Source organism: Nonomuraea sp. 10N515B (assembly GCF_052245915.1).
Taxonomy (GTDB): domain Bacteria; phylum Actinomycetota; class Actinomycetes; order Streptosporangiales; family Streptosporangiaceae; genus Nonomuraea.
Genome location: NZ_JBQQBQ010000010.1, coordinates 1 through 113,916 on the forward strand (window position 1 = coordinate 1; position 113,916 = coordinate 113,916).

The 113,916-nt window shown below is 70.2% G+C and carries 108 protein-coding genes, 1 rRNA gene and 1 pseudogene (1 of these 110 only partly in view); 76 read left to right on the top strand and 34 right to left on the bottom strand.

Annotated elements, in window-relative coordinates; all coding sequences use genetic code 11:
* Positions 1-3: 3 nt before the first annotated feature.
* A 5S ribosomal RNA gene (gene rrf, locus ACTWQA_RS16665) occupies positions 4-120 on the top strand.
* Positions 121-186: 66 nt separating this feature from the next.
* Here the strand turns inward: rrf and ACTWQA_RS16670 are convergent.
* A complete protein-coding gene (locus tag ACTWQA_RS16670) occupies positions 187-459 on the bottom strand; it encodes a hypothetical protein (RefSeq protein WP_443160130.1) in 273 nt (90 codons plus the stop codon).
* A 61-nt stretch (positions 460-520) separates the two neighbouring features.
* The gene (locus ACTWQA_RS16675) at positions 521-2,350 is read right to left on the bottom strand and encodes a hypothetical protein (RefSeq protein WP_443160131.1); all 1,830 of its coding nucleotides are present in this window, start codon (positions 2,348-2,350) and stop codon (positions 521-523) included.
* Here ACTWQA_RS16675 and ACTWQA_RS16680 point away from each other — a divergent pair.
* The gene (locus ACTWQA_RS16680; protein WP_443160132.1) at positions 2,255-3,409 is read left to right on the top strand and encodes a hypothetical protein; all 1,155 of its coding nucleotides are present in this window, start codon (positions 2,255-2,257) and stop codon (positions 3,407-3,409) included. The two genes, ACTWQA_RS16675 and ACTWQA_RS16680, sit on opposite strands and share 96 nt — an antisense overlap.
* A gap of 110 nt (positions 3,410-3,519) precedes the next feature.
* Here the strand turns inward: ACTWQA_RS16680 and ACTWQA_RS16685 are convergent, their stop codons facing one another.
* The 5 genes from ACTWQA_RS16685 to ACTWQA_RS16705 form a co-directional block, all read right to left on the bottom strand.
* Positions 3,520-4,035, bottom strand: a complete 516-nt coding sequence (locus ACTWQA_RS16685; protein ID WP_443160133.1) for a GNAT family N-acetyltransferase — start codon at positions 4,033-4,035, stop codon at positions 3,520-3,522.
* 65 nt (positions 4,036-4,100) lie between these two features.
* Positions 4,101-5,363, bottom strand: coding sequence for an RNA polymerase sigma factor (locus ACTWQA_RS16690; protein ID WP_443160134.1), 1,263 nt, complete (start codon positions 5,361-5,363; stop codon positions 4,101-4,103).
* The gene (locus ACTWQA_RS16695; protein WP_305921245.1) at positions 5,360-5,740 is read right to left on the bottom strand and encodes a YciI family protein; all 381 of its coding nucleotides are present in this window, start codon (positions 5,738-5,740) and stop codon (positions 5,360-5,362) included. The genes ACTWQA_RS16690 and ACTWQA_RS16695 overlap by 4 nt, the downstream gene beginning before the upstream one ends.
* A 13-nt stretch (positions 5,741-5,753) precedes the next feature.
* A complete protein-coding gene (locus tag ACTWQA_RS16700; protein ID WP_443160135.1) occupies positions 5,754-6,167 on the bottom strand; it encodes a hypothetical protein in 414 nt (137 codons plus the stop codon).
* Positions 6,168-6,368: 201 nt separating this feature from the next.
* A complete protein-coding gene (locus ACTWQA_RS16705) occupies positions 6,369-7,319 on the bottom strand; it encodes an MBL fold metallo-hydrolase (RefSeq protein ID WP_443160136.1) in 951 nt (316 codons plus the stop codon).
* Between the two features lie 86 nt (positions 7,320-7,405).
* On the opposite strand from ACTWQA_RS16705, the gene ACTWQA_RS16710 reads away from it, so the two are divergent.
* Positions 7,406-7,816 (top strand): single-stranded DNA-binding protein, encoded by a 411-nt coding sequence (locus tag ACTWQA_RS16710; RefSeq protein WP_443160137.1) that lies wholly within the window; start codon positions 7,406-7,408, stop codon positions 7,814-7,816.
* Positions 7,817-8,077: 261 nt separating this feature from the next.
* Here the strand turns inward: ACTWQA_RS16710 and ACTWQA_RS16715 are convergent, their stop codons facing one another.
* Positions 8,078-9,499, bottom strand: coding sequence for a DUF1015 family protein (locus ACTWQA_RS16715; protein ID WP_443160138.1), 1,422 nt, complete (start codon positions 9,497-9,499; stop codon positions 8,078-8,080).
* A gap of 298 nt (positions 9,500-9,797) precedes the next feature.
* On the opposite strand from ACTWQA_RS16715, the gene ACTWQA_RS16720 reads away from it, so the two are divergent.
* Together ACTWQA_RS16720 and ACTWQA_RS16725 are read left to right on the top strand one after the other, a co-directional pair.
* Positions 9,798-10,220, top strand: coding sequence for a tetratricopeptide repeat protein (locus tag ACTWQA_RS16720; protein ID WP_305921250.1), 423 nt, complete (start codon positions 9,798-9,800; stop codon positions 10,218-10,220).
* A 63-nt stretch (positions 10,221-10,283) separates the two neighbouring features.
* Positions 10,284-11,258 (top strand): HAD-IIA family hydrolase, encoded by a 975-nt coding sequence (locus ACTWQA_RS16725; RefSeq protein WP_443160139.1) that lies wholly within the window; start codon positions 10,284-10,286, stop codon positions 11,256-11,258.
* A gap of 123 nt (positions 11,259-11,381) precedes the next feature.
* Here the strand turns inward: ACTWQA_RS16725 and ACTWQA_RS16730 are convergent, their stop codons facing one another.
* Positions 11,382-11,729, bottom strand: coding sequence for an SCP2 sterol-binding domain-containing protein (locus tag ACTWQA_RS16730; protein ID WP_443160140.1), 348 nt, complete (start codon positions 11,727-11,729; stop codon positions 11,382-11,384).
* A 127-nt stretch (positions 11,730-11,856) separates the two neighbouring features.
* On the opposite strand from ACTWQA_RS16730, the gene ACTWQA_RS16735 reads away from it, so the two are divergent.
* From ACTWQA_RS16735 to ACTWQA_RS16795, 13 genes are all read left to right on the top strand, one after another.
* On the top strand, positions 11,857-12,075 hold the full coding sequence (locus ACTWQA_RS16735) for a hypothetical protein (protein ID WP_305921253.1): 219 nt from the start codon (positions 11,857-11,859) through the stop codon (positions 12,073-12,075).
* Entirely contained in the window at positions 12,072-12,884 is an 813-nt protein-coding gene (locus tag ACTWQA_RS16740; protein ID WP_443160141.1) for a TlyA family RNA methyltransferase, read from the top strand. Before ACTWQA_RS16735 ends, ACTWQA_RS16740 begins: the two co-directional genes overlap by 4 nt.
* Positions 12,881-13,780: an NAD kinase gene (locus ACTWQA_RS16745; RefSeq protein WP_443160142.1), complete on the top strand. Its 900-nt coding sequence runs from the start codon at positions 12,881-12,883 to the stop codon at positions 13,778-13,780. Before ACTWQA_RS16740 ends, ACTWQA_RS16745 begins: the two co-directional genes overlap by 4 nt.
* Positions 13,781-13,897: 117 nt before the next feature.
* Positions 13,898-15,607, top strand: a complete 1,710-nt coding sequence (gene recN / locus ACTWQA_RS16750) for a DNA repair protein RecN (protein ID WP_443160143.1) — start codon at positions 13,898-13,900, stop codon at positions 15,605-15,607.
* Positions 15,608-15,701: 94 nt separating this feature from the next.
* Entirely contained in the window at positions 15,702-16,877 is a 1,176-nt protein-coding gene (gene steA / locus ACTWQA_RS16755) for a putative cytokinetic ring protein SteA (protein WP_443160350.1), read from the top strand.
* A complete protein-coding gene (locus tag ACTWQA_RS16760) occupies positions 16,874-17,851 on the top strand; it encodes a copper transporter (protein WP_443160144.1) in 978 nt (325 codons plus the stop codon). The genes steA and ACTWQA_RS16760 overlap by 4 nt, the downstream gene beginning before the upstream one ends.
* Position 17,852: 1 nt before the next feature.
* The gene (locus ACTWQA_RS16765) at positions 17,853-18,716 is read left to right on the top strand and encodes a hypothetical protein (protein WP_443160145.1); all 864 of its coding nucleotides are present in this window, start codon (positions 17,853-17,855) and stop codon (positions 18,714-18,716) included.
* 111 nt (positions 18,717-18,827) lie between these two features.
* Positions 18,828-20,582, top strand: coding sequence for a murein biosynthesis integral membrane protein MurJ (gene murJ / locus ACTWQA_RS16770; RefSeq protein WP_443160351.1), 1,755 nt, complete (start codon positions 18,828-18,830; stop codon positions 20,580-20,582).
* Positions 20,583-20,585: 3 nt separating this feature from the next.
* Complete coding sequence (locus ACTWQA_RS16775; protein ID WP_443160146.1) at positions 20,586-21,695, top strand: glycosyltransferase family 4 protein; 1,110 nt, start codon at positions 20,586-20,588, stop codon at positions 21,693-21,695.
* A 183-nt stretch (positions 21,696-21,878) separates the two neighbouring features.
* Positions 21,879-22,862, top strand: coding sequence for a TerC family protein (locus ACTWQA_RS16780; protein WP_443160147.1), 984 nt, complete (start codon positions 21,879-21,881; stop codon positions 22,860-22,862).
* Positions 22,863-22,969: 107 nt separating this feature from the next.
* A complete protein-coding gene (locus ACTWQA_RS16785) occupies positions 22,970-23,620 on the top strand; it encodes a phosphatidylserine decarboxylase (RefSeq protein ID WP_327580813.1) in 651 nt (216 codons plus the stop codon).
* The gene (gene pssA / locus ACTWQA_RS16790) at positions 23,607-24,431 is read left to right on the top strand and encodes a CDP-diacylglycerol--serine O-phosphatidyltransferase (RefSeq protein ID WP_305921264.1); all 825 of its coding nucleotides are present in this window, start codon (positions 23,607-23,609) and stop codon (positions 24,429-24,431) included. Before ACTWQA_RS16785 ends, pssA begins: the two co-directional genes overlap by 14 nt.
* Before the next feature lie 37 nt (positions 24,432-24,468).
* Entirely contained in the window at positions 24,469-24,744 is a 276-nt protein-coding gene (locus ACTWQA_RS16795; protein ID WP_443160148.1) for a hypothetical protein, read from the top strand.
* Between the two features lie 64 nt (positions 24,745-24,808).
* Here ACTWQA_RS16795 and ACTWQA_RS16800 read toward each other — a convergent pair whose 3' ends face one another.
* Complete coding sequence (locus tag ACTWQA_RS16800; RefSeq protein WP_443160149.1) at positions 24,809-25,468, bottom strand: MBL fold metallo-hydrolase; 660 nt, start codon at positions 25,466-25,468, stop codon at positions 24,809-24,811.
* A 466-nt stretch (positions 25,469-25,934) separates the two neighbouring features.
* On the opposite strand from ACTWQA_RS16800, the gene uvrA reads away from it, so the two are divergent.
* On the top strand, positions 25,935-28,775 hold the full coding sequence (gene uvrA, locus ACTWQA_RS16805) for an excinuclease ABC subunit UvrA (protein WP_443160150.1): 2,841 nt from the start codon (positions 25,935-25,937) through the stop codon (positions 28,773-28,775).
* Positions 28,776-28,825: 50 nt separating this feature from the next.
* On the opposite strand, the gene ACTWQA_RS16810 is transcribed toward uvrA, so the two are convergent.
* Positions 28,826-29,560, bottom strand: coding sequence for a DUF2306 domain-containing protein (locus ACTWQA_RS16810; protein WP_443160151.1), 735 nt, complete (start codon positions 29,558-29,560; stop codon positions 28,826-28,828).
* Between the two features lie 253 nt (positions 29,561-29,813).
* On the opposite strand from ACTWQA_RS16810, the gene ACTWQA_RS16815 reads away from it, so the two are divergent.
* From ACTWQA_RS16815 to whiA, 7 genes are all read left to right on the top strand, one after another.
* The gene (locus ACTWQA_RS16815; RefSeq protein WP_443160152.1) at positions 29,814-30,245 is read left to right on the top strand and encodes a Rieske (2Fe-2S) protein; all 432 of its coding nucleotides are present in this window, start codon (positions 29,814-29,816) and stop codon (positions 30,243-30,245) included.
* A gap of 128 nt (positions 30,246-30,373) precedes the next feature.
* Entirely contained in the window at positions 30,374-30,817 is a 444-nt protein-coding gene (locus ACTWQA_RS16820; protein ID WP_443160153.1) for a Rieske (2Fe-2S) protein, read from the top strand.
* Positions 30,818-30,863: 46 nt separating this feature from the next.
* Positions 30,864-31,328, top strand: coding sequence for a Rieske (2Fe-2S) protein (locus tag ACTWQA_RS16825; RefSeq protein ID WP_443160154.1), 465 nt, complete (start codon positions 30,864-30,866; stop codon positions 31,326-31,328).
* A gap of 417 nt (positions 31,329-31,745) precedes the next feature.
* Positions 31,746-33,743 (top strand): excinuclease ABC subunit UvrC, encoded by a 1,998-nt coding sequence (gene uvrC / locus ACTWQA_RS16830; protein WP_443160155.1) that lies wholly within the window; start codon positions 31,746-31,748, stop codon positions 33,741-33,743.
* 462 nt (positions 33,744-34,205) lie between these two features.
* Positions 34,206-35,072: an RNase adapter RapZ gene (gene rapZ / locus ACTWQA_RS16835; protein ID WP_305921273.1), complete on the top strand. Its 867-nt coding sequence runs from the start codon at positions 34,206-34,208 to the stop codon at positions 35,070-35,072.
* A gap of 200 nt (positions 35,073-35,272) precedes the next feature.
* A complete protein-coding gene (locus tag ACTWQA_RS16840; protein ID WP_443160352.1) occupies positions 35,273-36,190 on the top strand; it encodes a gluconeogenesis factor YvcK family protein in 918 nt (305 codons plus the stop codon).
* Between the two features lie 73 nt (positions 36,191-36,263).
* Positions 36,264-37,244: a DNA-binding protein WhiA gene (gene whiA / locus ACTWQA_RS16845; protein WP_185103354.1), complete on the top strand. Its 981-nt coding sequence runs from the start codon at positions 36,264-36,266 to the stop codon at positions 37,242-37,244.
* A gap of 470 nt (positions 37,245-37,714) precedes the next feature.
* Here the strand turns inward: whiA and ACTWQA_RS16850 are convergent, their stop codons facing one another.
* On the bottom strand, positions 37,715-38,305 hold the full coding sequence (locus ACTWQA_RS16850) for a hypothetical protein (RefSeq protein WP_443160156.1): 591 nt from the start codon (positions 38,303-38,305) through the stop codon (positions 37,715-37,717).
* 222 nt (positions 38,306-38,527) lie between these two features.
* Between ACTWQA_RS16850 and gap the strand changes: the two genes are divergently transcribed.
* From gap to ACTWQA_RS16875, 5 genes are all read left to right on the top strand, one after another.
* Positions 38,528-39,532, top strand: a complete 1,005-nt coding sequence (gene gap / locus ACTWQA_RS16855; protein ID WP_443160157.1) for a type I glyceraldehyde-3-phosphate dehydrogenase — start codon at positions 38,528-38,530, stop codon at positions 39,530-39,532.
* 274 nt (positions 39,533-39,806) lie between these two features.
* Positions 39,807-40,994, top strand: coding sequence for a phosphoglycerate kinase (locus ACTWQA_RS16860; RefSeq protein ID WP_443160158.1), 1,188 nt, complete (start codon positions 39,807-39,809; stop codon positions 40,992-40,994).
* 3 nt (positions 40,995-40,997) lie between these two features.
* Complete coding sequence (tpiA, locus tag ACTWQA_RS16865) at positions 40,998-41,780, top strand: triose-phosphate isomerase (protein ID WP_305921277.1); 783 nt, start codon at positions 40,998-41,000, stop codon at positions 41,778-41,780.
* 99 nt (positions 41,781-41,879) lie between these two features.
* On the top strand, positions 41,880-42,110 hold the full coding sequence (gene secG / locus ACTWQA_RS16870) for a preprotein translocase subunit SecG (protein ID WP_305921278.1): 231 nt from the start codon (positions 41,880-41,882) through the stop codon (positions 42,108-42,110).
* 74 nt (positions 42,111-42,184) lie between these two features.
* The gene (locus ACTWQA_RS16875; RefSeq protein ID WP_127934367.1) at positions 42,185-42,529 is read left to right on the top strand and encodes an RNA polymerase-binding protein RbpA; all 345 of its coding nucleotides are present in this window, start codon (positions 42,185-42,187) and stop codon (positions 42,527-42,529) included.
* 52 nt (positions 42,530-42,581) lie between these two features.
* Here the strand turns inward: ACTWQA_RS16875 and ACTWQA_RS16880 are convergent, their stop codons facing one another.
* Entirely contained in the window at positions 42,582-44,189 is a 1,608-nt protein-coding gene (locus tag ACTWQA_RS16880; RefSeq protein WP_443160159.1) for an amidohydrolase, read from the bottom strand.
* 19 nt (positions 44,190-44,208) lie between these two features.
* Positions 44,209-45,585, bottom strand: a complete 1,377-nt coding sequence (locus ACTWQA_RS16885) for an NAD(P)/FAD-dependent oxidoreductase (protein WP_443160160.1) — start codon at positions 45,583-45,585, stop codon at positions 44,209-44,211.
* A 133-nt stretch (positions 45,586-45,718) separates the two neighbouring features.
* On the opposite strand from ACTWQA_RS16885, the gene ACTWQA_RS16890 reads away from it, so the two are divergent.
* Positions 45,719-46,741, top strand: a complete 1,023-nt coding sequence (locus ACTWQA_RS16890; protein ID WP_305921281.1) for a GNAT family N-acetyltransferase — start codon at positions 45,719-45,721, stop codon at positions 46,739-46,741.
* Positions 46,742-46,933: 192 nt separating this feature from the next.
* On the opposite strand, the pseudogene ACTWQA_RS16895 reads toward ACTWQA_RS16890, so the two are convergent.
* Positions 46,934-47,350: pseudogene (locus ACTWQA_RS16895) on the bottom strand (Clp protease N-terminal domain-containing protein); the annotation flags it as partial.
* A gap of 74 nt (positions 47,351-47,424) precedes the next feature.
* Here ACTWQA_RS16895 and ACTWQA_RS16900 point away from each other — a divergent pair.
* From ACTWQA_RS16900 to ACTWQA_RS16910, 3 genes are read left to right on the top strand one after another with little or no spacing between them, the layout of a single operon-like run.
* Positions 47,425-48,189, top strand: coding sequence for a hypothetical protein (locus ACTWQA_RS16900; protein ID WP_443160161.1), 765 nt, complete (start codon positions 47,425-47,427; stop codon positions 48,187-48,189).
* A 47-nt stretch (positions 48,190-48,236) separates the two neighbouring features.
* Positions 48,237-49,106, top strand: a complete 870-nt coding sequence (locus tag ACTWQA_RS16905) for an oxidoreductase (RefSeq protein WP_443160162.1) — start codon at positions 48,237-48,239, stop codon at positions 49,104-49,106.
* A 12-nt stretch (positions 49,107-49,118) separates the two neighbouring features.
* Entirely contained in the window at positions 49,119-49,694 is a 576-nt protein-coding gene (locus tag ACTWQA_RS16910) for a TetR/AcrR family transcriptional regulator (protein ID WP_443160163.1), read from the top strand.
* Between the two features lie 32 nt (positions 49,695-49,726).
* On the opposite strand, the gene ACTWQA_RS16915 is transcribed toward ACTWQA_RS16910, so the two are convergent.
* Complete coding sequence (locus ACTWQA_RS16915) at positions 49,727-50,473, bottom strand: class I SAM-dependent methyltransferase (protein ID WP_443160164.1); 747 nt, start codon at positions 50,471-50,473, stop codon at positions 49,727-49,729.
* Between the two features lie 99 nt (positions 50,474-50,572).
* Here ACTWQA_RS16915 and add point away from each other — a divergent pair, with 99 nt between their 5' ends.
* Positions 50,573-51,610, top strand: coding sequence for an adenosine deaminase (add, locus tag ACTWQA_RS16920; protein WP_443160165.1), 1,038 nt, complete (start codon positions 50,573-50,575; stop codon positions 51,608-51,610).
* Between the two features lie 78 nt (positions 51,611-51,688).
* Here add and pgl read toward each other — a convergent pair whose 3' ends face one another.
* From pgl to tkt, 6 genes are read right to left on the bottom strand one after another with little or no spacing between them, the layout of a single operon-like run.
* Positions 51,689-52,462, bottom strand: a complete 774-nt coding sequence (gene pgl, locus ACTWQA_RS16925; RefSeq protein ID WP_305921287.1) for a 6-phosphogluconolactonase — start codon at positions 52,460-52,462, stop codon at positions 51,689-51,691.
* A gap of 32 nt (positions 52,463-52,494) precedes the next feature.
* Positions 52,495-53,409 (bottom strand): glucose-6-phosphate dehydrogenase assembly protein OpcA, encoded by a 915-nt coding sequence (locus ACTWQA_RS16930; protein WP_443160166.1) that lies wholly within the window; start codon positions 53,407-53,409, stop codon positions 52,495-52,497.
* Positions 53,409-55,010 (bottom strand): glucose-6-phosphate dehydrogenase, encoded by a 1,602-nt coding sequence (zwf, locus tag ACTWQA_RS16935; protein WP_443160167.1) that lies wholly within the window; start codon positions 55,008-55,010, stop codon positions 53,409-53,411. The genes ACTWQA_RS16930 and zwf overlap by 1 nt, the downstream gene beginning before the upstream one ends.
* A 1-nt stretch (position 55,011) precedes the next feature.
* A complete protein-coding gene (locus tag ACTWQA_RS16940) occupies positions 55,012-56,664 on the bottom strand; it encodes a glucose-6-phosphate isomerase (protein WP_443160353.1) in 1,653 nt (550 codons plus the stop codon).
* A complete protein-coding gene (tal, locus tag ACTWQA_RS16945) occupies positions 56,664-57,755 on the bottom strand; it encodes a transaldolase (RefSeq protein WP_305921290.1) in 1,092 nt (363 codons plus the stop codon). The genes ACTWQA_RS16940 and tal overlap by 1 nt, the downstream gene beginning before the upstream one ends.
* A gap of 7 nt (positions 57,756-57,762) precedes the next feature.
* Entirely contained in the window at positions 57,763-59,907 is a 2,145-nt protein-coding gene (gene tkt / locus ACTWQA_RS16950; RefSeq protein ID WP_443160168.1) for a transketolase, read from the bottom strand.
* A 222-nt stretch (positions 59,908-60,129) separates the two neighbouring features.
* Here tkt and ACTWQA_RS16955 point away from each other — a divergent pair, with 222 nt between their 5' ends.
* Positions 60,130-61,074, top strand: a complete 945-nt coding sequence (locus tag ACTWQA_RS16955; RefSeq protein ID WP_443160169.1) for a heme o synthase — start codon at positions 60,130-60,132, stop codon at positions 61,072-61,074.
* Between the two features lie 89 nt (positions 61,075-61,163).
* On the top strand, positions 61,164-62,357 hold the full coding sequence (locus ACTWQA_RS16960) for a PrsW family intramembrane metalloprotease (RefSeq protein WP_443160170.1): 1,194 nt from the start codon (positions 61,164-61,166) through the stop codon (positions 62,355-62,357).
* A gap of 5 nt (positions 62,358-62,362) precedes the next feature.
* On the opposite strand, the gene ACTWQA_RS16965 is transcribed toward ACTWQA_RS16960, so the two are convergent.
* Entirely contained in the window at positions 62,363-63,349 is a 987-nt protein-coding gene (locus tag ACTWQA_RS16965; protein ID WP_443160171.1) for a COX15/CtaA family protein, read from the bottom strand.
* A 96-nt stretch (positions 63,350-63,445) separates the two neighbouring features.
* Between ACTWQA_RS16965 and ACTWQA_RS16970 the strand changes: the two genes are divergently transcribed.
* From ACTWQA_RS16970 to ACTWQA_RS17005, 8 genes are read left to right on the top strand one after another with little or no spacing between them, the layout of a single operon-like run.
* Entirely contained in the window at positions 63,446-64,588 is a 1,143-nt protein-coding gene (locus ACTWQA_RS16970; RefSeq protein ID WP_443160172.1) for an NAD(P)/FAD-dependent oxidoreductase, read from the top strand.
* Positions 64,585-64,836 (top strand): (2Fe-2S)-binding protein, encoded by a 252-nt coding sequence (locus ACTWQA_RS16975; RefSeq protein ID WP_327580840.1) that lies wholly within the window; start codon positions 64,585-64,587, stop codon positions 64,834-64,836. Before ACTWQA_RS16970 ends, ACTWQA_RS16975 begins: the two co-directional genes overlap by 4 nt.
* Entirely contained in the window at positions 64,833-66,323 is a 1,491-nt protein-coding gene (locus ACTWQA_RS16980) for an FAD/NAD(P)-dependent oxidoreductase (protein ID WP_443160173.1), read from the top strand. The genes ACTWQA_RS16975 and ACTWQA_RS16980 overlap by 4 nt, the downstream gene beginning before the upstream one ends.
* 24 nt (positions 66,324-66,347) lie before the next feature.
* Complete coding sequence (locus ACTWQA_RS16985; RefSeq protein ID WP_305921298.1) at positions 66,348-67,241, top strand: dihydrodipicolinate synthase family protein; 894 nt, start codon at positions 66,348-66,350, stop codon at positions 67,239-67,241.
* Positions 67,238-68,239: a proline racemase family protein gene (locus ACTWQA_RS16990; RefSeq protein ID WP_443160174.1), complete on the top strand. Its 1,002-nt coding sequence runs from the start codon at positions 67,238-67,240 to the stop codon at positions 68,237-68,239. The genes ACTWQA_RS16985 and ACTWQA_RS16990 overlap by 4 nt, the downstream gene beginning before the upstream one ends.
* Positions 68,236-69,204, top strand: coding sequence for a proline racemase family protein (locus ACTWQA_RS16995; RefSeq protein ID WP_443160175.1), 969 nt, complete (start codon positions 68,236-68,238; stop codon positions 69,202-69,204). Before ACTWQA_RS16990 ends, ACTWQA_RS16995 begins: the two co-directional genes overlap by 4 nt.
* A complete protein-coding gene (locus tag ACTWQA_RS17000; RefSeq protein ID WP_443160176.1) occupies positions 69,201-70,475 on the top strand; it encodes an ornithine cyclodeaminase family protein in 1,275 nt (424 codons plus the stop codon). Before ACTWQA_RS16995 ends, ACTWQA_RS17000 begins: the two co-directional genes overlap by 4 nt.
* A gap of 12 nt (positions 70,476-70,487) precedes the next feature.
* Complete coding sequence (locus ACTWQA_RS17005) at positions 70,488-71,156, top strand: GntR family transcriptional regulator (protein ID WP_305921302.1); 669 nt, start codon at positions 70,488-70,490, stop codon at positions 71,154-71,156.
* 280 nt (positions 71,157-71,436) lie between these two features.
* Here the strand turns inward: ACTWQA_RS17005 and ACTWQA_RS17010 are convergent, their stop codons facing one another.
* Positions 71,437-72,351, bottom strand: a complete 915-nt coding sequence (locus ACTWQA_RS17010; protein WP_443160177.1) for an EamA family transporter — start codon at positions 72,349-72,351, stop codon at positions 71,437-71,439.
* A gap of 81 nt (positions 72,352-72,432) precedes the next feature.
* Here ACTWQA_RS17010 and ACTWQA_RS17015 point away from each other — a divergent pair, with 81 nt between their 5' ends.
* Positions 72,433-73,638: an MFS transporter gene (locus tag ACTWQA_RS17015; protein WP_443160178.1), complete on the top strand. Its 1,206-nt coding sequence runs from the start codon at positions 72,433-72,435 to the stop codon at positions 73,636-73,638.
* 19 nt (positions 73,639-73,657) lie between these two features.
* On the opposite strand, the gene ACTWQA_RS17020 is transcribed toward ACTWQA_RS17015, so the two are convergent.
* Positions 73,658-74,449, bottom strand: coding sequence for an ABC transporter permease (locus tag ACTWQA_RS17020; protein WP_443160179.1), 792 nt, complete (start codon positions 74,447-74,449; stop codon positions 73,658-73,660).
* Positions 74,446-75,354, bottom strand: a complete 909-nt coding sequence (locus tag ACTWQA_RS17025) for an ABC transporter ATP-binding protein (protein WP_443160180.1) — start codon at positions 75,352-75,354, stop codon at positions 74,446-74,448. Before ACTWQA_RS17025 ends, ACTWQA_RS17020 begins: the two co-directional genes overlap by 4 nt.
* A gap of 146 nt (positions 75,355-75,500) precedes the next feature.
* Here ACTWQA_RS17025 and ACTWQA_RS17030 point away from each other — a divergent pair, with 146 nt between their 5' ends.
* The 14 genes from ACTWQA_RS17030 to ACTWQA_RS17095 all read left to right on the top strand — a co-directional run bounded on the left by ACTWQA_RS17030 (position 75,501) and on the right by ACTWQA_RS17095 (position 90,198).
* The gene (locus tag ACTWQA_RS17030; RefSeq protein ID WP_443160181.1) at positions 75,501-76,277 is read left to right on the top strand and encodes a VOC family protein; all 777 of its coding nucleotides are present in this window, start codon (positions 75,501-75,503) and stop codon (positions 76,275-76,277) included.
* A 95-nt stretch (positions 76,278-76,372) separates the two neighbouring features.
* The gene (locus tag ACTWQA_RS17035) at positions 76,373-77,614 is read left to right on the top strand and encodes a multidrug effflux MFS transporter (protein ID WP_443160182.1); all 1,242 of its coding nucleotides are present in this window, start codon (positions 76,373-76,375) and stop codon (positions 77,612-77,614) included.
* Between the two features lie 90 nt (positions 77,615-77,704).
* On the top strand, positions 77,705-78,403 hold the full coding sequence (locus tag ACTWQA_RS17040; protein ID WP_305921504.1) for a helix-turn-helix transcriptional regulator: 699 nt from the start codon (positions 77,705-77,707) through the stop codon (positions 78,401-78,403).
* Positions 78,400-79,812 carry a Fe-S cluster assembly protein SufB gene (gene sufB / locus ACTWQA_RS17045; protein WP_305921309.1) on the top strand — a complete coding sequence of 471 codons (1,413 nt, stop codon included), beginning with the start codon at positions 78,400-78,402 and terminating at the stop codon, positions 79,810-79,812. The genes ACTWQA_RS17040 and sufB overlap by 4 nt, the downstream gene beginning before the upstream one ends.
* Positions 79,812-80,933 (top strand): Fe-S cluster assembly protein SufD, encoded by a 1,122-nt coding sequence (sufD, locus tag ACTWQA_RS17050; RefSeq protein WP_443160183.1) that lies wholly within the window; start codon positions 79,812-79,814, stop codon positions 80,931-80,933. Before sufB ends, sufD begins: the two co-directional genes overlap by 1 nt.
* A complete protein-coding gene (locus ACTWQA_RS17055; protein ID WP_443160184.1) occupies positions 80,930-81,247 on the top strand; it encodes a non-heme iron oxygenase ferredoxin subunit in 318 nt (105 codons plus the stop codon). Before sufD ends, ACTWQA_RS17055 begins: the two co-directional genes overlap by 4 nt.
* A 5-nt stretch (positions 81,248-81,252) precedes the next feature.
* Positions 81,253-81,999 (top strand): Fe-S cluster assembly ATPase SufC, encoded by a 747-nt coding sequence (sufC, locus tag ACTWQA_RS17060; RefSeq protein WP_305921312.1) that lies wholly within the window; start codon positions 81,253-81,255, stop codon positions 81,997-81,999.
* Positions 81,996-83,252: a cysteine desulfurase gene (locus ACTWQA_RS17065; protein WP_443160185.1), complete on the top strand. Its 1,257-nt coding sequence runs from the start codon at positions 81,996-81,998 to the stop codon at positions 83,250-83,252. Before sufC ends, ACTWQA_RS17065 begins: the two co-directional genes overlap by 4 nt.
* 2 nt (positions 83,253-83,254) lie before the next feature.
* The gene (gene sufU / locus ACTWQA_RS17070) at positions 83,255-83,695 is read left to right on the top strand and encodes a Fe-S cluster assembly sulfur transfer protein SufU (RefSeq protein WP_305921314.1); all 441 of its coding nucleotides are present in this window, start codon (positions 83,255-83,257) and stop codon (positions 83,693-83,695) included.
* 56 nt (positions 83,696-83,751) lie between these two features.
* Positions 83,752-84,051, top strand: coding sequence for a metal-sulfur cluster assembly factor (locus ACTWQA_RS17075; protein ID WP_305921505.1), 300 nt, complete (start codon positions 83,752-83,754; stop codon positions 84,049-84,051).
* Positions 84,052-84,359: 308 nt separating this feature from the next.
* Complete coding sequence (locus ACTWQA_RS17080) at positions 84,360-86,285, top strand: DEAD/DEAH box helicase (protein WP_443160186.1); 1,926 nt, start codon at positions 84,360-84,362, stop codon at positions 86,283-86,285.
* A 206-nt stretch (positions 86,286-86,491) separates the two neighbouring features.
* A complete protein-coding gene (locus tag ACTWQA_RS17085) occupies positions 86,492-87,796 on the top strand; it encodes a glycoside hydrolase family 2 protein (protein ID WP_443160187.1) in 1,305 nt (434 codons plus the stop codon).
* Positions 87,797-87,811: 15 nt separating this feature from the next.
* Positions 87,812-89,206 carry a hypothetical protein gene (locus ACTWQA_RS17090; protein WP_443160188.1) on the top strand — a complete coding sequence of 465 codons (1,395 nt, stop codon included), beginning with the start codon at positions 87,812-87,814 and terminating at the stop codon, positions 89,204-89,206.
* The gene (locus ACTWQA_RS17095; protein WP_443160189.1) at positions 89,203-90,198 is read left to right on the top strand and encodes a glycoside hydrolase family 5 protein; all 996 of its coding nucleotides are present in this window, start codon (positions 89,203-89,205) and stop codon (positions 90,196-90,198) included. The genes ACTWQA_RS17090 and ACTWQA_RS17095 overlap by 4 nt, the downstream gene beginning before the upstream one ends.
* On the opposite strand, the gene ACTWQA_RS17100 is transcribed toward ACTWQA_RS17095, so the two are convergent.
* From ACTWQA_RS17100 to ACTWQA_RS17115, 4 genes are all read right to left on the bottom strand, one after another.
* On the bottom strand, positions 90,188-91,144 hold the full coding sequence (locus ACTWQA_RS17100) for a carbohydrate ABC transporter permease (RefSeq protein ID WP_443160190.1): 957 nt from the start codon (positions 91,142-91,144) through the stop codon (positions 90,188-90,190). The genes ACTWQA_RS17095 and ACTWQA_RS17100 overlap by 11 nt on opposite strands.
* Positions 91,144-92,055, bottom strand: a complete 912-nt coding sequence (locus ACTWQA_RS17105) for a carbohydrate ABC transporter permease (protein ID WP_443160191.1) — start codon at positions 92,053-92,055, stop codon at positions 91,144-91,146. The genes ACTWQA_RS17100 and ACTWQA_RS17105 overlap by 1 nt, the downstream gene beginning before the upstream one ends.
* 56 nt (positions 92,056-92,111) lie before the next feature.
* Positions 92,112-93,338 carry an extracellular solute-binding protein gene (locus ACTWQA_RS17110; protein WP_443160192.1) on the bottom strand — a complete coding sequence of 409 codons (1,227 nt, stop codon included), beginning with the start codon at positions 93,336-93,338 and terminating at the stop codon, positions 92,112-92,114.
* A 243-nt stretch (positions 93,339-93,581) separates the two neighbouring features.
* Positions 93,582-94,598: a LacI family DNA-binding transcriptional regulator gene (locus ACTWQA_RS17115; protein WP_443160193.1), complete on the bottom strand. Its 1,017-nt coding sequence runs from the start codon at positions 94,596-94,598 to the stop codon at positions 93,582-93,584.
* A gap of 91 nt (positions 94,599-94,689) precedes the next feature.
* Here ACTWQA_RS17115 and ACTWQA_RS17120 point away from each other — a divergent pair, with 91 nt between their 5' ends.
* From ACTWQA_RS17120 to hisG, 3 genes are all read left to right on the top strand, one after another.
* Entirely contained in the window at positions 94,690-95,658 is a 969-nt protein-coding gene (locus ACTWQA_RS17120) for an acetylxylan esterase (RefSeq protein WP_443160194.1), read from the top strand.
* A 93-nt stretch (positions 95,659-95,751) separates the two neighbouring features.
* Positions 95,752-96,015 carry a phosphoribosyl-ATP diphosphatase gene (locus ACTWQA_RS17125; RefSeq protein WP_443160195.1) on the top strand — a complete coding sequence of 88 codons (264 nt, stop codon included), beginning with the start codon at positions 95,752-95,754 and terminating at the stop codon, positions 96,013-96,015.
* Positions 96,016-96,072: 57 nt separating this feature from the next.
* The gene (hisG, locus tag ACTWQA_RS17130) at positions 96,073-96,918 is read left to right on the top strand and encodes an ATP phosphoribosyltransferase (RefSeq protein WP_443160196.1); all 846 of its coding nucleotides are present in this window, start codon (positions 96,073-96,075) and stop codon (positions 96,916-96,918) included.
* Positions 96,919-96,964: 46 nt separating this feature from the next.
* On the opposite strand, the gene ACTWQA_RS17135 is transcribed toward hisG, so the two are convergent.
* Together ACTWQA_RS17135 and ACTWQA_RS17140 are read right to left on the bottom strand one after the other, a co-directional pair.
* A complete protein-coding gene (locus tag ACTWQA_RS17135) occupies positions 96,965-98,272 on the bottom strand; it encodes an aminotransferase class V-fold PLP-dependent enzyme (RefSeq protein WP_443160197.1) in 1,308 nt (435 codons plus the stop codon).
* A 44-nt stretch (positions 98,273-98,316) separates the two neighbouring features.
* Positions 98,317-99,345, bottom strand: a complete 1,029-nt coding sequence (locus ACTWQA_RS17140) for an EAL domain-containing protein (protein WP_443160198.1) — start codon at positions 99,343-99,345, stop codon at positions 98,317-98,319.
* 131 nt (positions 99,346-99,476) lie between these two features.
* Here ACTWQA_RS17140 and ACTWQA_RS17145 point away from each other — a divergent pair, with 131 nt between their 5' ends.
* Together ACTWQA_RS17145 and ACTWQA_RS17150 are read left to right on the top strand one after the other, a co-directional pair.
* Positions 99,477-100,148 carry an acVLRF1 family peptidyl-tRNA hydrolase gene (locus ACTWQA_RS17145; protein ID WP_443160199.1) on the top strand — a complete coding sequence of 224 codons (672 nt, stop codon included), beginning with the start codon at positions 99,477-99,479 and terminating at the stop codon, positions 100,146-100,148.
* 89 nt (positions 100,149-100,237) lie between these two features.
* Positions 100,238-100,849 (top strand): Uma2 family endonuclease, encoded by a 612-nt coding sequence (locus tag ACTWQA_RS17150; RefSeq protein WP_443160200.1) that lies wholly within the window; start codon positions 100,238-100,240, stop codon positions 100,847-100,849.
* Positions 100,850-100,963: 114 nt separating this feature from the next.
* Here the strand turns inward: ACTWQA_RS17150 and ACTWQA_RS17155 are convergent, their stop codons facing one another.
* On the bottom strand, positions 100,964-101,104 hold the full coding sequence (locus ACTWQA_RS17155) for a hypothetical protein (protein ID WP_443160201.1): 141 nt from the start codon (positions 101,102-101,104) through the stop codon (positions 100,964-100,966).
* 340 nt (positions 101,105-101,444) lie between these two features.
* Positions 101,445-101,603, bottom strand: coding sequence for an Arc family DNA-binding protein (locus tag ACTWQA_RS17160; protein ID WP_443160202.1), 159 nt, complete (start codon positions 101,601-101,603; stop codon positions 101,445-101,447).
* A 66-nt stretch (positions 101,604-101,669) separates the two neighbouring features.
* On the opposite strand from ACTWQA_RS17160, the gene ACTWQA_RS17165 reads away from it, so the two are divergent.
* The 10 genes from ACTWQA_RS17165 to ACTWQA_RS17210 all read left to right on the top strand — a co-directional run.
* Complete coding sequence (locus ACTWQA_RS17165) at positions 101,670-102,854, top strand: RNA-guided endonuclease InsQ/TnpB family protein (protein WP_443160203.1); 1,185 nt, start codon at positions 101,670-101,672, stop codon at positions 102,852-102,854.
* A gap of 232 nt (positions 102,855-103,086) precedes the next feature.
* The gene (locus tag ACTWQA_RS17170; RefSeq protein WP_327580870.1) at positions 103,087-104,106 is read left to right on the top strand and encodes a LacI family DNA-binding transcriptional regulator; all 1,020 of its coding nucleotides are present in this window, start codon (positions 103,087-103,089) and stop codon (positions 104,104-104,106) included.
* Positions 104,107-104,193: 87 nt separating this feature from the next.
* Positions 104,194-104,853 (top strand): DUF1961 family protein, encoded by a 660-nt coding sequence (locus tag ACTWQA_RS17175; protein WP_443160204.1) that lies wholly within the window; start codon positions 104,194-104,196, stop codon positions 104,851-104,853.
* Between the two features lie 124 nt (positions 104,854-104,977).
* Positions 104,978-105,607 (top strand): YesL family protein, encoded by a 630-nt coding sequence (locus ACTWQA_RS17180; RefSeq protein WP_443160205.1) that lies wholly within the window; start codon positions 104,978-104,980, stop codon positions 105,605-105,607.
* Positions 105,608-105,627: 20 nt separating this feature from the next.
* Positions 105,628-107,163: an extracellular solute-binding protein gene (locus ACTWQA_RS17185; protein ID WP_305921336.1), complete on the top strand. Its 1,536-nt coding sequence runs from the start codon at positions 105,628-105,630 to the stop codon at positions 107,161-107,163.
* Between the two features lie 51 nt (positions 107,164-107,214).
* Positions 107,215-108,177 carry an ABC transporter permease gene (locus tag ACTWQA_RS17190; RefSeq protein ID WP_443160206.1) on the top strand — a complete coding sequence of 321 codons (963 nt, stop codon included), beginning with the start codon at positions 107,215-107,217 and terminating at the stop codon, positions 108,175-108,177.
* Positions 108,178-108,185: 8 nt separating this feature from the next.
* Complete coding sequence (locus ACTWQA_RS17195; RefSeq protein WP_305921338.1) at positions 108,186-109,061, top strand: carbohydrate ABC transporter permease; 876 nt, start codon at positions 108,186-108,188, stop codon at positions 109,059-109,061.
* Entirely contained in the window at positions 109,058-109,678 is a 621-nt protein-coding gene (locus ACTWQA_RS17200) for a rhamnogalacturonan acetylesterase (RefSeq protein WP_443160207.1), read from the top strand. Before ACTWQA_RS17195 ends, ACTWQA_RS17200 begins: the two co-directional genes overlap by 4 nt.
* Positions 109,675-112,278 carry an exo-rhamnogalacturonan lyase family protein gene (locus tag ACTWQA_RS17205; RefSeq protein WP_443160208.1) on the top strand — a complete coding sequence of 868 codons (2,604 nt, stop codon included), beginning with the start codon at positions 109,675-109,677 and terminating at the stop codon, positions 112,276-112,278. The genes ACTWQA_RS17200 and ACTWQA_RS17205 overlap by 4 nt, the downstream gene beginning before the upstream one ends.
* Before the next feature lie 111 nt (positions 112,279-112,389).
* Positions 112,390-113,916, top strand: the 5' portion of a protein-coding gene (locus ACTWQA_RS17210; protein ID WP_443160209.1) for an ABC-F family ATP-binding cassette domain-containing protein. 72 nt of this gene lie beyond the right edge of the window; 1,527 of the gene's 1,599 nt are visible here — the first part of the coding sequence; it begins with the start codon at positions 112,390-112,392; its stop codon lies beyond the right edge, outside the window.

Here is a 113,916-nt window from a genome sequence, read left to right on the forward strand (position 1 = left end):
GGTTACGGCGGTTATGGCGGGAAGGAAACACCCGGTTACATTCCGAACCCGGAAGTTAAGCTTCCCCGCGCCGATGGTACTGCACTCGGGAGGGTGTGGGAGAGTAGGTCACCGCCGGACAATCTTTGATGAGAAAGGCCCTCGACCAGCACGGTCGGGGGCCTTTCTCTTTTTTGGGGTAAGAAATCACACATGCTGGCCAGCGAAACAGATGATGCCAGATTTGCAGGCCAGTACATCCTGCAGTGACGGAAACGACTTGCGTGGTTGCGCTGCGTGGCGATAGCGTGAGCGGCGGTCGAACACCTGAGTGATAGGCAAGCTGGTTGGGTCGCCGCTGCCCGCCGTCGGACGGGCGGAGTACGCGCTGCCCAGCCCGGAAGCGTACCGATCATGCGCAAAGTCACATGGCTGCGGCAGCTGGAATCCTGCGGATTCAACCGTGGCGAGCGCTTCCATTCGCGAGTGCGTAACGTGATGGCGGCGGTCTTGGCTCGTGAGCGTTTATGGGCCGGCCCCTTCATGGACTTGAGTCGGGCTCGTGGACGTTCTCCGGCTTGCTAGGCTGGAAGAACCGGGCCACCCCACGGGTGGCCTTCGTCGCGTAAGGCCCGAGGACGGGCGGCGACCAGCCACGGTGGACCGTCGTTGTGAGTCCGCTGGTTGAGCCCAACGAAATGGACCAGAAGTGAACAGAGATAACGGACCGGACGGCGGACAGCGCGGGCGCGGCGATCAAGAGGACAGGCGCTCTGGCGGGAGCGACAGGAGCAGCGGGTACGGCTCTCGCGGGCGAGACTCCGGCGGCGACCGACCGTTCCGTTCCGATGACAGGGGAAGCTCCTCCGGCCGCGGCGACGACAGAGGCTCTCGGCGGGACCAGGGCCGGGACGACCGGGGTGCGCGTCGTGAGGGCGGATACGGCGACCGCCGCGAGGGCGGCCGATTCGGCGATCGTGGCGAGAGCGGCGGCCGGGGCCAGAGCGGCGGCCGTGGCGAGAGCGGCGGACGGTACGGGGATCGGGGCGCCAGGCGCGAGGGCGGGTTCCGCGACGACCGCGGGCCGCGTCGTGAGGGTTCGGAGCGCGGATCCCGCGGTGATGACCGCCCCACCTACCGTGACAGGGACGACCGTGGCGGGCAGCGTGAGGGTGGCGAGCGGCGTCCGTTCCGGGATCGGGATGATCGTGGGGCGCGTCGCGAGGGCGGTTACGGTGAGCGTCGCGAGGGCGGCGGTTCCGGCGACCGGCCCGGCGGCGGGTTCCGTGAAGACCGTGGTCCGCGGCGAGAAGGCGGTTTTGGCGACCGTGGTCCTCGGCGAGAAGGCGCTTATGGCGACCGTGGTCCGCGGCGCGAGGGCGGATACGCAGACCGCGGCCCCAGGAGCGAAGGCGGCGGAGGCCGCGACGCGCGTGGCGGGCGGCGTGAGGGCGATGAGCGGCGTCCGTTCCGGGATCGGGATGATCGTGGGGCGCGTCGCGAGGGCGGTTCCGGCGACCGGCGCGAAGGCGGCTACGGCGATCGTGGTCCGCGCAGGAGCGGCGGTTTCCGTGACGACCGAGGGCCACGTCGTGAGGGCGGTTACGGTCCCCGGCGCGAGGGCGGCTACGGCGATCGTGCTGCCCCGCGCGAGGGCGGCTTCCGTGATGACCGCGGGGGCCGTCGTGAAGGTGGGTTCCGTGATGATCGGGGTCCCCGTCGCGAGGGTGGATTCCGCGATGATCGTGGTCCGCGTGGTGAGGGACGTGACGATCGAGGTCCTCGTGGCGAGGGTGGCTTCCGCGACCAGCGGGGTCCGCGCCGTGAGGGTGGATACGCGGACCGAGGCCCTCGGCGCGAGGGCGGCTTCCGTGATGATCGGGGTCCCCGTCGTGAGGGCGGGTTCGGCGATGATCGGGGTCCCCGTCGTGAGGGTGGATTCCGCGATGATCGTGGTCCGCGTGGTGAGGGACGTGACGATCGAGGTCCTCGTGGCGAGGGTGGCTTCCGCGACCAGCGGGGTCCGCGCCGTGAGGGTGGATACGCGGACCGAGGCCCTCGGCGCGAGGGCGGCTTCCGCGAGGACCGCGGTCCGCGGCGAGAAGGCGGTTATGGCGACCGCGGTCCCCGGCCCGAGGGCGGCCAGCGGCCGTCCCGGCCGTTCTCGCGGGACGACCGCGACCGGCGGGAGGAGCGTTCCGGGGAGGGCACTCGCGCCAGGTACGGCAGGTCCGACCGGGAGAGCGAAGCGCCCCAGCGTGAGCGGCTGCCGGAGGTGGCACCCGACATCACCGCGGACGAGCTGGACAAGGAAGTGCTGGAGGAGCTCCGCTCCCTGCCCGGCGACCTCGCCGACCTCGTCGGCCGGCATCTGGTCGCCGCTGAGCGGGCACTGGAGGGGGACGACGCCGACCGGGCGCACGAGCACACGAAGGTGGCGCGCAGGTTCGCCGCCCGCATCGGTGTCGTGCGGGAGGCCGCCGGCATCGTCGCGTACCGCGCCGGGCATTTCTCCGAGGCGCTGAGCGATCTGCGAGCGGCGCGGAGGCTGACCGGGTCGGAGGCGTACCTGCCGGTCATGGCTGACTGCGAGCGCGGGCTCGGCCGTCCGGAGCGGGCCATCGACCTCGTACGGTCGCCGGAGGCCGAGCGCCTCGACCGGGCCGGGCGCATCGAGCTGACCATCGTCGAGTCCGGCGCCCGCCGCGACCTGGGCCAGCACGACGCCGCCGTGATCACCCTGCAGCGCCTGCCGGAGCTGCGTGACCCGCAGCCGAAGCCCTGGTCGGCACGGTTGGCGTTCGCGTACGCGGACGCGCTGGCCGAGGCCGGGCACACGGAGGCGGCGACCGACTGGTTCGGTCGGGCGATGGCGTTCGATGACGACGGCGAGACGGACGCCGCCGAGCGGTACGCCGAGCTGACCGGCGCCGTCATCGAGGACGTCGAGGAGGACTTCGACGACGAGGACGACTTCGACGACGCAGGCGTGGCCGAGAGCGGGAGCGCTGCCGAGGCGGAGGAGGACGTGGACGACGCCGAGGCCCTCGCCGAAGCAGGCGACCTCCTGAAGGAGGAGCCTGAGCCCGCCGACGCCCAGGGTGGGGAAGCGGAGGACATCGAGCCTGCCGAGGCCTTGGACGGCACTGAGCCTGGCGAGGAGGGCGTAGACGGGTCTGAGTCCGCCGAGGTTCTGGACGGCTCAGAGCCTGAGGAAGTTCTCGACGGCTCAGAGCCTGAGGAGGTTCTGGACGGCTCGGACGCGGAAGAGCAGAGCTCCGACGATTCCGGAGCCGAGCAGAGTGCCCCCGGTGCGGCGGCGCAGGCGGAGACTCCGGGCATCACGCCGGCGTTCATCGAGCCCGACTTCGGCGCCAGGCCGGACGAGGACGACGAGCCCACGCAGAGTCGCTCCAAGTCCGACGACTAGGTCGGCGGCCTCGTGCTCCGCCGTACCGCGACCATGCGGTACGACGGAGCACGGTCACGTGATCGCTGAACGGGGATCCCTCTGAGCAGCTGTCTTTGATCAGCGGTTGGTCAGGGCGCGTGAGACCGCCATGCGTCGCGAGGCAGGCTCATGGTGGTCGACGCCCACCACGCGCCGGCGACGCACGTCGCCTTCGGGTCGACGCTCTCGGTGCGAAATCCCAACCGTTCGTACAGCCGCATGGCGCCGGCGTTGTGTGAGTAGACGCCCAGGTTGACCCGCTGAATGGCCGGAGAGGCGAATGCCTCGCCGAGCGCGGCCTCCACCATGGCTTCGCCATATCCCCGCCCCCTGACCGCAGGTGAGACCAGGACCATGCCCAGCCGCACCGATCGGCCGGACGGCTCGGTTCGCAGCAGGAAGTGGCCCACCGGCGTCCCGTCGGGGCCGACGGCGACGTGGGAGCGACGGCTGGGGTCCGACGCGTGGAAGGCGGAAAGCTGGCGCGCGTCGAACGGCCAGGTGAATCCGGTGTTGCCGGACCAGGTGATGAGCGCCTCCAAGCTGTCGATCCACGAGGCCACACTCAAGGCGTCGGCAGGCGCGAACGCGCGAAGCTCAATCACCCGATCATACGTACCGGAACCGCCCCATTCCGGTCAATCGATCTCGTACGCGTAGGGTGCCGCCGTCAGGTGGCCGAGGGGCGTGGTGCGGGTCTCGCCAGTTTCGCGGCCTTGAGCCGGAGATATCGCTGCTCGGGCCCGCTGGTGGTGCGGCGGGCGGCGCTCTCGTAGCACTCCCGGGCCCGGCTCGGCTCCCCCGCCAGCTCCAGCAGGTGCCCGCGGACGGCCTCCAGCCGGTGTTGCCCGGCCAGGCGCGGGTCATCGTCCAGATAGGACAGGAACGTGAGGCCGGCGCGCGGACCGTGCACCATCGCCACCGCGACCGCCCGGTTGAGCGTCACGACCGGGTTGTCGGTCATCCGTTCCAGCAGGTCGTACAGGCCCAGGATCTGCCGCCAGTCGGTGTCGCCCGCGGTGGCCGCCTCGGCGTGCACCGCCGCGATCGCCGCTTGCACCTGATACGGGCCGAGGTCGGCGTGGGACATGGCGTGGGTCACCAGCGCGATGCCTTCGTCGATCTCGTCCCGGTCCCAGGCGGCGCGGTCCTGCTCGGCGAGCGGTACGAGGGCACCGCTCGCGTCGGCCCTGGCGGCGCGGCGGGCGTGGACGAGCACCATCAGGGCGAGCAAGCCTGCCACCTCACCGTCATCGGGGAGAACACGATGCAGCATTCGGGTCAGCCGGATCGCTTCCGCCGCCAGATCGGTACGCTGCAGGTCCGGGCCGGCCGTGGCGACGTACCCCTCGTTGAAGACGAGGTAGAGCACCTGGAGCACGGCGTCGAGCCGGGGTGCGTACTCACTCGGTGGCGGCGGCTGGAAGCCGATTCCCGAGGTCTTGATCTGTTTCTTGGCCCGGCTGATCCGCTGCGCCAAGGTCGGCTCCGGGACGAGGAAGGCGCGCGCGATCTCGGCGGTGGTGAGCCCGCCCACGGCCCGTAAGGTGAGCGCGACCTGGGACGGCCGGCTGAGCGCCGGATGGCAGCACACGAACAGCAGTACCAGCGAGTCGTCCGTGGGCAGGCCGGCATCCGCCGGTGGCGCCAGGTACTGCTCGGGAAGGATCCGGACCGCCTCGGCGGCCTCCCGGTCGCGGCGGGACTGCTCGCTGCGCAGCATGTCGATCAGACGTCGCGAGGCAACCCGGATCAGCCAGGTGCGCGGCTCCTGCGGGATCCCGTCGGCCGACCACTGGGCAGAGGCCGCGACGAGGGCCTCCTGCACCGCGTCCTCGGCGGTGCCGAAGTGCCCGTAGCGGCGGACGAGCGCGCCGAGGACCTGCGGCGCGTGCTCGCGCAGCAGGTCCTCGATCCGGGGCGGCACCGTCACGACAGGGGCGTGTCCTCCGCCAGCGGACCCTGGCCGATCGGCCGCACCTCCACCGTGTCGCCGACCGCCGCGACAATGCGGGCGGCGATCGCCATGGCCCGGTCGTGGCTGGCGCAGTCCACGATCCCGAAGCTCGCCAGCACCTCCTTGGCCTCCGCGTAAGGGCCGTCCACGGCGACCGGGCCGTCCTCGCGCATCCGTACGGTCCGGGTGAGGGACGGATGCGCCAGCCCTTCCGTGGAGACGAACTCGCCCGACTCGGTGAGCTCCTTGCCGAGGTTCTCGTAGAACGCGCACATGGCCTGGAACTCCGGGCTGTTCACGTCGACCGAGTCCCAGTCCGCCTTTTTCGTGTACGCCAGCAGCAGGTACTTCAAGCGTGCCTCCTGGTCACCCGTCGGTCCGGGTTCCGATGGTGTCATAGCCGCCACCGGGCCAGACCCACGATGCGGTGAACGAGTCGCCGTCCTCACTGACGGTGGACCGGCAGTACGCAGGGGAGCCCTTCTCGCCGCCCCAGATGGTGAGACTGCCGTCGTCGTGCGGCTCGTACACGTAGTCCAGGGTGTTGCCGGTGGAATCGTAGAAGCGGGACTTGATCTCCTCGCTGGGCTCGGCGCCGAAGAGCCGCTCGTGGCCGATCACCTCCAGGCCCTTGATCTGGCGGCCCTCGTGGACCAGGTCGACGTGCTGGAAGAGGAAGAAGCCACCTTCCATCCACTCGAACCGCACCGTCCCCTTGACGCCGCCCGACAACTGCCAGGTGCCGACCATCCCGGCCAGCTTGCGCATCTGCTCACTCATCGCCGTCTCCTCGTTCTGGCTTCACTCGCCCCTCTGGGCGGGTTCTGCTGATACCTCGGAGCCGGCACACCGGTTTTCGACATCCTCCCCGCGGTTTCTCCAAGATTTTTTCGGGAGCGCTCTTCGTGCGGGCCGCGCGGCCTGGTCGGCGAATGTGTGGTGCCTGCCCCTCGCCGGCGGAGATCATGAGAACACTGAGCCTCAGGGAGAGACGCGGTCGAGCCAGTGGAGGATGCCCGCGACGTTCGACGGGGCGCCACTCAGCAGCTCGAACTGCTCCGCCGTCGGGTCATCTGACTTCAGCGCGGTATAGCGCTGCTTCGTCCGGTCCCTGACCATGGCGACGGCGTGGTCCAGATCCATGCCCTCGGAATGGGCCTGCCGAGTGAGATCGACCCAGACGCGAAGCTCTTCGGCGGATCGTTCGAGCGTCTCCTGGACCGCCTCTACCGGGCCGTAATGGCTGAACAGCAGCCGTTGCGGGCCGAGCGCCCCGAACAGCGCGATCGAGTCCAGTGCCGTCCGCAGGTCGAAGTCCGGTGGGGGCGTGGCCGGCCGCAGGTCGCCCGTCTGGGGGAGGTAGACGCCGGCCGCGTCGCCGACGTACAGGTCGCCCGTGGCGGAGTCGACGAGGCCCACGTGGTGCTTCGCGTGGCCGGGGGAGTAGTGGCTGTTCAGCGTGCGTCCGTTGCCCAGATCGATGGCGCCGGTGTCGCCCAGGGCGACGATGCGTTCGGCCTCGGTGGGTGACAGTTCGCCGAAGAGGGTGTCGAGCCGGTCACCCCACACCATGCGAGCGCTCGCCATCAACCGTGACGGTTCGGCCAGGTGGCGGGCGCCCTTCTCGTGGACCACGACCTGCGCCGACGGGAAGAATCCGGCGATGTCGCCCACCCCACCGGCATGATCCAGATGGATGTGGGTCACGACGACAGTGGCCAGATCCTCCGGGCCGACGCCCAGCGAGGCGAGCGCGTCGCGCACCACGGGAGCGGAGGTCGAGGTGCCGGTCTCCACCAGGCATGGGCGGTCGCTCAGGATCAGATAGCCGGCCGTGATGCCGGAGTAGCCGGCCATCCTCGTGTCGATCTCATAGACGTCGCCGCCTAGAGCGGTGATGTTGTCCACAGGCACTCCCGAGCGCGCAGCCATTGTCCCCAGAACGGCGTTCGAGCCGATCCGGCCTCCCTCTCATCGTAAAGAGTGATCTCCACCAGAGCATCGACAGGAGGATGGCAGTGGACCGAAACGAGGTCGTGCTGATGGGGAGGCTCTCGGCGGCCGTCGAAGAGTTTTCGTTGCCGAGCGGCGACACCGCGACGAAGTGGCGCATCATCGTGCGCCGCCGGCGGCGGGACAGGCGAGGGGGCATCGTGACGGACAGCATCCCGTGCGTCACCTACAACGGCGAAGCGGCCGCCGTGGTCCGCGGTCTCAAGCCTCGCGACTACATCGAAGTGACGGGCGCGTTCCGCTGCCGCGTCTTCGGCCCTGCGGCGGCCAAGATCTGGAAGTACGAGGTGGAGGTGAGCACCGCCAAGGCGGTCACCGCGGCCGCGCCTCTTCCCGCGCCGGAAGACGACCGCCCTGCGGAGACGCCTGCCGCCCTGGTGCCCAGACAGGTGTCCCGCTTGGCTCAGGCAAGCTGACCCGCCCACTCCCGACCGGTTCGGGCCGACTCCCGACCGGTCGGGGCTGGGGGCCGGGGGCCGGTCCTCTGCACGAAGCGAGGATTCGAGCGCCGCTGCGGGACGGGGGGCGACGTTCGCGGCATCCCTTTGTGCGTGGAGTGAGGCTGGAGGCAGATATTGCGCTGGTGCCGATGGCGAGGGGTGGTAAGGCCGAGGACTGAGCCGTGGGTTGGTGAGGGGATGGGTTCCGCTCTGGCGGAGGACCACGGGTCGCGCTGCTCAGTCGATCGCGAACGTGCGGAGGACCAGGCCTGTTCTGGGTTTGGGGCCGAAGGAGGTGGACTTGCGGGGGACGCGTTCACCGCCCGCGGCGACGGCCAGCACGTCGTCGATCGCCAGTGGCTTGAGGATCACGGCGGTGCCCCCGGTTCGGGCGGCCAGCCGCACTGCGGCCTCCGCGTCGTGGTGGACGATCCGTACGGTCTGCTCGTCGTCACGCATGCCCCAGACCTTGGGCAGGATGAACTCGGTGAGGATGGAGGTGTTGAGGGCGTTCCAGCGGTCGGAGTGGTCGGGCGGCATGGCATGAGCCAACTGGACAGGGTCGGGATCCGTGAGGAGGTGCACGCCGTTCTCGCCGGCGAGCAGGAACGCCGGTTCCTGGGTGTTCTCGAGCTCGGCCAGGCCCTCGGCCAGGTCGTCATAGTCGCGGACCCGCCACGAGCCCCTGGCCTTGGCGGTCGCCTCGGCCAGCGGGAGGCCGGGGATCACGCGATGGATGGCCTTGAGGTCGGGCGGATACGCGGTGGAATCGACGAGCAAGGCGAGGCCGAAGTCCCACGGGGCGAGCAGGCCTCCCACGGGGGATGGCCGGCCCTCCTCGGCGTGCTCGGCGGCTCGGTTGTCGCGTTTCGGGTGGTCGGGGCGCGGAGGTTGGCGGGTGGCTCGTTCTTGGCGTTGGAGTACGCGGTACGTCGCGTACCTGTGATGGCCGTCGGCGATCAACGCCTGCCGATCATGGAGGTCGGCGTTGATCGCGGCGATCTCCGTCTCGTCCGTGATCGCCCATAGGCGGTGCGTGAGGCCGTCCTCCGTGTGGGCGGTCACGAGGGGGTGGCGCTTCGTGGCCACCTCGTCCACCAGGCGGGAGGCGGCGCGGTCAGCGCCCTCGTAGAGGAGGAAGATCGGTTCGAGGTTGGCCTTCGTGGTGCTCATGAGCGCGAGCCGGTCGGCGACCGGGCCCGGCATCACGTCCTCATGGGGCAGGATGATGTGCTGGCCGGGGTCGGCCAGGCCCACGTCGCCGATCAGGCCGCGCTGGACGACGTCCGGTCCGCTCTGCTCGTACACGTAGAGCGCCGGAGCCTCGTCCGGGACCAGGATGCCCGCCTCCAGCCAGGCGCGCAGCGTGTCCCGGGCGTCGGCGTACCGTGCTTCGAACGGGACCCCGGCGGGTGGGGCGACGGCAGAGCCGGAGTCGGTCGTTGTGGCTGTGGGGGAGGAGTTGCCCGGATCGGGGCAGGGGAGGATGAGGCGGACGACGTTGTTCGGGTGAAGCTTCAGGAGGGCGTCCACGTCCGCGTCAGAGATCAGGTCGTAGGGTGGGGAGGTCACCTTGGCGGGATCTTCGACGGCGAAACGTACCCCTCGGAAGGGCCTTAGCACGAGTCCGTCCGGCACCGGCAGTTCAGGAATCCCCATACCGGGCATGCTCCCATAAATGCTTGCGCCTTCCGGGAGTCGCCCCTTGGTTGCAGCCGTGCCCGCTCCACAGCGGGGCAGAGCGGGTCTGTCGTCCAGCGGCCAACTGCACACCCACCTGGAAGGAGGGGGCTTGCTCTCAAGACTTCCGGCCGGCTCCCGGACGACCGTGGCGTCCGGGCGGTTACAACGTCCCGGCGGCACGTTGTAACCATGGTATCACTCATCGTCACTTCAGGCTTACTCCGTCCTGAAGGCGGAGTCTCCGGCAAAGGATCAAGAAAGGGAGTCTTCACCCATGGCTCCAGATGGAAACCCCAATGATGAGAACTCGGGCACTCCCCGGGGCACTGTTTACGATTGGTACCAGCGCGGGGTCAAGCTTCTCCAAGAAGGCAGTCCCGCCGCCGCGGCCGCCCTGCTCGAGCGTGCCGCCGCGGCCGAGCCGGAATCGCGCAGCATTCTTGAGGCGCTGGCCCGGGCCCAGTTCAATTCCCGGCAGTACGCCGAGGCCGCGGCCAGTTTCCGGCAGATCGTGGACGCCAATCCGGCGGAGGATTACGCCTACTTCGGGCTGGGGTTGTCGTTGTGGCGGACCGGTGATGTGGAAGGGGCGCAGGAACCGCTGGCCATCGCGGTCGCCATGCGACCCGATGAGCGGCATTACGTGTCGGCGTTGAAGAGCGTCCGCGCTACCTTGCGCGCTCGCCGGGAAATGTAGGCTCATTGCGTTTCGTTGTCGGGCGCTCTCACGCGGCCTGAGAGGCAAACGGGAAGAGGCGCTGTGCTGATCGACGGGTACGACACCCTGCTGCTCGACCTCGACGGCGTGGTCTACTTGGGCAGCCACGCGGTGCCCGGGGCGCCGCAGGCCCTGGAGGAAGCGCGCGGGCAGGGCGTGCGGCTGGCCTACGTCACGAACAACGCCTCCCGTACGCCGGCCGCCATCGCCGCCCATCTGCGCGAGCTCGGCGCGCCTGCCACGGCCGAGGATGTGGTGACCTCGGCGCAGGCCGCCGCGCGGCTCATCGCGGAAAGAGTGCCGCCCGGGTCGAACGTGCTCGTGGTCGGCGGCTCCGGACTGCGGATGGCCGTACGGGATCGAGGGCTTCGACCGGTTTCGACGGCCATCGAGTCGCCTGTCGCCGTGGTGCAGGGGATCGCGCCGGGGCTGTCGTACGGACTGCTGTCCGAAGGCGCGCTGGCGGTGCGGCAGGGTGCGTGGTTCGTGGCGTCCAACCGCGACAGCACGATGCCCACCGGCCGGGGCGAGTTGCCGGGCAACGGGGCGATGGTGCGGGTCATCGCCGCGGCCACCGGGGTGGAGCCGGTGTACGCGGGCAAACCGGATCCGCCGCTGCACCGGGAGTCGATGATCCGTACGGGGGCTCGGCGGCCGCTGGTCGTGGGGGATCGGCTGGACACCGACATCGAGGGAGCGGCCAATGCCGGGGTGGACAGCCTGCTGGTGCTGACGGGAGTGGCCGCGGCCGTCGATGTGCTGACGGCGGAGCCGCGGCACCGGCCCACATTCGTCGCGGCGGATCTGCGAGCGCTGCGCCTGCCCTATCCCGAGGTGCGGGACGGGGCCTGCGGGGGCTGGCGGGCCCTGTGGAAGGACGGGGCGCTGCGGCTGGAAGGGGACGGGAACAGGATCGACGGGCTGCGGGCGGCTTGCGATGCGGCGTGGGCGGCGGCTGGAGAGGGACGGGTCGAGGAGGACGCGGTCAAGCCCGTGCTGGACCGCATCGCCGGGTGAGCCGATGCGCGCGTCGGGCTGGCGCGTGGTAGTGCCGCCTGCACCATGTTGCTGTTCGCCCGTCGCCAAATGGTTAACGCTGTCATTAAATAACTCGGGCGCAAGGGCAGTCGATCGGCTCGTCTAGATCAGCTTTCGTAGCCGCAGCAGGTCCCCGAAGCTCGCGTCGATTTTCACCCGGCCGCCGAGCAGCGCACGCGCCAGGTCCAGCTCCCCGTCGACCAGCGCGATCAGGTCGTCGCTCGCGATCGTGATCTTCACGTCGGCGGGCTTGCGGTCCGCCGGCGGCTGCTCCGTGAACGGGTCGAGCCCCCCATGGTGCAGCCGGCCATAGAAGATCACGTCAAGGTCGGGCACACGGCAGCTGACCGTGCGTTCCACCACGTGCTTGGCCCGGTCCTCCTCGTCGATCTCGTCGAACTGGGCGACGAGCTTGACCAGTGCCGCCCGGCACTCCTCGACGCTTGCCATGATGCGCATCCTTTCTCTTCCTTTACGGACCGTAGCGTTCCACATCACTAGCACCCCCGTATGACCTTCAACGTGTGACACGCCTGCCAAGGTCCCGCGCGCTCGCGGGAGGCGTTACGGTCGAATCATGAGTGAGCTGCCGGAGGAGACCGGCGACGAGCGGGTCGACGCCATCGTGGCCGGCCTCGGCCGTCTGGGCGAGCTGCCGGTCGGCGCCCACGTGGCCGTCTTCGACGAGGCGTTTTCCGAGCTCGAGGCCACGCTGGCGGCCGTCGAAGCCGCGGAGGCCACGCAGGTCCCAGCAGCCCCAATAGCCGCTGGCGAGCCGGCGCCGGGTGAGCGGTGACCCGGAGGATCCGCCTCGACAGCGAGCTGGTGCGCCGCGGCCTGGCGAGGTCACGCGAGCAGGCGGCCCAGCTCATCGACGACGGCCGGGTCACCGTCGGCGGCCAGCTGGCACGCAAGCCCGCCACCCAGGTCGACACCGCCTCCCCCATCGTCGTGGCCGCCTCGGATGACGGCCCTGACTACGTTTCGCGCGGAGCGCACAAGCTGCTCGGCGCGCTGGACACGTTCCGGAGCCTGACCGTCGAGGGCCGCAGGTGTCTCGACGCGGGGGCCTCCACGGGCGGGTTCACCGACGTGCTGCTGCGCCGCGGCGCAGCGCACGTACTGGCCGTCGACGTCGGCTACGGCCAGCTGGCCTGGTCGTTGCGGACCGACGAGCGGGTGACGGTAATGGAACGGGTCAACGTCCGTGATCTGACCCCCGGCATGGTCGGCGAGCCGCCCACGCTGATCGTGGGCGATCTGTCGTTCATCTCGCTGCGGCTGGTGCTGCCCGCTCTGGCCGCGGTCGCCGCCCCCCAGGCGGATTTCGTGCTGCTGGTCAAGCCGCAGTTCGAGGTGGGCAAGGACCTCGTCGGGGCGGGCGGCGTCGTCCGTGATCCCGAGCTGCGGCGGCAGTCCGTGCGCGACGCCGCCGCCAAGGCACGGGAGCTGGGGCTGACCGTACGCGGCGTGACCGCCAGCCCGTTGCCCGGACCGTCGGGAAATGTGGAATATCTGCTCTGGCTGGGCAAGGGAGAGGGCGAGCCGCCGGTCGCCGACCTCGAAGCCGACATCCAGCGTGCCGTCGCGGAAGGGCCGCAATGAACCGGACCGTGCTGGTCGCCGTGCACACCGGGCGGGACGCCGCCGTCGAGAGCGCCCGCTTGGTCATCAACCGGCTGGTCGACGCCGGGATCACCGTCAGAGTGCTCGAGTCCGAGGCGGGCGAGATCGGTTGCTCCGGGGTCAAGGCGGTGCCCGGCGACCCGAGCGCCGTCAAGGACGCCGAGGTCATGATGGTGCTCGGCGGCGACGGCTCGCTGCTGCGCGCCGCCGAGCTGGCCAGGCCCGCCGGCACACCGCTGCTGGGGGTCAATCTCGGGCATGTCGGGTTCCTGGCCGAGGCGGAGGTCGACGACCTGGCCGCGGCGGTCGACAGCGTCGTGGCCGGCCGCTACGACGTCGAGGAGCGCATGACGATCGATGTGATCGCCCGGCTGAACGGCCGCGTGCTCGCCGACACGTGGGCACTCAACGAGGCCACCGTCGAAAAGCAGGAACGCATGCTCGAGGTGGTCACCGAGATCGACGGCCGGCCCCTGTCGCGCTGGGGCTGCGACGGCGTGATCTGCGCCACGCCGACGGGCTCCACCGCCTATGCCTTCTCGGCGGGCGGGCCCGTGGTGTGGCCGGAGGTCGACGCGCTGCTCATGCTGCCCATCAGCGCCCACGCGTTGTTCGCCAAGCCGCTGGTGGTCTCACCACGCTCCACGCTGGCCGTGGAGATCCTGCCGGACACACCGGGCGGCGTCCTGTGGTGCGACGGGCGGCGCCGCTTCGACCTGCCGTCCGGCTCGCGGGTGGAGGTGCGCAGAGGCGCCGAGCCCGTGCGCCTGGCGCGGCTGCACGGGGTGGAGAGCACCGGCGCGCCGTTCACCGACAGGCTGGTCGCCAAGTTCGAGCTTCCTGTTCAGGGCTGGCGCGGAAGGGTGCGACCCTGAGTGAATGGGAGGCGGAGCGCGTAGGATCACGTGGGCACATGTGTTCGGAGACGATCCGTGGACCATCAGTGAGACGATCCGTGTGACCGAAAGACACGGCAGTGACGGGAGTGGGCAGTGCGACCAAGGGTCGAGGAGGTCCGCATCCAGGGGCTCGGCGTCATCGACGAGGCCGTGCTCGAGCTTTCGCCCGGGTTCAACGTGGTCACCGGCGAGACGGGCGCGGGCAAGACGATGGTCGTCACCGGGCTCGGGCTGTTGTTCGGCGGCCGGGCCGACCCCTCGCGCATCCGCCCGGGCGTCGACCGCGCGAGCGTGGAGGGCACGCTGGTCATCGAGTCCGGCGGGCGGGTCGCCCAGCAGGTCGAGGACATCGGCGGCGAGGTCGAGGACGGCATGCTGATCATCTCGCGTGCCGTGTCGGCGGAGGGCCGGTCCAGGGCATGGCTCGGCGGCCGCACGGTGCCCGTCGGCACCCTGACCTACCTGGCCGACGACCTGGTGGCGGTGCACGGGCAGATGGACCAGCAGCGGCTGCTCCAGCCCGCCAGGCAGCGGGCCGCGCTGGACCGATACGCCGGAAACGAGCTCGTCAAGCCGCTGCGGGCCTACGCGCAGGCGTACAAACGGCACAAGCAGGTCGCCGCGCTGCTGGAGGAGCTGACCACTAGGGCGAGGGAGCGGGCGCAGGAGGCCGACATGCTGCGCTTCGGCCTGGAGGAGATCGAGAAGGTCGACCCCAAGCCGGGCGAGGACGCCGACCTGCGCTCGGAGGAGGAGCGGCTCTCGCACGCCGACGCGTTGCGCAGCGCCGCGACCACCGCGCACACCGCGCTGCTCGGCGACCCGATGGAGGCGGCCGGCAGCCCTCATGATGTGATCTCGCTGCTCGGCGAGGCGCGTGCGGCCGTGGAGACGGTGCGCGACTTCGACACCCAGCTCGCTAGCGTGGCCGACCGGCTGGCCGAGGCCGGATACCTGATCTCCGACGTGGCCACGGACCTGGCGGCGTACGCCGAGTCGATCGAGTCCGATCCGGCGCGGCTGGCGGCCGTGCAGGAACGCCGTTCCGTGTTGTCCGGACTTATCAGGAAATATGCTGAGGACAGTGCCGGGGTCCTGGCATGGGCGCAGCAGGCCGCGGCCCGGCTGGCCGAGCTGGAAGGCGACGACGAGCGCATCGACGAGCTGACCCGGGAGCACGATGAGCTGACCGACAAGCTCACCGAGCTGGCCGGCGAGCTGACCAGGGTGCGCGAGGCCGCCGCCGAGCGGTTCGGTCAGGCCGTCACCGAGGAGCTGACGGCGCTGGCCATGCCGCACGCCAGGGTCGTCGTGCAGCTCAGCCGGAGCGCGGAGTTCGGCCCCGAAGGGGTCGACGAGGTGGAGCTGCGGATGGCCGCCCACCCCGCCGCGCCGCCGCTGCCGCTCAACAAGGGCGCCTCCGGCGGTGAGCTGAGCCGGGTGATGCTCGCGATCGAGGTGGTGTTCGCCGGGGCGGATCCGGTGCCGACGTTCGTGTTCGACGAGGTCGACGCGGGTGTCGGCGGCAAGGCGGCGGTGGAGATCGGGCGCCGGCTCGCCCGGCTGGCCCGCACCGCCCAAGTGATCGTCGTCACCCACCTGCCGCAGGTGGCCGCGTTCGCCGACCAGCACCTCGTGGTCGAGAAGGCGAGCGACGGCAGTGTCGTGCGCAGCGGCGTCACCGCGCTCGACCACGAGGGCCGGGTGCGTGAGCTGTCCCGCATGCTGGCCGGCCTGGAGGACTCCGAACTCGGCCGGGCGCACGCCGAGGAACTCCTGGGGCTCGCCGCGACTGATCGGTGATCCTGGGTGACATAGCGGACACGCCGCGTCATGCGTGGCCTCTGCGCTGTTTCGCTCTGGCAGGATGGTCTTGATGAAGGTTCCGGGGAACAGGATGCCGGGCCTCCGCGGCAGGAAGGTCGATGACCTTCCCGGCATAACGGCAGTGGCGAGAATCGACCGGCGCACCAAGAGGCTCACCAAGCGCCTCCAGCCGGGGGAAATTGCGATTATCGACCATGTCGACGTGGACCGGGTCAGCGCGGAGGCGCTTGTCGCATGCGGAGCGGCGGCCGTCGTCAACGTCGCGTCCGGCATCAGCGGCCGCTATCCCAACCTGGGGCCGCAGATCCTGCTGGACGCGGGCGTGCCGTTCGTCGACAACGCCAACACGGAGCTGTTCGAGCGGGTCAAGGACGGCGACGTCGTCAGGCTCTGCGACGGGGTCGTCTATCTCGACGAGGACGCGGTCGGCAAGGGTGAGCAGCAGACCGCCGAGGCCGTCGACGCCGCCATGGCCGAGGCGCGCGCCGGGCTGGCCGTGCAGATCGAGGCGTTCGCCGTCAACACGATGGAATATGTCCGCGGCGAGGGAAAGCTGCTCATCGACGGGGTCGGCGTCCCCGAGATCAGGACGAACCTGGAGGGCAGGCACGTCCTCATCGTGGTGCGCGGCTACCACTACAAAGAGGACATCGCCACCCTTCGCCCATACATTCGCGAATACCGGCCCATCCTCATCGGCGTAGACGGCGGGGCCGACGCGCTGATGGAGGCCGGCTACCTGCCCGACGTGATCGTGGGCGACTTCGACTCGGTCTCCACCAAGGCCTTGACGTGCGGCGCGGAGCTCGTCGTGCACGCCTACCGCGACGGCCGGGCCCCAGGGCTGGAGCGCGTGCACCAGCTCGGCCGCGAAGCCGTGATCTTCCCCGCCACCGGCACCAGCGAGGACATCGCGATGATCCTGGCCGACGACAAGGGCGCCGAGCTCATCGTCGCCGTCGGCACCCACGGCACGCTGGAGGAGTTCCTCGACAAGGGTCGCTCCGGCATGGCCAGCACCTTCCTCACCCGGCTGATCATCGGTAGCAAGCTCATCGACGCCAAGGGCGTGAGCAGGCTCTACCGCAGCCGCATCTCCACCCCGTCGCTGCTGCTCCTCGTGATCACCGCGTTGATCACGATCGTCGTCGCACTCGTCTCCGCGCCGATCGGCCGCACCTGGCTGAACGGCCTGCAAGACGCCTGGAACGCGTTCATCTTCTGGCTGGTCGGACTCTTCTCGTGATCGATTTCCGCTATCACCTCGTCTCCATCGTCGCGATCTTCCTGGCGCTGGCGGTGGGCATCGTGCTGGGCACCACCTTGCTCCAGGACCCCGCGATCGACCTGGCCAAGAGGACCAGCGACGAGCTGACCAACACCAACAACGGGCTGCGGGCCGACCTCGACATCCTGCGCGGCAGAGAGGCCGGTAACGACGCGTTCGTCACCGCCCAGACGCCGGAGCTGGTGTCCGGCGCCCTGGTCGGCCAGCGCGTGCTGCTCATCGAGTCGCCCGGCTCGAGCACCGCCGTGCGCGAGGCCACCCAGCAGGTGATCGTCCAGGCGGGAGCGGAGGTTTCCGGGCGCCTCACCCTGGCCGAGAAGTTCCTCGACCCCGCTGGCAAGGGCGTGCTCGACGGCCTGGTCAACCAGCTCAAGCCGGCCAACATGATCTTCCCCGCCACCGCCACCAGCTGGGACCGGGCCGCCTCGCTGCTCGCCGCGTCCCTCATGACCAACGACCCCGCCCAGGCCAACACGCCCAACGCCGCCACCGGTGACGTCCTCAGCGCGTTCGAGACGGGCGGGCTGCTGAGCACCGATGGCGATCCCGCCAAGCGGGCCACGCTCGCCGTGATGTTCGCGCCGGAGAAGCCGTACGAGGGGGAGAGCGCCGAGGTGCAGGCCGAGGCACTGGCCTCGGTGGCCGACGGGTTCGACGTGACGGGCAAGGGCACGGTGCTGGCCGGGGCCGCGGCCCCCACCACCGTGACAGGCGACGCGATCAGCTCCGTCCGCGACGAGAGCGAGATCTCCAGACGCGTCTCGACCGTCGACACCGCCGATATGCCCGCGGGCCGCGTCGTGATCGTCTACGCTCTGCGGGAGCAACTGACCGGGCGCGCCGGCCAATACGGCATCGGCAGGGGGGCCTCGGCCATGCTGCCCCCGGTGACGTCCGCCAGCCCCACCCCCACCAATCAGTCAGGGAGCTGACATGCCTGCCATCCGGGCCCGTGGCCTGCTCTCCGCCCTCGCCGGCGCCGCGATCGGCGCCGTGGCCGCCCGCGCCGCCTACGTGGCGTTCACCCGCAACCGGCCGGCCGACCTGGCCGGCCGCTGGACGCGGAAGAACCACCGCGGCGAGCCCATCACCCTGCTCGAGGGCCCCGCGTTCGTCGCCGGCGCCGGCGCGGCGGCCGCACTCACGCCCGGCCTGCCCGGCAAGCTGCGGCTGGCAGCCCTGGTCGCGGGCGTCGGCAGCGGCACGCTCGGCGCCTACGACGACCTTTACGGCACGACGGCGTCCAAGGGCTTCAAGGGGCACCTGACCGCGCTCGCCCGTGGCGAGGTCACCAGTGGCGCCGTCAAGATCCTCGGCATCGGCGCCACGGGTCTCGGCGCGGCCGCCCTCGTGTCCAAGGGGCCCGCCGACACGCTGGTCAACGGCGCCGCCATCGCCGGCGCCGCCAACCTGGCCAATCTCTTCGACCTGCGCCCGGGCCGCGCCATCAAGGTCGGGCTGCTGACCGGCGGCCCGCTGCTGGCCGCCTCGCTCTTCCGCGCCACGCCCGCGGCGGCGGCATTGGCCGCCGTGCCGCTCGGGGCCGCGGCGGCGCTGCTGCCCGAGGACCTCGGCGAACGCGCCATGCTCGGCGACGCGGGCGCCAACGCCCTCGGCGCGCTCCTTGGGCTGGCCGCGGTCACCAAGCTGAGCAGGCCCGGCCGCTATGCGCTTCTGGGGACCGTCGTGGCGCTCACCGCCGCCGCCGAAAAGGTCAGCTTCACCAAGGTCATCGCCGGCAACCCCGTGCTCAACCGCCTCGACATGCTCGGCCGTCGGCCCGTCGACCCCGTGTGACGCGATTGTCGGTGCGACCTGCCAGGATGATGTCCGCGTGATCGGGTGTTCGACGCGGACCGGGGAGGCCGGGTGGGGGTGGTGACGGCGCGAGGCGTCGCCGGTGGGGCCATGCTCATCGGGGCGATCACCGTGCTCGCGCGCATCACCGGCTTCGCGAAGCAATATGCCTTCGCGCAGACGGTCGGGACCAACTGCCTGGCCACGGCCTATATGACGGCCAACCAGATCCCCAACATCGTGTTCGAAGTGGTCGTCGGTGGAGCGCTGGCGGGGATGGTGGTCCCGGTGCTGGCCGGAGCGGCGGCCAGGCGGGCGCCGGACGGCCCGGCGCGGGGCGGTGCGCCCGAGGGGCCGCCGGAGGCCGGGCCGGCGCAGGCCGGGGGGCCGGACGGCTCGGCCGGGCTCGCCGGGGCGCCCGACGGGCCGATGGGGGTCGGGTCGGCGCAGGCCGGAGGGCCGGCCGGGCTCGCCGGTGCGTCCGCGCAGGCGGACGGTCAGGACGTTGTGCGGGTGAGCTGGATCAGCTCGGCGCTGCTCACCTGGGTGATCGTGGTGCTCGTGCCGGTCGGCGTGCTCACGGCTCTGTTCGCCGGGCCTATCGTCGGGCTGTTCTTCGGCCCCGCGATCGACGGGTGCGCCGACGTCGGCGCGGTGACCGCGGTCGCCGCCCGCATGCTGGTCGTCTTCGCGCCCCAGATCCCCCTCTACGGCGTCGCGGTGGTGCTCTACGGCGTGCTGCAGGCGCACAAGCGGTTCGCCGGACCCGCCGTCGCGCCCCTGGTGTCCAGCATCGTGGTGATCGTGGCCTATCTGCTGTTCGTGCCGCTCAGTGGTGGCGTGACCGATCCCGCCGCGGTGCCGGGGCCGGCCGAGCTGGCGCTGTCCGTGGGCACCAGCCTGGGGGTGCTGTCGCTGGTGCTGGCCGTGCTCGGGCCCCTGGCCCGGCTGGGACTGCGGTGGCGGCCGGTCCTGCGGTTCCCCGACGGTGTGGCCGCACACGTGCGCAGGCTCGCCCTGGCGGGCATCGCCGCGTTGCTCGCCCAGCAGGCGGCCATGATCGTGGTGTTGGTGCTGTCCAACAACGCCATCGGCAACGGGGCCATCGCCGTTTACAACTACGCGTGGGCGATCTACCTGGTGCCATACGCGGTGCTGGCCGTACCCATCGCCACCAGCGCGTTTCCCCGCCTCTCCGCGCAGGCCGGGGACCCGGCGGGGTTCGCGGCGCTGACGGCGCGCACCACGCGAGCCGTGGTGCTGGTGTCCGGGCTGGCCGCAGGGGTGCTGGCCGCCGCCTCGGGACCGGGGGCGGTGGTGTTCCTGGGGATGAAGAGCGACGTGCCCGCGCCCGAGCTGGCGCGGGCCATCGCGCTGTTCGCGCCCGGGCTCATCGGCTATGGGCTCATCGCGCATCTGAGCAGGGTGCTCTACGCGGCAGGGCGCGGCCGGGGGGCCGCCACCGGGACGGTGGCGGGCTGGGTGGTCGTGATGGTCGCGCAGGCCGCCTTCGTGGCGGTGCTGCCCGAGGGGTGGCAGATCGGCGGGATGGCGCTGGGGATGAGCGTGGGGATGAGCGTGGGTGGGGCGTTGCTGCTCGGCTCCGTGACGCGGGCCAGGGGACGGGCGGCCGCGGCCGGGTTGCTCAGGGCCTTGTGCGCGGCTGTTGCCGGTGGGCTGCTGGGATACCTGGCGGGAGGCGCCGTGGTGGGATGGCTCGCGGCGCAGGGTCTGTGGCCGAACGTGGGCGCCGCCGCCCTGGCCGCGGCCGTGGCACTGGCGGCGGGGAGCGTGGTGGTGGCCGTGGTGGACCGGGCCGACGCGGGTGCGGTGGCCGGGCTGCTCAGGCGGAGCGGGAGGAGCTGAGCCGTGCGGGTGGCGTTCGTGCTGGGCACCACGTCCGGCGGCACGGGGCGGCACGTCCTGATGCTGACCGAAGGGCTGGTGCGGCGCGGGCACCGGGTGCTCGTCGTGGGACCGCGCAGCATCGAGGAGCAGTTCTCCTTCGCCGCCGCGGGGGCCCGGTTCGTGGAGGTGGCCGTGTCGGACCGGCCACATCCGGGCAACGACCTGCGTGCGGTGCTCGCGATCAGGCGGCTGACCCGGGAGGCCGAGGTCGTGCACGCCCATGGGCTGAGGGCGGGAGCGCTGGCCGCGCTCGGAGCGGGCAGCCGGCGGGGGAGACTGGTCGTCACCCTGCACAATGCGCTGACCGCGGGCGGCGTCGTCGGATTCGTTTACGGGGTGCTCGAGCGGATCGTCGCACGGAGAGCCGATCGGGTGCTGGTCGTGTCGCCGGACCTCGGAGAGCGCATGACCCGGCTCGGGGCTCGGGACGTGCGTGCCGCCGTGGTGCCGGCGCCTGCGCTGCGGCCGGCCAAGCGCACACCCGAGGAGGTCAGGGACGAGCTGGGGGCCGGGCAGCGGCCCATCATGCTGACGATTGCCCGGCTCGCCCAGCAGAAGGGACTCGAAACGCTCCTCGATGTCGCCGCCGGGCCCTGGGGGGAGGGGACCGGCCTGCCGGCGGACCTGGCCGGGGGGCCGCTGTTTCTTGTCGCCGGAGAGGGGCCGTTGCGGGCGGAGCTGGAAGGCAGGATCCGGCGGGAGGCGCTGCCGGTGAGGCTGCTCGGAAATCGGGATGACATTCCCGACCTGCTGGGCGCGGCCACCGCCGTGCTCACCGCCGCCCGGTGGGAGGGGCAGCCGCTCAGCATCAGGGAGGCGCTCATGGCCGGGAAGCCAGTGATCGCTACTGCCGTGGGAGGAATTCCGGAGATTGTGGGGGACGCCGGGATCCTCGTTTCCTACGGGGATGTCCAAGGATTGCGTGGTGCCGTACGGACGCTGCTGGAGGAGCCGGGAGCTGCGGAAACGCTCGCGGCGGCGGCCGCGCGGCGCGGGCGCGAGATGCCCGGCGGCGACGCCGCCGTGGCGAGCGTGCTGGAGGCGTACGGGCCTCAAGATCCAACGGGATGATTAGGTGGGGATAAGGCGTTCTCGTATACTGCCTGGGTTAGGGAGGGGAGTATCCCTTCGCGACAGCCTCGTCATCACGGTGCAGCCCCGCTCCACGGGGCCCCCGGGGCTGCCGGTCCGCGCTTTTCGCGGGCGGGAGAGACCTCCGGCACTGAGTCCTGCAATGCCGGAGGTTTTTGAGACGTGAGCGTACCCGTGTGGGCCTGGATCGCCGTGATCGGCGGTCTCATCGTTGTCCTTGCCATTGACTTGTGGATCGTCGACCGCGGAGAAGCACGTGAGTTCTCCATGCGGCAGGCCGGCTACTGGGTGACGTTCTACGTCGTCCTCGCCATAGCGTTCGGGGTGGTCCTGTGGACCACGGTGGGGGCGGACAAAGCCGGGGAGTTCTTCGCCGGCTATATCACTGAATACAGCCTGAGCGTCGACAATCTCTTCGTCTTCTTCATCATCATGAGCAGGTTCGCCGTGCCCCGGGCCTACCAGCACAAGGTCCTGCTCGTCGGCATCCTGCTCGCGCTGGTCATGCGCGGCATCTTCATCGCGCTGGGCGCCGCGGCGCTCGAGCGGTTCAGCTGGCTGTTCTACGTGTTCGGCGCCTTCCTCGTCTACACCGCGATCAACATCGTCCGCCAGCACCTCAAGGGCGAGGAAGAAGAAGTCAACGAGAACATCCTGCTCAGGTGGGTGCGTAGGACGCTCCCGGCCACCGAGGGCTACGTCGGGTCCAAGGTCACCGTCAAGATCGACGGCAAGCGCCTGGTCACGCCGATGCTCATCGTGATGATCGCCATCGGCAGCACCGACCTGCTGTTCGCGCTCGACTCGATTCCCGCGATCTTCGGGCTCACCAAGGATCCCTTCATCGTCTTCACGGCCAACGCATTCGCCCTGATGGGGCTGCGTCAGCTCTACTTCCTCCTGGGTGGCCTGCTGCAGCGGCTCGTCTACATCAGCTACGGTTTGGCGTTCATTCTCGGGTTCATCGGGGTTAAGCTTGTCATGGAGGCGTTGCACGCCAGCCATGTCTCCTGGGCGCCCGAAATTCCCATCTGGGTCTCGCTCTCGATCATCGGCGCCACCATGGTCATCACCACTGTGGCCAGTCTGGTGAAAGCCCGCATCGACGCGCGCAAGGGCGAGGAGACGACCCCGGAGCAGGTCTAGCGAAAAGGGCTTCGAGGCGCTTTGCTTGTGTAGTTGTGCCGTGCATGGTTGCTGGTTCTGTAACATCACGGCAAAGCGCCCAGTCCAGTCACCACCAAAGGTTGTACGTGTCCGACGATTCTGCTAAGCCCACCCGCCCGAGCTCTGTCAGGCTCGCCCGCGGCGTGTCTCCTTGGCTCCTTCCGACGGCGGCCGCGGCGGCCGCGACCGCGCTGCTGACGCGCAAGGACCGGCGATGGGCGCTCGCGGCGCTGCCGCTGAGCGCGCTCACCGGGGGCATGCTCTGGTTCTTCCGCGACCCCGACCGGACCCCGGGAGAGGGCCGCGTCCTGTCGCCCGCCGACGGCGTGGTGCAGAGCATCGACCCGTGGCCGGACGGCCGCACCAGGGTCGCGATCTTCATGAGCCCGCTGAACGTGCACGTCAACCGTGCCCCTCTTGCGGGAAATGTCACCTCCGTGCAGCATGTGGCAGGTGGGTTCCTGCCGGCGTTCAACAAGGACAGCGACCAGAACGAACGCGTGGTGTGGCATTTCGAGACCACGCTGGGCGACATCGAGATGGTGCAGATCGCGGGCGCGGTGGCGCGCAGGATCGTGCCCTATTTGAGCGCGGGCGCGAAAGTCGTGCCAGGCGAGCGGATCGGGCTCATCCGGTTCGGCTCGCGGGTCGACATCTACCTTCCCGAAGGGATCTCTCCCGCGGTGTCCGTGGGTGAGAAGACGGTTGCGGGGGTGACCAGAATTGACCGAGGCTGACGCCGGTAGTTGGCAGGCGGAAGAGGAAGAGCCTCGAGGTCCCGTCGGCAAGGCGTTCCGCCTCTCCGCTGCCGACTCCCTCTCGCTGGGCAACGCGGTCTGCGGGTTCCTCGCGGTGTGCGTCCTGGCGTACTCCGCGATCCAGCAGCTCCAAGTCGAGGGCGGCCGTTTCACGCCCAACCCCAGCTACTTCGCCACCGCCATCGTGCTGCTGCTCATCGGGGCGACGTGCGACCTGTTCGACGGTCTCGTCGCACGGCGCTTCCGCGCCTCGGCGATGGGGGCCGAGCTCGACAACCTCGCCGACGTGATCAGCTTCGGGTTCGCGCCCGCGTTCATGGTCGTGATCTGGGGCGGGTTCACCGATCAGGTGCCGTTCACCGCGGTGCTGGTGGCGGCGGCGTCCGTACTGGTCGCCGGGGTTGTCCGGCTGGCCAGGTTCGCCTGCGTCAAGACCAAGAGCGGCGACTTCATGGGGCTGCCCATCCCGATGGGCGCCATGACGGTGATCTCCATCGTGCTGCTGTTCCAGCCGAGCATCTGGGCGCTGCTCGCCGTGCTCGGCGTGGCGTGGCTGATGGTCAGCCGGATCGAATACCCGAAGCCGAAGGGGCAGCTCCTGGCGGTGGTCCTCGGGTGGATCATGGTGAACGTGGCGTTCCTCACCGTCTGGGTGGCCTGGCCGGAAGGCGGCGACCTGCCGATCAAGATCGGCGCGTCCATGCAGATCGCGCTCGTGGCGGCCATCCCGTTGCGGATGTTGTTCTACAAGCGCGAGCAGCGTAAAGAAGCCGAGCGCATCAGCAACTGACCGGGATTTTTCGTCTTACTTCGGCTTTGATGGAGCCATGTCGGCCACGCCGCGCGAGCACACGCGCACGTACTACCTCGGCAAGCTGGCCACGGAGCTTGAGGAGCGCGGGCTGACGGCTGCACTGCGGCCGTATCCGCCCGCGTTGCGGATCAGCGACCCCGACACCGTCATGCTCGTGGAGACGGTCGACTGCGTGCCGATGTCGGAGGGCTGGTTCTATCGGTGGTCGTGGGGCGAGCTCGTCGGGCTCGCCGACGATCCCGCCCTCGCGGCCGAGCGCATCGTCCGGGTCCTGGCCGCCCGCCGGTGAGCACTGTGCCCCCGGCGGCCAGCCGGGCGCCGGTTACCAGCCCTGCGGGCCGGCAGGGCACCGGCTACCAGCCGCGGGCCTTCCACTCCGGGAGGGAGGGGCGTTCGGCGCCGAGGGTCGTGTCCTTGCCGTGGCCCGGGTAGATCCAGGTCTCGTCGGGCAGGCGGTTGAAGACGCGCTCCACGACGTCGGTGTAGAGCTGGTCGAAGCGCTCCGGGTCCTTCCAGGTGTTGCCGACGCCGCCGGGGAACAGGGAGTCGCCCGTGAACAGGTGTGTGCCCGCCTCCTCGCCCCCGTCGTACAGCAGCGCGATCGATCCTGGCGTGTGGCCACGCAGGTGGATGACCTCCAGGGTGACGTCGCCGAAGGTGATGGTGTCGCCGTGCTCCACGGTGCGGTCCACCGGCAGCGGGAGTGCGGCCGCGTCCAGCGGATGGGCGATCACCTGGGCTCCCGTGACCTTGACGACCTGCCCCAGCGCCTGCCAGTGGTCGCCGTGCTGGTGCGTCGTGACGATCGCGCCGATCGGCTGGTCGGCGATCAGGGCGAGCAGGCGATCGGAGTCGGCCGCCGCGTCGATGAGCAGGCCGTCACCGGTCTGCGTGGAGCGCAGCAGATAGGCGTTGTTGTCGTACGGGCCGACGGCGAGCTTGCAGATCGTCAGTGCGGGCAGCTCACGCACGTCGGCGGGACCGCCGACCTGGACGTCACCTGTGTAGGTCATCAATAGTCCTTCGGGGGCGTCGCGGGCAGATCTGCGGGGGCCGGTCAGCCACGGCGGCGGCTCTGGAAAGCCTGTCCCCCCGGGGGCTGGCATGAACGACTGCCCCGCAGGCACCAGGGTAACGCCCCGGCCGTCCGACCTGCCGGTCAGTCAGGTCAGGATGTCGCGTGGCGTGCCCTGGACGATGGGTCCGCCGCCGAGGTCGCGTCCGTGGGCGACTCCGCCTGCAGCACGGATAGGACCGGTCATGTCTGGATATTTCAACATCTGGGCCTCTCGTCTGAGGGCGGGCATAAAGCCGCAGGTCAGATCGTTAGATGTCGAAGGCCTCCTGCCGAGGTGGCTGATGGCCGTAACCTGTGAGGGACGGATTTTTCGGGGGCCGGGATGCGGGCCGCCGAATTTGTCGGAGCTCCCGTCTACCATCCCCCGTGGACCTATCCGCCTTTCGACTTCCGGGATCGCCGTGGCAGACCGCCTGATCGTGCGTGGTGCACGAGAACACAACCTCAAGGACGTCTCGCTCGACCTGCCGCGAGACTCGCTGATCGTCTTCACCGGCCTGTCCGGCTCGGGCAAGTCGAGCCTGGCCTTCGACACGATCTTCGCTGAGGGTCAGCGGCGCTACGTCGAATCGCTGTCGGCGTACGCTCGCCAGTTCCTCGGGCAGATGGACAAGCCCGACGTCGACTTCATCGAGGGCCTGTCCCCGGCGGTGTCGATCGACCAGAAGGCCACCAGCAAAAACCCCCGCTCGACTGTCGGCACGATCACCGAGGTCTACGACTACCTGAGGCTGCTGTGGGCCAGGATCGGCAAGCCGCACTGCCCGGTGTGCGCGCGCCCGATCGCCAGGCAGATGCCGCAGCAGATCGTCGACCGGGTGATGGACCTGGAGGAGGGCACCAGGTTCCAGGTGCTCGCCCCGGTCGTGCGTGGACGCAAGGGTGAATACGCCGAGCTCTTCCGCGAGCTGCAGACCAAGGGCTTCGCCAGGGCCAGGGTGGACGGCACCGTCGTGCGGCTGGAGGACCCGCCGACGCTGAAGAAGTACGAAAAGCACGACATCGAGGTCATCGTCGACCGCCTGTCGGTCAAGGAGTCGGCGCGGCGCCGGCTCAACGACTCGGTCGAGACGGCGCTGCTGCTGTCCGGCGGCACGATCACGCTCGAGTTCGTCGACCTGCCCGAGGACGACCCCGGCCGCGAGCGGTTCTACTCCGAGCACCTCTACTGCCCCTACGACGACCTGTCGTTCGAGGAGCTGGAGCCGCGCTCGTTCTCGTTCAACTCGCCGTTCGGCGCCTGCCCCGAGTGCACGGGCCTGGGCACGAAGATGGAGGTGGACCCCGACCTGGTGGTGCCCGACCCGGAGCGCACGCTCCGGGAAGGCGCGCTGCATCCCTGGTCGGGCGGCCACACCAGTGAATACTTCGTCAGGCTGATCGAGGCGCTGGGCAACACCGTCGGATTCACGCTCGACACCGCGTGGGAGCGGCTGCCGAAGAAGGCGCAGAAGTCGCTGCTGTTCGGCCACGACGAGCAGGTGCACGTCCGCTACAGCAACCGTTACGGCAGGCAGCGCTCCTACTACACCACCTACGACGGCGTCATCCCGTGGGTGCAGCGCAGGCACGCCGAGGCGGAGAGCGACTCGAGCCGCGAGCGGTTCGAGGGCTACATGCGCGAGATCCCGTGCCCGGCCTGCAAGGGAGCCAGGCTCAAGCCGGTGACGCTGGCGGTGACGGTCGCCGACAAGTCGATCGCCGAGGTCGCGGCCATGTCGATCGGCGAGTGCGCGAAGTTCCTGGCCGCGCTCAAACTGTCCGACCGCGACATGCAGATCGCCGAGCGGGTCGTCAAGGAGATCAACGCCCGCCTGGGCTTCCTGCTCGACGTCGGCCTCGACTACCTGACCATGGACCGGGCCGCCGCCACCCTCGCCGGTGGCGAGGCGCAGCGCATCAGGCTCGCCACCCAGATCGGCTCCGGCCTGGTCGGCGTCCTCTACGTGCTGGACGAGCCGTCCATCGGCCTGCACCAGCGCGACAACATGCGCCTGCTCGACACGCTGGTCAGGCTGCGTGACATGGGCAACACGCTGATCGTGGTCGAGCACGACGAGGACACGATCGCGGCCGCCGACTGGGTGGTCGACATCGGTCCCGGCGCGGGCGAGCACGGCGGCCAGGTCGTGGTGTCCGGCACCGTGCAGCAGCTGCTGTCCAGCGAGGAGTCGCTGACGGGGCAATACCTGTCCGGGCGCAGGAGCATCCCCATCCCCGCCATCCGCCGCCCGCGCAACAAGAAGCGGCAGATCACGGTCAAGGGGGCGCGCGAGCACAACCTCCAGGGCGTGGACATCGAGTTCCCGCTGGGGCTGTTCACGGCCGTGACGGGTGTGTCGGGGTCGGGCAAGTCGACGCTGGTCAACGACATCCTCTACAACGCGCTGGCCAAGGAGCTCAACGGAGCGCGCACGGTGCCGGGGCGGCACTCGCGGATCAACGGCATGGACCTCGTGGACAAGGTCGTGCACGTCGACCAGTCGCCGATCGGGCGCACCCCGCGCTCCAATCCGGCCACCTACACCGGCGTCTTCGACCACGTTCGCAAGCTCTTCGCGGCCACGACCGAGGCGAAGGTGCGGGGCTACCAGCCCGGGCGCTTCAGCTTCAACGTCAAGGGCGGGCGCTGCGAGGCGTGCGCCGGCGACGGCACCATCAAGATCGAGATGAACTTCCTGCCGGACGTCTATGTCCCGTGCGAGGTCTGCCACGGCGCCCGCTACAACCGGGAGACGCTGGAGGTCCACTACAAGGGCAAGACGATCTCCGAGGTGCTGGACATGCCGATCGAGGAGGCCCTGGGCTTCTTCGACGCGATCCCCGCGATCAAGCGTCACCTGCAGACGCTCCACGACGTGGGGCTCGGCTACGTCCGGCTCGGGCAGCCGGCCACCACGCTGTCCGGCGGCGAGGCCCAGCGCGTCAAGCTGGCCTCCGAGCTGCAGCGGCGGCAGACCGGGCGGACGATCTACGTGCTGGACGAGCCGACCACCGGGTTGCACTTCGAGGACATCCGCAGGCTGCTCGGCGTGCTGGGGCGGCTGGTCGACGGCGGTAACACGGTGATCGTCATCGAGCACAACCTCGACGTGATCAAGACGGCCGACTGGATCATCGACATGGGTCCCGAAGGCGGCTCACGCGGCGGGACCCTGGTCGCCAGCGGCACGCCCGAGGAGGTCGCGCTGGTGGAGGAGAGCCACACGGGGCGCTTCCTACGGAAGATCCTTTCCTTCTGAGGTCACCCGGCCTGGTGGCCGCGAGGGTCATGCGCCCTGGCGGGCATGGGTCATGCGGTTTGGCGGGCGCGGCGGCGGCGTTTGGCGGCGTCGCCGCGCTCCAGCCACCACTCGGCGAAGAGCAGCGGCAACACCCAGCCGAGCCAGGCGCTCAGCGCCGACACCGCGCTCGCCAGAAGTGTCTCGTCGCCGTGGAAGGTGGTCTCCAATTGCGGCGACAACACGATGAAGAACACGATCCCCCACAGGCGATTCGTGGTGATCGACATGGTGAGGGCGAAGCTGCGCACCATCCACCGGCGATGGTCGGCGAATCTGCGCTGCCTGGCCATCCGCCAGCCCGCCAGCGTGCATCCCAGCCAGACAAGTGCCAGCACGACGCCGCTGGCGGCGGTCACCGGGCCGAAATACGGGGTGGTCACGGAGACGATCAGCCCGAGCAGGCCGGCGGGGAGGCAGCCGGCGAAGACGTACACGCGGCCGATCAGGCGATGGGCGCGCGGGTAGCGGCCGCGGAACCACGGCCAGACCTGCAGGCAGCACGTGATCATCGCGATCGAGCCGAAAACGACGTGCAGCGACAGGACGACGAAATGTGGCGGGAAGAAGTCCGGGGCGGGGACGCGCGACTGGCTCGGATCCATGGACAGGTACGGGGGCAGCGAGAAGGCGACGAACGCGACCGCCACCACCGCCAGCGGCGCCACCCATGGACGGCGCCACCATCGGGGACGGCGGGGTGGGGCGGGGGAGACCGGTGGCTGCTGCTCTGTCGAAAGCGTCATGGCCGCAAGGTTCGGGGCGGTCGCTGACCGCCGGCCTACCACCCGCTGACGTGCCGCCCTGGAGGGCGGTCAGAGGTGCCCGCCGGGCGCTGCGATCTGCCACCCGCGGACGGGACCGGCGGGCGGCGCCCATAGACTTGACTCTGGATGACGACTCGACCACAGCGGGTCAGCATCGACCGTTAAGGGGCAGCAGGCCGCGCCACCGAATGTCACACGCTGACCACGAAGAGATATGGGATAGCTCTCGAACATGAACACCTGGGGTTCGACGGAAGAGGCCGCTGAAAGCGGCCTCGGACGGCGCGAGATGCTGGGGGCGGCCGGAGTCGCGGCGTGCGGGCTGGCGCTCGCCGCATGCGGCACGGGGGATATCAAGGCTCAGCAGAGCATCAAAGGCAAGGTCATCGCCAAGACGGCCGACGTGCCGGTGGGCGGCGGCAAGCTGATCGAGGACCTGAAGATCGTGGTGATGCAGCCCGCGCAGGGCGTCTACAAGGCCTACAGCGCGATCTGCACGCACATGGGCTGCGCCGTGAGCATTCCCGAGGGCAAGTTGATCAAGTGCGCCTGCCACGGCAGTGAGTTCGCCGCTGACAGCGGCAACGCCACCAAGGGGCCCGCCACCGCTCCGCTGACCGCGTTCCCCGTCAAGGTCGAAGGCGACGGCATCGTGATCGTCTGAACCGGTAATTGTGCGTAGTCGCCGGGATTGGTCTCGGGCACGCTGAACCGGCGCCATGGCGCTGGCCGTACCTGAAGTGAAGACAATCCTGGGAGGAACGCACAATGACGGAAACGACGCGCCGGACAATGATGCTCGGCGCCGGTGGCGCGGGGCTGGCGGCGGTTCTGACAGCGTGTGCGAGCTACGGTTCGCCGACGACGGAAGCGAGCGCCGACCCTCCGGCCGAAGAGCCGGCCGAGGAGGCGTCGTCCGCGGCACCCAAGAAGAAGCAGGCATCGAAGGGCAAGGCGCTGGCTGCCACCAGCGACATCCCCGAAGGGGGCGGGAAGGTCTTCGAGGGGCAGAAGATCGTGGTCACGCAGCCGACCGCAGGCGATTTCAAGGCGTTTACGGCCGTCTGCACCCACGCGGGCTGCACGGTGGCCACCGTCTCCAACAACACGATCAACTGTCCTTGTCACGGCAGCAAGTTCAGCATCGAGGACGGCTCCGTCACCGATGGGCCCGCGGGCGAGCCGCTCGCGGAAAAGAAGATCACGGTGGACGGAGACAAGATCAGGCTGGCGTGAACACGCGTCTCATGAATTTCTCACCTGGGTGCGTTTGGGTGAGCGCATGGGAGAAGACCTTCGTAGCCGCCGGGCGGTGATCGCGGGCGTGGGCGCAAGCGGCCTGGCGCTGGCGATCACCGCATGTGGCGGCGGTACCGATACCGCGACGAGCGCCGGTGGCGCCACCGAGTCGAGCGCGCCTCAGTCCAGCGCCGCTCAGTCCAGCGCCGCGCCGCAGGGCGGGAGTGCGCTGGCCACGACCGCCGACATCCCCGTCGGCGGTGGCACGATCTTCAAGGACCAGAAGATCGTGGTCACGCAGCCCACGTCTGGTGAGTTCAAGGCGTTCAGCGCGGTCTGCACGCACAGCGGCTGCGCGGTCGGCAGCGTCGCGGACGGACAGATCGTCTGTCCTTGTCACGGCAGCAAGTTCAACATCGCGGACGGGGCCGTGACGAACGGGCCCGCCGACAAGCCGCTGCCCGAGCAGCAGATCAAGGTCGACGGCGACCAGATCACGCTCGCGTAGCGCCGCCGCCGGGAACGGCCCGGCGCGAGCTGGGCCGTCCAGCGGCCGTTCGCGCCGGCCGGGCCGGCCGGGCCGGGCGAGTGCCCGTGTGCCGATCAATGTCGGCCGGCCAGTGCCAGCCGGCCAGTTGTGCCGGTGTGCTGGCCGGTGCCAGTCGGGCAGTGCCGGTGTGCTGGCCGGTGCCAGCCGGCCAGTTGTGCCGGTGTGCTGGCCGGTGCCAGTCGGGCAGTGCCGGTGTGCTGGCCGGTGCCAGTCGGGCAGTGCCGGTGTGTCGGCCGGTGCCAGTCGGGCAGTGCCCGTGTGTCGGCCAGTGCCAGTCGGGCAGTGCCCGTGTGTCGGCCAGTGCCGGTGTGTTGGCCAGTGCCCATTGGCACCGGGGTGGTGTTGGTCTTGGTCGCGTTTGGGGGCGCGGCCGGGATGCCTGGTCTAGCCGGTCGTGCCGGCGACGGGGCGACCTTGTCGGTGTGGGCTACTAGGCTTTTGGTCGTGGCGAGATCAGCGGGCAGCCCTTTGAGTTTCCGGCCCAAGCCGGGTTCGATCCCCGATTCCCCGGGGGTCTACCGGTTCAGGGACGCGCACGGCCGGGTGATCTACGTAGGCAAGGCCAAGAGCCTGCGGCAGCGGCTCAACTCGTACTTCGCGGACTTCTCCGCGCTGCACCCGCGCACGCAGACGATGCTGACCACCGCCGCCGACGTCGACTGGACGGTCGTCGGCACCGAGGTGGAGGCGCTGCAGCTCGAATACTCCTGGATCAAGGAGTTCGACCCGCGCTTCAACGTGAAATACCGCGACGACAAGTCCTACCCCTACCTCGCGGTCACCCTGGGAGAGGACTTCCCGCGCGTGCAGGTCATGCGCGGGGCCAAGCGCAAGGGCACGCGCTATTTCGGGCCCTACTCGCACGCCTGGGCCATCAGGGAGACCGTCGACCTGCTGCTGCGGGTCTTCCCGGTGCGCACCTGCAGCGCGGGAGTGTTCAAGCGGGCCGGGCAGATCGGCCGCCCCTGCCTGCTCGGCTACATCGACAAGTGCTCGGCGCCCTGCGTCGGCCGGGTCAGCCCAGAGGAGCACCGCGCGCTGGCCGAGGACTTCTGTGACTTCATGGCAGGCAACACCAGCCGCTTCATCAAGCGTCTGGAGAAGGACATGCGCGAGGCCGCCTCCGAGCAGGAATACGAGCGCGCCGCCCGGCTCAGGGACGACATCCAGGCCCTGCAGCGGGCGCTGGAGAAGCAGGCGGTCGTGCTCGGCGAGGGCACGGACGCCGACGTGATCGCACTGGCCGAGGACCCGCTCGAGGCCGCCGTGCAAGTCTTCTACGTGCGCGGCGGCCGCATCCGCGGCCAGCGCGGGTGGGTGGTCGACAAGGTCGAGGAGACCACGCCCGGCGAGCTGGTCGAGCAGTTCCTGCTGCAGATGTACGCCGAGGCCGTCCCCGAGTCGATGCCCCGCGAGGTGCTCGTGCCCGCCCTGCCGCCCGACAACGAGGCGGTCGCGGAGCTGCTGGGCGAGCAGCGCCGGGCCCGCGTCGACGTACGCGTGCCGCAGCGCGGCGACAAACGGGCGCTGATGGAGACCGTCGAGCGCAACGCCAAGGAGTCGCTCGCGCAACACAAGGTCCGCCGCGCCAGCGACCTGACCACGCGCAGCAAGGCGCTGCAGGAGATCGCCGACGCGCTCGACCTCGACCAGGCGCCGCTGCGCATCGAGTGCTACGACGTCTCCCACTTGCAGGGCGAGAACGTCGTGGCGTCGATGGTCGTGTTCGAGGACGGGCTGGCGCGCAAGAGCGAATACCGGCGCTTCGCGGTCAAGACCAAGGAAGGCGACGTCGCCTCGATGTACGAGGTGATCATGCGGCGGTTCCGCCGCTACCTGGAGGAGCGTTCCGCCACCGGCGAGCTGGCCCCCGACGACCAGGACGCGCACGGCCCCATTGACCCCGAGACGGGCAAGCCGCGCAAGTTCGCCTACCCGCCCAACTTGGTCGTGGTCGACGGCGCGGGCCCTCAGGCGGCCGCCGCCCAGCGGGCGCTCGACGAGCTCGGCATCGACGACGTGTCCGTGTGCGGGCTCGCCAAGCGGCTGGAGGAGGTGTGGCTGCCCGGCGACGACCAACCGGTGATCATGCCTCGCTCGAGCGAAGGCCTCTACCTGCTGCAACGCGTCCGAGACGAAGCGCACAGGTTCGCCATCACCTACCATCGTTCCAAGAGGGCGAAGACGGTGAAGGAGAGCGCGCTCGACGGCGTGCCCGGCCTCGGCCCCGCCCGGCGGCAGGCGCTGCTCAAGCACTTCGGCTCCGTGAAGAAGCTGCGTGAGGCCACCGCCGACGAGATCTGCGAGGTTCCGGGCATCGGCCCTTCGATCGCCGAGGTCATCGTCTCGACGCTGAAGGGAGACTCGCCTTGATGCCGCCACGGTCATACGGAGCGGCGAGCCTGGGGCGGAGAGCGGTAGCTTGCGTGACCAGCGGAGCCCCGTGCGAGCGCGACCATAGACACAGAGCGGGGAGCCTGGGGCGGAGAGCGGTGGCTTGCGTGACCAGCGGAGCCCCGTGCGAGCGCGACCACGGACACAGAGCGGCGAGCTTGGGACGGGGAGCGGTGGCTTGCGTGGCCGGCGGAGCCCTGTGCGAGCGCGACCATGGACACGAAGCGGCATGGCCAAGGCGCGTTCCCGCATTCGCTAGTGTGAAAGGGCGTGCCGCGATGACTCAACCGGGCGTGCCGGGCGGCCGCCGTGCGGTGAGCGCCCGGGCCGCTGAGGCGGCGGACGACGCCGGCCGGGGAGGGCGTAGACATGGACACCGGTGAGGCAAAGCCGGACGGGCGAAGCACTGGTGAGTCAGTGCCGGACGGGCGGAGTGAGGCGATGAGCACCGGGCCGGCGTTCGTCATCGTGACCGGCATGTCCGGAGCGGGACGCAGCACCGCGGCCAAAGCGCTCGAGGACCTGGGCTGGTTCGTCATTGACAACCTGCCGCCGGGCCTGCTGTTCGCGATGGCCGAGGAGGCGGGCAAGGTCAAGCTGGCCGCCGACAAGGTGGCGGCCGTCGTGGACGTGCGCAGCCTGGCCTTCACCACCGACCTCAACGCCGCCATCGAGGAGCTCGAAGGGCGCGGGGTGCGGGTGCGCGTCGTTTTCCTGGAGGCCAGCGATGAGGAGCTGGTGCGGCGCTTCGAAAACGTCCGCAGGCCCCACCCGCTGCAGGGCGAGGGACGGCTGGTCGACGGCATCGCACGGGAGCGGGGGATCCTGCGGGAGGTGCGGGCCAACGCCGATCTGGTGATCGACACCTCCTCGCACAACGTGCATGATCTGAGAAACAAGATCGTGGCATACTTCGGCGGCGAGGACCGGCCGGGGCTGCGGGTCAACGTCGTGTCCTTCGGGTTCAAATACGGCCTGCCGGTCGACGCCGACCTCGTCGTGGACTGCCGGTTCCTGCCCAACCCGCACTGGGTGCCCGAGCTGCGGCCGATGAACGGGTTGGAGGCGCCGGTCCGCGATTACGTGCTGGGGCAGCCGGGGGCCAAGGAGTTCCTGGACGCCTACGAGGAGGTCCTGCGGGTGGTCGCCGCCGGCTACGCGCGTGAGGGCAAGAGTTACGCGACGCTGGCGGTGGGTTGCACGGGTGGCAAACACCGCAGCGTGGCCATGGCCGAGCAGGTCGCCGCCCGCCTGCGCGACCGCGGGATGGAGGTCCAGGTGAGCCACCGGGATGTGGGGCGGGAGTGACCGATGAAGGCTTCGAAGCAGCGGCTGTGCCGGATCCGGCAGGCGGCGGTCCCGTCCCGGTAGAGCGTTCGCGGCCGGCTGATGCTCCCCTGCGAGACGTGGGCGGCGCCTCGGCAGGGCGTGGTGTGGCCGGGGGCGTCCCGCCTGGTGAGGAGGGGCGGTTCGGTCCTCCCGGGCGGCACGCGGAGTTCGGGCCGGGCGTGGTCGCGCTCGGCGGCGGGCACGGGCTGTTCGCGTCCCTGTCCGCATTACGAATGGTCACCGACACGCTGACCGCGGTGGTGACCGTGGCCGACGACGGCGGCTCCAGCGGGCGGCTGCGCCGTGAGCTCGGCGTGCTGCCGCCCGGCGACCTGCGCATGGCGCTGGCCGCGCTCTGCGGCGACGACGAGTGGGGCAGCACCTGGAGCGAGGTCGTGCAGCATCGCTTCCGCAGCGAGGGCGAGCTGCACGGGCACGCCGTCGGCAACCTGCTGATCGTGGCGCTGTGGGAGCTGCTGGGCGACCCCGTGGCCGGGCTCGACTGGGTCGGGCGGCTGCTGGGCGCGCACGGGCGGGTGCTGCCGATGGCGTCGGTGCCGCTGGACATCGTGGCCGAGGTGGAGCTCGACGGCGTCATCTCGACCGTACGCGGTCAGGTGGCGTGCGCCCTGACACCGGGCCGCGTCCAGGCCATCTCGCTGGTCCCCGAGGACCCGCCCGCACGGCCCGAGGCCGTCACGGCGGTGCTGGAGGCGGACTGGGTGGTGTTCGGGCCGGGATCGTGGTTCACCAGCGTGCTGCCGCACCTCAAGGTGCCCGAGCTGGCCAGGGCCCTGCACGAGACCCGGGCCAAGCGGCTGGTCACGCTCAACCTGGCTCCCCAGGCGGGCGAGACCGACGACTTCTCCCCCCAGCAGCATCTGGAGGTGCTCACGCAGCACGCGCCCGACCTGTCGATCGACGTCGTGCTGGCCGACACCGGAGTGGTCGACGACCCCGACGCGCTGGAGAAGGCCGCCGCGGCGCTCGGCGCGCGGCTCGTCATGGCCGACGTGGCCGCCTCCGACGGCTCTGCGCGGCACGACCCACGACGTCTTGCCTCCGTCCTGGACGAGATTTTCCTCCAGAAGCGTTGATCCTGGTCGGCGTGGCGCGAAGGTGCGAGAGACTGACGAGAGCCGGTCTGAATGGGGGAGAGGACTAACGCTTATGGCGATGACAGGTGTGGTGAAAGACGAACTGAGCCGCCTGCCGGTGCTGAAGCCGTGCTGCCGCAAGGCGGAGGTTTCCACGTTGCTGCGGTTCGCCAGTGGCCTGCACCTCGTGGGCGGGCGGATCGTGATCGAGGCGGAGCTCGACACCAACGCCACCGCGCGGCGCCTGATCAAGGACATCGGGGAGGTGTTCGGCCACAAGGCGGAAGTGCTCGTTCTCGCGCCCGCCGGGCTGCGCAAGGGCTCTCGCTACGTCGTGCGCGTCTACCGCGACGGTGAGGCGCTCGCCCGCCAGACGGGCCTGATCGACAACCATGGCCGCCCGGTACGCGGCCTGCCCCGTCAGGTGGTGGCGGGGGCGGCATGCGACGCCGAGGCCGCCTGGCGCGGCGCCTTCCTGGCGCACGGCTCGCTCACCGAGCCGGGGCGGTCGATGTCGCTCGAGGTCACCTGCCCGGGGCCGGAGGCGGCGCTCGCGCTGGTGGGCTCGGCGCGGCGGCTGAAGATCCACGCCAAGGCGCGGGAAGTGCGCGGGGTGGACCGGGTCGTCGTACGCGACGGCGACGCGATCAGCGCCCTGCTCACCCGCCTGGGGGCGCACGACAGCGTGCTGGCCTGGGAGGAGCGGCGCATGCGCCGCGAGGTGCGGGCCACCGCCAACCGCCTGGCCAACTTCGACGACGCCAACCTGCGGCGCTCGGCCCGGGCCGCGGTGGCGGCCGGGGCGCGGGTGCAGCGGGCGCTGGAGATCCTCGGAGAGGAGGCTCCGGAGCACCTGGTGGTGGCGGGGCGGCTGCGGGTGGAGCACAAGCAGGCGTCGTTGGAGGAGCTGGGGCAGATCGCTGATCCGCCGCTGACCAAGGACGCGATCGCGGGGCGGATCCGGCGGCTGCTCGCCATGGCCGACAAGCGCGCCTCCGATCTCGGCATCCCCAACACCGAGGCCAACCTCACCGTCGACATGCTCGCCCCTTGACGGCGGCACCGTCTGAGGGCGTCGTCTGCTGCGGCCGGTGATGGGGCCGTGCGGCTGGGGTCGTGGTGGTGACGGTGCGCCTGCAGGCCCGTTGATGGTGGCCCTGCGACTATGCGGGGCCGTGACGGTGGGGCTATGTCTGCTTCTGCGGGGCCGTGATGGCGCTTTGTGTGGTTCTGCGGGGCCGTGATGGCACTTTGTGTGGTTCTGCGGGGCCGTGATGGTGCTCTGTGTGGTTCTCCGGGGCCGTTGTGGTGGCGGGGCTTTAAGACCCATTCTTTACGGCGAGCCAAGTGGGCCGCACGCGCCGACGTGGGTTCCGTCCGTCATGGCCGGTCGTGAAGGCTCACGGGTTGCTCGCCGTGACGGAGCGCCTGCTTGACCAGCTTCCGTGGTCGGATGACCCGGGGCGGAGCCGTTCGTGCGCGTCCCGTTCCTGGGTGAGCCGGGCGGCGTCAGCCCGGACCGCGTCAGTCGCCGGCCGGTTTGCGGGGTGTGAACAGGTCGCCCGCCGGCTGCTTGGCCGGGGATTGGGCGGGCTCGAACGGGGCTCGGTACTCGGGCTCCTCCGGCTCCTCGGTCGCGACCTCGGCGCGCTGGGCGCGGCGGATGCGTGACACCACGCGCAGGGTGAGCAGCAGGAGTGCGGCCAGGGCGGCCACGCCGATGGAGAGCCAGATCGGCCACGTCTGCGCCAGCGGGGAGCTGTAGATGCTCAGGGCGGGGAAGAAACCGCCGAAGAAGTTGTCGAGGGTGATGTCGGCCAGGTCGATGGGGGTGCCCCGTCCCCGCGTGAGGGCGCCCCAAATGATCGCCTTGCCGATGATCTGGCCACCGGCCACGGCGCCGCCCGCGTACAGCGCCGCCACGGCCGGCAGGACGACGCTGCGCGGACGTGCCATGCCCATGGCCAGGGCGACGATCAGCGCGACCACGAGGGACAGCGCGATCGAGAGGGGATACCCGTTGCCGAACGTCCGGACTTCGATGGGAAGGCTTCTCTGGAACGCGATGGCCATCCCCATCCCGGCCGCGCAGACCAGCGCCGCAACGAGTCCCACGGCTAGTCCGGGAAGCAGCCCGGACCGCTTATGTGACATCTCAGCCCCCAGAGAATGCACGAATTTACTCCGATGAGTCGGGCACTTTACTCGAACGCCTCAAAACTAGTGGGCAGAACCGTCATTCAGAGTGCGGGGGTGGCAGTGGTCTAAACCAATTTGGGTCCGATAAGGTTCGTGGTTGAGGTTCAGCCCGCCATCTGTTCGAGGAGTTCGGTTCCCGTGAGCATCCGCGTAGGCGTCAACGGCTTCGGCCGTATCGGTCGCAACTTCTGGCGCGCTGTCGCCGCCAGTGGCAAGGACATCGAGATCGTCGCGGTCAATGACCTGACCGACAACGCGACGCTCGCTCACTTGCTGAAGTACGACAGCATCTTGGGCCGCCTGCCCTATGAGGTGAAGGCCACCAGCGATGAGATCATCGTGAACGGCAAGGCGATCAAGGTCTTCGAGGAGCGCGACCCGGGCAACCTGCCCTGGGGCGACCTCGGTGTGGACGTGGTCCTGGAGTCGACGGGTCTGTTCACCGACGCCACCAAGGCCAAGGTGCACGCCGACAACGGCGCGAAGAAGGTCATCATCTCCGCCCCGGCGAAGAATGAGGACTTCACCGTCGTCATAGGCGTCAACGACGGTGACTACGACCCGGCCAAGCACACGATCATCTCCAACGCCTCCTGCACCACCAACTGCCTGGCGCCGATGGCCAAGGTCCTGCACGACACCTTCACCATCGAGAAGGGTCTGATGACCACCATCCACGCCTACACGCAGGACCAGAACCTGCAGGACGGCCCGCACAAGGACCTGCGCCGCGCCCGCGCCGCCGCGCTCAACGTGGTGCCCACCTCCACCGGCGCCGCCAAGGCCATCGGCCTGGTCCTGCCCGAGCTCAAGGGCAAGCTCGACGGCTTCGCCATGCGGGTGCCGATCCCCACGGGCTCGGCCACCGACCTCACCGTCGACGTCAGCCGCGACGTCACGGTCGAGGAGGTCAACGCCGCGGTCAAGGCCGCCGCCGAGGGCCCGCTCAAGGGCATCATCAGCTACACCGAGGACGAGATCGTCTCCTCCGACATCGTCACCGACCCGGCTTCCTGCATCTTCGACGCCGGCCTCACCAAGGTCATCGGCAACCAGGTCAAGGTCGTCGGCTGGTACGACAACGAGTGGGGCTACTCCAACCGGCTCGCCGACCTGATCGAGCTGGTGGGCCGCGGTCTCTGACGCCGGATCCCGCGAGGGAGCGCCGCCGCCTGGGCCCCTGCTTCGCATGATCGGTCTCGCCGCCCACTCGTCGCATCGTGAGATGCCCGGGCCGGCGAGAACGACCTCCCTGTGAGCGTCGCACCGATCACCCGCGAGAGGTGCCGGATCGCAGGAGAGCCGATCCGAGGACGAGCGCCGGGAGCGGAGCGACCGGGGCGCCGGAAGGCGGCGGCATGGGCGACTGAGCCGGCTCACGGAGTGAGGCCATGTACACAGTGACGGGAGAATGAGCATGCGCACGCTCGATGATCTCGACGTGAAGGGGCGGCGCGTGCTCGTACGCGCCGACCTCAACGTCCCCCTCGACGGGGAGACGATCACCGACGACGGCCGCATCCGCGCGTCGGTGCCGACGATCAAGGCCCTGCTGGACGGGGGCGCCAAGGTCGTCGTCTGCGCCCATCTGGGCCGGCCCAAGGGCCAGGTCAATCCGAAATACTCGCTCAAGCCCGTGGCCAGGCGCCTGGGCGAGCTGCTCGGCCAGGACGTGGCCTTCGCCGCCGACGTGGTGGGCGACAGTGCACGCGGCACCGTTGAATCGCTCCAGGACGGCCAGGTGGCCCTGCTGGAAAACCTGCGGTACGAGCCGGGCGAGGAGTCCAAGGACGACGCCGCGCGCGGCGCCTTCGCCGAGCAGCTGGCCGGGCTGGCCGAGCTCTACGTCGGCGACGGGTTCGGCGCGGTGCACCGCAAGCACGCCAGCGTCTACGACGTGCCCAAGCTGCTGCCGCACGCGGCGGGCGGGCTGATCGTGGCCGAGGTGGAGGTGCTGAAGAAGCTCACCGACGACCTCGAGCGGCCCTACGTGGTGGTGCTGGGCGGCGCCAAGGTCTCCGACAAGCTCGGCGTCATCGCCAACCTGCTGACCAAGGTCGACCGGCTGCTGATCGGCGGCGGCATGGCCTACACCTTCCTCAAGGCCCAGGGCCACGAGGTCGGCAGGTCGCTGCTCCAGGAGGACCAGCTCGACCAGGTGCGCGGCTTCCTCGAGGAGGCGGCCAAGCGGGGCGTCGAGCTCGTCCTGCCCGTGGACGTGCTGGCCGCGACCACGTTCGCGGCCGACGCCGAGCACGAGGCGGTCGAGGCCACCGCGATCCCGGCCGACCGGGAGGGGCTCGACATCGGGCCCAGGACGCGGGAGCTGTTCGCCGCCAAGCTGGCCGACGCCAGGACGGTCTTCTGGAACGGGCCCATGGGCGTGTTCGAGTTCGACGCGTTCTCCGGCGGTACGAGGGCGGTGGCCGAGGCGCTGATCGCCGCCGACGCCTTCACCGTGGTGGGGGGTGGCGACTCCGCCGCCGCCGTACGCAAGCTGGAGCTTCCCGAGGACGGCTTCTCGCACATCTCCACCGGCGGTGGAGCCAGCCTCGAATACCTTGAGGGCAAGGCCCTCCCCGGACTCGCCGCCTTGGAGGAGTGACCATTGAGCACGCGCAAGCCGCTCATCGCCGGCAACTGGAAGATGAACCTCAACCATCTCGAGGCCATCGCGCTGGTCCAGAAGCTCGCCTTCGCACTCAACGACAAGGACTTCGACAAGGTCGAGGTCGCCGTCCTGCCCCCGTTCACCGACCTGCGCAGCGTCCAGACCCTCGTGGACGGCGACAAGCTCAGGATCGTCTACGGCGCCCAGGACCTCTCTCAGCACGACGGCGGCGCCTACACCGGTGAGATCTCCGGGGCCATGCTGGCCAAGCTGGGCTGCACCTACGTCGTGGTCGGCCACTCCGAGCGGCGGCAATACCACGGCGAGGACGACGACCTGGTCAACGCCAAGGTCCAGGCCGCCTACCGGCACTCGCTGACGCCCATCCTGTGTGTCGGGGAGGGGCTGGCGGTGCGCCAAGAAGGCGGCCACATCGCGCACAGTCTCGGCCAACTCGACGGAGCGCTGCGCAAGATCTCGGCCGAGCAGGCAAAATCGATAGTGGTGGCCTACGAGCCGGTGTGGGCGATCGGCACCGGCGAGGTGGCCACCCCCGAGGACGCCCAGGAGGTCTGCGGAGCATTGCGAATCAGACTCGCTGAGCTCTACGACGCCGAAGTGGCCTCGGCGGTCCGTATCCTTTACGGAGGTTCGGTCAAGTCAGGCAATATCGCAGGGATCATGGCACAGGCGGATGTCGACGGCGCGCTGGTGGGCGGCGCCAGCATCGACGCAGGTGACTACGCCAAGATCTGCCGATTCTCCGAAATGCCTGGCTAACTGAGTCGTTCTGGGGGTGCGACTTGACAACAGGTCGTACCCTCAAGAGGCAAGTTTGAATCGTCACGCGTAACAGAGCATTGAAGGAACAGGCATACCGTGGAAATCGGAATCTCCATCGCCCTCATCCTGGCGAGCCTTCTCATGATCCTGCTCGTCCTGCTCCACAAGGGCAAGGGTGGTGGCCTGTCTGACATGTTCGGCGGCGGCTTCTCGTCGAACTTCGGTGGTTCCTCGGTGGTGGAGCGCAACCTCGACCGGCTGACCGTCATCACGGGCACGGTCTGGTTCGTCTGCATCATCGCTCTCGGCCTGCTCCTGCGGCCCTGAGCAACAAGTTAAACGCGTGACAGTGATTCTCCCCCCGTGTCCGCACACGGGGCGATCGAGCGAGGAGTTCATCCGTGGGTAGTGGCAACGCGATCCGTGGCAGCCGAGTCGGCGCCGGCCCTATGGGGGAGGCCGAGCGTGGCGAGGCGGCTCCGCGAGTGCGGGTCTCGTTCTGGTGCGCCAACATGCACGAGACGCGCCCCAGTTTCGCCAGTGACGCGGCGGTCCCCGAGCTGTGGGACTGCCCACGTTGCGGCCTCCCAGCCGGACAGGACGAGGAGGCCCCGCCTGCCCCGCCGAAGAACGAGCCGTACAAGACGCACCTGGCGTACGTGAAGGAGCGCCGGAGCGACAAGGACGGCAAGGCGATCCTCGAGGAGGCACTGGAGCGCCTGCGCGCCAACAAGTCCCCCTGGTAGTCGAGTCACCGCGAAGGGCCCCGGGCGATCGCCCGGGGCCCTTCGCGGTTCGTCAGGAGTTTTCGTGGACCGGCTCGCCGTCCACGAACGTCATGCGCACCCGCGTCGTCCCGATGTCTTGCGGCGGCAGCGCGAACGGGTCGCGGTCCAGGACCACCAGGTCGGCCGGGCGGCCGGGCTCGAGCACCCCGGCGGGGGAGCGGTTGATCCAGGCGGAGCCGGAGGTGTACGCGGCCATGGCGGTGGCCAGATCGAGGCGCTGCCCGGGCAGGAACGGCGTCCCCGCGGTCGGGTAGCCGGCGTGGACCGAGCCACCCGGCTCCGTGCGGTTCACCGCCACGTGCATGCCCTGCAGCGGGTCGGCGTCCGAGACCGGCCAGTCGCTGCCGGCGCAGAAGCGCGTGCCGTGGTCGAGCAGGTCCTTGAACGGGTACTGCCACGACGAGCGCGGCTCACCCAGGTACGGCAGCGTCAGCTCGTCCATCTGGGCGTGGTGGGTGGCCCACAGGGGCTGCAGGTTGGCCGTGACGCCCAAGGCGGCGAAGCGCGGCACGTCCGAAGGCTCGATGATCTGCAGGTGGGCGATGTGGTGCCGGTTGGCCGGGTTCGTGCCCTCGAAGCTGTCCAGGGCCTCGCGGACGGCCCGCTCGCCGATGGCGTGGAAGTGCACCTGGAAGCCGAGCCGGTCCAGCTCGGCGACGTACTCCTTGAGCTTGTGCGGGTCCACGTACGACAGGCCCGTGCCGCCACACAGGCAGTACGGCTCCAGCGTCGCGGCCGTGAAGTTCTCCGTGATGCCGTCCTGCATGATCTTGACCGAGGTGGCCTTGAAACGATCGAGGCCGTCAGCGGCGGCCCGGCGCTCGACCAGGTCGCCGAGCTGGTCCAGGCCGCGCGTCCTGTCCCACCACAGGGCGCCGGTCACGCGGGCCCTCAGCCGCCCTGAGCGGGCCGCGGACACGTAGGTGGGCAACTGGTCGACGGAGCCCGCGTACGAGCCCACGATGGCGTCCTGCCAGCCTGTGATGCCCAGGGAGAACAGATGCCGCTGCGCGTCCTCCAGCGCGTCGTCCAGGTCCTGGGCGGTCGGGCGAGGGGTGAGCAGGCCGACCATGTCCATGGCGCCCTCGTGCAGCACGCCGGTGGGCGCCCCGTCGGGGCCGCGCTCGATGCGGCCGTCCACCGGGTCAGGGGTCTCCTTCGTGATCCCGGCCAGGTCGAGGGCGCGGGTGTTGACCCAGGCGGCGTGATGGTCACGCTGGATCAGATAGGCGGGCCGGCCAAGGAAGTCGAGGTGGTCGCGGTGGGGGAGGCCGTTCGGGAACGCCGACATGTCCCAGCCGCCGCCATCAATCCACTCCTTATCAGGATTTTTCGCGGCATAATCCGCGATCTTCGCTATGTAGGCGTCAAGACCGAAAAGCTCGGACAAATCGCACTTCGCCCGTTCCAGGCCCGCCTGGACCGGGTGGATGTGCGCGTCCGTGAAGCCCGGCACCAGCAGGCCGCCGGCCAGATCCACCGTGTCATGGGACGGCGCCTGGCGGGCCAGCTCGCCCTCGGGGCCCACGGCGGCGATCACGCCGTCGCTCACCAGCACGGCCGCCTGCCGGACGCCTCCCGGAGTGAAGACGCGGCCTCCCCGGAAGAGGATGTCCATCAAGATCTCCCTTTTGCGATCAGTGACCGGTGATGAAGTCGGCGAAACGGGCCAGGGCCGAGGTGCGGGGCATGGCGCGCTCGCGGTGGTCCGCGACCCGGTACAGGCGGTACATCGTGTGCACGCCGAGCCAGCGCAGCGGCTCCGGCTCCCACGGGCGGACCCTCCGGCCCACCCACGGCAGGGACGTCAGCTCCGTCTCCTCGCTCAGGATCAGGTCGCGGAGGGTGCGGCCGGCCAGGTTCGTCGTGGTGACGCCATGGCCGGTGTAGCCGCCCGCCCAGCCCAGGCCCGTGGCGCGGTCCACGTGGACCGTCGAGCACCAGTCGCGCGGCACGCCGAGCACGCCGGACCAGGCGTGCGCGATCGACGAGGAGCGGGCGGCCGGGAAGAACTCGGTGAGCAGCCGCCACAGCGCCTCCACGGTCCACTCGTGGGTGTGGCCCCGGGCGTCGACGCGCGAGCCGTACAGGTAGGGGCGGCCGCGGCCGCCGAAGGCGATGCGGTCGTCGGCGGTGCGCTGGGCGTACATGTAGTAGTGCGCCATGTCGCCGAGCAGCTCGGCGCCGCGCCAGCCGACCTCGTCCCAGAACGACGCGGGCAGGGGCTCGGTGACGATCATGGAGCTGTTCATGGGGAGCCACTGGCGGCGCAGGCCGCGCAGGCGGGCGGTGAAGCCCTCGGTGGCGCGGATCACGTGCCCGGCCGTCACGACGCCGTACGGGGTGACCGCCCGGTGCGGGACGATCTCCGTGACCGGCGTGCGCTCGTAAATGGGCACGCCCAGGTCGCGTACGACCCTGGCCAGGCCCTGGGCCAGCTTGGCGGGCTGGATGCGGGCGCAGTGCGGGCTCCAGGAGGCGGCCAGCGCCCCGGCCACCCGTACGTGCTCCGCCGGGTCCGCCAGCCGCAGGTCGGGCTCCTCGATGCCCCACGAGCGGGCCGCCGACACCGACGCACGGAGCCTGGCGACCTGGGCGGGAGTCCGGGCCACGTTCACGACGCCGCCCTTGACCAGATCGCAGTCGATGCCCTCCTTCTCGCAGACCGCGATGACCTCGTCGATCGAGGCGTACATCTCGCGCTGCAGGCGCCGCGCGCCCGCGCCGTAGCGTTCGTGCGAGCCGGCCAGGTCGCCGGTCAGCCAGCCGCCGTTGCGGCCGGAGGCGCCGAATCCGGCGAACTCCTGCTCGAGCAGCACGACCCGCAGAGACGGGCGGGCTCGCTTGAGGTAGTACGCGGTCCACAGGCCCGTGTAGCCGGCGCCGACGATCGCCACGTCCGCCTCCAGGTCGCCGTCGAGCCTGGGGCCGGGGGCGGGCACGCCGGCCGATCGGTACCAGAAGGACACGTCGCCGTTCACGAACTCTGACGACAAGGGAACACGCACGCTCATGCCCCCGTATCCTGCTATATCCGGACACTGTGTCGCATCTCACGACGAAATTCGTGATCGGATATATAGGTTCATTCCCTGATGAAACACGTCGTTAGCGGAGGCGTAACAGCTGCCCGGCATGCTGATGGGCATGGGATTCTTGCGCATCCGCACCACGGTGGACGAGCGGCCCGGGCGGCTGGCCTCCCTCGCCTCGGCCTTGGCCGACAGGGGCGGCAACATTCTCGGCCTGAGCGTGCAGTCCGACACCGACGGAACCGTTGACGAGTTCGTCGCCGACATCCCCGCCAATCCGGAGACCGTGCGCGAGGCCCTGGAGGCGGCCGGCGGTCGCCGCGTCCAGGTGGTGCCGGCCACCGCCCACGAACTGACCGACGAGCCCACCAGGGCCCTGCTGCTGGCCTCCAGGCTGCGCTCGATGCCGTGGCGGCTGCCCGAGCTGCTGGCCGAGCTGCTGCGCGCGGACGACGCCCGGTGGATCTATGGTGAAGCGGTGAGCGATCTTCCCGACCCGACCCAGCTCGTCGTGCCCGTGGCCGCCCGTCGCGCGGTCCGCCTGCGCCGCGCCGAGCTGCCCTTCACCCTGACCGAGGCGGCCAGGGCCGCCGCCTTCGCCAGGCTCGCCCAGCCGGCGGTCGAGCAGAGCGGCGCCGACCGCACGGTCAAGCTGGGCGACGGCGCCGAGGTCACGGTCCGCCCGCTCACCTCGATCTACCGCGAGGCCGTACGCGACCTGCACGACAGGTGCTCGCCGGAGTCGCGCAGGTTCCGCTACTTCACCTCGATGCCCACGCTGCCGGTGCGCATGTTCGACCGGCTGTGCGACAGGAGCCGGGGATATTCGCTGGTCGCCGGGCACGACGGGCAGGTCGTGGCGATGGCCAATCTGTTGTTCACGCCCGACCCGGGCATCGCGGAGATGGCGTTCCTGGTCGAGGACCGCCGCCAGGGCCAGGGCCTGGGCACGGCCATGGCCAGGATGCTGGTGGCGGCGGCGCGCGACCTCGGATATGCCGAGGTCAGGGCCACCATGTTGTCCGACAACGCCAGGATGCGCAGGCTGCTGGTCTCTCTGGGCGCCACTCTCGCCTACACCGAGGACCCGGGCGTGGTGGAGGCCCGGCTGCCGGTCGGCGCGCTGGCCCCTGCCTGACGGACGGGCCTAGCCGACGCCTTCCTCGTCGTCCCGCCGGTCCCCGGGCTTCTGCTCGGGCCGCTGGATGCCCAGATGGCGCTCGATGCGCTCCAGGCTCTCCTCGACCCGCGTGAGCCGCTCGCTCAGCATGGACCCGCCGGCGAAGAACATCTCGCTCGGACGCTCCTTGGAGCCTCGGCCGACGCGGTCGAGCAGGCGCTGCCGTACGTCGGCCAGGTCCGCGCCGGCGTCCGTGAGCGCGTGCGCGGCCAGCCCCTCGCCCTCCCTGATCAGCCCGAGCAGGATGTGCTCGGTGCCGATGTAGTTGTGGCGCAGCTGGAGCGCCTCGCGCAGGGACAGCTCCAGGACCTTCTTGGCCCGGGGCGTGAAGGGGATGTGCCCGCTCGGCGGGTTGCCGTCGTGGCCGGTCTCGCGCTCGACGAAGGCGCGTACGTGCTCCAGCTCCACGCCGCAGCCGTCGAGCACCAGGGCCGCCAGCCCCTCACCCTCGTGGATGAGGCCGAGCAGGATGTGTTCCGTGCCGATGTATCCGTGGTTCATCATCCGCGCCTCCTCCTGAGCGAGGACGACGACCCTGCGCGCGCGGTCGGTGAAGCGTTCGAACACCGGGAGGCCTCCGTTCGACTGGGGCTGCCTCCACTATGCGCTACAAACCCCGGCATGTGGGGTATTTGTCCTGTGTGGATCTTGACGAGGTGGCCGACCGCCTTTACGCGCTCCCCCCGCCGGAGTTCACCGCCGCTCGCGAGGCCGAGGCCCGCGCGGCCAAGGACGCGGGTGACGTACGGCTCTCGCGCGACATCGCGAAATTCCGCAAGCCCACGGTGTCCGCCTGGGCCGTGAACAAGGCCGCTCGCGAGCACCCGGAGGAGCTGGCCGAGCTGCTCGAGGTGGGGGAGCGGCTGCGCGCGGCCTGGCAGGAGCAGGACGCCGACGCCCTGGCCGAGCTGACTCAGCGCCGCAACGCGGCCACCGGCAGGCTCAGCAAGCTCATCAGGCAGTCCGGCGGCCTTTCGCCGGCCGCCGCCACGGAGGTCGACCAGACGCTGGACGCCGCGGTCGTCGACGCCGACGCGGCCGATCAGGTGCGCCGCGGCCACCTGGCCAAGCCGCTCAGCTACAGCGGCTTCGCGCCCGCCCCCATCACCCGGGAGCGGCCCGCCAGGAAGAAGAAGCCCACCCCGGAGGAGGAGGCGGACCAGGCCAAAGAGCGCGCCGAGGCCGAAGCCAGGAAGGCCAGGGAGCGGCAGGAGGCCGAGGCCGCGCACCGGGAGTGGCAGAGCGCGCTGGAGGCCGCGACCAGGGAGTACGACGAGCGTGCCGAGAAGGTGGCCACGCTGGAGCGCATGCTGGCCGAGGCACGCAAAGAGCTGGACGACAGCAGGAAACGGGTCGAGGTGACGCGGCGCGAGGAGCGGAACGCCCGGCAGCGGATCGATCGTTAGGCTATGGTGTACGAAACGGTTTCGTACACCTCTGGATCGGAGTGGCGATGACTTCGTGGACCCCCGCCTCCATGCCGGACCTGACCGGCAAGAGCGCCATCGTGACCGGCGCCAACAGCGGCATCGGCCTGCCGACCGCGCTCGAGCTGGCCCGGCACGGCGCCCGTGTCGTCGTGGCCGCGCGCTCGCCCGAGAAGGGCGGCGCCGCGGTCGAGCGGATTCTGCGGGAGGTGCCCAGCGCCCAGGTCGAGTACGCCCGCATCGACCTGGCCGACCTGGCCTCGGTCAGAGAGTTCGCCGAGGGCGTCGGCGAGGTGGACCTGCTCATCAACAACGCGGCCATCGCCATGATCCCCAGGCAGGAGACCAAGGACGGCTTCGAGATGCAGTTCGGCACGAACCACCTGGGGCACTTCGCCCTCACGGGGCTGCTGCTGCCCAAGCTGCTCGCCCGCCCGGGCGCGCGGGTGGTGACCGTCTCCAGTGACGCGCACGCCGTGGGCAAGCTGGACTTCGGTAACCTGGATCTGGAGCGTGGCTACGGCCGCATGAGCGCGTACGCGCGGTCCAAGCTCGCCAACCTGCTCTTCACGCTGGAGCTGCGGCGACGCGCCGAGAAGGCGGGAACGGGCCTGATCTCCGTCGCCTGCCACCCGGGCACCACCGCCACGAACATCGTCAAGCTGGGGCCCCTGCAGCCCCTCTTCCGCCTGGTCTTCAAGTCGCCCGAGAAGGGCGCCCAGCCCTCCCTGTACGCCGCCACCTCGCCCGCCATCCTCGGCGGCGAGTTCGTCGGCCCCAAGCTCACGATCCTCACGCCGTCGGAGACCGCCAGGTCAGAAGAGCTCGCCAGGCGCCTGTGGGACGTGTCCACCGAGCTGACGGGCGTACGATTCGAGGAGATCTCGTATTCCTAGAAGGACGTGTACGTGGCTCCACTCGACCCCGAGCGTGACAGGGCCATCCTCGACGCCACGATGGAGCTGCTGTCGGAGGTCGGCTACGACCGCATGACGGTCGACCAGATCGCCAAGCGGGCCAGGGCGAGCAAGGCCACCATCTACCGGCGCTGGGCGGGCAAGCCCGAGCTGGTCGTGGACGTCATCTGCCGGCGTTTCGACATGGACGTGCCGCTCGGGCAGGACACCGGCTCCCTCCGCGGCGATCTGGCCGCCATCTTCAGCAGCCTGTGCCAGGCGGTGGAGCGCAAGCACACGCTGGTCATCGGGCTGTCTTCGACGCTGGTGTCCAACCAGGAGCTGGCGCGCACGCTGCGCACCCACATGCAGGCCAAGGACCTGGGTGACGTCAAGACGCTGCTCGACCAGGCGGTGGAGCGGGGAGAGCTGGCCGGGGCCGTCGATCCCGCGCGGCTGTTCGCGATCGCGGAGGCGCTCGTGTGGCACCGCATGATCTTCAACGGGTCGCCGTTCGACGAGGCGTTCGTCGCGGAGTCCGTTGACGGGGTGCTGCTGCCGGTGGTGACCGCCTGGGCGGCGGGCTAAGGGGGGCCGTGGCAGGTCCCCGAGAGCCGGGTCTAGCCGGGGCTGCGCCTGGCATGGGCCAGGTAGGCGCAGACCGGGAAGCCGTCGCGCGCGTACGGGGCCGCCAGGCGCGTGTAATGCGCCTGGATACGCGAGACGACCTCCGGCGGCTGGCCGGCGATCACCGCGAACCGCGGCCCGCCCGCCTCCACGATGTCCGTCCACCAGGCCCCGAGATCCACCTGGTGCCGCCACCGGACGGTCTCCACGGCCGCCTCCTCGAACCCCGCGGTCGTGAGCAGGGCGGCGAAGCGGTCCGGGGTGTCGTTGGCGGTGAACGGGCGCGGCGGCGGCTCGTAGGACACCCCGGCCGCCTCGATGGCCTCGGCGAAGACGTTCGTGGCCGTCATCTCGTCGGCCTTCCACCACGTCAGGGCGATCCTCCCGCCCGGACGCAGCACCCGGTGCAGCTCCCTGAGCGCCTTGGCGGTGTCCGGCACGTGGTTGATGATGAAATTTCCGGCCACGGCGTCGAACTCCCCGTCCGCGAACGGGAGCTCGGGCAGTGCGGCCTGCCGGATCGTGGCATAGGGATGGCGGCGGGCGGCCAGCTCCAGCATGTGCGGGTCGGCGTCCACCGCGGTGACCTCCGCCCCTAAGGCGAGCGCCGCGGCGGTCACCACGCCGGTGCCGCAGCCGACGTCGAGCAGGCGGGCGGCGTGTGCCCGCTCGAGCAGGGGGCCGACGGTGTGGGAGCTCAGCTGAGCGAAGCCGCGGTCGTACGCTTCGGCGTTGATCACACGACCTAGCGTAACCTAAGCATTTTATTTAACACTTTGCTGTGAGATTTTGGCGTTCAGGCTATGAAAAGCGGAGACGTGCGACTTAAGGTCGTCGCCATGACCACCATCGACGCCTCCACCGACGCCTTCATTCACGCGCTGCCCAAGGTCGAGCTCCACGTCCACCTGGTCGGCTCGGCCTCCGTCGCCACCGTCCTGGAGCTGTCACGCCGCCATCCCGGGAGCGGCGTCCCCTCGACCGAGGAAGAACTGCGCCGCTTCTACACCTTCCGCGACTTCCCGCACTTCGCCCGGGTGTACCGGGCCGTCAACCAGCTGGTGCGCGAGCCGGAGGACGTGGCGACCCTGGTGCTGGGCCTGGCCCGCGACCTCGCGCCCCAGGGCGCCCGCTACGTGGAGCTGCAGGTCACGCCGTACGCCCATCACGTCGTCGGCATGCCCATGCGCGAGATCACCGAGGCCCTCGACCTCGCCGCCCGCCGCTCGCTGGCCGAGCACGGCGTGGAAATGGCGTACATCTTCGATATTCCCGGCGAGTTCGGCGAGGAGGCCGCAAAGATCACCTTGGACCACGCGCTCCAGGAACCTCCCACCGCGCTGGTAGGTTTCGGCATCGGCGGTATTGAGCAAGAACGCCGGAAATATCGCGACGCCTTCCGTTCCGCGTTCTCCGCCGCCCGCGCCGCCGGCCTGCACAGCGTCCCGCACGGTGGCGAGATGAGCGGCCCCGAGACGATCTGGGAAGTCATCGAGGGCTACGGCGCGGAGCGCATCGGCCACGGCATCAACTGCCTCGCCGACCCCCGCCTGGTCGCCTACCTGCGCGACACCCAGCTCCCCCTGGACGTCTGCCCCACCTCCAACGTCTGCACGGGCCAGATCGCCGCCATCGAGGACCACCCGCTGCCCCGGATGCTGGAGGAGGGCCTGTACGTCACGCTCAACAGCGATGACCCGCCCATGTTCGCCACCACGCTGGCCGAGGAGTATCGCGTGGCCGCGAAGGTCTTCGGGCTCGGCACGGCGGAGCTGGCCCAGCTGGCCAAGAACGGCGTCCAGGCCTCGTACCTGGCCGGTGAACGCAAGCATGCCTTGCTGAAGGAGATCGACGACCTCGCGACCGCGTCCAGCTGAGGAAAACAGGCGGGCGGCGGTCCGCCGAGATGCTCACGTGCACGCTCGGCGGCCCGCCGCCCGGCTGAGGTCAGATGATCAGGGCGACGACAGTCGCCCCAGCTCCGGCGGGATCTTCCCCGCCGCCGCCCGGTCCAGCAGGAACAACGTCCGCCCGCGCCCGCGGGCGCCGGCCGCCGGCACCTGGACAGGGCCGGAGTGGGACAGGGCCAGGCGGACGGCCCCCGACTTCTCCTCGCCCGCCGCCACCACCCACACTTCCCGCGCCGCCTGGATGGCGGGCAGCGTCAGTGAGATACGGGTGGGCGGCGGCTTGGGGGAGCCGTGGACGGCCACCACCGGGCGGGTGTCGTACAGGGCCGGCATGCCGGGGAACAGCGAGGCCACGTGCGCGTCCGGGCCCATCCCGAGCAGCATCACATCGAAGTTCGGCACCGGGCCGTGGTCCTCGGGACGGGCGGCGGCCCCCAGCTCGGCGGCGTAGGCGTTGGCGGATTCCTCGGCCGTCATGCCCGAGTCGGGGCCGCGCATGACGTGGACCCGCTCCGGATCCACGTCCACGTGGTCGAGCAGGGCCTCGCGGGCCCCGGTCTCGTTGCGCTCCTTGTCCCCGGAGGGCACGAAACGTTCGTCGCCCCACCAGATGTCCAGACGCCGCCAGTCGACGGCGTCACGGGCGGGCGTGGCGGCGATGGCCGCCAGCGTGGCGATGCCGACCGTGCCGCCGGTCAGCACGATCGAGGCCGAGCCCTTGGCCGACTGCGCGTCGACCAGACGGGTGATGATCCGTGCGGCCACCGCCTTGGCCAGGACGTCGGCGTTGCGGTGGACGACGATGGTGGGGACGCTCACAGACATTACTTTCTCAGCCACGGTCTCTCAGGTCACCCCTTGTAGGTCTGGGCGAACCGCTTGACCGCCGCCTCGTAGATCTCGTCGCTGTCGAGCCTGCGCATTTCCTCGGCCATCAGCTCCGAGGTGTGCCGCCTGGCCAGGGCCACGTTCCGGTCCGGCTGACCGGGCCGCGACAGCGTGGCCAGCCGGGCGTCGGTCCTGACCACGGCCAGCTCGCCCGCGTCCAGCTGCAGGCGCACGGAGGTGAGGCCGGGGCCGGGCGAGTCGGCGACCTCGATGGGTGCGCCGAGCCGCTCCGACAGCCACGCGGCCAGCAGCGGCGCGCTCGGATTGCCCGTGGAGGCCTCCACCACGCCCTCGCGTACGTGGCCCACCGGCTGGTCGAACGCGGCGGCCAGCAGGCTGCGCCACGGCGTCAGACGCGCCCAGGCCAGGTCGGTGTCGCCGCGGGCATAGCCCTTGGCCCTGGTCACCAGCGACCTGACGCCGCCGTCGGACATGCCCCTGGCGTCGGTGATGCGCCGCTGGGCCAAGGCGCCGATCGCGTCCTTGGAGGGCACGTCCGGGGCCATGCCCGGCCACCACACCACGACCGGCGTGTCGGGCAGCAGCAGCGGGCTGACCACCGAGTCGGCGTGTTGGGTGAGCTCGCCGTACAGGCGCAGCACCACCACCTCGCCCGGCGTGGACTCCCCGATGCGCAGCTCGGCGTCGAGCCTGATGGGCTCTTCGACCTCACGGTTGATCACCACGATGATGCGCGACGGGTGCTCCCGGGCCGCCTCGGCGGCGGCGCGGAGCGCGTCGTACTGGTGGCGCTCCTCGCAGACCACCACGAGCGTCAGCACCATGCCGATCGCGGGCGCGCCCATCTGATGGCGCAGGTGCATGAACTGCGCCGAGATCTTCCCCGCCGTCGTGTCCGACAGCATGAAAGTTGTCACTAAAGTCTCCTCCACACGCGGCCGTCACGCGCCATCATCGCGTCCGCCGACGGCGGCCCCCACGAGCCCGATTCGTAGGGCTCGGGCTGGCCCTGAGTGGCCCAGAACTCCTCGATCGGGTCGAGGATCTTCCACGACAGCTCCACCTCCCGCTGGTGCGGGAACAGCGGCGGGTCGCCGATCATCACGTCGAGCAGCAGCCGCTCGTACGCCTCGGGCGACGACTCCAGGAACGACTCGCCGTAGGCGAAGTCCATGGAGACGTCGCGCACTTCCATGGCCGTCCCCGGCACCTTCGAGCCGAAGCGCACCGTGATGCCCTCGTCCGGCTGGACGCGCACCACGAGCGCGTTCTGGCCGAGGATCTCGGTGTCGTCCTTGCTGAAGGGCAGGTGGGGCGCGCGCTGGAAGACCACCGCGACCTCCGTCACCCGGCGGCCCAGGCGCTTGCCGGTGCGCAGGTAGAACGGCACGCCCGCCCACCGCCGGTTGGCGATCTCCAGCTTGATGGCGGCGTACGTCTCCGTAGTCGACGCGCGCGAGATGCCCTCCTCCTGCAGGTAGCCGACGACCTTCTCGCCGCCCTGCCAGCCTGCCGAGTATTGTCCGCGCGCCGTGTTGAGCCCCAGGTTGGAGGGCAGGCGCACGGCCTTGAGCACTTTCTCCTTCTCCCGTCGCAGCGCCTGCGCCTCGAACGAGGTCGGGTCCTCCATCGCCACCAGCGCGAGGAGCTGGAGCAGGTGGTTCTGGATCACGTCGCGGGCCGCGCCGATGCCGTCGTAGTAGCCGGCCCGCCCGCCGATGCCGATGTCCTCGGCCATCGTGATCTGCACGTGGTCGACGAAACTCCGGTTCCAGATCGGCTCGTAGAGGTTGTTGGCGAACCTCAGCGCCATGATGTTCTGGACGGTCTCCTTGCCCAGGTAGTGGTCGATCCGGAAGATCGAGCTCTCCGGGAAGGCCGACGTGGTGATCTCGTTGAGCTCGTGCGCCGACTGCAGGTTGTGCCCGAACGGCTTCTCGATGACCACGCGCCGCCACGATCCCTCGGGCGCGTCGGCCAGCCCGGTCCGCTTGAGCTGCTCCACCACCAACGGGAAGAACTTCGGCGGCACCGACAGGTAAAAAGCGTAGTTTCCGCCGGTACCGCGGGTCTGGTCGATCTCCGCCAACGCCATGGACAGCGCGTCGAACGCGCCGTCGTCGGAGAACTCGCCCGGCACGAAATGGATGCCCTCGAGCAGCTGCTTCCAGACCTCCTCACGGAACGGCGTCCTGGCGTGCGCCTTGACCGCGTCGTGCGTCAGCTGGGCGAAGTCCTGGTCCTTCCAATCCCGCCGGGCGAACCCGACCAGCGAGAACCCCGGCGGCAGCAGACCGCGGTTGCCGAGGTCATAGATCGCCGGCAGCAGCTTGCGCTTGGCCAGGTCACCGGTCACGCCGAACAACACCATCACGCAGGGCCCGGCCACTCTGGGCAGGCGCTTGTCACGCGGATCCCGCAACGGGTTCGCGGCGACCACCTCCTCCGTGGTGGCGGTCCCCGCCACGGCCGCCGCTACGGTGGCGGCCTCCTCCACGGGTGCTACAGGGTCTGTCATCTCAAACCTCCTGTGCGGCTGCGAGCAGGTGCGCGACTCCTGCCGCGCGGTCGGTCAAATGCAGGCGTACGGCGGGCCGTCCGCGCGTTTCGAGGGCCTCCAGGTCGCCGAGCGCCTGAGCGAGCTGGAGACGGCCCAGCGTGTAAGGCTTGCCCGGGACCGCGACGTCCTCCGCCACCGCCCCGGTGATCTGCAGGAACACCCCGTTCTGGGGCCCGCCATTGTGATATTGCCCGGTCGCGTGCAACGACCGCGGCCCCCACCCGAACGTCACCGGCCTGTCGGTACGCAGCGCCAGCAACGCCCGCAGCGTGGCCGGGTCGGCCATCATCCAGGCGTCGGTCATCTGCTCGAAGTCGGCGCCGTCGGGCACCGGCGCGTCGAAGGCCGCCAGCCGGTCCAGGTAGGCCGTCACCGCCAGGTAACCGTCGGCCGGAAGAGCGTGCAACAGTTCGATGAACACCCCGGGCAGGTCCTTGGCCGTCACCAGGCCGTAGACCTCGACCGGGCCGTCCACCAGCGCGGGCGCGCCCGCGGGCAGCTCGGGCAGCGCCAGAAGGGCTTCGGTGGTGCCGGCGGGCTCGGCCTGGTCGGGCCGCTCTGCCGGGTCGACCTCCAGCAGGAGCGCGGCGACGGCGGCGGCGTACTGCCAGACCAGGAACTGCGCGCCCAGCGGTCCGTCCACGCGCACGTCGCCGATGTCGGACTCGATGGCGACGACCAGCTCGTCGTGGGCACGGTGGGGATCGGCGCCCACGACGGGCAGGATCCCTTTGCCGCGCTTGCCGGTGGACGCGGCGACGAGCCATTCGATCCAGTCGGGCAGCCCGGCGATGGCGGACAGCTGGTCCTCCAGCAGGAGCTTGTCCCGGCCGCCCAAGGCCGCGCCGCCGAGCACCGCCCCCAGGGCGAGCCCGGGGTTGCCGCTGTCTCGCGACAGCAGCGGCAGCACCTCCTCGGCGTCGTCGAGCAACCGCGCCACGTCAGCCCCCGCCAGCGCCGCGGCCACCAGCGCGGCCGTCGGCACGGCCGCGCCCCAGCCGCCCGCCGGCGACGCCGGACCCGGCCCGCCGGCCGGTGACGGTGTGCCGGGGGCGCTCGACGGGACCAGGCGGTAGCCGCGCTCCACGGCCCGCCGCTGCAGCGGCGAGCCGGGTACGGCGACGGCCACGATGCGCTGCGCGGCGTCGATGCCCGCCGCCGCGAACCGCTCCTCGTAGATCCGCAGGCAGCAATCGGTCTCCACGGCCGGGCCCGCCACCACGATGACCGTGGACTCCAGGGGCTCGGCCAACGCCCGCCGCACCTGTCCGGGGTCGGACGTGTCGAGCACGGTGAGCGGCACGTCGGCGGTGTCGCAGATGACCTCCGCCGCCAGCGCCGCGCCGTCCGTGGCGGCCAGCACCACGGTGGTCAGGCCGGCGGCCCGGGCCTGCTCGGCGAGCTCGCCCAGTTCGGGCAGCAGCTCGCGCGAGGCGCGGAACGGCAGCCCGTCCGCCCACGCCTCGGCGTCTCTGGGAGCTTCGCTCCCTTCGCGACCCCACAGCGTGGGGTCGCCGGCGGCGAGCCGCGCGGGCACGCCGTCGGCGACGAGACGCCCCGCGACGGAGGAGGCGGCCGAGGCCGCCCTCTCGTCGCGGTAGAGCACATCCATCACGGAACCAGGTTCTTGGTGACGCTCTCGAGCAGCTCGTTCCAGGACGCCTCGAACTTCTGCACGCCCTCCTCCTCGAGCACCTTCACCACGTCGTCGTAGTCGACGCCGGCCTCCTTCAGGGCGGCCATGGTGTTCCAGGCGTCCTCGTAGAACGGCCGGATGGTGTCACCGGTGACGTTGGCGTGGTCGGCGGTCGAGTCGAGCGTCTTCTCCGGCATCGTGTTGACGGTGCCGGGGGCGACGAGCTGGTCGACGTAGAGCGTGTCGGCGTATTCGGGGTTCTTCACGCCGGTCGAGGCCCACAGCGGGCGCTGCGGCCGGGCGCCGGCCGAGCGCAGCCGCTGCCACCGCTCGGTGTTCATGACGTCCTCGTAGGCCGCGTAGGCCAGCCGCGCGTTGGCCACGCCCGCCTTGCCCTTGAGCTCCGGCTTGCCGACCTTGTCCAGCCGCTTGTCGATCTCGGTGTCGACCCGGCTGACGAAGAACGAGGCCACCGACTCGATCGTGGCCAGGTTGAGCCCCTTGGCCTGCGCGGCCTCCAGGCCGGCGAGCCAGGCGTCCATGACCGCGCGGTAACGCTCCAGCGAGAAGATCAGCGTCACGTTGACGCTGATGCCCTCGGAGATCGCCTGCGTGATCGCCGGCAGGCCCTCCACGGTCGCCGGGATCTTGATGAACAGGTTGGGCCGGTCCACCATCCACCACAGCGCCCGCGCCTCGGCCACGGTCTTCTCGCTCTCACGGGCCAGGCGCGGGTCCACCTCCAGCGACACGCGGCCGTCCACGCCGCCGGTGGCGTCGTAGACCGGGCGCAGCACGTCGCAAGCCCAGCGGATGTCATAGGCGGTGATCGCCCGCACGGCCTCGTCCACGTTGACGCCACGGATGGCCAGGTCGTGCAGCTGCACGTCGTAGGCGTCGCCCTTGCTGAGCGCGCCGGCGAAGATCGTCGGGTTGGAGGTGACCCCGACGACGTTCTTCTCCCTGATCAACTGCTCCAGGTTGCCGCTGCGCAGCCGCTCACGGCTGATGTCGTCGAGCCAGATGGCCACGCCCTGGCCGGACAGCTTGTTGAGGATCTCGCTCATGTCTTCTTCAGTTTCCCGTCGTCTCGCCTTTTTCCTGACCAAGCTTGGCCAGGCTCGCATGTGCCGCCGCCGCCACGCGCTCGGCCGTCAGCCCGAACTGCTCGTACACCGTCTTGTACGGAGCCGACGCACCGAAGTGTTCGAGGCCGACCACTTCGCCGCATTCGCCGACGAATTGGTGCCAGCCGAGCGCGATGCCCGCCTCGACCGCCACCCGAGCCCTGATCGACGACGGCAGAACCGTCTGCCTATATGCGGAATCCTGCCCGTTGAACCACTCCACACACGGCATGGAGACGACTCGCGTGGGGATGCCCTGCTGCTCGAGCAGCTCGCGGCCCTCCACGGCCAGCTGCACCTCGCTGCCGGTGGCGATGATGATGACCCTGGGCTGACCGTCGGACGCCTCGCGCAGCACGTAGCCGCCGCGGGCCACGCCGTCGGCGCTGGTGCCCTCGTACACCGGCAGGTTCTGCCGGGTCAGGGCGAGGGCGGCGGGCCGGTCCTTGTGCTCGAGCACGGTCTTCCACGCGTAGGCGGTCTCGTTGGCGTCGGCCGGGCGGACCACGTCGAGGCCGGGGATCGCGCGCAGCGCCCACAGGTGCTCGATCGGCTGGTGGGTGGGGCCGTCCTCGCCCAGGCCGATGGAGTCGTGCGTCCACACGTAGGTGACCGGCAGCTTCATCAGCGCGGCCAGGCGCACCGCCGGGCGCATGTAGTCGGAGAAGACCAGGAACGTGCCGCCGTAGGGGCGGGTGCCGCCGTGCAGGGCGATGCCGTTGAGAATGGCGCCCATGGCGTGCTCGCGGATGCCGAAGTGCAGCGTGCGGCCGTAGCGGTTACCGGGGAACTCCTTGGTCTGGTATTCCTCCGGGATGAAGGACGGCTCGCCCTTCATCGTGGTGTTGTTGGACTCGGCCAGGTCGGCCGAGCCGCCCCACAGCTCGGGCAGCACCGGCGCCAGCGCGCTCAGCACCTCGCCCGACGCCTTGCGGGTGGCCATCGAGGCGTCCACCTCGAACGACGGCAGCGCCTTGTACCAGCCGTTCGGCAGCTGGCGGTGGGAGATGCGGTCGAGCTCCTCGGCGCGCTCGGCGTTGGCCAGCCGCCATTCGGCGTAGCCCTTCTCCCACTCGGCGTGCGTGGCGCGGCCGCGCTGGGCCACCTCGCGGGCGTGCGCGAGCACGTCGGCCGGCACGTCGAAGGTCTTGGCCGGGTCCATGCCGAGGATTTCCTTGGTGGCGGCGATCTCCGCCTCGCCCAGGGCCGCGCCGTGGATCTTGCCGGTGTTGCGCTTGTTGGGCGCGGGCCAGCCGATGATCGTGCGCAGCCGGATGAACGACGGCCGGTCGGTCTCGGCCTTGGCCGCCTCCAGCGCGTCGTACAGGGCCTGCACGTCCTCGTGGTAGTTGTCGCCGGCGGTCCAGTCGACGCTCTCCGTGTGCCAGCCGTAGGCCTCGTAGCGCTTGACCACGTCCTCGGACTTGGCGATCAGCGTGTCGTCCTCGATGGAGATGTGGTTGTCGTCCCACACGACGATGAGGTTGCCGAGCTTCTGGTGGCCGGCGAGGGAGCTGGCCTCGTGGCTGATGCCCTCCTCGATGTCGCCGTCGCTGACGAAGCACCAGATGTGGTGGTCGAACGGCGAGGCGCCGAGCTCGGCGTCGGGGTCGAACAGGCCGCGCTCGCGGCGGGCGGCGATCGCCATGCCGACCGCGTTGCCCAGGCCCTGGCCGAGCGGGCCGGTCGTGGTCTCCACGCCCGCGGTGTGGCCGTACTCGGGGTGGCCGGGGGTGAGGCTGTCCCACTGGCGCAGCCGCCTGAGGTCGTCGAGCGTCAGGCCGTAGCCGGAAAGATAGAGCTGGATGTAGAGGGTCAGGCTGGTGTGGCCGCACGACAAGACGAAACGGTCGCGCCCGATCCAGTTGGGATCGGTGGGGTCGTGGCGCATCACACGCTGAAACAGCAAGTATGCGGCGGGGGCCAGGCTCATGGCGGTGCCGGGATGACCCGAGCCCGCCTTCTCCACTGCGTCCATCGCCAGGGCTCGAATGACGTCGACCGCCTGCTTGTCCAGGTCGGTCCAGTCAAGGGCTGGCACGAGTTCGGTGCTCAAGTGCTCGATCTCCGGAATCTTGTTGTCATTGGTCATGCCGGTTGGCTATCCCGCCCACACGGACCCTAACCGAGTGGACGTGGCGATCAATTCCATATCCACCCGCGCGTGTCCATGTATGGCGCAAGCCCCCCATTGGCCGGACCGGCCCACCCTGCGACTACAGTTTGTTGGGTTCGCAGGGGCGTCACCGGCGCCCACCCATGGATCCGCTCTTATCAGAGGTTACGCGTTGACTCCGCACAGGCTGGAAGCGCCTTGACGGTGCTGACCAACAGGCAGGCGACGGCGCCATCTCCGCAGGTGGAGGCGCCGCGCTCGATCGGCATGATCGTGAAGGCCTACATCGCGCTCACCAAGCCGCGGATCATCGAGCTGCTGCTGATCACCACGCTGCCGGTGATGTTCCTCGCGGCGGGCGGCCTGCCGCCGCTGTGGACGTCCATCTCGGTCATGGTGTTCGGCACCCTGTCGGCGGGCAGCGCCAACGCGCTCAACTGCTATGTGGACCGCGACATCGACCAGATGATGCGCCGCACCCGCCGCCGGCCGCTGGCCAGGCACCAGGTGTCGCCGCGCGGCGCGCTGATCTTCGGGATCGTGCTCGGCGTGCTGTCCCTGGTCGGGCTGTGGGTCACCACCAACTGGCTGGCGGCGCTGCTGTCCACCGCGGCGATCCTGTTCTACGTGCTGGTCTACTCGATGATCCTCAAGCGGCGCACGGCCCAGAACATCGTGTGGGGCGGCATCGCGGGCTGCATGCCGGTGATGATCGGCTGGGCGGGCATCACCGAGCGGCTGGACTGGGCGCCGCTGGTGCTGTTCGGGGTGGTGTTCTTCTGGACGCCGCCGCACACCTGGACGCTGGCCATGCGCTACAAGGAGGACTACGCGGCGGCCAAGGTGCCGATGTTGCCGGTCGTGGCCACCGAGCGGCGGGTCATCCTGGAGTCCATCGGCTACACGTGGGCGACCGTGCTGTGCTCGCTGCTGCTCTGGCCGGTGGCGGGGACCACGGTGTTCTACCCGGTCGTGGCGGCAGCGCTGGGTGTGATGTGCCTGTGGGAGGTGCACCGCCTGCTGGCCCGGCTCAACGCCGGCAAGACCGGCGTCGAGCTGCGGCCCATGCGCTTCTTCCACTGGTCCAATGCCTACCTGGCGCTGCTCTTCCTCGCCGTCGCGATCGACCCGCTGCTGGCATGATCGCCGCCGCCGCCGCGGGTCCTTTCTGGACGGTGAGGACTGGCTATGCTGGCACGGCCACCGGCACCCTGATCCGTTAAAGTCACCCTATGGCGTCCCGTGATCCACGCTGGGTGTTGAAGGACCGCCCCTCATTGGCGTTGATCATCGGGCTGGTCCTCACCGGCATCTGCGCTCTGGTCTCCTTCTCGTTCGACGTGCTCAACGGCGAGCCGGTGCAGTTTTTCATCGCGCTCACGCTGGCGCTGGCGCCGGTGCCGATGCTGCTGGCCGCGGTGCTGGCACTGGACAGGATGGAGCCGGAGCCGCGCAGCAACCTGACCTTCGCCTTCGCGTGGGGCGCGGGCATCGCGGTGCTGGTCGCGGGTGTGGTCAACTCGCTCAACCTGCACTACATCATGGACACCGTCAAGCTGTCGGAGGCCAGCGCCCGCAACATCGCGGCCACGTTCGGCGCTCCCGTCGTCGAGGAGACGATGAAGGGCCTGGTGCTGCTGGGGCTGCTCAGGTTCCGCAGGGCCGAGCTCGACGGGCCCACCGACGGCGTCATCTACGCCAGCATGGTCGGCCTCGGCTTCGCCATGAGCGAGAACGTCAGCTACTACCTCGCCGCGCTCAACTCCGACTCCGGCGTCAAGGGACTGGCGGTCACCGTGGTGCTGCGCGGCATCCTGTCGCCGCTCGCGCATCCGCTGTTCAGCTCGATGATCGGCGTCGGCGTCGCCTACGCCGCCCAGCGCAGCGGCTCCGAACGGGTGTTCTCCATCCTGGCCGGCTGGTCGGGCGCGATGATCCTGCACGGCCTGTGGAACGGCCTGGCCTCCTACGGCGGCTTCCCCGGGCTCGTGGTGGCCTATCTGACACTGCTGGTGGTGCTCGTCGTGCTCATCGGCGTGGTGTTCAGGGACCGGCGCCGGATCGTGGCGCTCATCCAGCGCTATCTGCCGCCGTACGAGCCGACCAAGCTCGTCAACGGGGCCGACGTCTACATGTTGTCGACGTTCTCCCGGCGCCGTCAGGCCAGGCAGTGGGCCAAGGCCCACGGCGGCAAGCGCGGGCTGCGCGCGATGCGCGACTACCAGCTCGCCGCCACCGAGCTGGGGCTGCTGCACGAGCGGGCGGCCCGTCACATGGTCGACGAGCAGACCTTCCATGAGGAGCAGCGGGCGCTGCTGGAGTGCATGAGCACGGCCAGGGCGGACTTCCCTGTGCCGTCGGTGCACGCCGGGTCGGTCGCGAGGGGCACGCCGCCGCCCGGCTACGCCCCCGGCGCGCCAGGCTGATCCGCTCAGACGGTGGCGGGCGCTTCGACGGGGGAGTGGGGCGCGGGCACCGGGTCGCGGGTGCGCAGCGAGGTCACCACCCTGAGGGCGGCGATCCAGACCAGGGTCGAGCCGAGCACGTGCAGGAGGACCAGGGCGGCGGGCACGGCCAGGAAGTATTGGGTGTAGCCGATCACGCCCTGCAGCAGCTCCACCACGAACAACGCCAGCGCGGCCCGCCGGGCCGGCCGCGTGGAGTCGCCCACGTGCAGGGCGAACAGCAACGCGAACGTCAGCCCGACGACGACGTAGGCGAGGTCGGCGTGCAGCCGGGCCACGGCCTCGATGTCGAGGTCGAAGCGCGAGGCCATCACATCGCCCGAGTGCGGTCCCGTGCCGCTCACCACCACACCGGCCACCAGCAGCACGAAGACGGCGGCCACCAGCACGTGGCCCAGCCTGCGGACATCCCGGTGGGTCACCCGCCGTGCCGCGCCGTCGCCCTCGCCCGCGCGGGCGAGGGCGTACAACATCCAGCAGGCCGCGATCAGGCCGCTGGAGATGAGGAAGTGCATGCCGACCGTGAACGGGTTGAGCATCGTGTTGACCACCAGCCCGCCCCACAGGGCCTGGGCCAGGACGCCGACCGGCTGGAGCAGCGCCAGCCGCACCAGGGACCGCCGGCGGGGCACCATCCGCCAGGCCGCGATGACACACGCGGCCGCCACGGCCAGCACCAGGAAGGTCAGCAGCCGGTTGCCGAACTCGACCAGCATGTTGAGCATCGACACCTCAGGGTGCGCGACCGGGATGAAGCTGTCCGGGGTGCACCTCGGCCAGGTCGGGCAGCCGAGCCCCGAGCCGGTGACGCGCACGCCCGCGCCGGTCACCGTGATGCCCGCGTTGACGACCACGGATGCCATCGCCCAGCCCCGCATCGACCGCGTGGTCGGCGCCCAGAAAGAGAACAGGTGGCGCACGAGAGGGTTGGAGTGATCCGTGGGTAGCTTCACGTCATCGATGGTACGGGCGGGTACGGTCGGTCCCGCCACGGGGAACGGGCTTCTCAACCCACTTAGGTATGTGACATATTACTGGGGGAGGTGGTCATGTCCGACGTCATCGTCGTCGGCGCCGGTGTCGTGGGGGCGGCGTGCGCCTACTACGCCGCGCGAGCGGGGCTCGACGTGACCGTGATCGACCGTGGGCCCGTCGCCGGCGGCACCACCGGCTCGGGCGAGGGCAACGTGCTGGTGTCGGACAAGGAGCCCGGGCCGGAGCTGGAGCTGGCGGTGCTGTCCAACCGGCTCTGGCGCACGCTGGCGGAGCACGGCGGGTTCGAGTTCGAGGCCAAAGGCGGACTGGTCGTCGCCGAGACCCTCGAGATCCGGCGGCAGCTCGAGGACCTCGCCGCCAAGCAGGACGTCGACCACGCCGTCGTGGCGAGCGACGCGCTGCGCGACTACGAGCCGCACCTCGCGCAGGGGCTGGCCGGCGGCGTCTACTACCCGCAGGACGCCCAGGTCCAGCCCATGCTGGCCGCCGCCACCCTGCTCAAGCAGGGCGCCGGCAGGTTTGGGCGCGCCAGGCTCAGCCTGCGGCTCGGGGTCGGGGTGACCGGGTTCATCCGCTCGGGGGAGCGGGTGACCGGCGTGCGGACGACGCACGGCGACGTGCTCGGCGGCGCGGTGATCAACGCGGCCGGCACGTGGGGCGGCGAGGTGGCCGCGTTGGCGGGTGTGCGGCTGCAGGTTCTGCCCAGGCGCGGGTTCATCCTGGTCACGGAGCCGTTGCCGGAGCCGCTGATCAGGCACAAGGTCTACACCGCCGCCTATGTCACCAACGTGGCCAGCGACTCGGCGGGGCTGGAGACATCGGCCGTGGTCGAGGGGACGGTGGCGGGGACGGTGCTGATCGGGGCGAGCAGGGAGCGGGTCGGGTTCGACCGGACGACGTCCGTGCCGGTGCTCGCCCGGCTGGCGGCGCAGGCGGTCGCGCTCTTCCCGGTGCTGCGGGGCGTGCGGGTCATCAGGTCCTACTGCGGTTTCCGGCCGTACTGCCCCGACCACCTGCCTGTCATCGGCGCCGATCCGCGCGTGCCCGGGCTCTACCACGCGTGCGGGCACGAGGGCGCCGGCATCGGGCTCGCCCCGGCCACCGGCCACCTGCTCGCCCAGGTTCTCACCGGCGCCCGGCCCGACCTGGACCTGCGCCCCTTCCGCCCGGACCGCTTCCCCGAGGAGGCTTCTTGACCGTCCGCCCGTTCTCCATCACGGTCGACGGCCGGTCCGTGCCGGTCGTGCCCGGCCAGACGATCGGCGCGGCGCTGCACGCGGCCGGGATCCGCTCGTGGCGCGCCACCCGGTTCGGCGGGCGGCCCCGCGGGCTGTTCTGCGGGATCGGGGTGTGCTTCGACTGCCTGATCTCGGTCAACGGGCGGGCGCCTGAACGCGCCTGCCTGGCCGAGGCCGCGCCAGGGGACGAGGTGACGACCTCATGACGTACGGCTCAGCCGGCGGGCGGGCGGGCGACCGCGGGACGTACGACCTGGTGGTCGTCGGCGGCGGGCCCGCCGGGGTGGCAGGCGCGCTCACGGCGGCGCTGGCCGGGCTGCGGGTGGCGCTCCTGGATTCCTCGGCGCGGCTCGGCGGCCAGTACTTCCGGCACACCGCCGTCCCCGGCCGGGCGCCGGGACTGGACCGGTTCCTGCGGCAGGCGCGCGCCCTGAGCGACCGGGCCGAGGTGCTGTCGCGGCACCAGGTGTGGAGCGTGGCCCGCGAGGCGGACGGCGACCTGCTCGTGCACGCCGGCTCCCCGGACGGGCGTTCGGTCGCCGTGCGGGGGCGGCGGCTGCTGATCGCCACCGGCGCGTACGACCGGCCGCTGCCGTTCCCCGGCTGGGACCTGCCCGGCGTGCTCACGGCCGGAGGCGCGCAGGCGCTGCTCAAGGGCAACGGCGTGGTGGCGGGCAGGCGGATCGTCGTCTCGGGCACCGGGCCGTTCCTGCTGCCCGTGGCGACCGGGCTGGCCGCGGCCGGGGCGAAGGTGCTCGGCGTGTTCGAGGCGGGCGGAGCGCTCGGGCTGGCCAGGCATCCGCTGCTCACCCTCGGCAAGGCCGCGGAGGCTGCCGGGTACGCGCTGAGCCTCGCCCGGCACCGGGTGCCGTACCTGACGCGCCACGCGGTCGTCGCCGCCCACGGGGAGCGCGAGGTGGAGGCCGTCACCGTGGCCCGCCTCGACCAGCGGTGGAACGTTCTCGACACCCGGATCGTCGAGTGCGACACCGTGGCGACGGGATACGGCTTCGTGCCCCAGATCGACCTGGGCGTGCAACTCGGCTGCGGGACCCGGCACGACGTGGACGGCAGCCCCGTCCTGGAGGCCGACTCCGCCCAGCGCACCACCGTGCCCGGGGTGTGGGCGGCAGGTGAGCCCACCGGTGTGGGGGGATGGCGGCTGGCCGAGCTCGAGGGCCGCATTGCGGGCCGGTCCATCGTCGCGCACACCCGCCGCCGCCCGTCCGGAGCGGCGGGGGTCGAGTTGATGGCCGGCGAGGTCGCCGGGGCGCTGTCGCGGCGGCGGGATCGGTGGCGGGCCTTCGGCGCGGCGTTGCAGCAGGCGTACCCGGTCCGGCCGGGCTGGCAGGGGTGGCTGCGGGACGACACGCTGGTGTGCCGGTGCGAGGAGGTGCCGCTGGCGCGCGTCCGCGAGGCGCAGGAGCTCGGCGCCACCGACGCGCGCTCGATCAAGCTGCTGGCCCGGCCCGGGATGGGCTGGTGTCAGGGCCGCATCTGCGGGTACGCCGTCGCCTGCCTGGCCGACGAGCCGCAGCAACCGCCCCGCCGCCCCATCGCCCAGCCCATCACCCTCGGCGCCCTCAGCGAGGCCGCCGGACCCGGCGACGACCTCGCCACGAGCCGCGCCCGCGATCCCGGCGAGCCGGCCACGAGCCGCGCCGACAATCCCGACGATCCCCTCGCACACTGAAACACCCGACATGGAGGACTCCTGATGGAACATCGCAGCAAGCCATGGCACGGCGTCATGGTCGCCACCGCGCTGCCCCTGCGTGACGACCTGTCCGTCGACTTCGACGGCTACGCCGCGCACTGCCGCTGGCTGGTCGAGAACGGCTGCGACGGCGTCGTGCCCAACGGGTCGCTCGGCGAATACCAGACGCTCACCCCGCAGGAGCGCGCCCGCGTGATCGAGACGGCGGTCGAGGCCGTCGGGGGCCCGAACGTGATGGCCGGGGCCGGCGCGTACGGCGCCGCCGAATCGCGCCGCTGGGCCGAGCAGGCGGCCGAGGCGGGCTGCGGCTCGGTCCTGCTGCTGCCGCCCAACGCCTACCGGGCCGACGAGCGGGCGGTCCTCGCGCACTACCGCGAGGTCGCCAAGGCCGGGGTGCCGATCGTGGCCTACAACAACCCGTACGACACCAAGGTCGACCTGACCCCCGCGCTGCTGGCCAAGCTGCACGAGGAGGGCCTGATCGTGGCCATCAAGGAGTTCAGCGGGGACCCGCGGCGCGCGTACGAGATCGCCGAGGTGGCGCCCGAGCTGGACGTGCTGATCGGCTCCGACGACGTGCTGCTGGAGCTGGCCGTGGCCGGGGCGGTCGGCTGGATCGCCGGCTACCCCAACGCGCTGCCCGCCTCCAACGTGGCGCTCTACCGCGCCGCCGTGGCCGGTGACCTCGCCACCGCGCTGCCTCTTTACAGGAAGCTGCACCCTCTGCTGCGCTGGGACTCCAAGACGGAGTTCGTCCAGGCCATCAAGCTGTCCATGGACCTCGCCGGGCGGTACGGTGGCCCGTGCCGGCAGCCCAGGCAGCCGCTCACCGACGAGCAGGCCGCCGTCGTGCGGGCCGCGACCGAGAAGGCCTTGGCGGAAGGGCTGAGATGAGGACCAAGCGGGTTTTCCACGCCGTCGACTCCCACACCGAGGGCATGCCCACCCGCGTGATCACCGGTGGGGTGGGCGTGATCCCCGGCGCCACCATGGCCGAGCGGCGGGTCCACTTCCGCGACAACCTCGACCACATCCGCACCCTGCTGATGACCGAGCCGCGCGGCCACGCGGCCATGAGCGGCGCCATCCTCCAGCCGCCCACCCGGCCTGACGCCGACTTCGGCGTGCTGTTCATCGAGGTGTCCGGGCTGCTGCCGATGTGCGGGCACGGCACGATCGGCGTGGCCACCGTGCTTGTCGAGACCGGCATGGTCGAGGTCGTCGAGCCGGTCACCACCGTGCGCCTGGAGGTCCCGGCGGGGCTGGTCGTGGTGGACGTGGCCGTCGAGGACGGCATGGCCATGTCGGTGACGCTGCGCAACGTGCCCTCCTACAGCGACCGGCTGGACGCCGTCGTCACCGTGCCCGGGTTCGGGGAGATCCGCTACGACCTCGCCTACGGCGGCAACTTCTACGCCATCGTCGACCTCGACTCCTATGGCCTGCCCTTCGACCGCAAGGCCAAGAACGAGATCATCGCGGCCGGTCTGGCCACCATGGAGGCGATCAACGCCGCAGACCAGCCCGTGCACCGCGAGGACGACCGCATCCGCGGCTGCCATCACGTCTACTTCGCCGCCCCCGGCTCCGACGCCCACCACTCGCGGCACGCCATGGCCATCCACCCCGGCTGGTTCGACCGCTCGCCGTGCGGCACCGGCACCAGCGCCCGCATGGCCCAGCTGCACGCCCGCGGCGAGCTGCCGCTCGGCCGGGACTTCGTCAACGAGTCGTTCATCGGCACCCGCTTCATCGGCCGGCTCCTGGAGGAGACCACCGTGGGCGGCGCGCCGGCCGTCGTGCCGTCGATCACCGGCCGCGCCTGGATCACCGGCACCGCCCAATACTTCCTGGACCCGCGCGACCCGTTCCCGGCCGGGTTCGAACTATGACGATCACCACCGTCGACTACCACACCGGGGGCGAGCCGTTCAGGATCGTCACCGGGGGCGTGGCCGAGATCCCCGGCGCGGACGTGCTCGCCCGCCGCGCCGCGGCCATGGAGCACGCCGACGATGTGCGGCGGCTGCTGTGCCACGAGCCGCGCGGCCACGCCGACATGTACGGCTGCTTCCTCGTCCCGCCGAACGATCCCGGCGCCCGCTTCGGCGCGCTCTTCTGGCACAAGGACGGCTTCTCCACCGCGTGCGGGCACGGCACGATCGCGCTGGGCGCGTACGCGGTGCAGGAGGGCCTCGTCGAGGCCGACCCCGACGGCGACACGGACGTGGTGATCGACGTGCCGTCCGGACGGGTCACGGCCCGGGTGCGCAGCTCCGGCGGGCGGGTGAAGGGGGTCACGTTCGTCAGCGTGCCGTCGTACGTGATGGCGCGTGACGTGGCCGCCGGCGGCGTCAAGGTGGACGTGGCGTGGGGCGGCGCCATCTACGCGTCCGTCCCGGCGGGGGCGCTGGGGTTGTCGGTGGAGCCCCGGCACCTGACGGCGCTGATCGAGCACGCCCGGCGCATCAAGGCCGACCTGGCCGGCCACCCGGCGTCCCGGCATCCTTCCGACGAGCGGCTGTCCGGCGTCTACGGGGTGATCTTCTACGACGAGCTGCCGGACGTGGACGGCGTGACGCATCAGCGGAACGTGACGGTGTTCGCCGACGGGGAGGTCGACCGGTCGCCCTGCGGGTCCGGCACGGCGGCCCGGCTGGCGCTGCTGCACGACTCCGGGCTGCGCGGGACGCTGGTCCATAGCAGTATCGTCGGCAGCGTCTTCCGGGCTCGCGTGGCCGGTGTGGCCGGGGAGGGCGTCGTGCCGGAGATCGAGGGGATGGCGTACCGGACCGGGCGGCATTCGTTCGAGCTGGATCCGGAGGATCCGATGGGGACGGGGTTCACGCTGCGATGACCGACGCTCTGCCGTACCTCGACGCCGCCACCCTGGAGCGGCTGCTGCCCGTGGGGCGGGCCGTGCGGATCCTCGAGGACGCGCTGCGGGCCGGGCTCGACCCGGAGGCCACGCCGCAGCGGCCCGTCGTGGACGTGCCCGCCGGGCAACTCCTCCTCATGCCCGCCGCCGCCGGGCGGTATGTGGGGGTGAAGGCCGTCACCATCGCGCCCGGCAACCCCGGGCGGGGGCTGCCCCGGATCCAGGGGACGTATCTGCTGCTGGACGGCGACACGCTCGCGCCGCTGGCCGCCATGGACGGGATCGCCATCACCTCCCTGCGCACCCCGGCCGTCTCCGCCCTGGCCGTCGACCACCTGGCCGAGGCGCGTGGCGGGAAGCTGGTGGTGTTCGGGAGCGGGCCCCAGGCCTGGGGCCACGTGCTGGCCTTCCGCGAGGTCCGGCCCATCACCGAGGTGACGGTCATCGGTCGCGACCTTGCCCGCGCCGAGGCCCTGGCCACCCGCTGCCGCACCCTCGGCCTCCCCGCCCGCGCCCTCGCCTCCGGCCCAGCCGGTCCGGCATCTGCGCCTGTCGGCTCGGCCCCCGCCCCCACAGCCCGCAACCATGCACCCGCTGACTCGGCCGATGCACCCTCCAGCGCCGGTGCGCCCAACGCACCCGGCCAGGGATGCGTCGCCTCACCGAGCCTGCCGCCTGCGCCGCCTGCGCCGCCCGCGTCGACCGCGCCGCCCGCGCCGACCGGACAGGCGCCGGGCAGTGCGACGGAGGAGGCGTCGGACGCACCGGTTGGGGGACGGCCGGCGGCCGTGGGCCGTGCGTCCGCTCATGGGCCGGTCGTCTCGCTGGGCGCGCCGGATCCGGCGACCCGAGGGTGGGGCGACGACGTGGTGCGGGCGGTGGCCGAAGCCGATCTCATCGCGTGCTGCACGACCGCCAGAGAGCCCCTGTTCCCCGGTAAGCTCGCCCGCGACGGCGTCACCGTCGTCGCCGTGGGCTCCCACGAGCCCGGCGCCCGCGAGCTCGACGGCGACCTCATCGCCCGCGCCACCGTGGTCGTCGAGGCCAGGGCGGCCGCCCTGGAGGAGGCCGGGGATGTGATCATCCCGATCCGCCACGGTACGACCACCTCTGGTCATCTCGCCGGGAACCTCGCCGAGCTGATCGCCGGACAGGTGATCGCCGGTCCGGGGCCACGCGTGTTCAAGAGCACGGGCATGGCGTGGGAAGACCTGGTGATCGCGGCCGCCGCGTATGAGGCGTGGATTTAGGAGGATGGGCGGATGCCTGCCGAGGATCGGCTCGACCTGCCGATGGTGGGGGAGCGTCAGAGCCTGCGCGAGCAGGTCGCGCACGCGCTGCGCGCCGCGCTGATCACCGGCGAGATGCGGCCCGGGGTGGTCTACTCCGCGCCGGTGCTGGCCGCCCAGTTCGGCGTCTCGGCCACGCCGGTCCGCGAGGCCATGCTCGACCTGGCCAAGGAGGGCCTGGTCGAGGCGGTGCGCAACAAGGGCTTCCGGGTGACCGAGCTGTCCGACCGCGACCTCGACGAGCTCACCGAGATCCGCCAGCTCATCGAGGTGCCCACCGTGGCGCGGCTGGCCGACAGCTCGCGGGCGGAGGAGTTCGAGCGGCTCAGGCCCATCGCCGAGGAGATCGTCTCGGCCGGCGAGCGCGGCGACCTGCTCGCCTACGTCGACGCCGACCTCCGCTTCCACGTCGAGCTGCTGACCCTGTGCGGCAACGCCCACCTCGTCGAGGTCGTCCGCGACCTGCGGACCAGGGCCAGGCTCTACGGCCTGTCGCAGCTGTACGAGCGCGGCGCGCTGGGCGACTCGGCCAGGGAGCACCTGGCGCTGCTCGACGCGCTCAAGAGCGGCGACAGCGAGGCCGTCGCGCACGTCATGGGCGAGCACATCGGGCACGTGCGCGGCATCTGGGCCGAGCACTGACTTCCGACATTCGGGGATCGAGCCCGCCTCGATCGAGGTAACCTCGATGCAGGCCGGTTGAGCGCGCTGACGCCCAACGGCCGGCAGACCGCCCCCTCCACCCGCGCCGGACGGGCTATTCGCGCGTGCCGGGGACCCGGCGAGGGACGGCATCAACCCCGGTCCAGCGGAACCCCGCACTCCGCTGACCCTCCGCGGGCTCGGCACACCCCGCCCACCGAGAGCCGAGCCCTCCGCCGCGCGCCCGAGAGGCCCCATCCCTGGGCGCGCGGCGGTCCTCCTATTTCTTCGCCTTCCTGGTCGAGCCCAGGCTGGCGGCCACGATGCACAAGATCGCCGCCCACTGCTGCACGTGCAGGATCTCGCCGAGCAGCAGCAGCCCTATCATCGCCGCCACCGCCGGCTCCAGGCTCATCAGGATCCCGAACACCTGTTTGGGCATGCGCCGCAGCGCCTGCAACTCCAGCGAGTAGGGGATCACCGACGACAACAACCCCACGCCGAGCCCGATCAGCAGCAGCTCCGGCTGCAGCAGGTCGGCCCCGCCCGTCGTGACCCCGACCGGGGCGATCACCAGGGCGGACACGATCATCGCGAACGACAACCCGGTCGTCCCGGGAAACCGCTGCCCCGCCGCCGCCGACAGCAGGATGTAGCCCGCCCAGCAGGCCCCGGCCACCATCGCGAACGCGATGCCGACCCAGCTCACCGACGCCGACTCGCCCCACGGGGCCAGCAGCACCACGCCGGCTCCCGCCAGCCCGACCCACAGCAGGTCGATCCTGCGCCGCGAGGCCGCCACGGCCACGCCCAGCGGACCGAGGAACTCGATCGCCACCGCGATGCCCATGGGCAGCCGCGACAGCGCCTCGTAGAACGACAGGTTCATCACGGCCAGCGTCACGCCGAAGCCGATCCCCACCGCCCAGTCGCGCCAGGCCAGCCCCTTCAGCCGCGGCCTGATGAACGCCCCCATGACCAGCGCGCCGGCCGCGATGCGCAGGAACACCACCGCGCTCGGCGGCAACACCGCGAACAGCTCCTTGGCGAATCCGGCGCCGATCTGCACCGAGACGATCCCCAGCAGCACCAGCGAGGACGGCGGGATCGAATCGGAGGCCGCCCGCAGCAGGCGCCCCGGCCGGGGCAGGCCTGAGCCGCGATCGAGGGGATCGTCCAGGGCGAAGGCGGTCATGGGGCTCCTCAGGGGAAACATCAGATGGTGGGTTGAGCCTACTGAGGGCCGGTGACATTCCTGGCTCTAGGGTGGTGCCACATGGAAGCCCCCGCCGCCCCCGTGAGCCTCGCCCGGCCTCCGCTGGGCCTGTCCGTCGCCTCGTTCGTCAGCAGCTTCGACCGCTTCGCCGTGAGCCCCATGCTCGTGGTGATCGCCGCCGACCTGCGTGTCCCGCTGTCGGCGTCGGTGGCCGCCGCCAGCGGCTACTACCTGGCGTACGGGCTGACGCAGCCGCTGTGGGGCGTGCTGTCGGACCGGTTCGGCAGGGTGCGGGTGATGCGCCTGGCGTTGCTGGGCGCGGCCCTGGCGGGGCTGGTGTCGGCGCTGATGCCGGTGCTGGGAGCGCTGGTGGCGGCCAGGGTCGTGACGGGCGCCTGCTTCGGCGCGGTGATCCCGACGGGCCTGACGTATGTGGGCGACACGGTCCGGCCCTCGGTACGCCAGCGCGCCCTGACGGACCTGATGGGCGCCGCCGCGCTCGGCACGGCCCTGGCCACCGGGCTCGGCGGCGTGCTGGCGGGTCTGGTGGACTGGCGGGTGGGGTTCATCGTGCCGGCCGCCTGCGCCCTCGTCTGCACGCTGGCCCTGCGCTCGCTGCCCGAGCCGCCGCGCGGCAGCGGGCGCGGGGGGCTCGGGATGGGGCGGTACCTGGGCATGGTGCTCGGGCAGCGCTGGGCCCTGCTCGTCTTCGCGCTGGCGTTCACCGAGGGCGCGATCATGCTCGGCACGATGCCGTTCCTGGCCACCGCGCTGGAGCACTCGGGGGTCGCGGCGGCCGTGGCCGGCCTGGGCATCACCGCGTACGGGCTGGGGTTGTGGGCGCTGGCGAAGGTGGTCAAGCGGCTGTCGGGGCGCTGGCCGGTGCCCGTGCTGATGGCCGCGGGCGGTGCGCAGATGTGCGCGGGGCTCGCGCTCGTGGCCGCCCACGTGAGCATGGCGACGGTGGCCGTCACCGCGCTGCTGCTCGGCGGCGGCTGGTCGTTCCTGCATTCCTCGCTGCAGACCTGGGCCACGTCGGTGGTGCCGGAGGCCAGGGGGACGACGATCGCGTTCTTCGCCTCCGCGTTGTTCGTCGGCAGCGCGGTCGCGTCGTGGGCGGCCGGGCCGCTGGCCGAGGACGGCCGATATGCGCTGCTGTTCGGGGTGGCCGCGGCCGCCGTCGTCCCGCTCACCGCGGTGGCCGCCCTCACCCGCCGCCGCTACGGCGCCCTCCAGAGCGAGCGCCCCCGGCCGCAGCCCGAGTGAGGCCGCGTCACTCCCAGCGTCACTCCCAGCGGAACGTGCGGGAGACCAGCGCCAGCGACAACACCGCCCAGGCGGCGAGCACGGCCAGCGGGCCGAGCGGCAGCGCCGCGCCCTGGGTGAGCACCGAGCGCAGGCCGCCGGTGAGTGCCGAGATGGGCAACAGCTCCAGGACCGGCCGCACCCCCGCGGGGAACTTCGACAGCGGGAAGATCACCCCGCCCGCGCCCAGCAGCACCAGGTAGACCAGGTTGGCCGCGGCCAGCGTCGCCTCCGCGCGCAGGATGCCGGCCATGAGCAGCCCGAGCCCGCTGAAGGCCGCCGTGCCCAGCACGATCAGCAGCGCCGCGCCCACGAACGACCCCTGCGGCCGCCACCCCAGCGCCAGGCCCACCGCCACGATCATCACGACCTGGATGCCCTCCACGGCCACCACGGCCGCGGTCTTGGCCAGCATGAGACCGGCCCTGGACAGCGGCGTCGCGCCCAGCCGCTTCAGCACGCCGTAGCGGCGCTCGAAACCCGTCGCGATCGCCTGCCCGGTGAAAGCCGTGGACATGATCGCCAGCGCCAGCACGCCGGGGGCCAGGAAGTCGATCCGCCGCCCGCCCCCGACGTCGATCAGCGGCGCCAGCGAGAAGCCCACCAGCAGCAGCACCGGGATGATCAGCGTGAGCAGCAGCTGCTCGCCGTTGCGCAACATCGCGCGGACCTCCGCGCCCGCCTGCGCCAGCACCATCCGATGGAACGGCGCCGCGCCGGGCGCGGGGGTGAAGTCCAGCGGGGCCGCCCCGCCGGGGCCGTGCGCGCTCATCGCAGCTCCCTGCCGGTCAGCTCGAGGAAGACGTCCTCGAGGGTGCGCCGCTCGATGCGCAGGTCGTCGGCCGTGACACCCTCGGCCGCGCACCACGCCGTCACCGTGGCCAGCAGCTCGGGATCCACCAGGCCCTCGATGATGTAGTGGCCGGCGGGCGACTCCTTGGCCGCGCTGCCCGCCGGGAGCGCGTTGAGCAGCTCCTCCAGCCCCAGCCCCGGCCGGGCGCGGAACCTGAGCTGACGCTCCGCGCCGGTGAGCGAGGCAGGCGTGCCCTCGGCCACCACCCGCCCCCTGTCGATGATCACCACGTGGTCGGCCAGCCGCTCGGCCTCGTCCATGTGATGCGTGGTCAGCACCACCGACACGCCCGCACTGCGCAACTCGCCCACCAGCTCCCAGCAGGCATGCCTGGCCTGCGGGTCCAGCCCGGCGGTCGGCTCGTCGAGGAAGACCAGCTCGGGCCGTCCGATCACGGCCGCGGCCAGCGACAGCCGCTGCTGCTGCCCGCCCGACAACCGCCGGTAGGGGGTGCGCGCGTGATCGGTCAGCCCCAGGCGGGCCAGGAGGGCCTGGGCATCAAGGGGCTGGGCGTAGAAGCGCGCCACCAGCCGCAGCCACTGGCCGCAGCGCATCGCCGGCGGCACCCCGCCCGCCTGCAGCATGACCCCCACCCGGGGCCGCAGCTCGGGCCGCTGAGGTGCCAGCCCCAGCACCTTGACCGTGCCGGAGTCGGCCCTGCGGAATCCCTCGCAGATCTCGACCGTGGACGTCTTGCCCGCACCATTGGGGCCGAGGACGGCCGTGACCGCGCCGCGCTCGGCACGGAGTGCGAGGCCGTCGAGCGCCGTGGTGCCGCCATAGCGCTTGACCAGGTCGACGATCTCGACGGCTGGGGATTCCATGGCCATGAGTTTAGGGACTACGCCACGCGGTCCGGCCCGCAGGTGAGGATGGCCGGATATGGACAGGTCTTGACCCGCACCTTCCCCGGAAATCGTCCTACCGGAGTGAGAGTCTGACGGTGAGCTCCACGTCACAGGAGGTTGCAATGTCGCAACGCAGTGGGTATGAGCCCGGCGTCCCGTGCTGGGTGGATCTGTCCAGCACCGACGTCGGCGCATCCGCCCGGTTCTACAGCGAGATCTTCGGGTGGCAGGCCGAGATGGTCGACGATCCGGCGGCCGGCGGCTACGGCCAGTTCACCTACGACGGCAAGAAGGTCGCCGGAGTGGGACCGGTCATGGGCGAGGGGATGCCCTCGACCTGGAACACCTATATGGCCACCGACGACATCGCCGCGCTCGCCGACCGGATCAAGAACGCCGGCGGCACCGTCGTCATGGAGCCGATGCAGGTCTTCGAGGAAGGCAGCATGACCGTCTTCCGCGCCCCCGACGGCTCGCACGCGGCCGCCTGGCAGGCGGCCAACCATCACGGCGCCGAGCTGGTCAACGAGCCCGGCTCGTTCTGCTGGAACGAGCTGATCACCCGCGACCCGGCGGCGGCCGAGCGCTTCTACTCCGAGGTCTTCGGCTGGCGGCCCGAGCTGCTGGAGATGGGCGGCGTCAAATACACCGAGTGGCACGCGGGCGAGCCGGCCATCGCGGGCATGATGGAGATGCCCTCCGACTATCCGCAGGGCACGCCCTCGTTCTGGATGACCTACTTCGCGGTCGACGACCTCGGCGCCACCACCGCGGCGGCCGAGCGGCTGGGCGCGCAGGTGCTCGTCCGGGCGATGGACGCGCCGCCGGGACCGTTCTCGATGCTCACCGACCCGCAGGGCGCGATCTTCTCGGTCATCCAGCTCAACGAACCTCAGTGAAATATCTGATAACCGGGAATTAGGAGGACCGAGTCCTGGTTTGATTCTCTCGGCCCTCGTGGGCCACCGGCCTACGAGGGAAGAGGGGATCACGCATGTCCGTGGCAGCCGAAGCCACGTCCACCGTCGTTGTGCCGAAGCAGAAGAGCGGCCGCGGATTACTGCTGGTCATCCTCGGCGCGCTGTCGGCGATCGGGCCGCTCTCCATCGACATGTATCTCCCGGCGCTGCCCGCCATCACCTCCGAGATGCTCAGCGCGCCCGCCCAGGTGCAGCTCACGCTCACCGCGTGCCTCATCGGCGTGTCGGTCGGCCAGATCATCGCCGGCCCGGTCAGCGACGTGCGGGGGCGCCGCGTGCCGCTCATCGTGGGCGTGGCCGGGTTCATGCTCGCCTCGCTGCTGTGCGCGTTCGCGCCGTCGGTTCCCATGCTCATCGCCTTCCGGCTGCTGCAGGGCATACTGGGCGGCGCGGCGCTGGTCATCGTGCGCGCGATCGTGCGCGACCTGTACGACGGCGCCGCCATCGCCCGCATCTTCGCCACGCTCATGCTGGTCGGCGGCCTTGCTCCGATCCTGGCGCCGATCGCCGGGGCGCAGCTGCTGTCGTTCACGTCCTGGCGGGGCGTGTTCGTGGCGCTCAGCCTCGCCGGCCTGGTGCTGCTGCTGGCCGTGCTGGCGGGCGTGCGTGAGACGCTGCCCGCGCAGCAGCGCGAGGCCGGCGGGCTCAAGCACACCGTCCGCACCTTCTGGCGGCTGCTGCGCGAGCGCGCGTTCATGGGCTACGCGCTCACCGGCGGCCTGGCGTTCGCGGCGATGTTCGGCTACATCTCCGGCTCGCCGTTCGTGCTGCAGGAGGTCTACGGCGCCACACCGCAGCAATACTCGCTCATCTTCGCGCTCAACGCGTTCGGCCTGGTCATCGCGGCGCAGGTGGGCGGCCGGCTCTCGGGCCGGGTGCCGCCGGTCGCGCTGGTCGTGACCGGGCTGGTCACCGCCCTGACCGGGGCGGGGGTGCTCATGGCCGCCGCGCTCGCGGGGCTCGGTCTGCAGGGCATCGTGGGCGGCTTGTTCGTCATCATGCTCGGCCAGGGTCTGCTGCTGCCGAGCACAGGCGCGCTGGCGCTGGCCTCGCAGCCCCCCCAGGTGGCCGGCAGCGCCTCGGCCCTGCTCGGCGTGCTGCAGTTCGCGCTCGGCGCCCTCGCGGCCCCGCTGGTCGGCCTGGCCGGGGCAGGCACCGCCGTGCCCATGGCGGCCGTCATACTGGGACTCATCGCCTGCTCGGTGGCGACCTTCGCCGTGCTCGGCCGCCGGCCGCGATCAAATGAGGTTAGGTAAGCCTACCCTGCGTGACAAATTCCATTCCCGGGCTGGTCAGAACCGTTTGGAACCGGGAAGGAATTACGGCACACTGATGTTGTGAAAAACATGCCCATGATGGAGCCAGGTCACGAGCGCGGCACGCGTGCCCGCGTCGCCCGGCTGATTCTTGAGCATGGTCCCGTCGCGGCCGCCGCCCTGGGCGAGCGGCTCGGGCTCACGCCCGCCGCCGTGCGGCGTCACCTCGACGCGCTGGTGGCCGACGGGATGATCGAGCCTCGCATGGTGCGCCCGCGCGGTCAGCGCGGACGCGGGCGGCCGGCCAAGCTGTTCGCCATCACCGACGCGGGGCGCAGTGCCTTCGAGCACGCCTATGACGACCTGGCCGGGAGCGCGCTGCGCTTCCTGGCCGAGCGCATGGGACAGGACGCGGTGGCCGACTTCGCCCGCGCGCAGGTGTTGGGCCTGCTCAAGCGGCTGGAGCCGGTCATGCGGACGGTGCCGGCGGATCAGCGCGTTCAGGTGCTGGCGCAGGCGCTGTCGGCGGAGGGGTATGCCGCTTCGGCCAGCAAGGCCAAGTCGGGCGGCGACCAGCTCTGCCAGCATCACTGCCCGGTGGCACACGTGGCCGCGGAGTTCCCGCAACTCTGCGAGGCCGAGACGGAGGCGTTCGCGCAACTGCTCGGCACACCGGTGCAGCGCCTGGCCACGATCGCCCACGGCGACGGGGTCTGCACGACGCACGTGAGCCCACAGAAGCTGGGTGAATCCGCACATAGAGACAAGAGCAAGGAGACCGGAAGGTGACTGTCACCGACCGCCCGGAGCTGGAAGGCCTCGGGAATTACAAGTTCGGCTGGGCCGACCCGGATGCCGCGGGCGCGGCGGCCAAGCGAGGCCTGTCCGAGGAGGTCGTTCGCAACATCTCCGCTCTCAAGAACGAGCCGGAGTGGATGCTTGACCTTCGCCTGAAGGGCCTCCGCCTGTTCCACAGGAAGCCGCTGCCCACCTGGGGCTCCGACCTCACCGGCATCGACTTCGACAACATCAAATACTTCGTGCGTTCGACGGAGAAGCAGGCGGCGTCCTGGGACGAGCTGCCCGCCGACATCAAGAACACCTACGACAAGCTCGGCATCCCCGAGGCGGAGAAGCAGCGTCTCATCGCCGGTGTCGCGGCTCAATACGAGTCCGAGGTCGTCTACCACAAGATCCGTGAGGACCTTGAGGAGAAGGGCGTCATCTTCGTCGACACCGACACGGGCCTGAAGGAGCACGAGGAGCTCTTCAAGGAATACTTCGGCTCGGTGATCCCGGTGGGCGACAACAAGTTCGCCGCGCTCAACACCTCCGTGTGGTCCGGTGGCTCGTTCATCTACGTGCCGCCGAACGTCGAGGTCGAGATCCCGCTGCAGGCCTACTTCCGGATCAACACCGAGAACATGGGCCAGTTCGAGCGGACTCTGATCATCGTGGACGAGGGCTCCTACGTCCACTACGTCGAGGGCTGCACCGCGCCGATCTACTCCTCCGACTCGCTGCACAGCGCCGTCGTCGAGATCATCGTGAAGAAGAACGCCCGCTGCCGTTACACGACCATCCAAAACTGGTCGAACAACGTCTACAACCTGGTCACCAAGCGCGCCGTCGCCTACGAGGGCGCGACCATGGAGTGGATCGACGGCAACATCGGCTCCAAGGTCACGATGAAATACCCGGCCGTCTACCTCATGGGCGAGCACGCCAAGGGCGAGACGCTGAGCGTCGCGTTCGCGGGTGAGGGCCAGCACCAGGACGCCGGCTCGAAGATGGTGCACCTGGCGCCCCACACGAGCTCCAGCGTGATCTCCAAGTCGGTGGCGCGTGGCGGCGGCCGCACCTCCTACCGCGGTCTCGTGCAGATCGAGGAGGGCGCGCACGGCAGCGCCAGCACCGTCAAGTGCGACGCGCTGCTGGTCGACCAGATCAGCCGCTCCGACACCTACCCCTACGTCGACGTCCGCGAGGACGACGTCTCGATGGGCCACGAGGCCACGGTCTCCAAGGTCAGCGAGGACCAGCTGTTCTACCTCATGAGCCGCGGGCTCGACGAGGACGAGGCGATGGCGATGATCGTGCGCGGCTTCGTGGAGCCGATCGCGCGTGAGCTGCCCATGGAATACGCGCTCGAGCTCAACCGGCTGATCGAGCTGCAGATGGAAGGAGCCGTCGGCTGATGGGCCTGAACGAGAAGCCCTTGTCGACCCTGCACGAGAAGGCGTCGTTCGACCTCGGCGACTTCGAGGTCCCGACCGGGCGCGAGGAGTCGTGGCGCTTCACGCCGCTCTCGCGCCTGAAGGGCCTGCACAGCGGTAAGGCCGAGCCCGTGGGCCACGTGCGCCTGGACGTCGACGCGGCTCCCGAGGTCACCGTGGAGACCGTGGGCCGCGACGACGCCCGGCTCGGCAAGGCGTTCGCGCCGACCGACCGGGTGAGCGCGCAGGCGTGGCACAGCTTCGAGAAGGCCACCGTGATCACGGTGCCGCGCGAGGCCGTCGCGTCCAAGCCGACCGTCCTGACGCTGACCGGCTCCGGCGACGGCGCGGCCTTCGGCCACATCGTGGTCAAGGTGGAGCCGATGGCCGAGGCCGTGGTCGTGCTCGATCACAAGGGCAGCGCGGTCTACGCCGACAACATCGAGTTCGCCGTCGGCGACGGCGCCTCGCTCAGGGTCGTCAGCCTGCAGGACTGGGACGACGACGCGGTCCACGTCTCGCACCACCACGCCCAGCTGGCCAAGGACGCGACGTTCCGCAGCTTCGCGGTGACGCTGGGCGGCGACCTCGTACGCCTGTCGCCCAGCGTGTCCTACACCGCCCCCGGCGGCGACGCCGACATGGCGGGCGTCTACTTCGCGGACGCCGGACAGCACCTGGAGCACCGCCTGCTGGTCGACCACTCGCAGCCCAGCTGCAAGAGCAACGTCGACTACCGCGGCGCCCTGCAGGGCGAGGACGCGCACGCCGTCTGGATCGGCGACGTGATCATCAGGGTCGAGGCCGAGGGCACCGACACCTACGAGCTCAACCGCAACCTCATCCTCACCGACGGCGCCCGCGCCGACTCGGTGCCCAACCTGGAGATCCTCACCGGTGAGGTCGCCGGCGCGGGGCACGCCTCCGCCTCCGGCCGCCTCGACGACGAGCACATCTTCTACCTCCAGGCCCGCGGCATCCCCTACGACGAGGCCCGCCGCCTGGTCGTCAGGGGCTTCCTCGGCCAGCTCATCGAGAAGATCGAGGTCGAGGAGATCCGCGAGCGCGTGCTCACCGCGGTGGAGGCGGAGCTCGCACGATGAGCTACGAGAAGGTTTGCAAGGTCGAGGACATCCCTGACCAGGGGGTCCTCGGAGTCGAGGTCGGCGAGACCCCGGTCGCGCTCGTCCGCAAGGGTGAGGAGATCTTCGCCCTGCATGACGTCTGCTCCCACGCCGAGGTGAAGCTCAGCGAGGGCGAGGTCTACGACGGCACGCTGGAGTGCTGGCTGCACGGCTCGTGCTTCGACGTCCGCACCGGCAAGCCCACAGGTCCGCCCGCCACCAAACCCGTGAACGTCTACACAGTCAAGATCGACGGCGATGACGTCCTCGTCTCGCTCTCGAAGGAGTCATAACCACCATGTCCACCCTTGAGATTCGCGACCTCCATGTCGCCGTCGAGGACAAGGAAATCCTGCGCGGCGTCAACCTGACCGTGAAGGCCGGGCAGACCCACGCCATCATGGGCCCCAACGGCTCGGGCAAGTCGACGCTCGCCTACGCCATCGCCGGCCACCCCAAGTACACGATCACCGGCGGCCAGGTGCTGCTCGACGGCGTGGACCTGCTGGAGCTGTCGGTCGACGAGCGGGCCCGCGCGGGCCTGTTCCTCGCCATGCAGTATCCGGTCGAGGTCCCCGGTGTGTCGGTGTCCAACTTCCTGCGCTCGGCCGTCACCGCCGTCCGCGGCGAGGCGCCCAAGCTGCGCGAGTTCGCCAAGGACCTCAAGGGCGGCATGGACGCGCTGTCCATCGACCCCGCCTTCGCCCAGCGCAACCTCAACGAGGGTTTCTCCGGCGGCGAGAAGAAGCGCCACGAGATCCTCCAGATGGAGCTGCTCAAGCCGAAGATCGCCGTCCTCGACGAGACCGACTCCGGCCTCGACGTGGACGCGCTGCGCGTAGTGTCGGAGGGCATCAACCGCTTCCGCGCGAGCGGCGAGACCGGCGTGCTGCTGATCACGCACTACACCCGCATCCTGCGCTACGTGAAGCCGGACTTCGTGCACGTCTTCGCCGGCGGCCGCATCGTCGAGGAAGGCGGGCCCGAACTGGCCGAGAAGCTCGAGGCCGAGGGCTACGAGCAGTACACGAAGGCATCTGCATGACTATTGTCGGCTTCGATGTGGAGAAGATCAGGAAGGACTTCCCGGTCTTCTCCCGCGAGCTGCCCGACGGGCGCCCGCTCGTCTACCTCGACTCGGGCAACTCCTCGCAGAAGCCCGAGCAGGTCATCGAGACCATGCGGGAGCACCTGGCGCTGCACTACAGCAACGTCGGGCGGGCCATGCACGTCCTCGGGGCCGAGTCGACCGAGGCGTACGAAGGCGCCCGCGACAAGATCGCGGGCTTCGTCGGCGCGCCGTCGCGCGACGAGGTGATCTTCACCAAGAACGCCTCCGAGGCGCTCAACCTGGTCGCCTACGCCTTCGGCAACCCGATCAACACCGACCCGCGCTTCACCCTCGGGCCCGGCGACGAGATCGTCATCTCCGAGATGGAGCACCACTCCAACATCGTGCCGTGGCAGCTGCTCTCGCAGCGCACTGGTGCGACGCTGAAGTGGTTCGGCGTCACCGACGACGGCAGGCTGGACCTGTCGGCCGACGTGATCACCGAGCGGACGAAGATCGTCTCGGTTGCCCACCAGTCCAACGTGCTCGGCACCGTCAACCCGGTCGCCGAGGTGGCCAGGCGGGCGCACGCGGTCGGGGCGCTCATCATGCTGGACGCCTCCCAGTCTGTGCCGCACCACCCGGTGAACGTGGCCGAGCTGGGCGCCGACTTCGTGGCCTTCACCGGGCACAAGATGGTCGGCCCGTCCGGCATCGGCGTGCTCTGGGGGCGGGGCGAGCTGCTGGAGGCCATGCCCCCGTTCCTGGGCGGCGGCGAGATGATCGAGGCGGTCTGGATGGACCACTCGACGTACGCGCCGGTGCCGCACAAGTTCGAGGCGGGCACGCCGCCGATCGTCGAGGCCATCGGGCTCGGCGCGGCCGTGGACTACCTCACCGGGATCGGCATGGACGCCATCGAGGCGCACGAGCGCGAGCTGACGGCCTACGCGCTGGACGCTCTGCGGGACGTGTCCACTCTGCGGATCATCGGCCCCGAGACGCTGGAGCAGCGCGGCGGCACGGTGTCGTTCACGCTGGAGGGCATACACCCGCACGATGTCGGGCAGATCCTGGACGACCAGTTCGGCGTCGCCGTACGCGTCGGGCACCACTGCGCGCGTCCGTTGCACCTGCGCTTCGGAATACCGGCGACCACGCGGGCGTCGTTCTACCTGTACAACACCACGGGCGAGATCGACGCCCTGGTGCGCGGCCTGCATCACGTTCAGAAGGTGTTCGCATAGCCATGATCGGCGAGTCGATGTACCAGGAGCTGATCCTGGAGCACTACAAGCACCCGCAGGGGCGGGGGTTGCGCGAGCCGTACGACGCCGAGGTTCACCACGTGAACCCCACGTGCGGCGATGAGATCACGCTCAGGGTCAAGGTGGGCGACGCCGGCAAGATCCTCGACGTCTCCTATGACGGACAGGGCTGTTCGATCAGCCAGGCCGCCGCCTCCGTGCTGCATGAGCTGGCCACCGGCTCGACGGTCGAGGAATCGCTCTCGGTGGTCGACGAGTTCACCCGGCTCATGCAGGGCAGGGGACAGGTGGAGGCCGACGAGGACGTGCTCGGTGACGCGGTCGCGTTCTCGGGCGTGGCCAAGTTCCCGGCGCGTGTCAAATGCGCGTTGCTTTCTTGGATGGCCTACAAGGACGCAGTGGTGAGGAGTGCAGCCCAGTGAGTAAGCCAGTGGAGACGCCGACTGACTTCGACGGTGAGACCAGCGTCGAGGAGGTCATGGAGGCGCTCAAGGACGTCGTCGACCCCGAGCTCGGCATCAACGTCGTCGACCTGGGCCTGATCTACGGGCTCAACCTCGACCCCGCCGACGGCCAGCGGCCGGTGGCCACCATCGACATGACGCTGACCAGCGCGGCCTGCCCGCTGACCGACGTCATCGAGGACCAGGCCCACTCCGCGCTCGACGGCATGGTGTCCGACGTGAAGATCAACTGGGTCTGGCTGCCGCCGTGGGGCCCGGACAAGATCACCGATGAGGGCCGCGAGCAGCTCCGTATGCTAGGATTCAACGTCTGATCTTTTTCTGCTGTTACGGCTGGCGTCAAGTGTCAGCCGTTTCAGCGTGCCATAGAGGGTTTCGGAAGGTCCGGGCCCATCCGGGAAATATCCGATAACATCCCGGCGTTGGCACAGATGCACCCCCGACGTCTCATTGCGCGTCTCGCGCCGCCTGCGGCCGGTGCCCGGTGTATCCCCCTCGTGGATTTGATCCGCCCCGATGGCGGGTCGCCCTGAACCCCTGTGCGGCTTGAGCCGCACATCCTGGCTCGTCCTTTCGCAGAAGTGACGTGCCACTTCGACTGAAAGGCACGACTTTCGTGACCATGCTTGACGCTGTCATGCCCTCGTTCGACGAGACCGGCTCCGACCTCACGGTCGAGACCGCCTCGCAGCCGGGCCCCTCCGAGTTCGAGCTGCTGGGCCTGCCCAAGCCGCTCATCACCGGACTGGCCAGGCAGGGTATCGACAGCCCGTTCCCCATCCAGAGCGCGACGATCCCCGACGTTCTCGCCGGCCATGACGTGCTCGGGCGCGGCCAGACCGGCTCCGGCAAGACCCTCGCCTTCGGGCTGCCCACCATGGCCCGCCTCGCCGGCGTGAAGCCTGCGCCCGGCCGGCCCCGCGCCATGATCCTCGTGCCGACCCGTGAGCTCGCGCTCCAGGTCCACGACGCCCTCGAGCCCCTCGGCCGCGGCCTCGGGCTGCGCATGAAGGTCGTCGTCGGCGGAATGTCCATGGGCAAGCAGATCGAGGCGCTGCGGCGCGGCGTCGACATCGTCATCGCCACCCCCGGCCGCCTCGGCGACCTGATCCGGCAGGGCGAGTGCTCGCTGTCCGACGTCCAGGTGAGCGTGCTCGACGAGGCCGACCACATGTGCGACCTCGGCTTCTTCCCCGTCGTGACCGACCTGCTCGCGCAGACGCCGACCGACGGCCAGCGGCTGCTGTTCTCCGCCACGCTCGACGGTGACGTCGACAAGCTGGTGAAGCGCTTCCTCACCAACCCGATCACCCACTCCGTGGCGCCCGCGACCTCGCCGGTCGACACCATGGAGCACCACGTGATGCAGGTCACGCGCGACGACAAGTTCGACGTCATCGCCGAGATCGCCAATCGCGAGGGCCGCACCATCATCTTCGTCAAGACCCAGCACGGCGTGGACCGGCTGTGCAAGCAGCTGGCCCGGGTCGGCGTCAAGTCGGGCGGCCTGCACGGCGGCAAGCGCCAGAACCAGCGCACCCGCATCCTCGCCGAGTTCCGCGAGGGCTCCGTCAACGTGCTGGTCTGCACCGACGTCGCGGCCCGCGGCATCCACGTGGACAACATCAGCCTGGTGCTGCACGTTGACCCGCCGCAGGACCACAAGAGCTACCTGCACCGGGGCGGCCGCACGGCACGCGCCGGCGAGAAGGGCACCGTCGTCACGCTGGTGCTGCCCAACGAGCGCCGCTCCACCGACGCGCTCACCCGGCGCGCCGGGATCCACCCGTTCCGCCTGAAGGCCACCCCCGGTCACCCGCGGGTCGCCGAGGTGACGGGCGCCCGCACGCCCAGCGGCGAGTCCATCCCGGTCTGGGAGCCGGACGTCCGCAAGCCGCTGCGGCCCCGCCGCGAGGGCGGCCATGGGGGTTCGGAGCGTCGTGGCCGTCGTGGCGGCCGTCGTGACTTCGACGGCGATCGCCGCCCGCGCAGCCACGGGGACGGCGACCGCTCGTTCGGGCCCGGTGAGGACCGGCGTCCGCGCAGGCACGAGGACGGTGACCGGCCGTTCGGCGGCGGGCGGCGGCACACCGATGGTGAGCGGCCGGTCGGGCGCACGCAGGAGCCGCGGACGTTCGGCGACGACCGCCGCCGAGACGGCAGGCCGGGCGGCGGCTACCGCTCCGACGACCGCCCGTTCCGGCAGGACGACCGTGGCCAGCGGGGTGGCGGATTCCGCTCCGACGACCGCGGCGGCCGCTACGGCTCCGACCGTAGCCGCCCGTTCTCGGCGGACCACCGTTCGGACGACCGCACTCCGCGCTCCGGCGACGGCTACCGGCCGTCGGGCGACGGTTACCGTTCCGCGCCGTCGGGTGACGGTTACCGTTCCGCGCCGTCGGGTGACGGTTACCGTTCCGCGCCGTCGGGTGACGGTTACCGTTCCGCGCCGTCGGGTGACGGTTACCGTTCCGGCGGTGGCCGTGGCGACGACCGGGGCAACGGCGGATTCCGCCGCAACCAGGGTGGCCGCCGCTTCGAGCGCTGACCCGGTCCGGCCCGCTCCGCTGCGGCGCCGTCACTGAGCATCACCTGCCCGCCGTACCTCGTTCATCGCGAGGTGCGGCGGGCAGTCGCGTTTACGGGCTGAGACGATATGAATCGGTTCAGCAATGTGGGTGCCGGGCGCTGTAAATAGGGGAATATGGGCTGATATCTTGCCTATTGCCTCAATCGACGTCCGGAGAGTTTTTCATGGGCTTTCAGCGCGCCTTGCATGAGTCATGGACCGTCCAGGCGGTAGACGGCGAGGTGGACGCGCCCGCGCCTGTGCCTGCCACGGTGCCCGGATGTGTGCATACCGACCTGCTCGCCGCCGGTCTCATCCCGGACCCCTACCTGGACGACAACGAGGACGGACTCACCTGGATCGGCCGCACCGCCTGGCGGTACGAGACCGTCTTCGACTGGTCGCCGACCGGGCACGAGCGGACCGACCTGGTCTGCGAGGGGCTCGACACGGTGGCGCTGATCGAGCTGAACGGCAGCCGGGTGGGCGAGACGGCCAACATGCACCGGTCGTACCGTTTCGACGTCCGGGATCTGCTGTGTGAGGGACAGAACCGGTTAAGAGTCACGTTCGGCTCGCCGTACGAATACACCGACAGGCTCCGCGACGAGCTGGGGGAGCGGCCCGGCTCGTACGCCGAGCCGTACCAGTTCATCAGGAAGATGGCCTGCAACTTCGGCTGGGACTGGGGGCCGACACTGGTCACGTCGGGCATCTGGCGGCCCATCGGGCTGCACGCCTGGAGCGGGGCCAGGATCGCCGAAGTGCGGCCGCTGGTCACCCTCGGAGACGGGGCGGCCAGGGTGGACGTCCACGTCCAGGTGGAGAAGTCCGGACCCGTCGAGGTGACGGCGACGATCAAGGGCGTGTCCGGACGTACCGTGATCCCCGAGGGCCGGAGCGAGGCCGTGATCACGCTGGAGGTGCCGGAGCCGGAGCTGTGGTGGCCGAGAGGGTACGGCGAGCAGGCGCTCTACGACCTCGAAGTGACGGCCGGCGAGGACGTCTGGCACCGGGAGATCGGGCTCCGCGAGGTGCGGCTGCGCACCGAGGGCGGCGCGTTCACGCTGGCCGTCAACGGCGTCGACGTGTTCGTCAGAGGAGTCAACTGGATCCCCGACGACTGCTTCCCCACCAGGGTGACCCACGACCGCTACGCCGCCAGGCTCGCCCAGGCGTGCGAGGCGGGCGTCAACCTGATCCGGGTGTGGGGCGGCGGCCTGTACGAGAGCGAGGACTTCTACGACCTGTGCGACCGGCTCGGGCTGCTGGTCTGGCAGGACTTCCCGTTCGCCTGCGCCGCCTACCCCGAGGAGGACCCGATCGGGGCCGAGGTGGAAGCGGAGGCCCGCGAGCAGGTCGCCAGGCTGAGCCGGCACCCGAGCCTGGCCCTGTGGTGCGGCAACAACGAGAACATCGAGGGCTACGCCGACTGGGGCTGGCAGGAGTCGCTCCAGGGACGCAGCTGGGGAGGCGGCTTCTACTTGTAGACGCTGCCGCGCGTCGTGGCCGAGCTCGACCCCACCCGCCCCTACTGGCCCGGCAGCCCGTACTCGGGCTCCATGGACCTGCCGCCCAACGACCCGGCCCACGGCACCATGCACATCTGGGACGTGTGGAACCAGCGCGACTACACCGTCTACCGCGACTACCGGCCCCGCATGGCGGCCGAGTTCGGCTTCCAGGGCCCCGCCGCCTACGCCACCATCCGCAGGGCGATCAGCGACGAGCCGCTGCTGCCCGATTCGCCTGGCCTGCTGCACCACCAGAAGGCGATCGACGGCAACCTCAAACTGGCCGCCGGGCTCGAGCCGCACTTCCCTGTGCCCGGGACCTTCGACGACTGGCACTACCTCACCCAGGTGAACCAGGCGCGCGCCATCCAGCTCGGGGTGGAGCACTTCAGGGCCCTGTGGCCGCACTGCGCCGGCAGCGTCGTGTGGCAGCTCAACGACTGCTGGCCGGTCACCTCATGGTCGGCCGTGGACGGGGATGGCAGGAAGAAGCCGCTGTTCCACGCGCTGCGCAGGGCCTACGCCGACCGGCTGCTGACCGTGCAGCCGCAGGACGGTGGCCTGGCGCTGGTCGCCGTCAACGACACCGACCGGCCGTGGCGAGCGTCGGCGCGGGCCGTACGGCGCGGCTTCGACGGCGCCGCGCTCGCAGCCCAGGACCTCGCGTTGGACGTGCCGCCGCGTACGGCCGTCACCCTGCCGCTGACCCCGTCCGTCGCCGAGCCGGGCGACCCGGCGGCCGAACTGCTCGCCATCGCGATCATCGGGTCCGGAGCCGCCACTGCGATGGCCGAGCATGCCGCCGTGGAGAACGGCCTGGGCCGCCCGGCCGCGTCCGCAGAGTCGGCAGCGACGGCAGGTGGGCCAGGTGAGGCGGCGGTGTGGGCCGACGGGCCGCGCGAGGCGGCGGCGACGGCCGACGGGCCGCGCGAGGCGGCGGCGACCGGCAGGCCCGGCGATGCGGCGGCGACGGTCAGTGGCCTGCCGGCCGAGCCCGGCGGTGCGGTGTCAGCGGCCGCGCCTGGTGATCCGGCGGTGTCGCTGGGCGGACACGACGACGCGGCGATGGCGGGCGGGCCGACGGTGGGGCGGGCGCTGTGGTTCTTTGTGCCCGACCGGGACCTGCGGCTGCCCGAGCCGCGCTACGACACGGCCGCCGAGCCGGTGCCGGACGGGCTCCGGCTGACGGTCACCGCCCGCACGCTCCTGCGCGACCTGGCCGTCTTCCCCGACCGGCTGGACCCGGACGCGCAGGTCGACGACCAGCTTGTCACGCTGCTGCCGGGCGAGCGCGCCGAGTTCCTGATCCGTACGGCCGGCCTCGACGAGCGGGCCCTGGTCCGTACGCCGGTGTTGCGCTGCGTCAACGAGGTGGTGGCGAGATGAGACGTTACGGGTTCAACCTGCAGTGGATGTTCTGGAAGGAACCGGGCGCGCAGCCGGCGCCGGTGGACGAGCGGGTGCTGGACGCGATCGCCTCCTGGGGCTTCGACTTCGTCCGCGTGCCGTGCGACTACCGGTTCTGGACCAACGGCCTGGACTACGCGCATCCGGACGAGCGGGTGCTGGAGGTGCTGGACGCCTATCTCGCCGCATGCCGCGAACGCGGCCTGCACTTCTCGCTCAACCTGCACCGCGCCCCCGGCTACGTGATCACCGGGTGGGAGAGCGAGCACCACAACCTTTGGGCCGACCAGGAGGCGCAGGACGGCTTCAGCGCCATCTGGACCGGCTTCGCCCGCCGCTACCAGGGCGTCCCCGCCGAGGAGCTCTCCTTCGACCTCGTCAACGAGCCGCCCTCCGTGGGGGAGCGGGGGTTCACCCGGGCCGCCCACGAGACGGTGATCCGCCGCGTCGTCGCCGCGATCAGACAGGCCGACCCGGACCGGCCGATCGTGATCGACGGTCTGGGCGGCGGCCACCTGGCCATGCCCGAGCTGGCCGACCTCGGCGTGATCCACAGCACCCGCGGCTACCAGCCGATGAGCGTCAGCCACTACCGGGCCGAGTGGTGGCCGGGCTCACAGGAACTTGCCGAGCCCGGCTACCCGTGCGACTACGAAGGACGACACTGGGACCGGGCCGGGCTGCGCGACTTCTACGCCCCGTGGCGGGCGGTGGCGGACCAGGGCGTGCCCGTCCACGTGGGCGAGTTCGGCTGCTACGAGTACACGCCGAACGACGTCGCGCTGCGCTGGCTGGCCGACGTGCTCGGCGTGTTCGCCTCCTTCGGCTGGGGGTACGCGCTGTGGCAGTTCGAGGGATCGTTCGGGGTGATCGGGCACCGGCGGCCCGGTGCGCGCTTCGAGAAGCTCGACGGGTTCCTGGTGGACAGGGACCTCCTGGAGCTCCTCCAGGCGCACCAGGTCAGCCCTTGATTCCGCTGAGCGCGATGCCTTTGGTGAAGTACTTCTGGAAGATCAGGAAGAAGACGATCGTCGGAACCGACGCGAGCAGCCCGCCCGCCATGATCGCGCCTTGGTGGTCGGGCCCCCCGAAGTAGGAGTTGAGCCTGGCCAGCGCGACGGGGATGTTCGCCATCTCGTCGCTCTGCACGATGATGAGCGGCCAGAGGAAGTTGTTCCACTCCGCCAGCACGATGAAGATCGACATCGCGGCGAGCGCCGGCCGCAGCAGCGGCAGCACGATCCTCCACCAGATCCGCCACTCCCCGGCGCCGTCCACCCTGGCCGCCTGGATCAGCTCGTTCGGTATCGACTGCAGGAACTGCACCAGGAAGAACAGCACGAACGCCTTGGCCAGCGCCGGGACGATGTAGGCCGGGTAGCTGTCCAGCCAGCCCAGGTTCCGCATGATCACGTAGTTCGGGATCAGCGTGGTCTGCCAGGGCACCATCATCGAGGCGATGATCAACAGGAAGATGGTCCTGCGTCCCTTGATGTCGTGCTTGGCGATCACGTACGCGGCCAGCGAGCAGATCAGCAGCGACCCGACGGTGATGCTGGTCGTTATCAAAACGCTGTTGAACATGAACCGCCAGAACCCGAAGTCCACCTGGTAACGCTGGAAGATGCCCTGCAGGTGGCCGGGATTGATCGCTTGGGCGCTCCACTCCGGGTCGTAGAAGTTGGCGAACGTGGGGGACTCCGGCACGAACGACGGCGGCGTCCTGGCCAGCTCCCTCGGTGGTTTGAACACCGTGATGAGCAGCCAGTAGAACGGCGCGATCATCGTCAGTGCCAGCAGGTAGAACGGCAGGCGCAGCAAATGCCCGTTGATCCGGGCGCGCCGGCCGCCGCCGGTCTCCGTCCTGTGCGGGGACTGCTGGACCGGGGCGATCCTGTCCATCGGAGCGACGGCCATCACAGCTCCTTCATGGCGCGGCCCACGCGCAGGTTGATGAGGCTGAGCACGAAGATGATCAGGAAGAGCACCCACGCGATCGCGGAGGCGTAGCCCAGCCTGAAGTGGGTGAATCCCTGGTCGTAGAGGTAGGGGACGATCATCAGGCCCGAGTCGAGCACGCCGCCGATGGTGTTGGCGCCCTGGCTGAAGACGATGTAGACGGCCTCGAACACCTGGAAGGCGCCGATCAGGCCGGTCACCACCACATACGTGGTGACGGGGCGCAGCAGCGGCAGCGTGATGTGGCGGAACTGCCGCCAGGCGGACGCGCCGTCGATCTTGGCGGCCTCGTAGTACTCCTCGGGGATCGAGCCGAGCCCGGCCACGTACAGCACCATGCCGTAGCCCATGCCGCCCCACACCGACATCAGCACCAGGATCGGGATCGTCAGGCCCGGTGTGGCCAGCCAGGCGACGGCCTGGCCGCCCAACCAGTCCACGATCGTGTTGGCCAGGCCGACGTCGCTGGGGTAGAGAACCCACTTCCACATCAGCATGAGCGCGATGGAGGAGGTCACCGAGGGCAGGAAGAACAGGGTGCGCATGATCCGGTGCGGCCAGCTACTGCCGTTGAAGGCCAGCGCCAAGCCCAGAGACAGCAGCGTGCCGAACACGACCGACCCCACCACGTACAGGGCCGTGTTGCCCAGCGCGTGGCGGAACCTGGTGTCCGACGCCAGCTGCACGAAGTTGTCCACACCGTTGAACACCGCGGGATTGACCCCGTCGAACTTGGTGAAGCTCAGGTAGAGCGAGTTGGCCAGCGGCCAGAGCAGGAACCCCGCGAACAGGGCGAGGAACGGCAGCAGCATCGCATACGACGTGCCGTAGCGGCGCAGCCTGCCGCGCAGGGGGATGGGGGAGGCCATGTCAGACTCCTGGATCAAGGGCCGGGACCGGGCGAGGCCGGTCCCGGCGGGAGCGGCTATCCGGCGTTGCGTTCCATGACCTTGGCGGCTTCCGTCAATGCGGTCTTGACGTCCGCCTTGCCGAGGATCGCCGACTGGAGCTGCTTGGTCACGTCCGGCGCGCTCTCGTCCCAGCCGGGGCAGCCCGGCGCGGCCTTGCCGGCCTTGATCGCGGCCTCGAACACCTGGGCCTGCTCAGGAGCGAACACCGAGCCGTTCACGATCTTGTCGGGACGCGGCGGGATGTAGGAGATGTTCCGCTTCCTCGCCTCGTCCGCGATCGCGGTGATGGCCTCGTCGCTGTACATGAACTTGACGAAGTCCGTGCTCGTCTGGACGTACTTGCTGAAGGAGGTCACGCCGATGGCCCGGCCACCGATGAACGTGGTCGGCCCGGCGGGGCCCGCGGGAATCGTGGTCATCGCCCACTTGCCCTTCAGCTTGGGCTTGTTGATGTCGATCCCCTTGGCGATCCAGTTGCCCGCCACCACCATCGCGGTCCCGGTGTCCAGCGCGTCGGCGCCCTCCACGGTGGCGGTGGGCGCGCCGTGCTCGCGGTAGAGGTCCACCCAGTACTTCAGCGCCTGCTCCGCCTGCGGGGTGTTGAGCGAGGGCTTGCAGTCGGCGGTGTAGAACGAGCCGCCCGCCTGGTAGAGGTAGTTGAAGTAGCCGATCCAGTCGAGGTTGCCCCAGTCCTGGCTGTAGGGCTTCTTGATCCCGGCCGCCTTGAGCTTGCCGATGGCCGCGGTCAGCTCCTCCCAGGTCTTGGGCGGCTCGACCTTGGCCTGCTCCAGCAGATCGCTGCGGTAGTAGAGGGCGAGGGTCGACATGTCCAGCGGCACGCCGAACACCGAGCCGTCAGGGGAGATGGCCGACTCCCACTGGGCGGGCAGCGCCTGGGCCTTGAGCGAGTCGAGGCCGTGCTTGCGCAGGTCCACCATGGCGCCCTTGACGCCGAACTGGATGGTCCAGGTCATGCCGCCGGAGATGATGTCGGGTCCGCTGCGGCTGGTGGCCGCCGCCAGCAGCTTGGCGTACGCGTCGGACCACGAAAGGGTCTGCACCTTGACCGTCACGTTCGGGTGCTTCTGCTTGTAGAGGTCGGCGGCCTTCTGGAAGGTCGCCGTCTCGTCGTCACCGCCCGTGGACCAGAAGGACAGGGTCACGGGGGCGTTGGTGTTCTGGTCCGCCTGCTGGGTCTGCGTCTGGCCGCTGGTGGCGCAGGCCGCGCTCAGAACCGCCAACAGGACCGTGCTGCAAGCCGCCATTGTTCGTCGCATGGGCCATCCGATCTATCGGTCGGATGGGCGCCTTCGGGAGGCGTGCGGATGTGCGAGGGGCATCCCACGACCGGCGCCCAAATTCATATGTGTAGGGATCTCACCACTTAAACGGATAAGTTACAATAGGCCGTCGACAACGTTGTCAGGAGGTTTCCGCTCCACACGGCCATGACCTGTAGGGAAGCGGCCCATGAAACGGTTCGGTCACATCCGCGCGGGGGCGGTGCTGCCCCGGGGCAGCAGGCTCGCCGGCGGCCCCTCCAGGCTCCCCGTCTCCCCGCTTTCGATCAGCCTGAGCAGGGTCTGCGCGGCGTGCGCGCCGCCGGCGGGGATGTCCCGGGTCACCGCGGTCAGCGACGGCCGCACCACCTGGGAGAGCGGCGAGTCGTCCCAGGCCACGATCGACAACTCGCCCGGGACGTCCAGGCGCATCTCTTGGGCGACCGACAGCCCCGCCACCGCCATGATGTCGTTGTCGTAGACGATCGCAGAGGGCCTGGAGCGGGAGCTGAGCAGCCGTCTGGTCGCCCTGGCGCCCTGTTCGCCGGTGTAGTCGGTGTGGACGACCGGATGCTCGGACACCCCCGACTCCTCGCAGATCTCCGCGAACGCCTCGTCCCTGATCCTGGTGTGGAGCAGCGCCGGCAACCCGGCCACCCTGGCGATGCGCCGGTGGCCGAGCGCCGCGAGATACTCGATCACCTCGCGCAACACGACCACCTCGTCCGACCACACCGCGGGCAGCGAGCCGGTGCCCGACGGGTGCCCGGTCACGACCGCGGGCATGCCGAGCTGCTCGACCACCGGGATCCGGGGATCGTCCACGTGCAGGTCCACCAGGATCGCCCCGTCCACCCTGCCCTCACCCCACCAGCGCCGGTAGACCGCGATCTCGGTCTCGTGGTCGGGCACCACCTGGAGCATCAGCGCGCACGAGCTGGCCGCAAGCTCACCCTCGATGCCGCTGATCAGCTCCATGAAGAACGGCTCCACGCCGAGGAACCGGGCGGGACGGCAGAGCACCAGGCCGATGGCGTCGGCCCGGGCGCCGCTGAGCGAGCGCGCGGCCACGTTCGGCCGCCAGCCGATCTCCTGCGCGATCGCCTGGATGCGCGCCCTGGTCTCCTCGGAGACGCCGGGCAGACCGTTGAGCGCATAGGAGACGGCGCCCTTGGACACGCCGGCCTGCTTGGCGATGTCGGCGATCGTCGGCCTTTTCACCCGGTCCACCTCTCCATGAAACTTTCGCTGAACCGTATCAGCGACATGATGACAGAATTCCTGTCCGATTCGCCCTTTCGGCCTCAGAGGAGTGATCTTGTTCGTCGACATGCCGCTCGCCCAACTACGCGAGTACCTCCCCGAACGCACCGAACCCGCCGACTTCGACGCCTTCTGGGAACGCACGCTGGCCGAGACCCGCGCCCACGACCTCCACCCCGCCTTCACGTCTGGCTCGTCCGAGCTGACCGTCGCCGAGGTGTACGACGTGACGTTCGCCGGGTTCGGCGGCCACCCGATCAGGGCCTGGTTACTCCTGCCGCGCCACGCCGACGGCCCGGTGCCGTGCGTCGTCGAATATCAGGGGTACGGCGGCGGACGCGGGCTGCCGATCGACTGGCTGCTGTGGCCCAGCGTCGGCTACGCGGTGTTCGCCATGGACAGCAGGGGACAGGGCGCCGGCGGATGGCGGCGCGGCGACACCGCCGACCCCTTCCCCGGCACCGGCCCGCAGACGCCCGGCGTCATGACCAGCGGCATCCACGACCCGGACGCCTACTACTACCGGCGGCTCTACACCGACGCCGTGCGCGCGGTCGAGGCCGCCAGAGCGCACCCGGCGGTGGGCGCGATCGCAGTGGGCGGCGCCAGCCAGGGCGGCGCCATCGCCCTGGCCGCCTCGGCGCTGGCGCCCGACCTGGCCTGCGCCTTCATCGACGTGCCGTTCATGTCGCACATCCGGCACGCCACTGAGATCACCGCCGAGTCTCCGTACGCCGAGATCGCCGCCTACTGCCGGGCTTTCAAGGACCAGGTCGAGCCGGTCTTCGAGACCCTGTCCTACTTCGACGGAGTCAACTTCGCCGCCCGCGCCACCACGCCCGCGCTTTTCTCCGTCGGGCTGCAGGACGGGATCACGCCGCCGTCCACGGTCTTCGCCGCCTACAACCACTACGCCGGCGAGAAAGAGATCAAGGTGTACCCGTACAACGGGCACGAGGGCGGCGAGTCCGTCCAGGCCATGGAGAGGATCGCACGCGCGCGCAAGGCGCTCGGCTGACCTGCGCCGTCTCGCGTGGCGGACGCGGGGCGGCGGCACCCACTGCCGCAGACTAGGCTTGATGAGCACGTCAGCCGACCATCGAGAGAGATCATGAAGACCTTCGAAGAGCTGTTCGCCGAGCTGTCAGACAAGGCCCGGACCCGGCCCGCGGGCTCGGGCACCGTGGCCGCGCTCGACGCCGGCGTCCATGCCATCGGCAAGAAGGTCGTCGAGGAGGCCGCCGAGAGCTGGATGGCTGCCGAGCACGAGTCAGACGACAGGACCGCCGAGGAGATCTCGCAACTCCTCTACCACGTGCAGGTGCTCATGATCGCCAAAGGCATCGGTCTCGACCAGGTCTACAAGCATCTCTAAGGCGCGCGAGCGCCCGCCGCCGACCCTGGAGAAGCGAGAGGAAACAGAGGACCTGACATGCTGCGTCTGGCAGTACCCAACAAGGGCGCGCTCAGCGAGGCCGCCCAGCACATGCTCAAAGAGGCCGGCTACCGGTCGCGCAGGGACAGCAAGGAGCTGGTCGTGGTCGACCAGGACAACGGCTGTGAGCTGTTCTTCCTGCGCCCCCGCGACATCGCCGTCTACGTCGGAGAGGGCACGCTCGATCTCGGCATCACCGGCCGCGACATGCTGGTCGACTCCGGCGCCCCGGTCGAGGAGATCATGCCGCTCGGCTTCGGCGGCTCCACCTTCCGCCTGGCCGCCGCGGCCGGCACGATGACGTCGGTCCAAGACCTCGACGGCCGGCGCATCGCCACCTCCTACGCGGGCCTGCTCGAGAAATACCTGTCCGACCAGGGCGTGGACGCCCGCGTGATCAAGCTGGACGGCGCCGTCGAGACCGCCATCAGGCTCGGGGTGGCCGACGCGGTGGCCGACGTCGTGGAGACCGGCACCACGCTGCGCAACGTCGGCCTGGAAGTGTTCGGCGACCCGATCATGCGCTCGGAGGCCGTGCTGATCAAGCGGGAGGGCGGGCAGGAGACGCCCGGCTCCGGCCAGCTCGTCCGCCGCCTCCAGGGCGTGGTGCACGCCCGCGACTTCGTGATGATGGATTACGACATCCGCGCCGAGCGGATCGAGGAGGCCATTGCGCTCACACCCGGCATGGAGGGTCCGACGGTCTCGCCGCTGCACCGCGAGGGGTGGGTCGCCGTCCGCGCCATGGTCCGGCGCAAGGGCCACCAGCAGGTCATGGACCAGCTGTGGGACATCGGCGCCCGGGCCATCCTGGTCACCGACATCTACGCCTGCCGCCTCTGACCTCCGCAGGTGCTGGGCGGCAGGCACGTCCCGCCGCCCGGCCCCTTCATCTCAGCCCCGCCACCGCCTTGACGGCCTGATCCACCTGCTCTGGCGTGGTCACGATGCTCGTGCCGAAGCGCAGCAGCGGCTCGTTGTACGGTGTGACGCTCGCGATCACCCTCTGCGCGTGCAGCCGATTCACCGCCTCCAGCGGTTGCATGCCATCGATCGAGCAGCACACCAGCCCGGCCGACAGCTCCGGCGACCCGGGCGTGGCCAGCCTGACGTGCGGCAGCTCCCGCAGGCCGGCCTTGAGCCTGGTGGCGAGCTCCTGGGTGCGGCGCTGGACGCGGTCCTTGCCGATGGCCGTCATGAACGCGAACGCCTGCGGCATCGCCCACCGGTGCTCGAACGCCTTGAACCCGCCCGGCGTGACCAGCTCGGCCGTGCTCGCGCCCGGCGACCCGCCGCCCTGCCAGGCGTCGAACGCGGCCTGGCTGAAACTCGGGATGATCGGCGCGACCGCGTCCCAGGCCCGGCCCCACACGATGCCGGTGCCGCGCGGGCCGAACAACCACTTGTGCGTGCCGCTGGCCAGGAAGTCGCACCCCAGGTCCGCCACCCCGTCGGCCATCGCGCCGAACCCGTGCACCCCGTCCACGCACAGCAGCGCCCGGTCGTGCTCGTCGCGGCCCTTGTTGATCTCGGCCAGCATGTCGGCGATGGCGCGGACCGGCACGCGGACGCCGGTGCTCGAATGCACCCAGGTGACGGCCACCACCCTCGTGCGCGGGCCGAGCCCGCTCTTGATCGCCGACACCATGCGGTCCTGCGAGGCGGCCGCCGGGTCGTCGTACAGCCGCACCCTGCGGACCTTCGCGCCCGTGCGCTCGGCCAGGAGCCGCAGGCCCTCGTGCGTGGCGAGGAAGTCGTGCTCGGTGGTCAGCACGTCCTGTCCCGGGCGCAGCCGGATGCCGGAGTAGAGCAGGCCGAGGCCCATCGTGGTGCTGTCGGTCAGCGCGATGTCGCGCGGCTCGGCGCGTATGCCCAGGTAGCGGGCCGCGGCATCACGTACCGCCTGGTCGGGGGCTTGGCCGCCGGGCGGGGTGTACTCGGGGTCGGCGTCCAGGGCGTCCCGGTGCGTCCTGATCGTCTCGCGGACCGGCGCCGGAGCCGGGGCCAGCACGAACGCCGCGAACTGCCCGTACGCCGGGTCCAGCGCGAACTGCGCCCGGACGGATGCCCAGTCCTGCGGATCGAAGGCACGCCCCCGCGGCGTGTTCTGGGCGGGCGCGGGAGCGGGCGTGGATGTGCACGCGGAGACCCCGGCCAGCACCCCGGTGCCGAGCAGGGCCCGTCTGTTCAGGAGCATGCCTGGTGTCTACCCGGGGCGCGGCGCCGCCGCCCGTCCCGTTATCAGTTCCTGATCGAGGCCACCTGCCGGATCAGGTCCGAGACGCGCACGATGCCCAGGCAACGGTTCATCTCGTCGGTCACCACCAGGTCGTCGTAGACGCGGCCTGCGTCCCGGCCGGCCGCCTGCATGGCCGCGATGGCCGGCGTCGTCCGCGGGACCGTGCGCGGCGGGTCGGCCAGCCGCTGCGCGGGCTTCGACCCGTGCAGGGCGTGACCGAAGCGGGCCGCGAACGACAGCAGGAACCGGCTGCGGTCGAGGCTGCCCTTGGGCCGCTGGTACTCGTCCACCAGGATCACGCTGGTGATCGTCGGCTCGTGCCCGAACGCCTCCACGGCGTCTTCGGCCTTGGCCTCGGCCGGCAGCGTCACCGCGGGAATCAGCAGCTCCTGCACGCGCGGGCCCAGCAGGATGGCGTCCGGCGTGGCATCGGTGACGGGGAGTGGCACCCGTACCTTGCCGTCGGGACCGGGCGCGAGCAGCGGGCCGTGCGCGAGGCGCACACCCAGGCCGCGGACCACCGACACCTGCGCCTCGCGCTCGACGCCCGGCGCCATCACGTGCGCGCCGATGCCGCGCGCCAGCGTCACCACCGACCGCGCCACCGCGGTCGCCCGGTGGTCGGCGGGGATGCGCGCCACCAGGTCGGGGTCCAGGGCCAGCAGGTACGGCGAGGAGTCCGTGACCTGCTCCAGTGACGCGCCATAGGAGCCCACGTCGGCGAAGCCGAGCAGGTAGCCGATGTTGCGCAGCCCGTCGAGCCCGACCTTCAGCAGCGGCCGGTCCTGCTCGTGGCACGGTCCAGTGAGCAGGAGGATCGCCTCGCGCGGATGCCTGCCCGATCGGCGCAGCGCCTCGTGCAGCGGCGCCAGCGCGCCCGCGCCCGACAAGACCACCCGGACGGGGAGTTCCAGCATCATGGGCAGCGGGGTCGCCCGGAGCGTGCCCGCCTGGTCGACGACAGCGGGGTGCGCGATGACCGCCCCGGTATCGAGATCCACCATGGGGCTGGTGAGCAGGGAGGACGACACAACCAGATGATTCCGCCTGAAGCTGGAGTCACAGAAGCCCCACGAAATAGAATTAACCGACATTTATCCTGCAGTTCCCTACTGGCCCGTAGGGGAATGCCGTTCGGTTTGAGTCCGCTAGCCTTCGGTGCATGAGTGCGCGTCCGGCGAAGGGCGGTGGCCGGTGGGTCATGGTGCCGCCCGAGCGCGTGCACCCGTGGATCGACGGTTTCGCCGACCGCCACGGCCCCTTCTCCGCGACGGGCGACGACCGGGTGGTGCGGCTGAGCGCCGCCAACGGGGCCCTGGCTGAGCTGCACGTGCCGTTCCCGCCCATGATCCCGGGGCCGCCCCACGTCACCAGGCTCGTCACGCACGCCCAAGCCGAGCGGCGGGTGGGGGTCTTCCTGGTGCGGCTCGGCGGCTACGCGGCAGGCGTCTTCCAGGGCTCCGGCCTGGTGGCGTCGAAGGTGGGGTCGCGGCTGGTGCAGGGGCGGACGGCGGCGGGCGGGTGGTCGCAGCAGCGCTTCGCCAGGCGGCGGCGCAACCAGGCGGACAAGGCGTTCGACGACGCGGTGGAGACGGCGGTGCGGGTGCTGTCGCCTTACCTGGGGGAGCTGGACGGGGTGGTGCTCGGCGGGGACCGCAGGGCGGTGGACGCGTTGCGCGACGACCGGCGCCTGGCCCCGCTGCTCGCGCTGGAGACCGAGCCGTTCCTGGTCGTGCCCGACCCGAAACTGGCCGTGCTGCGCGACACGCCTGCCTCCTTCCGCGCGGTACGCGTCCGCGTGGTGGATCCTCCAGGCGTCGGCTCACCGGGATGACTTCCGGGGCACTTGCTGGTTCTTTGGCTGTGTAGCTTCCCGGCGGTGGGATACTCTCCGTGATTGTGCGACCACGTAGGGAGCCCAACATGGTCATGGCATCACGCAGGAGCCCCTGCCGGCTCACCCCCGAGACCGACACCGCACGGCTACCCGCCACAGCCCGCGAACTGTTCGACGCGCTGCCGCCTCTTCCCGGTCTCCGCGCCGAAGTCATCGATGGGAGATTGATCGTGAGCCCCGTCGGCACCCCCGAGCACGCGAGAATCGCGATGCTGATCCACAGCGCGTTGCTTCCTCTGCTCGTTCAACGCGGCTGGGACGGCTTCGCGGGCAATGTGATTGTCTGCATCGATGGACCGGAGACCCCCGTCGGGCCCGATTATGTGGTCGCCTCGCCTGACTGCCCTCGCTGGGGCGACCGGGAGTTGCTGTCCTCGGGTCTGCTGATGGTGGCCGAGGTGATCTCGCCGAGCAGCGCCGAAGACGATCGCGTCAAGAAGCCTCCCATGTACGCCGCAGGCGGCGTTCCCGCCATGCTTCTGGTGGACCCGATCGCCGTACCGCCCACCGTCACCGTGCTCAGCGACGCCAAAGAAGGCGAGTATCAGACCATCACCCGCGTCGCCATGGGATCCACTGTGCACCTCCCCAACCCGATCGGGTTCGACCTCGACACCGCTGTCTTCACCGAGCCTTGAGGGCTCCTTCCGCGTGGTGGATCCGCCCGCCGCCGGCTCTCCGGCCTTGGGTATCAGCCGCCACCTGCGCAGGAGGCGTGTGGAACGCCGAGTTCGCCCCGCACGAGGGCAGCGTCAAAAGGCGTCCTTGTGGTCGGCCAGGTAGGCGGACAACGGGCGCGGCGGGCGGCCGGTCAGGTCCTTGACTGTCGTCGTGGTCGTCGCCCAGCGGCCGTCGCCGATCTCGGCCATCAGCGCGGGCCAGGTCGCCGGCATGCGGCTGCGGGATGCCCTGCCGTTCCAGGTGGGCGGCCATCTCCGGGACGGGCAGGTCCACATACCGGACGGGGCGGCCGATCGCCGCGCCGCCCTGGCCACCGCGCTCGCCGAGTTGCCGGAGGAGGCGGTCGTGGACCGGGCGGTGTTCGCGTGGTCACGCGGGCGGTGGATGGAGCAACTCGACGCTCTCGTACGGCGAGCCCAGGCGGACGGCACGATGCGGCCGGACGTCGGCGTTGAGGACCTCATTCACCAGATAACTCCGAGGATGCCTCGGCCTTCAGCCCGCGGAGGAATCGGGACTCCTGCGGAGCAGGGCAGGAAAGACGAATCGCCGTCAGGGCGATTCGTCGTCGGTGGCGGGCCCGCCGCGGCTGGTCTCCAGGCGGTGCAGGATCTCGGAGTTGAGGGACCGGCGGGCGGTCTTGGCCTGCACGACGAGCCATGCGTGCAGGTCGGCGGGGAGTCTGAGGGTGATACGCACTTCGTGATCCACACTACCGAGTGTAGTGGTAAGATGGTGTCGTGACGACACTGGAAGAGGGCGGGGAAGGATCCGGTAGTGTCCGGTTACCGGCTTCGCGTGTCGTCCACCGCCCGGGCGGCGCTGCTGGCCGAGTGGGACCGGTGCCGGTGGATCTGGAACGAGTGTGTCGCCAAATCCCAGCAGACCTTCCTGCACAACAAGGCCAACCCCGAAGACAAGCGAACCTGCGGCCCGGCCCAGCTCGACAAGATGCTGACCGAGGCTCGGCGGATCACGCCGTGGCTGCGCGAGGGCTCCAGCGTCCCCCAGCAGCAGACCATCCGGGACTTCGGCAGATCCCGGGCCAAGGCGTTGAAGGACATCGCCGAACGCCTGCCGGTGCGGCAGCGGGCCGGGATGCCGCGCTTTAAGAAGAGGGACCTGGCCGATCCGACCCTGAACTACACCCGGCGGGGCTTCCGGCTCCAGGACGGGCGGCTGCACCTGGCCGGTGGGATCGTGGCGACCGTGGTGTGGTCGCGGGACCTGCCCGCCGAGCCGACCTCGGTGCGGGTGTACCGCGACAGTCTCGGCCACTGGTACGCATCCTTCGTCGTCACCACCCGATTCGAGCCCCTGCCCGCAACAGGCCGGATGATCGGCATCGACTGGGGCGTGAAGGAGACCGCGACCACCACCAGCAGCGCACACGACCTCCCCCACGCCGAACACGGCAAGAAGGCCGCCGCGAAGCTGGCCCGCTACCAGCGGATGATGGCCCGCCGCAAGCCCAAGCGCGGCCAGGCCGCCTCCACCGGCTATCGCCAAGCGAAACGGCAGGCCGCGAAGCTGCACAAGAAAGTGGCCCGGCAGCGCCAGGACACCGGCCGCAAGTGGGCCAAAGCCGTGGTGCGTGACCATGACGCGCTGGCGGTGGAGGACTTCAAGCCGAAGTTCCTGGCCAAGTCGACCATGGCCCGCAAGGCCGCCGACGCCGCCATCGGCGCCACCAAGAAGGCCCTGATCGAGATGGGCCGCAAGCACGGGCGGGACGTCCGCTTGGTACACCCCGCGCACACCACGATGGACTGCGCCGAGTGCGGAGCGAGAGCCAAGCACGCACTGCCGCTGGGTGAGCGCACCTACACCTGCACCGCGTGCGGAGCCGAATCCCCCCGGGACAAGAACTCTGCCCGCGTGATGCTCGTCCGGGCTGGTCTGACCCCGGCTGGTGCCGATCGCGTAAGACCCGACCGTCCGCCGGACAGCCAGGCAGCGTGAGCCAGGAATCCCCCTGCCTTGAGGCGGGGGAGCAGTCAACTGTCACCCGGACAAGCTGCCCGGTCCGGTGGCGGCCGACCCGGCGAAATACCTGCACCTGATGCTCGACGGCATGAAGTCCACCGCCGCAACATCGGCCTCGTGACCGTTTTGAGGTTTTGAGACGATTCAAAAGAATCTTGAATCCCGCTATGATGAGCGAATTCACAGCAGCACGGCCTCGTGAGGATCGATGGCGACCAGGAACATCAAGGAGGTCGCGCAGCTGGCGCGCGTCTCAGTGGGCACCGTGAGCAATGTGCTCAACCGCCCGGAGATCGTGTCCCCCGCCACACGCGAACGCGTCTTCGAAGCGATCAAGAAGCTCGGCTTCGTCCGCAATGAGGTGGCGCGCCACCTGCGGGTGGGCCGCAGCCGCACGGTTGGACTCGTCGTGCTCGACGTGTCCAACCCGTTCTTCGTGGACGTGGCCCAGGGCGCCGAGTCACTGGCCGATGACCACGACACGATGGTGGTGCTCTGCAACAGCGCCGGCGACCCCGGCCGCGAGCGCCGCCACCTCGACCAGCTCGAACAGCAGCGGGTGATGGGCATACTGATCACTCCAGTCGAGACGGAGACCCCGTGGCTGGAGGAGCTGATCGCCCGGGGTACGCCCGTGGTGCTGGTCGACCGCCCGGCCGCCGGGCTGCAGTGCTCGGTGGCGGTCGACGACCGGCTCGGCGGGCAGATCGCCGGCGCTCACCTCGTCGAACGCGGGCACCGGCGGATCATGTTCGTCGGCGGGCCGCCGTCCATCAAACAGGTGGCCGACCGGCACGCGGGCCTGAGCAGCGCCGTCGCCGCGGCCGACGGCGCGGTCGAGCTGCTCACCGCCACCGCCCCCTCGCTGACCGTCGCCGAGGGGCGGGCCATCGGGGAGCGCGTGGCGGCCCTGCCACCAGGTAAACGGCCCACGGCCGTTTTCTGCGCCAACGACATGATGGCGCTCGGCTTCTTACAGGCGATGGCCACCCGCGGGCTGCGCGTGCCCGAGGACCTGGCCATCATCGGATACGACGACATCGACTTCGCCGCGGCGGCCGCGGTGCCGCTGTCCTCGGTGCGGCAACCGCGCGAGCTGCTCGGGCGCACGGCCATCGACCTGCTCCTCGAGGAGGTCGCCGAGCCCGAGCAACATCGCCATAGACAGGTCATCTTCCAGCCCGATCTGGTGGTACGGGAGTCCAGCGCCATGCGCCGCGACGACTGACGCTCCACCGCTTCCTCGCCACCGATTCCGGGCCATGCCAGTGACAGGGCGAGGCCCCTGTCGGCGTGCCCACCGGAAGGAACCCCCTTGCCCGAGATCATTTATCACAACCCCCTCGCCACCCCCGACGACCTGGAAGGTTTCCGCATGGAGGGGGACGGCGCCGTCTCCTTCCCGCAGGGCCGCCTGCGCCTGGAGAGCCGAAGACCCGCCTCCGACGGCCAGGCGGCCAACCTGGTGCTGTGGTGCCCCGAGGGCTTCCCCGGCGACATCAGCATCGAGTGGGACTTCTGGCCGGTCAGGGAGCCGGGCCTGGCCATCATGTTCTTCCACGCCCGGGGCAGGAACGGCGAGGACCTGTTCGACCCCGGCCTGGCCAAGCGCGCCGGCCCGTATGACCAGTACCACCACGGCGACATCGACGCCTACCACGTCTCCTATTTCCGCCGCATGTGGGCCTCCGAGCGTGCCCTGCACACCTGCAACCTGCGCAAAAGCCACGGCTTCCACCTGGTCGCGCAGGGCCCGGACCCGCTCCCGGCGGTGCTCGACGCCGAGGGCCCCTACGCCGTCCGCCTCGACGTCAAGGGGGCGGAGATCACCTTCTCAATCAACGATTTGGTCTCGTTCCGCTGGGCGGACGACGGCTCGATCGGCGGGTCCGCCCTGGCAGGAGGCAAGGTCGGGTTTCGTCAGATGGCTCCGCTGATCGGAGAGTACGGAAATCTCCGCGTCTGGGCTCATTGACTTTGAGTCGATTCAACACTAATTTCGCACCAACCCGCCGTTCACTCGCCTGTAACGGGGCAGGAACTGCGGGGCAACAACCCACCCCCGATCCGTGCAGATGCCACGAAAGGTGGTATGCCGGATGAACCATCCCGCACTGTCGATCAGAATCCAAGCTGCCTGTTCAGAGCTGATCTGGGCGGTCCAGCTGAACCTGATGTGGATCGTCTTCACCCTCGCGGGAGGCGTGATCCTCGGGCTCGGGCCCGCCACCGTAGCCGCCTACACCCTGGCTCGGAGGCATGCTCGTAATGAATCGTTTCAGGCTTGGCGTGAATTCTGGACCGTCTACCGACGGGAGTTCGTCCGGGCCTCGTTGCTGGTCCTGCCGGTGGCGCTGCTCGCCACCGTGCTGATCGGCAACTACCTGTACTTTGCCGCGCAAGGTACGGAATCGGGCGGGCTGCGGCTTGCGACGTTCGTCGCGCTGCTCGCCCTGGCCGCGGTCGGCGCGTACATCGGACCGTTGTACGTGCACTACGAGCTGCCGCTCTGGGGTTACATCCCCAAGGCGTCGCTCCTGGCAATGACCCGGCCGGCCTCCACCGTGCTGTTGCTGTTCGCGCTCTGGGCGATCGCCTACGTGACCGCGACGCTGCCCGTCCTCGCGCTGATCATCAGCGTCGGCGCGTGGATCTACCTCAACACCTGGCTCTGCCTGCGCTTCTTCCAGGAGAACGAGGCGCGCCTGCATTCGAAAGGGAACCTATGAGCGCATCTCGTAGTCGGCTCATGGCTGGTGCGTTAACGCTAGCGACCGCCCTGCTGGCAACCGCCTGCTCCGGCACCGGCGGTGGCGGCGAGTCGAGCCAGGCCGACGCCAACACCATCACCTTCATGACCAAGCTGTTCGGCACGGCCCCGAACCCGCAGGGCGAGCTGCACCAGGCGATCGAGAAGTTCCTCGGCAAGAAGATCCAGGTCACCTGGGTGCCGAACGCGGACTACCAGGAGAAGGTCAACGTCACGCTGGCCTCCGCCAACATCCCCGACGTCATGGTGGTCAACCCGAAGTCGCCGGCCTTCGGCAAGGCGGCGGCGGCCGGGGCGTTCTGGGACCTCACCGACAAGATCAAGAAGTACCCCAACCTGGTCGGTGACGAGAAGGTCCTGCTCAACTCCTCGATCAACGGCAAGATCTACGGCCCCTACCGGACCAGGCCGCTGCTTCGCTCCGCGGTCATGATCCGCGCCGACTGGCTGAAGAAGGTCGGCCTGGAGGCGCCCAAGACCACGGACGACCTCTACAAGATCGCCGAAGCGTTCACCAAGAAGGACCCGGACGGCAACGGCAAGGACGACACCTACGGCCTGATCATTCCCAAGTGGCCGGGCGTCGAGTTCGCGGCCTCCAACCCGTTCAACGTGATCGACGTCTGGTTCGGCGCCCCGAACAACTGGGGCGAGCGCGACGGCAAGCTCGTGCCCGAGTTCGACACGCCCGAGTTCTTCGAGGCCAACCGCTTCACGAAGAAGATGATCGACGAGGGCCTCGTCAACCCGGACTGGAACACGCTCGACACCGCCAAGTGGAACGACCCGTTCGTCCAGAACAAGGGCGGCATCATCATCGACGTCGACGTCCGCACCACCCAGCTGCTCGACCTGCTCAAGGAGCAGGACCCGCAGACCTACGGCGACAAGGTCCTCACCGTCGGCAACCTCTCCCGTCCTGACGGCAAGAAGTTCTCCCTGCCGTTCAGCGGCTACAACGACATCCTGGCCGTCTCCAAGCAGCGGGTGAAGACCGAGGCTCAGCTCGACGAGCTGCTGAAGACCCTCGACAAGCTGGCAAGCAAGGAAGGCCAGGTCCTGCTCAGCAACGGCATCGAGGGACGCAACTTCAAGGTCGAGAACGGCGAAGCCGTCCTGATCAACCAGGAAGACCCCAAGGTCAAGCAGGTCCAGGACGACGTCGACAAGGCCTTCATCCAGCTCGGCACCCAGGCCAGCACCGGCACCACCGGTATCGCCTACCCGCGGGTTCCCCCGGAGGCGCCGTACCGGAAGGACCTGGCCGAGCGCAAGGAGCGCGTGGCCGAGGACCTGAAGACGGCCGTGTTCGACCCGAGCCTGCCGGTGGTCCCGCCGACCCTGGTGGCCAAGGGCGCGACGCTCAACCCCATCGTCACCGACGCGCGGATCAAGTACCTCGCCGGCCAGCTCACCGAGGAGCAGCTGAAGGCCGAGATCAAGCGCTGGTACGACAGCGGCGGCACGCAGATCGCCCAGGAGATCAACGACCTGGTCTCCAAGCTCGGCCAGTGATGTGACCCGGGAGGGGCCCTCAACGGGCCCCTCCCTTAGAAAGGAGGCCGAGTGGCCACCGACCTGGCGCCGCCACCGGTCAAGGCGGCCAAGGTAGCCGGGCACAAGCCCGACAGAGCCCGCACGCTGTGGCGCTACCGATGGCTGTACCTGCTGCTCATCCCCGGGCTGGCGTACTTCTTCGTCTTCAAGTACGTCCCGATGCGCGGCCTGCAGATCGCCTTCCAGGACTTCGTGCCGTTCCTGGGCTACAACGGCAGCGAATGGGTGGGCTTCAAGCACTTCGTGGACCTGTTCACCGGGCCCGACTTCAACCGCTTGATGTACAACACGCTGTACCTGGCGTTCCTGAACGTCATCTTCGTCTTCCCGGCGCCGATCATCGTGGCGCTGATGCTGAACGAGCTGCGGATCAACATACTCAAGCGCTCGGTGCAGTCGCTGATCTACATCCCGCACTTCCTGTCCTGGACGATCGTCGCGTCGCTGACGTACATCCTGTTCTCCGTCGACTACGGCGTCCTCGCGGGCTGGGTCCATGAGATCCTGGGCGGGCAGAAGATCGACTACGTTGCGCAGCCCGATTGGTTCCGGCCGATCATCATCCTGCAGACGCTCTGGAAGACCACCGGGTGGACCACGATCATCTATCTGGCGGCCCTGGCCGGGGTGAACGCGGAGCTGTACGAGGCGGCCAGGATGGACGGCGCGGGACGCTGGCGGCAGCTGTGGCACGTCACGCTCCCGGCGATCCGCCCGACGATCGTCGTCATGGCCATTCTCATGTCCGGCAACCTGCTCGACATGAGCTTCGAGCAGATCTGGCTCATGACCAACAACCTGAACCGCGGTACCGCCGACGTCTTCGACACCTTCGTCTACTACGTCGGCATCAACCAGGGCGCGTTCAGCTACGCGACCGCCGTCGGCCTGTTCAAGGGCGTTGTGGGAGTCCTGTTGATCTTCGGTTCCAACTGGCTGGCCAAGCGCCTCGGCCAGCGTGGCTTGTTCTAGGAGCGCTCATGTCTGTGAACCAATACCGCTCTGTGGGCAGCCGCGTCTTCGACGCGATCAACATCGCCGTCCTCGTCGGGCTGGGGATGATCACCCTCCTGCCGCTGCTGTACGTCCTGGCCGGATCGTTCGCCTCCGAGTCGGAGATCTCCTCGCGGACGTTCTTCCTGTGGCCGGAGAAGTTCGTCACCAGCACCTACGAGTACATCTTCGCCACCGACGTGTTCATCAGGGCGCTGCTCACGACCATCGGGGTGACGATCGTCGGCACGGTCATCCAGGTCGCGCTCACGCTCACCATGGCCTATCCGCTGGCCAAGCGGTACCTGCCGGGCCGTACCCTGGTGCTCAATCTGGTGATCTTCACGGTGGTGTTCAGCGGCGGCATCATCCCCACCTACCTCGTCGTCCGCGACCTGGGGATGCTCAACAGCTACTGGGCGCTGATCCTGCCGCTCGCGATCAACCCCTTCTACCTGATCATCGTCAAGAGCTTCTTCCAGGAGCTGCCCGAAGCGCTGGAGGAGGCGGCGCGCATTGACGGCGCCACCGAGATGGGCGTCTTCTTCAAGATCGTGCTGCCGCTGTCCAAGCCGATCATCGCGACGTTCTCGCTGTTCTACGCCGTGGGCATCTGGAACGACTACATGTCGCCGCTGCTCTACATCGACGACTCCAGTAGATGGACGCTGCAGGTGCTGGTCCGCCAGCTCACCGGCGCGGACGCGCAGAACGCGCTGTCGGCCATGGAGACCGTGTTCTTCCCCACCCAGGGGCTGAAGTTCGCCGTCGTGGTCATCGCCACGCTGCCGATCCTCTGCTTCTACCCGTTCCTGCAGAAGCACTTCGTCAAGGGTGTGCTGATCGGGTCGGTCAAGGAATGACGCACACGGTCCTGCTGGCCGGGGACTCGACGGTGGCCTCGTGCCCGGCCTTCGAGGCGCCCATGTCGGGGTGGGGCGCGCAGCTCGGCGCGTACGTAGGCCGCCCGGTGCGCAACTTCGCCAAGGGCGGCGCCACCACGGCCAGTCACCGCGCCGAAGGGCTGTGGGCGGCGCTGCTGCGCGAGGTCGTGCCCGGTGACGTGGTAGTGATCCAGTTCGGGCACAACGACCAGAAGGATCGCGGCCTGCCGTACCAGGACAACCTGCGTGCCTTCGTGAAGGAGGCGCGCGGGGCCGGGGCGCGGCCCGTCCTGTGCACCCCGGTGCAGCGGCGCCGATGGGAGGGCGAGCGGCTGATCCCCACGCACGGTGACTACCCCGAGCGGGTCCGTGCGCTGGCCGCCGCTGAGGACGTGCCGCTGATCGACCTGACCGCCGCCACCACCGAGCTGTACGAGCGGCTCGGCCCGGACGGGTCCAAGGCCTTGTTCACGCACTTCCCGCCCGGCGTGCACCCGCTCTATCCAGACGGGATCGCCGACGACACGCACTTCTGCTTCCGTGGCGCCGACGAGGTGGCCGCGATCGTCGCCGCGCGACTGAAGGAGATCGCATGACAGGGCTGCGCTGGCTGGACCGTCCGGGTGAGCAAGGGGTGACCTGGGGGGTTCCGTGGCGGCGCGGCGCGGTCGAGCGTGGTGCGCCCTTCGCGGTGGCTGACGCGGACGGCCGCGAGGTGCCGGTGCAGAGCTGGGTCACCGCGACCTGGCCGGACGGTTCGGTCAAGTGGTCGGCGCACGCCATCGGCGCCCAGCCGGGCGCCGGCACGGGCTCCGGGTCCGCGGTCGCGTACCGGCTGGAGCCCGGCCGCGGGCCGGCCGCGCCCGCGACTCCCGTCACCGTCACCCGAGAGGGCGGCGTGCTGACCGTCGGCACGGGCGTTGTCACCTGGACGATTGAGGAGACGGGCGCGACGCTGGCCCGCTCGATCTCCCGGGGCGGCCGCGAGATCGCCAGGGACGTCCGCCTGGTCAGCCTCCGCCAGCACGAGCCCACGCCCGACGAAGGCGGCCCGGTGGCCCGCGAGCAGGCCACGGGCGTGGTCGAGCGGGTCATGGTGGAGCAGGACGGTCCCGTGCGGGCCGTGGTGCGGCTGGAGGGCCGGCACGGCGACTGGCTGCCGTTCACCGTGCGCCTGTACTTCTACGCCGGCGCCGAGGACGTGCGGATCATGCACACGTTCGTCTGGGACGGCGACCCCGAGCGGGACTTCCTGGCCGGGCTCGGCTTGCGCGCCGACGTCGTCATGCGCGACGAGCTCCACGACCGGCACGTCCGGCTCGCCGGGGCCGGGGGTTTCCTCACCGAGGCCGTACGCGGCCTGACCGGGCTGCGCCGCGACCCCGGCGAATCTGTACGCCAGGCGCAGGTCGCCGGCCGGCCGTGCGGCGAGATCGACCCGGAGGTCGGCAACCGCTTGCACCTCATCCCCGCCTGGAACGACTACACGCTCGACCAGGGCTCCGCCGACGGCTTCACGCTGCGCAAGCGCACCGCTGACGGCCACGCGTGGGTGACGATCCCGTCGGGTACCCGGTCGGGCGGCTATGGCTACGTGGGCGGCGTCAGCGGCGGGCTCGGCTTCGGGCTGCGCGACTTCTGGCGCCTGCACCCCACCCGCCTCGACATCAGGAGCGCGGCCACCGAGGTCGCCACCGCGACCGTCTGGTTGTGGTCGCCGTCGGCGCCCGCGATGGACCTGCGCTTCTACCACGACGGCATGGGCCAGGACACCTTCGCCGAGCAGCTGGAGGGCCTGGAGATCACCTACGAGGACTACGAGCCGGGCTTCGGCGACGCCCACGGCGTGGCGCGTACCCATGAGCTGACCCTGCGCGCCCTCGACGCCACGCCTTCCTCGGCCGACCTCGCCGCCTACGCGGCCGCCATGAACGAGCCCGGACTGCTCGCCGCGACCCCCGAGCGGGTGCGGGAGGCCGGCGTGTTCGGCGTCTGGGAGCTGCCCGACCGCTCCACGCCCGCGCTCGCACGCATCGAGGACCGCCTGGACTTCCTGTTCGACCTGTACGTCCGGGAGCGCGAGCAGCGACGCTGGTACGGGTTCTGGGACTACGGCGACGTCATGCACACCTACGACCCGGACCGCCACACCTGGCGCTACGACGTGGGCGGCTACGCCTGGGACAACTCCGAGCTCTCGCCCGACCTGTGGTTGTGGCTGCAGTATCTGCGCACCGGCCGGGCCGACGTGTTCCGCTTCGCCGAGTCCATGACCCGGCACACCGGCGAGGTCGACGTCTACCACCTGGGCCGCTGGAAAGGCCTGGGCAGCCGGCACAACGTGCAGCACTGGGGCTGCAGCTGCAAGCAGCTGCGCATCTCCAACGCCGCCTACCGGCGCTTCTACTACTACCTGACCGCCGACGAGCGCACCGGCGACCTGATGGACGAGCTGAGCAGGCCGGAGGAGACGTTCGTGGTGATCGATCCCACGCGCAAGGTGCGTGAGGACGTCTACACCCCGGACCCGTCGGCGCTCTCGGTCGGCCTCGGCACCGACTGGGGCTCACTGGCCGCGGCCTGGCTCACCCGCTGGGAACGGCACGGCGACGAGCGGGCCAGAGACCGGTTGCTGGGCACCATGGCCGACATCGGCGCGCTGCCGCAGGGCTTCCTCACCGGCGAGGCCCGGCTGAACCTGGAGACCGGGCGCTTCGACACCGCGACCGACAAGATCTCCGTCTCACACCTGTCGTCGTTGTTCGGGCTGCCGGAGATCTGCGCCGAGCTCATCGCGCTCGACCTGGGCATCCCCGGGTTCGAGCGGGCCTGGCTGGACTACTGCCGCCTCTACCTCGCCCCGCCCGAGCAGCAGAAGGCCGAGGTGGGGCGGCGGCTGCGCGGCATCTCGCTGATCCAGGCGCACAGCAGGCTCACCGCGTACGCGGCCGCCCGCACCGGCGACGCCGGCCTGGCCGCGTGGGCGTGGCGGAAGTTCACCTTCGACGAGGGCGACCAGCTCAACAAGAACCCGTTGCAGCGGCAGGAGAACTGGGAGCTGACGCTGGTGGACGGCCCCGAGGTGCTGTCCCCGTTGCAGGAGGCGCCGTTCGTCAGCACCAACGGGGCCGCGCAGTACGGCCTGGCCGCGATTCACAACCTCGCCCTGATCGGCAAGCACCTGGCGGAACGTTAATCGGAGGTATGGCTCCGCGCGGGGCCATACACTGATCCCTATGCACACTCCCGATTGATCGGCGTCGCACGCCCAAAACCCTCGTTTCCTAGCCGGGAGTGTTCCGCCACCATGATCATCGCCAATGATATCGAGCTGCGCGCGGGCGCGCGCCTGCTCATTGAGAAAGCCACCTTCCGCGTCAACGCCGGTGACAAGATCGGGCTCGTCGGCCGCAACGGCGCGGGCAAGACGACGCTGACCAAGGTCCTGGCCGGTGAGGCGCTGCCCGCCGCGGGCGCCGTCACCACCAGCGGCAGCGTGGGCTACCTGCCGCAGGACCCGCGCACCGGCGACCTGCAGGTCCTGGCGCGCGACCGCATCCTGTCCGCGCGCGGCCTCGACGAGGTGCTGCGCCAGCTGCGCGAGGCGGAGCTCGGCATGTCCTCGGCCGATGATCGCACGCGCGAGAAGGCGGTCAGGCGGTACGGCCGGCTCGAGGACCAGATGCACGTCCTGGGCGGCTACGCGGCCGAGGCCGAGGCGGCCTCCATCGCCTCCAGTCTCGGGTTGCCGGACCGGGTGCTGACGCAGCCGTTGCAAACGCTTTCCGGCGGTCAGCGCAGACGTGTGGAATTGGCGCGCATTCTTTTCAGCGGGGCGGAAACTCTCCTTCTTGACGAGCCGACAAACCACCTAGATGCGGACTCAATCGGGTGGCTTCGTGATTTTTTGCGATCCCATCAAGGTGGGTTGGTGATCATCAGCCACGACGTCGGCCTTCTTGAAGCAACGGTCAACAAGGTCCTGCACCTGGACGCCAACCGGTCGGCGATCGATCACTACAACGTCGGCTGGACGGCCTATCTGGCCCAGCGCGAGACCGACGAGAAGCGCCGCAAGCGCGAGCGCGCCAACGCCGAGAAACAGGCCGGTGCGCTGCTGGCGCAGGCCGACAAGATGCGCGCCAAGGCCACCAAGGCGAAGGCCGCCCAGGACATGATGCGCCGCGCGCACCGGTTGCTGTCCGGCACCGAGGAGGTGCGCCAGAGCGACAAGGTCGCGCGGCTGCGTTTCCCCGACCCGCAGCCGTGCGGGCGCACCCCGCTCATGGCCGAGGGCCTGTCCAAGTCCTACGGCTCGCTGGAGGTCTTCACCGACGTCGACGTGGCCATCGACCGCGGCCACAGGGTCGTCATCCTCGGGCTCAACGGCGCGGGCAAGACCACGCTGCTGCGCCTGCTGGGCGGTATCGAGGTGCCCGACACCGGCGAGATCCGGCCCGGGCACGGCCTCAAGATCGGTTATTACGCGCAGGAGCACGAGACCCTCGACTCCGGACGGACCTTGCTGGAGAACATGCGCTCGGCCGGCGGCGAGTTCACCGACACCGAGTTGCGCAAGGTGCTCGGCTCGTTCCTGTTCACCGGCGACGACGTCGACAAGCCCGCCGGCGTCCTGTCGGGCGGTGAGAAGACCCGGCTGGCGCTGGCCATGCTGGTGCTCTCGAGCGCCAACGTCCTCCTTCTCGACGAGCCCACGAACAACCTCGATCCGGTCAGCCGGGAGCAGGTTCTCACCGCTCTGAGGTCGTATTCAGGAGCAATCGTCCTTGTTACACATGACGAGGGTGCCGTTGACGCCCTGTCACCGGATAGA

Coding starts and splice junctions, on each gene's coding strand:
- whiA (WP_185103354.1), top strand. CDS start 36,264: ATGGCGATGACAGGTGTGGTGAAAGACGAACTGAGCCGCCTGCCGGTG.
- ACTWQA_RS17020 (WP_443160179.1), bottom strand. CDS start 74,449: ATGAGCGCGCACGGCCCCGGCGGGGCGGCCCCGCTGGACTTCACCCCC.
- ACTWQA_RS16860 (WP_443160158.1), top strand. CDS start 39,807: ATGCGCACGCTCGATGATCTCGACGTGAAGGGGCGGCGCGTGCTCGTA.
- ACTWQA_RS16985 (WP_305921298.1), top strand. CDS start 66,348: ATGGAACATCGCAGCAAGCCATGGCACGGCGTCATGGTCGCCACCGCG.
- ACTWQA_RS17135 (WP_443160197.1), bottom strand. CDS start 98,272: ATGCTCCTGAACAGACGGGCCCTGCTCGGCACCGGGGTGCTGGCCGGG.
- ACTWQA_RS17185 (WP_305921336.1), top strand. CDS start 105,628: ATGGCTGGTGCGTTAACGCTAGCGACCGCCCTGCTGGCAACCGCCTGC.
- rapZ (WP_305921273.1), top strand. CDS start 34,206: ATGAGCACCGGGCCGGCGTTCGTCATCGTGACCGGCATGTCCGGAGCG.
- ACTWQA_RS17000 (WP_443160176.1), top strand. CDS start 69,201: ATGACCGACGCTCTGCCGTACCTCGACGCCGCCACCCTGGAGCGGCTG.
- ACTWQA_RS16905 (WP_443160162.1), top strand. CDS start 48,237: ATGACTTCGTGGACCCCCGCCTCCATGCCGGACCTGACCGGCAAGAGC.
- ACTWQA_RS17200 (WP_443160207.1), top strand. CDS start 109,058: ATGACGCACACGGTCCTGCTGGCCGGGGACTCGACGGTGGCCTCGTGC.
- ACTWQA_RS16995 (WP_443160175.1), top strand. CDS start 68,236: ATGACGATCACCACCGTCGACTACCACACCGGGGGCGAGCCGTTCAGG.
- ACTWQA_RS17080 (WP_443160186.1), top strand. CDS start 84,360: ATGCTTGACGCTGTCATGCCCTCGTTCGACGAGACCGGCTCCGACCTC.
- ACTWQA_RS17170 (WP_327580870.1), top strand. CDS start 103,087: ATGGCGACCAGGAACATCAAGGAGGTCGCGCAGCTGGCGCGCGTCTCA.
- ACTWQA_RS16960 (WP_443160170.1), top strand. CDS start 61,164: ATGGCGTCCCGTGATCCACGCTGGGTGTTGAAGGACCGCCCCTCATTG.
- ACTWQA_RS17035 (WP_443160182.1), top strand. CDS start 76,373: ATGTCCGTGGCAGCCGAAGCCACGTCCACCGTCGTTGTGCCGAAGCAG.
- uvrC (WP_443160155.1), top strand. CDS start 31,746: ATGCCTGGTCTAGCCGGTCGTGCCGGCGACGGGGCGACCTTGTCGGTG.
- ACTWQA_RS16880 (WP_443160159.1), bottom strand. CDS start 44,189: ATGGACATCCTCTTCCGGGGAGGCCGCGTCTTCACTCCGGGAGGCGTC.
- ACTWQA_RS17195 (WP_305921338.1), top strand. CDS start 108,186: ATGTCTGTGAACCAATACCGCTCTGTGGGCAGCCGCGTCTTCGACGCG.
- sufU (WP_305921314.1), top strand. CDS start 83,255: ATGATCGGCGAGTCGATGTACCAGGAGCTGATCCTGGAGCACTACAAG.
- ACTWQA_RS17125 (WP_443160195.1), top strand. CDS start 95,752: ATGAAGACCTTCGAAGAGCTGTTCGCCGAGCTGTCAGACAAGGCCCGG.
- ACTWQA_RS17155 (WP_443160201.1), bottom strand. CDS start 101,104: ATGCCGGCGACCTGGCCCGCGCTGATGGCCGAGATCGGCGACGGCCGC.
- ACTWQA_RS17145 (WP_443160199.1), top strand. CDS start 99,477: ATGAGTGCGCGTCCGGCGAAGGGCGGTGGCCGGTGGGTCATGGTGCCG.
- ACTWQA_RS17010 (WP_443160177.1), bottom strand. CDS start 72,351: ATGACCGCCTTCGCCCTGGACGATCCCCTCGATCGCGGCTCAGGCCTG.
- ACTWQA_RS17205 (WP_443160208.1), top strand. CDS start 109,675: ATGACAGGGCTGCGCTGGCTGGACCGTCCGGGTGAGCAAGGGGTGACC.
- ACTWQA_RS17005 (WP_305921302.1), top strand. CDS start 70,488: ATGCCTGCCGAGGATCGGCTCGACCTGCCGATGGTGGGGGAGCGTCAG.
- hisG (WP_443160196.1), top strand. CDS start 96,073: ATGCTGCGTCTGGCAGTACCCAACAAGGGCGCGCTCAGCGAGGCCGCC.
- tal (WP_305921290.1), bottom strand. CDS start 57,755: ATGAGCGAGATCCTCAACAAGCTGTCCGGCCAGGGCGTGGCCATCTGG.
- ACTWQA_RS16735 (WP_305921253.1), top strand. CDS start 11,857: ATGAGTGAGCTGCCGGAGGAGACCGGCGACGAGCGGGTCGACGCCATC.
- ACTWQA_RS16890 (WP_305921281.1), top strand. CDS start 45,719: ATGGGATTCTTGCGCATCCGCACCACGGTGGACGAGCGGCCCGGGCGG.
- ACTWQA_RS17030 (WP_443160181.1), top strand. CDS start 75,501: ATGTCGCAACGCAGTGGGTATGAGCCCGGCGTCCCGTGCTGGGTGGAT.
- ACTWQA_RS16700 (WP_443160135.1), bottom strand. CDS start 6,167: ATGAGTGAGCAGATGCGCAAGCTGGCCGGGATGGTCGGCACCTGGCAG.
- ACTWQA_RS16705 (WP_443160136.1), bottom strand. CDS start 7,319: ATGGCTGCGCGCTCGGGAGTGCCTGTGGACAACATCACCGCTCTAGGC.
- ACTWQA_RS16815 (WP_443160152.1), top strand. CDS start 29,814: ATGAACACCTGGGGTTCGACGGAAGAGGCCGCTGAAAGCGGCCTCGGA.
- ACTWQA_RS16765 (WP_443160145.1), top strand. CDS start 17,853: ATGCCTGCCATCCGGGCCCGTGGCCTGCTCTCCGCCCTCGCCGGCGCC.
- ACTWQA_RS16720 (WP_305921250.1), top strand. CDS start 9,798: ATGGCTCCAGATGGAAACCCCAATGATGAGAACTCGGGCACTCCCCGG.
- ACTWQA_RS17025 (WP_443160180.1), bottom strand. CDS start 75,354: ATGGAATCCCCAGCCGTCGAGATCGTCGACCTGGTCAAGCGCTATGGC.
- ACTWQA_RS16810 (WP_443160151.1), bottom strand. CDS start 29,560: ATGACGCTTTCGACAGAGCAGCAGCCACCGGTCTCCCCCGCCCCACCC.
- sufC (WP_305921312.1), top strand. CDS start 81,253: ATGTCCACCCTTGAGATTCGCGACCTCCATGTCGCCGTCGAGGACAAG.
- ACTWQA_RS16940 (WP_443160353.1), bottom strand. CDS start 56,664: ATGGATGTGCTCTACCGCGACGAGAGGGCGGCCTCGGCCGCCTCCTCC.
- ACTWQA_RS16745 (WP_443160142.1), top strand. CDS start 12,881: ATGAACCGGACCGTGCTGGTCGCCGTGCACACCGGGCGGGACGCCGCC.
- ACTWQA_RS16730 (WP_443160140.1), bottom strand. CDS start 11,729: ATGGCAAGCGTCGAGGAGTGCCGGGCGGCACTGGTCAAGCTCGTCGCC.
- ACTWQA_RS16795 (WP_443160148.1), top strand. CDS start 24,469: ATGTCGGCCACGCCGCGCGAGCACACGCGCACGTACTACCTCGGCAAG.
- ACTWQA_RS16800 (WP_443160149.1), bottom strand. CDS start 25,468: ATGACCTACACAGGTGACGTCCAGGTCGGCGGTCCCGCCGACGTGCGT.
- ACTWQA_RS17180 (WP_443160205.1), top strand. CDS start 104,978: ATGAACCATCCCGCACTGTCGATCAGAATCCAAGCTGCCTGTTCAGAG.
- murJ (WP_443160351.1), top strand. CDS start 18,828: ATGCTCATCGGGGCGATCACCGTGCTCGCGCGCATCACCGGCTTCGCG.
- ACTWQA_RS16885 (WP_443160160.1), bottom strand. CDS start 45,585: ATGAGCGTGCGTGTTCCCTTGTCGTCAGAGTTCGTGAACGGCGACGTG.
- ACTWQA_RS17055 (WP_443160184.1), top strand. CDS start 80,930: ATGAGCTACGAGAAGGTTTGCAAGGTCGAGGACATCCCTGACCAGGGG.
- ACTWQA_RS16980 (WP_443160173.1), top strand. CDS start 64,833: ATGACGTACGGCTCAGCCGGCGGGCGGGCGGGCGACCGCGGGACGTAC.
- ACTWQA_RS17065 (WP_443160185.1), top strand. CDS start 81,996: ATGACTATTGTCGGCTTCGATGTGGAGAAGATCAGGAAGGACTTCCCG.
- ACTWQA_RS16970 (WP_443160172.1), top strand. CDS start 63,446: ATGTCCGACGTCATCGTCGTCGGCGCCGGTGTCGTGGGGGCGGCGTGC.
- tkt (WP_443160168.1), bottom strand. CDS start 59,907: ATGACCAATGACAACAAGATTCCGGAGATCGAGCACTTGAGCACCGAA.
- ACTWQA_RS16675 (WP_443160131.1), bottom strand. CDS start 2,350: ATGCCGGCCGACGAGGTCGGCGAGGTCGCCGGGCAGGGAGCGGAGCTC.
- ACTWQA_RS17105 (WP_443160191.1), bottom strand. CDS start 92,055: ATGGCCTCCCCCATCCCCCTGCGCGGCAGGCTGCGCCGCTACGGCACG.
- ACTWQA_RS17150 (WP_443160200.1), top strand. CDS start 100,238: ATGGTCATGGCATCACGCAGGAGCCCCTGCCGGCTCACCCCCGAGACC.
- ACTWQA_RS17100 (WP_443160190.1), bottom strand. CDS start 91,144: ATGGCCGTCGCTCCGATGGACAGGATCGCCCCGGTCCAGCAGTCCCCG.
- steA (WP_443160350.1), top strand. CDS start 15,702: ATGCCGGGCCTCCGCGGCAGGAAGGTCGATGACCTTCCCGGCATAACG.
- ACTWQA_RS16825 (WP_443160154.1), top strand. CDS start 30,864: ATGGGAGAAGACCTTCGTAGCCGCCGGGCGGTGATCGCGGGCGTGGGC.
- add (WP_443160165.1), top strand. CDS start 50,573: ATGACCACCATCGACGCCTCCACCGACGCCTTCATTCACGCGCTGCCC.
- ACTWQA_RS17015 (WP_443160178.1), top strand. CDS start 72,433: ATGGAAGCCCCCGCCGCCCCCGTGAGCCTCGCCCGGCCTCCGCTGGGC.
- ACTWQA_RS16715 (WP_443160138.1), bottom strand. CDS start 9,499: ATGGGGATTCCTGAACTGCCGGTGCCGGACGGACTCGTGCTAAGGCCC.
- sufD (WP_443160183.1), top strand. CDS start 79,812: ATGGGCCTGAACGAGAAGCCCTTGTCGACCCTGCACGAGAAGGCGTCG.
- ACTWQA_RS17095 (WP_443160189.1), top strand. CDS start 89,203: ATGAGACGTTACGGGTTCAACCTGCAGTGGATGTTCTGGAAGGAACCG.
- ACTWQA_RS17085 (WP_443160187.1), top strand. CDS start 86,492: ATGGGCTTTCAGCGCGCCTTGCATGAGTCATGGACCGTCCAGGCGGTA.
- ACTWQA_RS16670 (WP_443160130.1), bottom strand. CDS start 459: ATGGAAGCGCTCGCCACGGTTGAATCCGCAGGATTCCAGCTGCCGCAG.
- ACTWQA_RS16820 (WP_443160153.1), top strand. CDS start 30,374: ATGATGCTCGGCGCCGGTGGCGCGGGGCTGGCGGCGGTTCTGACAGCG.
- zwf (WP_443160167.1), bottom strand. CDS start 55,010: ATGACAGACCCTGTAGCACCCGTGGAGGAGGCCGCCACCGTAGCGGCG.
- ACTWQA_RS16990 (WP_443160174.1), top strand. CDS start 67,238: ATGAGGACCAAGCGGGTTTTCCACGCCGTCGACTCCCACACCGAGGGC.
- ACTWQA_RS17075 (WP_305921505.1), top strand. CDS start 83,752: ATGGAGGCGCTCAAGGACGTCGTCGACCCCGAGCTCGGCATCAACGTC.
- ACTWQA_RS17040 (WP_305921504.1), top strand. CDS start 77,705: ATGCCCATGATGGAGCCAGGTCACGAGCGCGGCACGCGTGCCCGCGTC.